The 108975-nt window shown below is 43.5% G+C and carries 86 protein-coding genes (1 of these 86 cut by a window edge); 27 read left to right on the top strand and 59 right to left on the bottom strand.

All coding sequences use genetic code 11. The features are described from left to right. Window positions 1-163: 163 nt before the first annotated feature. Both Q3W13_RS15565 and Q3W13_RS15560 read left to right on the top strand, forming a co-directional pair. Entirely contained in the window at window positions 164-1723 is a 1560-nt protein-coding gene (locus Q3W13_RS15565; protein ID WP_302865266.1) for a glycosyltransferase family 39 protein, read from the top strand. A gap of 69 nt (window positions 1724-1792) precedes the next feature. Next, entirely contained in the window at window positions 1793-2164 is a 372-nt protein-coding gene (locus tag Q3W13_RS15560) for a DMT family protein (RefSeq protein WP_302865264.1), read from the top strand. Between the two features lie 15 nt (window positions 2165-2179). On the opposite strand, the gene Q3W13_RS15555 is transcribed toward Q3W13_RS15560, so the two are convergent. From Q3W13_RS15555 to Q3W13_RS15515, 9 genes are all read right to left on the bottom strand, one after another. Beyond that, the gene (locus Q3W13_RS15555; RefSeq protein ID WP_302865262.1) at window positions 2180-4120 is read right to left on the bottom strand and encodes an LTA synthase family protein; all 1941 of its coding nucleotides are present in this window, start codon (window positions 4118-4120) and stop codon (window positions 2180-2182) included. A gap of 166 nt (window positions 4121-4286) precedes the next feature. Further along, window positions 4287-5645: a pyridoxal-phosphate dependent enzyme gene (locus Q3W13_RS15550; protein WP_302865261.1), complete on the bottom strand. Its 1359-nt coding sequence runs from the start codon at window positions 5643-5645 to the stop codon at window positions 4287-4289. Between the two features lie 110 nt (window positions 5646-5755). Then, the gene (locus Q3W13_RS15545; RefSeq protein ID WP_302865260.1) at window positions 5756-6619 is read right to left on the bottom strand and encodes an AMP nucleosidase; all 864 of its coding nucleotides are present in this window, start codon (window positions 6617-6619) and stop codon (window positions 5756-5758) included. A 156-nt stretch (window positions 6620-6775) separates the two neighbouring features. Next, window positions 6776-8014, bottom strand: a complete 1239-nt coding sequence (gene clpX / locus Q3W13_RS15540; RefSeq protein ID WP_302865259.1) for an ATP-dependent Clp protease ATP-binding subunit ClpX — start codon at window positions 8012-8014, stop codon at window positions 6776-6778. A gap of 148 nt (window positions 8015-8162) precedes the next feature. Then, on the bottom strand, window positions 8163-8894 hold the full coding sequence (locus Q3W13_RS15535; RefSeq protein WP_302865257.1) for an ATP-dependent Clp protease proteolytic subunit: 732 nt from the start codon (window positions 8892-8894) through the stop codon (window positions 8163-8165). A gap of 261 nt (window positions 8895-9155) precedes the next feature. Next, window positions 9156-10505, bottom strand: coding sequence for a trigger factor (gene tig, locus Q3W13_RS15530; protein WP_302865256.1), 1350 nt, complete (start codon window positions 10503-10505; stop codon window positions 9156-9158). Between the two features lie 253 nt (window positions 10506-10758). Beyond that, window positions 10759-11757 (bottom strand): c-type cytochrome, encoded by a 999-nt coding sequence (locus Q3W13_RS15525; protein WP_302865255.1) that lies wholly within the window; start codon window positions 11755-11757, stop codon window positions 10759-10761. A gap of 127 nt (window positions 11758-11884) precedes the next feature. After that, entirely contained in the window at window positions 11885-12607 is a 723-nt protein-coding gene (locus Q3W13_RS15520) for a head GIN domain-containing protein (RefSeq protein WP_302865253.1), read from the bottom strand. A 108-nt stretch (window positions 12608-12715) separates the two neighbouring features. Further along, window positions 12716-13327 (bottom strand): DUF2807 domain-containing protein, encoded by a 612-nt coding sequence (locus Q3W13_RS15515; protein ID WP_302865252.1) that lies wholly within the window; start codon window positions 13325-13327, stop codon window positions 12716-12718. A gap of 253 nt (window positions 13328-13580) precedes the next feature. On the opposite strand from Q3W13_RS15515, the gene Q3W13_RS15510 reads away from it, so the two are divergent. Further along, window positions 13581-15065, top strand: a complete 1485-nt coding sequence (locus Q3W13_RS15510; protein WP_302865250.1) for a gluconokinase — start codon at window positions 13581-13583, stop codon at window positions 15063-15065. Here the strand turns inward: Q3W13_RS15510 and Q3W13_RS15505 are convergent, their stop codons facing one another. Both Q3W13_RS15505 and Q3W13_RS15500 read right to left on the bottom strand, forming a co-directional pair. Continuing rightward, complete coding sequence (locus Q3W13_RS15505; protein WP_302865248.1) at window positions 15066-16076, bottom strand: hypothetical protein; 1011 nt, start codon at window positions 16074-16076, stop codon at window positions 15066-15068. It abuts the gene before it with no gap. Window positions 16077-16275: 199 nt separating this feature from the next. Then, on the bottom strand, window positions 16276-16872 hold the full coding sequence (locus Q3W13_RS15500; protein WP_302865246.1) for a DUF2807 domain-containing protein: 597 nt from the start codon (window positions 16870-16872) through the stop codon (window positions 16276-16278). 279 nt (window positions 16873-17151) lie between these two features. On the opposite strand from Q3W13_RS15500, the gene Q3W13_RS15495 reads away from it, so the two are divergent. Further along, window positions 17152-17685 (top strand): DUF892 family protein, encoded by a 534-nt coding sequence (locus tag Q3W13_RS15495; protein WP_302865245.1) that lies wholly within the window; start codon window positions 17152-17154, stop codon window positions 17683-17685. A 160-nt stretch (window positions 17686-17845) separates the two neighbouring features. Here Q3W13_RS15495 and Q3W13_RS15490 read toward each other — a convergent pair whose 3' ends face one another. The 6 genes from Q3W13_RS15490 to Q3W13_RS15465 all read right to left on the bottom strand — a co-directional run bounded on the left by Q3W13_RS15490 (window position 17846) and on the right by Q3W13_RS15465 (window position 24246). Then, window positions 17846-19009 carry a glycoside hydrolase family 172 protein gene (locus Q3W13_RS15490; protein WP_302865243.1) on the bottom strand — a complete coding sequence of 388 codons (1164 nt, stop codon included), beginning with the start codon at window positions 19007-19009 and terminating at the stop codon, window positions 17846-17848. Between the two features lie 9 nt (window positions 19010-19018). Beyond that, window positions 19019-19846 carry an amidohydrolase gene (locus tag Q3W13_RS15485; protein ID WP_302865242.1) on the bottom strand — a complete coding sequence of 276 codons (828 nt, stop codon included), beginning with the start codon at window positions 19844-19846 and terminating at the stop codon, window positions 19019-19021. 100 nt (window positions 19847-19946) lie between these two features. Then, on the bottom strand, window positions 19947-20735 hold the full coding sequence (locus Q3W13_RS15480) for an SDR family oxidoreductase (RefSeq protein ID WP_302865240.1): 789 nt from the start codon (window positions 20733-20735) through the stop codon (window positions 19947-19949). Between the two features lie 16 nt (window positions 20736-20751). Beyond that, a complete protein-coding gene (gene fucP, locus Q3W13_RS15475; protein WP_302865239.1) occupies window positions 20752-22032 on the bottom strand; it encodes an L-fucose:H+ symporter permease in 1281 nt (426 codons plus the stop codon). Window positions 22033-22137: 105 nt separating this feature from the next. Continuing rightward, the gene (locus Q3W13_RS15470; protein WP_302865237.1) at window positions 22138-23376 is read right to left on the bottom strand and encodes a DUF6786 family protein; all 1239 of its coding nucleotides are present in this window, start codon (window positions 23374-23376) and stop codon (window positions 22138-22140) included. A gap of 6 nt (window positions 23377-23382) precedes the next feature. After that, a complete protein-coding gene (locus Q3W13_RS15465; RefSeq protein ID WP_302865235.1) occupies window positions 23383-24246 on the bottom strand; it encodes a fumarylacetoacetate hydrolase family protein in 864 nt (287 codons plus the stop codon). Between the two features lie 307 nt (window positions 24247-24553). Between Q3W13_RS15465 and Q3W13_RS15460 the strand changes: the two genes are divergently transcribed. Further along, a complete protein-coding gene (locus tag Q3W13_RS15460) occupies window positions 24554-24934 on the top strand; it encodes a LiaF domain-containing protein (RefSeq protein WP_302865234.1) in 381 nt (126 codons plus the stop codon). A 65-nt stretch (window positions 24935-24999) separates the two neighbouring features. Here Q3W13_RS15460 and Q3W13_RS15455 read toward each other — a convergent pair whose 3' ends face one another. From Q3W13_RS15455 to Q3W13_RS15445, 3 genes are read right to left on the bottom strand one after another with little or no spacing between them, the layout of a single operon-like run. Next, the gene (locus Q3W13_RS15455; protein ID WP_302865233.1) at window positions 25000-28320 is read right to left on the bottom strand and encodes a DUF5107 domain-containing protein; all 3321 of its coding nucleotides are present in this window, start codon (window positions 28318-28320) and stop codon (window positions 25000-25002) included. A 45-nt stretch (window positions 28321-28365) separates the two neighbouring features. Continuing rightward, window positions 28366-29709 carry a sugar porter family MFS transporter gene (locus Q3W13_RS15450; RefSeq protein ID WP_302865232.1) on the bottom strand — a complete coding sequence of 448 codons (1344 nt, stop codon included), beginning with the start codon at window positions 29707-29709 and terminating at the stop codon, window positions 28366-28368. A gap of 6 nt (window positions 29710-29715) precedes the next feature. Beyond that, window positions 29716-30735 (bottom strand): aldose epimerase family protein, encoded by a 1020-nt coding sequence (locus Q3W13_RS15445; RefSeq protein WP_302865231.1) that lies wholly within the window; start codon window positions 30733-30735, stop codon window positions 29716-29718. Between the two features lie 130 nt (window positions 30736-30865). Here Q3W13_RS15445 and Q3W13_RS15440 point away from each other — a divergent pair, with 130 nt between their 5' ends. Continuing rightward, window positions 30866-31756, top strand: a complete 891-nt coding sequence (locus Q3W13_RS15440) for an AraC family transcriptional regulator (RefSeq protein WP_302865229.1) — start codon at window positions 30866-30868, stop codon at window positions 31754-31756. A gap of 5 nt (window positions 31757-31761) precedes the next feature. Here Q3W13_RS15440 and Q3W13_RS15435 read toward each other — a convergent pair whose 3' ends face one another. From Q3W13_RS15435 to Q3W13_RS15425, 3 genes are all read right to left on the bottom strand, one after another. Then, the gene (locus tag Q3W13_RS15435) at window positions 31762-32085 is read right to left on the bottom strand and encodes a hypothetical protein (RefSeq protein ID WP_302865227.1); all 324 of its coding nucleotides are present in this window, start codon (window positions 32083-32085) and stop codon (window positions 31762-31764) included. 115 nt (window positions 32086-32200) lie between these two features. After that, window positions 32201-34822 (bottom strand): GH116 family glycosyl hydrolase, encoded by a 2622-nt coding sequence (locus tag Q3W13_RS15430; protein WP_302865226.1) that lies wholly within the window; start codon window positions 34820-34822, stop codon window positions 32201-32203. Window positions 34823-34952: 130 nt separating this feature from the next. Continuing rightward, complete coding sequence (locus tag Q3W13_RS15425; RefSeq protein ID WP_302865224.1) at window positions 34953-36002, bottom strand: c-type cytochrome; 1050 nt, start codon at window positions 36000-36002, stop codon at window positions 34953-34955. 312 nt (window positions 36003-36314) lie between these two features. Between Q3W13_RS15425 and Q3W13_RS15420 the strand changes: the two genes are divergently transcribed. The 5 genes from Q3W13_RS15420 (at window position 36315) to Q3W13_RS15400 (ending at window position 43684) form a co-directional block, all read left to right on the top strand. Further along, window positions 36315-39419 (top strand): SusC/RagA family TonB-linked outer membrane protein, encoded by a 3105-nt coding sequence (locus Q3W13_RS15420; protein ID WP_302865222.1) that lies wholly within the window; start codon window positions 36315-36317, stop codon window positions 39417-39419. Between the two features lie 34 nt (window positions 39420-39453). Next, a complete protein-coding gene (locus tag Q3W13_RS15415; protein ID WP_302865220.1) occupies window positions 39454-41031 on the top strand; it encodes a SusD/RagB family nutrient-binding outer membrane lipoprotein in 1578 nt (525 codons plus the stop codon). A gap of 343 nt (window positions 41032-41374) precedes the next feature. Next, window positions 41375-42118: a hypothetical protein gene (locus Q3W13_RS15410; protein WP_302865218.1), complete on the top strand. Its 744-nt coding sequence runs from the start codon at window positions 41375-41377 to the stop codon at window positions 42116-42118. A 161-nt stretch (window positions 42119-42279) separates the two neighbouring features. Then, entirely contained in the window at window positions 42280-42828 is a 549-nt protein-coding gene (locus Q3W13_RS15405; RefSeq protein ID WP_302865214.1) for a hypothetical protein, read from the top strand. A 61-nt stretch (window positions 42829-42889) separates the two neighbouring features. Then, window positions 42890-43684: a hypothetical protein gene (locus Q3W13_RS15400; RefSeq protein ID WP_302865213.1), complete on the top strand. Its 795-nt coding sequence runs from the start codon at window positions 42890-42892 to the stop codon at window positions 43682-43684. A 63-nt stretch (window positions 43685-43747) separates the two neighbouring features. Here Q3W13_RS15400 and Q3W13_RS15395 read toward each other — a convergent pair whose 3' ends face one another. The 6 genes from Q3W13_RS15395 to Q3W13_RS15370 all read right to left on the bottom strand — a co-directional run bounded on the left by Q3W13_RS15395 (window position 43748) and on the right by Q3W13_RS15370 (window position 50329). Continuing rightward, window positions 43748-44341, bottom strand: coding sequence for a TMEM175 family protein (locus Q3W13_RS15395; RefSeq protein ID WP_302865211.1), 594 nt, complete (start codon window positions 44339-44341; stop codon window positions 43748-43750). Window positions 44342-44397: 56 nt separating this feature from the next. Continuing rightward, window positions 44398-46563 carry a PQQ-binding-like beta-propeller repeat protein gene (locus Q3W13_RS15390; RefSeq protein WP_302865209.1) on the bottom strand — a complete coding sequence of 722 codons (2166 nt, stop codon included), beginning with the start codon at window positions 46561-46563 and terminating at the stop codon, window positions 44398-44400. Between the two features lie 236 nt (window positions 46564-46799). Continuing rightward, entirely contained in the window at window positions 46800-47729 is a 930-nt protein-coding gene (locus Q3W13_RS15385) for a DUF5777 family beta-barrel protein (protein WP_302865208.1), read from the bottom strand. A 30-nt stretch (window positions 47730-47759) separates the two neighbouring features. Beyond that, window positions 47760-48302: a YceI family protein gene (locus Q3W13_RS15380; protein ID WP_302865207.1), complete on the bottom strand. Its 543-nt coding sequence runs from the start codon at window positions 48300-48302 to the stop codon at window positions 47760-47762. A gap of 3 nt (window positions 48303-48305) precedes the next feature. Continuing rightward, window positions 48306-49688 (bottom strand): hypothetical protein, encoded by a 1383-nt coding sequence (locus tag Q3W13_RS15375; protein ID WP_302865206.1) that lies wholly within the window; start codon window positions 49686-49688, stop codon window positions 48306-48308. A 2-nt stretch (window positions 49689-49690) separates the two neighbouring features. Further along, the gene (locus Q3W13_RS15370; protein ID WP_302865205.1) at window positions 49691-50329 is read right to left on the bottom strand and encodes an RNA polymerase sigma factor; all 639 of its coding nucleotides are present in this window, start codon (window positions 50327-50329) and stop codon (window positions 49691-49693) included. 299 nt (window positions 50330-50628) lie between these two features. On the opposite strand from Q3W13_RS15370, the gene Q3W13_RS15365 reads away from it, so the two are divergent. Next, window positions 50629-51426 carry a glycosyltransferase family 2 protein gene (locus Q3W13_RS15365; protein ID WP_302865203.1) on the top strand — a complete coding sequence of 266 codons (798 nt, stop codon included), beginning with the start codon at window positions 50629-50631 and terminating at the stop codon, window positions 51424-51426. A 7-nt stretch (window positions 51427-51433) separates the two neighbouring features. Here Q3W13_RS15365 and Q3W13_RS15360 read toward each other — a convergent pair whose 3' ends face one another. Together Q3W13_RS15360 and Q3W13_RS15355 are read right to left on the bottom strand one after the other, a co-directional pair. Beyond that, on the bottom strand, window positions 51434-52639 hold the full coding sequence (locus Q3W13_RS15360; protein ID WP_302865202.1) for a glycosyltransferase family 4 protein: 1206 nt from the start codon (window positions 52637-52639) through the stop codon (window positions 51434-51436). Next, a complete protein-coding gene (locus Q3W13_RS15355) occupies window positions 52636-54060 on the bottom strand; it encodes an oligosaccharide flippase family protein (RefSeq protein ID WP_302865200.1) in 1425 nt (474 codons plus the stop codon). Before Q3W13_RS15355 ends, Q3W13_RS15360 begins: the two co-directional genes overlap by 4 nt. Window positions 54061-54519: 459 nt before the next feature. Here Q3W13_RS15355 and Q3W13_RS15350 point away from each other — a divergent pair, with 459 nt between their 5' ends. Genes Q3W13_RS15350 through Q3W13_RS15325 form a run of 6 tightly spaced genes read left to right on the top strand, consistent with a single transcriptional unit; the run spans window position 54520 to window position 61594 of the window. Beyond that, window positions 54520-56163: a hypothetical protein gene (locus tag Q3W13_RS15350; RefSeq protein WP_302865198.1), complete on the top strand. Its 1644-nt coding sequence runs from the start codon at window positions 54520-54522 to the stop codon at window positions 56161-56163. Then, a complete protein-coding gene (locus Q3W13_RS15345; RefSeq protein ID WP_302865196.1) occupies window positions 56153-57115 on the top strand; it encodes a glycosyltransferase in 963 nt (320 codons plus the stop codon). Before Q3W13_RS15350 ends, Q3W13_RS15345 begins: the two co-directional genes overlap by 11 nt. A gap of 4 nt (window positions 57116-57119) precedes the next feature. Further along, a complete protein-coding gene (locus Q3W13_RS15340) occupies window positions 57120-58196 on the top strand; it encodes a glycosyltransferase family 4 protein (protein WP_302865193.1) in 1077 nt (358 codons plus the stop codon). Next, window positions 58193-59314 (top strand): DUF1972 domain-containing protein, encoded by a 1122-nt coding sequence (locus tag Q3W13_RS15335; RefSeq protein WP_302865191.1) that lies wholly within the window; start codon window positions 58193-58195, stop codon window positions 59312-59314. Before Q3W13_RS15340 ends, Q3W13_RS15335 begins: the two co-directional genes overlap by 4 nt. Next, a complete protein-coding gene (locus Q3W13_RS15330; protein WP_302865189.1) occupies window positions 59298-60620 on the top strand; it encodes an O-antigen ligase in 1323 nt (440 codons plus the stop codon). Before Q3W13_RS15335 ends, Q3W13_RS15330 begins: the two co-directional genes overlap by 17 nt. Window positions 60621-60637: 17 nt before the next feature. Continuing rightward, complete coding sequence (locus tag Q3W13_RS15325) at window positions 60638-61594, top strand: hypothetical protein (RefSeq protein WP_302865188.1); 957 nt, start codon at window positions 60638-60640, stop codon at window positions 61592-61594. 24 nt (window positions 61595-61618) lie between these two features. Here the strand turns inward: Q3W13_RS15325 and Q3W13_RS15320 are convergent, their stop codons facing one another. From Q3W13_RS15320 to Q3W13_RS15300, 5 genes are read right to left on the bottom strand one after another with little or no spacing between them, the layout of a single operon-like run. Continuing rightward, a complete protein-coding gene (locus Q3W13_RS15320) occupies window positions 61619-62446 on the bottom strand; it encodes a class I SAM-dependent methyltransferase (RefSeq protein ID WP_302865187.1) in 828 nt (275 codons plus the stop codon). Next, entirely contained in the window at window positions 62443-63903 is a 1461-nt protein-coding gene (locus Q3W13_RS15315; RefSeq protein ID WP_302865186.1) for a radical SAM protein, read from the bottom strand. The genes Q3W13_RS15320 and Q3W13_RS15315 overlap by 4 nt, the downstream gene beginning before the upstream one ends. A 9-nt stretch (window positions 63904-63912) precedes the next feature. After that, window positions 63913-64914, bottom strand: coding sequence for a radical SAM protein (locus Q3W13_RS15310; protein ID WP_302865185.1), 1002 nt, complete (start codon window positions 64912-64914; stop codon window positions 63913-63915). 48 nt (window positions 64915-64962) lie between these two features. After that, the gene (locus Q3W13_RS15305; RefSeq protein WP_302865184.1) at window positions 64963-65706 is read right to left on the bottom strand and encodes a bifunctional 2-polyprenyl-6-hydroxyphenol methylase/3-demethylubiquinol 3-O-methyltransferase UbiG; all 744 of its coding nucleotides are present in this window, start codon (window positions 65704-65706) and stop codon (window positions 64963-64965) included. Between the two features lie 10 nt (window positions 65707-65716). Continuing rightward, complete coding sequence (locus Q3W13_RS15300) at window positions 65717-67219, bottom strand: radical SAM protein (protein WP_302865183.1); 1503 nt, start codon at window positions 67217-67219, stop codon at window positions 65717-65719. Between the two features lie 272 nt (window positions 67220-67491). Between Q3W13_RS15300 and Q3W13_RS15295 the strand changes: the two genes are divergently transcribed. From Q3W13_RS15295 to Q3W13_RS15285, 3 genes are read left to right on the top strand one after another with little or no spacing between them, the layout of a single operon-like run. Then, window positions 67492-68232: a class I SAM-dependent methyltransferase gene (locus Q3W13_RS15295; RefSeq protein ID WP_302865182.1), complete on the top strand. Its 741-nt coding sequence runs from the start codon at window positions 67492-67494 to the stop codon at window positions 68230-68232. After that, window positions 68232-69434: an amidohydrolase family protein gene (locus Q3W13_RS15290; RefSeq protein ID WP_302865181.1), complete on the top strand. Its 1203-nt coding sequence runs from the start codon at window positions 68232-68234 to the stop codon at window positions 69432-69434. Before Q3W13_RS15295 ends, Q3W13_RS15290 begins: the two co-directional genes overlap by 1 nt. Before the next feature lie 39 nt (window positions 69435-69473). Next, window positions 69474-70574, top strand: coding sequence for a glycosyltransferase family 4 protein (locus Q3W13_RS15285; protein ID WP_302865179.1), 1101 nt, complete (start codon window positions 69474-69476; stop codon window positions 70572-70574). Between the two features lie 11 nt (window positions 70575-70585). Here the strand turns inward: Q3W13_RS15285 and Q3W13_RS15280 are convergent, their stop codons facing one another. From Q3W13_RS15280 to Q3W13_RS15215, 14 genes are all read right to left on the bottom strand, one after another. Beyond that, the gene (locus Q3W13_RS15280) at window positions 70586-71644 is read right to left on the bottom strand and encodes a glycosyltransferase (RefSeq protein ID WP_302865177.1); all 1059 of its coding nucleotides are present in this window, start codon (window positions 71642-71644) and stop codon (window positions 70586-70588) included. Then, window positions 71634-73301 (bottom strand): ABC transporter ATP-binding protein, encoded by a 1668-nt coding sequence (locus Q3W13_RS15275; RefSeq protein WP_302865176.1) that lies wholly within the window; start codon window positions 73299-73301, stop codon window positions 71634-71636. The genes Q3W13_RS15280 and Q3W13_RS15275 overlap by 11 nt, the downstream gene beginning before the upstream one ends. A gap of 199 nt (window positions 73302-73500) precedes the next feature. Continuing rightward, entirely contained in the window at window positions 73501-74274 is a 774-nt protein-coding gene (gene aqpZ, locus Q3W13_RS15270) for an aquaporin Z (RefSeq protein WP_302865174.1), read from the bottom strand. An 83-nt stretch (window positions 74275-74357) separates the two neighbouring features. Further along, complete coding sequence (locus Q3W13_RS15265) at window positions 74358-75659, bottom strand: PAS domain-containing sensor histidine kinase (RefSeq protein WP_302865171.1); 1302 nt, start codon at window positions 75657-75659, stop codon at window positions 74358-74360. Continuing rightward, window positions 75643-77016, bottom strand: a complete 1374-nt coding sequence (locus Q3W13_RS15260) for a sigma-54 dependent transcriptional regulator (protein WP_302865168.1) — start codon at window positions 77014-77016, stop codon at window positions 75643-75645. The genes Q3W13_RS15265 and Q3W13_RS15260 overlap by 17 nt, the downstream gene beginning before the upstream one ends. 138 nt (window positions 77017-77154) lie before the next feature. Further along, window positions 77155-78336, bottom strand: coding sequence for an ABC transporter permease (locus tag Q3W13_RS15255; RefSeq protein WP_302865167.1), 1182 nt, complete (start codon window positions 78334-78336; stop codon window positions 77155-77157). 31 nt (window positions 78337-78367) lie between these two features. Continuing rightward, complete coding sequence (locus tag Q3W13_RS15250) at window positions 78368-79603, bottom strand: ABC transporter permease (RefSeq protein ID WP_302865165.1); 1236 nt, start codon at window positions 79601-79603, stop codon at window positions 78368-78370. A 24-nt stretch (window positions 79604-79627) separates the two neighbouring features. Next, entirely contained in the window at window positions 79628-80293 is a 666-nt protein-coding gene (locus tag Q3W13_RS15245; protein WP_302865164.1) for an ABC transporter ATP-binding protein, read from the bottom strand. A 99-nt stretch (window positions 80294-80392) separates the two neighbouring features. Then, a complete protein-coding gene (locus tag Q3W13_RS15240; protein ID WP_302865162.1) occupies window positions 80393-81847 on the bottom strand; it encodes a TolC family protein in 1455 nt (484 codons plus the stop codon). Window positions 81848-81936: 89 nt separating this feature from the next. After that, on the bottom strand, window positions 81937-83184 hold the full coding sequence (locus Q3W13_RS15235) for an efflux RND transporter periplasmic adaptor subunit (RefSeq protein WP_302865160.1): 1248 nt from the start codon (window positions 83182-83184) through the stop codon (window positions 81937-81939). 279 nt (window positions 83185-83463) lie between these two features. Beyond that, window positions 83464-84891, bottom strand: a complete 1428-nt coding sequence (locus Q3W13_RS15230; RefSeq protein ID WP_302865159.1) for an NAD(P)/FAD-dependent oxidoreductase — start codon at window positions 84889-84891, stop codon at window positions 83464-83466. Continuing rightward, the gene (locus tag Q3W13_RS15225; protein ID WP_302865157.1) at window positions 84891-85679 is read right to left on the bottom strand and encodes an NIPSNAP family protein; all 789 of its coding nucleotides are present in this window, start codon (window positions 85677-85679) and stop codon (window positions 84891-84893) included. Before Q3W13_RS15225 ends, Q3W13_RS15230 begins: the two co-directional genes overlap by 1 nt. Window positions 85680-85767: 88 nt before the next feature. Continuing rightward, window positions 85768-87045: a sodium:proton antiporter gene (locus tag Q3W13_RS15220; protein ID WP_302865154.1), complete on the bottom strand. Its 1278-nt coding sequence runs from the start codon at window positions 87043-87045 to the stop codon at window positions 85768-85770. A 128-nt stretch (window positions 87046-87173) separates the two neighbouring features. Next, window positions 87174-88490: an NAD(P)/FAD-dependent oxidoreductase gene (locus Q3W13_RS15215; RefSeq protein ID WP_302865153.1), complete on the bottom strand. Its 1317-nt coding sequence runs from the start codon at window positions 88488-88490 to the stop codon at window positions 87174-87176. Window positions 88491-88762: 272 nt separating this feature from the next. On the opposite strand from Q3W13_RS15215, the gene argB reads away from it, so the two are divergent. The 3 genes from argB (at window position 88763) to Q3W13_RS15200 (ending at window position 91887) form a co-directional block, all read left to right on the top strand. Next, a complete protein-coding gene (gene argB, locus Q3W13_RS15210) occupies window positions 88763-89599 on the top strand; it encodes an acetylglutamate kinase (RefSeq protein ID WP_302865151.1) in 837 nt (278 codons plus the stop codon). After that, complete coding sequence (gene proC / locus Q3W13_RS15205) at window positions 89596-90423, top strand: pyrroline-5-carboxylate reductase (protein ID WP_302865147.1); 828 nt, start codon at window positions 89596-89598, stop codon at window positions 90421-90423. The genes argB and proC overlap by 4 nt, the downstream gene beginning before the upstream one ends. An 87-nt stretch (window positions 90424-90510) precedes the next feature. Beyond that, window positions 90511-91887: an aspartate kinase gene (locus Q3W13_RS15200; protein ID WP_302865145.1), complete on the top strand. Its 1377-nt coding sequence runs from the start codon at window positions 90511-90513 to the stop codon at window positions 91885-91887. A gap of 296 nt (window positions 91888-92183) precedes the next feature. Here the strand turns inward: Q3W13_RS15200 and Q3W13_RS15195 are convergent, their stop codons facing one another. From Q3W13_RS15195 to Q3W13_RS15170, 6 genes are all read right to left on the bottom strand, one after another. After that, a complete protein-coding gene (locus Q3W13_RS15195) occupies window positions 92184-92966 on the bottom strand; it encodes a polysaccharide deacetylase family protein (protein WP_302865143.1) in 783 nt (260 codons plus the stop codon). A 183-nt stretch (window positions 92967-93149) separates the two neighbouring features. After that, window positions 93150-94250, bottom strand: coding sequence for a Gfo/Idh/MocA family protein (locus Q3W13_RS15190; RefSeq protein WP_302865141.1), 1101 nt, complete (start codon window positions 94248-94250; stop codon window positions 93150-93152). Window positions 94251-94258: 8 nt separating this feature from the next. After that, a complete protein-coding gene (locus tag Q3W13_RS15185; RefSeq protein WP_302865139.1) occupies window positions 94259-96532 on the bottom strand; it encodes a GH92 family glycosyl hydrolase in 2274 nt (757 codons plus the stop codon). A gap of 73 nt (window positions 96533-96605) precedes the next feature. Next, entirely contained in the window at window positions 96606-98081 is a 1476-nt protein-coding gene (locus Q3W13_RS15180) for a RagB/SusD family nutrient uptake outer membrane protein (RefSeq protein ID WP_302865138.1), read from the bottom strand. 21 nt (window positions 98082-98102) lie between these two features. Then, window positions 98103-101441, bottom strand: coding sequence for a TonB-dependent receptor (locus Q3W13_RS15175; protein WP_302865136.1), 3339 nt, complete (start codon window positions 101439-101441; stop codon window positions 98103-98105). A 376-nt stretch (window positions 101442-101817) separates the two neighbouring features. Beyond that, window positions 101818-102975 carry a FecR family protein gene (locus tag Q3W13_RS15170; protein ID WP_302865135.1) on the bottom strand — a complete coding sequence of 386 codons (1158 nt, stop codon included), beginning with the start codon at window positions 102973-102975 and terminating at the stop codon, window positions 101818-101820. A 286-nt stretch (window positions 102976-103261) separates the two neighbouring features. On the opposite strand from Q3W13_RS15170, the gene Q3W13_RS15165 reads away from it, so the two are divergent. The 3 genes from Q3W13_RS15165 to Q3W13_RS15155 all read left to right on the top strand — a co-directional run bounded on the left by Q3W13_RS15165 (window position 103262) and on the right by Q3W13_RS15155 (window position 107922). After that, a complete protein-coding gene (locus Q3W13_RS15165) occupies window positions 103262-106228 on the top strand; it encodes a sensor histidine kinase (protein ID WP_302865133.1) in 2967 nt (988 codons plus the stop codon). Window position 106229: 1 nt separating this feature from the next. Then, window positions 106230-106856, top strand: a complete 627-nt coding sequence (locus Q3W13_RS15160; RefSeq protein WP_302865132.1) for a response regulator transcription factor — start codon at window positions 106230-106232, stop codon at window positions 106854-106856. 205 nt (window positions 106857-107061) lie between these two features. Then, window positions 107062-107922 carry a helix-turn-helix domain-containing protein gene (locus Q3W13_RS15155; protein ID WP_302865131.1) on the top strand — a complete coding sequence of 287 codons (861 nt, stop codon included), beginning with the start codon at window positions 107062-107064 and terminating at the stop codon, window positions 107920-107922. 199 nt (window positions 107923-108121) lie between these two features. Here Q3W13_RS15155 and Q3W13_RS15150 read toward each other — a convergent pair whose 3' ends face one another. The 3 genes from Q3W13_RS15150 to Q3W13_RS15140 all read right to left on the bottom strand — a co-directional run. Then, on the bottom strand, window positions 108122-108595 hold the full coding sequence (locus Q3W13_RS15150) for an STAS/SEC14 domain-containing protein (RefSeq protein WP_302865129.1): 474 nt from the start codon (window positions 108593-108595) through the stop codon (window positions 108122-108124). A gap of 79 nt (window positions 108596-108674) precedes the next feature. Continuing rightward, a complete protein-coding gene (locus Q3W13_RS15145; protein WP_302865128.1) occupies window positions 108675-108827 on the bottom strand; it encodes a hypothetical protein in 153 nt (50 codons plus the stop codon). Between the two features lie 22 nt (window positions 108828-108849). Continuing rightward, window positions 108850-108975, bottom strand: partial view of an STAS/SEC14 domain-containing protein gene (locus Q3W13_RS15140; RefSeq protein ID WP_302865127.1) — the end only. Its footprint extends 240 nt past the window's final position; only the last 126 of its 366 coding nucleotides appear in the window; the start codon falls outside the window, past its right edge; the stop codon is at window positions 108850-108852.

Raw genomic sequence — 108975 nt, 5'->3', positions numbered from 1 at the left:
TGTCCCCATGCCTTTAATTTACAAAATCTCTCCCGCTTATACAAAAAAACCGCCTCATAATTTTACTTATGAGACGGCCTCTTTTTCTTTTTCATCTTTAATCATTGGTCTTTTACCTTTTATCAAAAAAAACTACCTTTATCCGCGAACCTATTTGTAACCCATGCCCTACCAAAACAGAAGATCAAGCTATACAATTTTTATTTTGATCTTTGTTGCCATAAAAGTCGGGCTGAATTTAATGGCCATATCCCATTTCGGTTTTCACCGTGACGAATTACTGCATCTCGTCCTGGCAGACCATCTGGATTGGGGTTACAAAGAAGTCCCTCCTTTTATAGCGCTATTGGCTAAAAGTACTTTTATGCTGTTTGGTCATTCGGTTTTTGCAGCGCGCATCTTTCCAACAATCGCCGGGGGCTTAATTGTATGGCTCACCGGGCTGATTACCGTAGAACTCGGAGGGCGCAGGTTCGCCATTGCCTTGGCCTGCCTGGCTTTAATATTCTCGCCAGCCTTTGCAGCGAGCGACTATCTTTTTCAACCCGTTGTTTTCGACCAGCTTTGGTGGGTTATGGCGGTTTGGCTGCTGGTAAAATACTGCAACACCTCCTCTGTAAAATACTTATATATACTTGGTATGGTTATAGGGGTGGGCATGCTTACCAAATACACTATGGCATTTTTCACCTTCGCGCTGATTATAGGCCTGGTGTTCAGCAAAAATCGCAAGCTACTGATAAACAGACACATTATTGGCGCCGCATTACTGGCATTGTTTATATTTTTACCAAACCTTATCTGGCAGTTTACCCACCATTTACCCGTAATAACACATATGAAGACGCTGCAGGAGCAGCAACTCGACTATAACAAACCTTCTGATTTTATTAAGCAAACACTGTTAGATAACGGCATAGCCCTTTTTGTATGGCTTACCGGCTTTATGTTCCTGCTGTTTTCTTTCCGCCTTCATAAGTTCCAGTTCATTGCGGTGGCTTTTGTACTGATATTTGGCTTTCTTCTGGTAATGCACGGAAAACCGTATTACCTGTTCGGAGCATTCCCAATGCTTTTTGCGGCAGGCGGCTTTGGCTTTGAGAGGTGGCTAAAAACGAGCGGCTATGCATCACGTATGGCTGTCATCACCCTGTTTACCATACCGAATTTAATATTTTTTCCGATGGCGTTGCCCATCTTTTCCATTAACCAAACACTTGCGGCTATTAAATTTCTAAATGAAAAAATTCCCATGACTAAGTTTGCCACAACTTGGGAAGACCATAAACAGCACCCGCTTACGCAGAATTATGCAGACATGTTCGGTTGGGACACCATGACCGCCCTGGCGGCGAAAGCATGGAATGAGCTTACACCCGAACAGCAGAAACAGACCCAAATTTACGCTGATAACTATGGCGACGCAGGGGCCGTGCACCATTTCGGCAAACAATACAACCTGCCCGAAGTAATCTCGCTAAACAGCAGCTTCACGCTGTGGGCGCCCGACAGCCTTAATGCGAAATATATTATTTATGTGGATGATCAGGGCGGTAAAAATATCGAAAGCTTCTCATCCGCCCTAGAAAGTTACCGCAAAATCGGCGAGGTGGATAACCCGCTCGCCCGCGAGTATGGAACGGCCGTGTTCCTGCTGGTTAATCCCAAAGCTCCGTTAAAAGAGCGGTACGCTAAGGAATTAGCGAGGAAAAGGCTTGAGTAATTCATGGGTGCAGAATACATTAAAATCAGACTGTATCAATTAAACATTTGAAAATTGAGTAACTAAACGATGCGCGGATTAAAAACCATTATCTTTTTACTGATTTCCAACACGTTTATGACATTTGCGTGGTATGGGCACCTTAAATTCAAAGAGTACGACTGGGGCAAAAACCTGGGGTTAATTGCCGTTATATTTATTAGCTGGGGTTTGGCCTTTTTTGAATACCTATTCCAGGTACCGGCAAACCGGGCAGGTTTTAAGGGAGATGGCGGGCCTTTTACCCTGGTTCAGCTTAAAACAATACAAGAAGCCATTACCCTTACCGTATTCATGCTGTTCAGCATTGTGTTTTTTAAATCAGAAAAGCTGGGCTGGAACCATTTGGTTGGTTTTGGGTTGATAGTGCTGGCGGTATTTGTGATATTTAAAAAGTGGTGAAAATAGACGAGCTTGTTAATGCACAACGGAATTTAACTTCCCATTCACAATCCTATCCGTATAATCCTGTATAAAAGCCTTACAATCTTCCATGCCTTTATTCATCTCGGCATTTTTCGGGCCACTTAGCAGGTTTTTAGACAAGCCTTTATCCTCAATGCTATAGATGCCTGTAAAATCCTTACCATCGAATAAATAAATATAATTACCCTGCATCATTTGGTAAATGTTGCCAGGGGAGTTAATTACCCTTGGCGTTTCATCGGGGAGATTACTGATCAGGCTCCTTCCCCACGACCGGAATGGTTTCTCATATCCAATCAAATCCGCCAGGGTTGGATAAATATCCATCTGCGAAGCTAAATCAGTCCGCACGCCTTTTAGCTTGTAGGCCTTATTGGGACTAAAGAACAAGATCGGTATTGCGAACCGGTTCACAGGCTTGGCATATTCAGGGTAATAGGTTTGGCTGGTATGGTCGGCCACAAGAACGAAGATGGTGTTGTTATACCAGGGCTGTGTCTTAGCGTAATTGAAGAATTCCCGCAGCGCGTTATCGGTGTATTGTACGCATTTATCCAACTCCAGCGGGCCACCGGCAAAGCGTGTCTTATACTTTTTGGGGACGCGGAAAGGATCGTGTGACGATAGGGTAAACAGCGTCGACATAAACGGTTGTTTCTGTTTGCTTAAGGTCCTGCCTACGTACTGAAAAAAAGGTTCGTCCCATATTCCCCATATTCCGTCGAAATCTTTTTCGTTATTATATTCGGTTTTGCCATAATATTTTTGGATGCCGAGGATATTGCCAAAACCCTCGAATCCCATAGAGCCGTTTGATGCTCCATGAAAAAATGATGTCTGATAGCCCATGCTATCGCAAATGGATACGATAGATTGTATCTTTTGTTTGGCATACGGGGAGGAAGTGAACGCTGTTTGGAAAGATGGTATACCGGCAAGTACCGACGACATAGCATGTATAGATTGCCGGCCATTGGCAAAGGCATTCGTGAATATCAGGCTGCTGTCAGACAGCGAATCCAAAAACGGTGTGTATGACTTAAATCCCGGAATATGTGAGTTTCTGTTCATACTGCCCCAAAACTCACGGGCCATACTTTCCATTATGATAACCATTACATTGGGCTTCGTAACCGGATCATCGTGGTATCGCTTAAAAGGCTTTATGCTGGCGTTAATATAAGCCTCATCCGTCCATTTCTGCAATTTAAAGCTGTTACTATTGAAGGTACGAAAGATGGCAAAAGGCGTATTTAATATTACGTCGCCCTGGTTCGGTACAGTCATGTGCTTATAGGCGTCAACCATATTTATTGGCCGGGTGCTGTGTTTAAAATCGCCCCTGATGCCGCCAACCATCAGCGTAACAATAATGAGCATACCAACAAGAGAATAGGCAAAATATGCAGCTGCTGGCTTTACCTTGACCGGCTTAACCTTAACCTTTTTATAAAGCCATATCCAGCATGCTGAACAGATCACATAGATCAGGAATAGATAACCATAACGCCACCAAAAATGCTCGAACAGCATTCTTTTATTATTTTCATCCACCAGCAGGTCAAGCGTTGCCCGGGTAGAACGCACCTGGCTAAAGCGGTAATAAACAATATCAACAAAGTTTGTGGCATAGGCCACCAGATTAGTAACGAAATACAGGATAGTGATGCCTTTTTGAAATCCGGGCCGCGTATTAAACGTAAGGGGCAGGATACTTAATATGATAAACAGGCTGTTGATATACAGTAAAGCAGTTGTATCAAAAGCAATACCATAGTAGCATAACCTTAACAAAGTGCTTAAGGAATTGACTTCGAGCAGGTGCGTATTGAAGGCGATAAATAAAACCCTGCTGATAAAATAAAAAAGGTATCCTAAAAATAACCTGTAAAGAAGGACTTTATATTCGTTTAGCCGGATAGGGGTATTCATTAAAATGCATTCTATTGTTCAAAGATAACGCCTGAAGAATAATTATTTAACAATTACCTTACCTTATATTAAATATGACAAAACAAACGGTTAGCCCCCGCCAAAAGAAGCAATACTTTCCATATGAGTGGCTAACCTAATAACTTTCACCTTGGCCATTTACCGCTTAGGCAGAGATGGCATTGATAATGTCATATTGTGTAATAATTTCAAATTCGCCGTTAACCTCTACCAGCACTGCAATATTGTCTTTATTTATCATTGCCGAAATTTTATCTATGGAAGTATTTAAATCCACAAAAGGGAAAGGGGCTGTAGTAATGTTTTTTATCGGCTGCGACTTGATAGACGGATTTTCGATCAGTGAGTTAAGAATATCGCTTTCTGTTATTTTGCCTATAACCATATCTTTCTGCGTTACAGGTATTTGTGAAATATTCAGCGCCTGAATAGTAGTGATAGCCTCAAGAACGGTTTTCTCGCAATCGATAGTAATTATTTGCTGATTTTCTTTTTTGGCGATGATGTCACGTGCAGTAAGCTTTTCATCTTTCAAAAATCCGCGGTCACGCAGCCAGTCATCATTGTACATCTTGCCCAGGTATCGGGTACCATGGTCAGGGAAAATAACTACCACCACATCGCCTTTTTTGAACCTTTCCTTCATCTGCAGCAAACCGGCGATACCAGAACCTGTAGAGTTCCCCGCAAAGATGCCTTCCTTCCGCGCGATCTCACGGGTCATTAACGCAGCATCCTTGTCTGTTACCTTTTCAAAATGGTCTATTAAATTGAAGTCGACATTCTGCGGTAAAAAGTCCTCACCAATACCTTCGGTAATATAGGGATAAATCTCATTTTTATCCATAATACCCGTTTCCTTATATTTTTTAAATACAGACCCATAAGTATCAATGCCTAATATCTGTATCGCAGGGTTCTTCTCTTTTAAATATCTGGCGATACCGGAAATAGTTCCGCCTGTGCCCACGCCTGCCACCAGGTGGGTTATCTTTCCTTCAGTTTGTTCCCATATCTCGGGCCCTGTGGATTCATAGTGCGCCTGCGAATTGGAGAGGTTATCATATTGGTTTGGTTTCCATGAATTTGGAACCTCCCTTTCCAATCTTGAAGATACTGAATAATATGAGCGTGAATCCTCAGGTTCGACATTAGTCGGACAGACAATTACCTCGGCTCCAAACGCACGTAATGCATCGAACTTTTCTTTGGATTGTTTGTCTGTACTCGTGAAAATACATTTGTAGCCTTTTATTACCGCTGCAATTGCTAAGCCCATGCCGGTATTACCCGAAGTGCCTTCAATAATGGTACCACCGGGTTTAAGGCGGCCATCGGCTTCTGCATCTGCTATCATTTTGAGTGCCATCCGGTCTTTGATAGAATTGCCGGGGTTGGTTGTCTCAATCTTGGCTAAAACCGTTGCAGGAATGTCTTTAACTACTTTATTTAACTTAACCATTGGCGTATTGCCAATAGTCTCGAGTATATTATTATACCACATAATTTTAAGTTTGAAGCCCGCTTGCGGGTTGGTTGGGTCAAAATTAGCTTTAACTTTTCAGATTTACGAACGAAATCCCTCCTCGTCAGCCAGCCGCCTCACGTCTGCTGTTAAAATATAAGGTGTTTTACTGTCAGCCCGTTGTTAATCAGTTGCCTCAATGATTCAATTCCTATTTTCAGATGTGTTTCAACATACTGCTCGGTAACACCCGAATCACTCTCGGCAGTTTTGACACCTTCGGGAATCATTGGCTGATCGGAGACCAGCAACAATGCGCCGGTAGGTATTTTGTTGGCAAAGCCTGTGGTGAAAATGGTTGCTGTCTCCATGTCTATCGCCATGGCTCTCAACCGCTTCAGATACTTTTTAAACTCCTTATCATGCTCCCAAACCCGGCGATTCGTGGTGTAGCAGGTGCCGGTAAAATAATCGCGGCTAAAGTCGCGTATGGTAGTAGAAATGGCCTTTTGCAGCGCGAAAGCCGGTAGAGCGGGCACCTCAGCAGGCAGATAATCGTTTGACGTACCTTCGCCGCGAATCCCTGCTATCGGCAGTATCAGATCGCCCAATTTATTTTTCTTTTTAAGGCCTCCGCATTTGCCCAGAAAAATAACTGCCTTGGGTTTTACTGCGGTCAGCAAATCCATAATTGTTGCGGCCACCGAGCTTCCCATACCAAAATTAATAATAGTAATGCCGTTTGCCGTGCAGCTCTGCATAGGTTTATCCAATCCGAGTATGGGAGCGTCGTCGTTCCATTGAGAGAAAAGCTGTATATATTTCGAAAAGTTAGTTAGGATAATGTATTGTCCAAAATCAGCAAGCGGGCGGCCGGTGTAGCGTGGCAGCCAATTAGAAACTATAGCTTCCTTAGTTTTAAGGCCAGGGGTGACGGGGGTATGTACTTCTTTAATCTTCGTCGCCAGTTCCTTTGGCATTTCGTCTTTCTTTACATCTAATTCTTCATTCATGGTATCTGTCTTTAAATATCGTGAAGCCGCCTCTGATATTCGAATCGCCCTTACATGGAAGACTCAAAGCGGCCAAATGTGCGGATACAACAAACCCCGGCGTTAACCAGGGTTTATTTGCGTCCGTAAATATAAGTTCTGGTTATATGCTTATGGTTAAGCTACCTTTAATTTTTTAAGATCTGATTTTTCAAACTTCTCGTGCGCGTAATCCAATGTCACATTAAGCCGCTTTATATCCTTTTTTGAAGGAAACTCAAACATTGCATCGATCATAATCGCCTCACAAATCGAGCGCAGGCCACGCGCACCTAGTTTAAATTCAACTGCTTTATCAACAATAAAATCAAGCACTTCGTCATCAAATTCCAGCTTCACGCCTTCATAGTCAAACAGTTTTTTGTACTGTTTCAATAATGAATTTTTCGGCTCGGTGAGGATATTGTGCAGAGCCTCCCTGTCAAGCGGGTTCAAATAGGTTAACACGGGTAAACGGCCGATCAACTCAGGTATCAAACCAAATGATTTTAAGTCCTGCGGTGTAATATACTTATACAGGTTCTTCAAATCTATCTCGCCGTCATCGCGTTTCATTTTGTAGCCCACGGTTTGGGTTCGCAAACGCGAAGCGATCTTTCGTTCGATACCATCAAATGCACCTCCGCAAATAAACAGGATATTGTTGGTATTAACGGTGATCATTTTCTGGTCGGGATGCTTACGGCCGCCCTGCGGCGGAACATTCACGTTAGTACCTTCCAGTATTTTTAATAAGGCCTGCTGAACGCCTTCGCCAGAAACGTCACGGGTAATCGAAGCATTGTCGCTTTTTCTGGCGATCTTATCAACCTCGTCGATATAAACAATACCGCGTTCGGCTGTTGCCACATCATAATCTGCAGACTGCAGCAAGCGGGTCAGGATACTTTCGACATCCTCGCCCACGTACCCGGCCTCGGTCAATACCGTGGCATCGCAAATGCAAAATGGTACATTTAATATTTTCGCGAGCGTTTTGGCCAGCAGGGTTTTGCCAGTGCCGGTCTCCCCTACCATAATGATGTTCGACTTCTCAATCTCCACATCATCTTTTTCAACTCTTTGATTCAGTCGCTTATAGTGGTTATAAACAGCTACCGAAAGAATTTTTTTGGCATCGTCCTGGCCTATCACATATTGGTCGAGATGTGCCTTAATTTCAGCCGGCTTAAGAACTGCGGGCGCCGAAGGAGAGGTTTTTACTTTGCGCACCTTCAGCTCTTCAGCCAGTATTTCGTTAGCCTGGTTAACGCACTTATCGCAAATATGAGCGTCAAGACCGGCAATCAGCATCAGGGAGTCTTGTTTACCTGCACCACAAAACGAACACCTGATCTCCTTGCTGTTTTTGTTCATGTTTACTTTTTCTTAATTCAAATTTAATAAAAAGTCCGGAAGTCCGCAAGTCAGTAAAGTCCAAAAGTGTTGCTTAAGGATTCTCTGACTTAAAAAACTCCTGTTCTATGTTCCGGACTTCCGGGCCTTTCCGGCTTCCAGACTCAAATTATTTTTTTGCGTTGCTTCCCCGCAACACCTCATCAATCATTCCGAACTCTTTTGCTTCGTCAGCAATCATCCAGTGGTCGCGGTCTGAAGCATCCCAAACCTTCTCGTATGGAGCACCACTATGATCGGCTATAATTTGATATAACTCTTTTTTCAATTTAGTAATCTCGTGATACGTAATTTCTATATCACTTTGTTGCCCCTGTGCACCACCTGATGGTTGATGGATCATTACCCTTGCATGTGGCAACGCAGCTCTCTTACCGGCCGCACCCGCGCAAAGCAATACTGCGCCCATGGATGCTGCCATACCGGTACAAATAGTCGCTACATCGTTCGATATAAACTGCATGGTATCATAAATACCCAAACCGGCATATACGGAACCGCCTGGCGAATTGATATAGATCTGTATATCGCGCTTGCCATCAGCCGATTGTAAGAAAAGCAATTGAGCCTGAATAATGTTTGCGATATTTTCATAAATCGCGTCGCCAAGGAAAATAATGCGATCCATCATCAAACGCGAGAAAACGTCCATCTGTGCAACGTTCAACTGGCGCTCTTCAATAATATACGGCGTCATACCGGTTGGCACGGTAGTAATGCCGCCTGCAGGGATATTAGCCCGTTCAACATTACCGATAAATTTATCTACATAAAGACTGTTAATGCGGTGATGCTTAACAGCATATTTCCTGAATTCATTTTTATCAATGTTACTGCTCATGATTTTTTTGTTAGATGCGGTTTTAATCGCGATAAATATAGTTGTTACTTAAATACTTTTAACTACAGAAAGTTTTTTGAAAGTAAATTTATTTGGTGGAAAAAGTCCGGAAATTTATTAAAGATGAAATCATGTTGCAGCTTTTCAGCGCAATGATCAGGTTTTCAGCTTTAAAGAAATTATTGCAAAAACAAAAGCCCGAAAGCAAGATCAATTCTCCCACTTTCGGACTTTACTGAGTTTATGAACTTTACCGGCTCGTTATGCAGCCAGCTTCGAAAACTCTGTATAAGTAATTTCTTTCGGTTCCAGGGTAACTACGCTTTTTATATAGTCAAATACCTTCAGCGCTTTTACCTCTTCAAAAATCTTGTTAGCGTTTTCTTTATTTTGAAGATATTGAACTGTGTATTGTCCAAGCTGCTCGTCAGTTAACGGGGTCATACTGTACATCCGGAACTGCTGCTCCAGGCGAAGCTTCGCTAAATCGAAAACCTCTTCATATTTCAATTCAAGACCATTGTCTTTAACAATCTTGTTTTCAATTAACGTCCATTTCAGGTTCTGTGCAAAATCAGCATATCCTGCCGCCAATTCTTCGTCCGTAAGCTTTTCATTTGTTACCTGCAGCCATCGCTTTAAAAATTCGTCAGGCAGCTCGAAATTAACTTTATTTAAGCCATATTTGTAAATATCGTTCTGCAGCTTACGATCCGAATCCTGCTGCATCATCATTTCGATTTCTGCAGTTATTCTTTCCCTGAAGCCTTCCTCAGTGGTAACCTGGCCTTCGCCAAATAATTTATCAAAGAACTCCTGGTTTAAATCAGACTCTTCCAAACGATTAACATTTTTAACGGTCAGCCGGAAGTTTGATTTTAACTCTGCCGCTGTTTCTTCGTCTATCTTTAATAAACCTGCAATTTTAGCTGCATCGTTGTCAAAAGCTTTCTGAATATCCAGCGTTATCTCGTCTCCTTTTTTTAAGCCGATTAAAGAAGATTTTATTTTTTCGTCTTTAATCTGATCCAAGCGTACAGAGACTGTGTTGCTGATGCCTTCCTCAAAAACAGAACCATCCGGCGAAAGTTGAACTAATTCGGCATAAAGCACATCATCATCTGCCGATACGTCAGGATTTGTCATTTTGCCATAGCTGCGGCGGATATTTTTTATGCGCGCTGCCAGGGTTTCGTCATCAACTTTAATAACATACTGGGTTAATTTATCATTCGTTGAAAACTCAACGTTAAATTCAGGCGCCAGGCCAATCTCGTAGTTAAACTCGAAATTGTCAGCAAAATCCCAGTTATATTCTTTGTCATCGTCGCGCTTTGGCAAAGGCTGTCCTAAGACTTCTAATTTTTCGTCTTCCAGGTATTTATTCAATGTGTCCGAAAGCAGGTTGTTAATCTCATCAACTAAAATACTTTTGCCATACATTCTTTTAATGTGCGACGGCGGCACCATCCCCGGACGGAAACCTGGTATCTTAGCTTTCTTAGCCTGTTCTTTTATAGCTTTTTCTACGCGTGGCTGATAATCTTCCGGGTTGATATTAATTTTAACAACTGCGTTCAGGTTATCAATTTTTTCCTGTGATATATTCATCTTTTACCGGTATTTTAACTTATATCTATTTGTACAGGCAGCTGTAAAACTATAGTTATTAAAGCTGCCGCTTTTTGGAGGTGCAAAGGTATGAAAAAAGTCGGATAATCATTAAACGCAACAAAGACTGGAAGATAAAAGTACTTTTCAGTAATAGCCGGGTTTGGTGCGGTATCACTTTTATACCCGCGAGGCAATAAAAATACATGGCGATGAATAAAATCCGTCGCCATGTAAATAAAACATCTGGTCTTTAATGCGAACCGGCCTGTGCTGCAAAGGTGTTTGCCTGGAAATGATTGACTTTATTTTTTACCGATTTAATTGTTCTTAAGTAAGCGTAAATCGACTTGAGATCGCCTTCAGTCATACCTGCATAATCATACCATGGCATAATTGTTTGCGGATCGGTTGGCGATACTGCCATTGTTCTGGTTATATCTGCAAAATTCTTAAACCGCGCCACAAAAGCTGCACTTGTCCAGGTACCGATACCGGTTTCTTTATCAGGTGTGATATTGGCTGAGTTAATGGCATTATTCCCGATCCTAAAGCTACGCCCGCCTGCAAACTCCATTCCCGGAATCATTTTGCCTTTTACGTTTTGAGTATGGCAATCCATACATGCGCCAGCGTTAACCAGGTATGCCCCGTATTTAAGCGTGTCCGATGGATTTGGTAAGGCGCCCAGGCTTGCCTTTTGCGGCATGGTATGAACCAAAATATTTAACGGAAAGTTATAAGAAGCACGTGGATAAGCAGCATTAACAGGCTGTAAGGTACGTATATAGGCAATTATTGCATACACGTCTTCTCGGCTTAATTTGGAGTAGTTTGGCCATGGCATCAATGGAAAAATCGCAGAGCCATCTTTACGGACACCAGTAGTTATCGCCCTGAAAATCTCGCCATCTGTCCAGCCCTTTAAATTAAACGGGGTAATGTTAGGCACATGCACGCTGCCCGGGAAGTTGACTTTTTCGTCAAATACATCACCGCCCTGGCCGGGTTTGCCATCAAGTACCGGCCCTGCAAATTTTGTAAAATCGCGCCGTGAATGGCAATCGGTACATAACACAACGTGGCTTACCAGGTATTTACCGCGTGCTATGGTTTTTGCGTCGGCAGGTACATGAATATCTTCGGCATCACCCACGTTTGGCAGGGCTAAAGTGATGTAAGAAATGGCGCCGGCGACAACTAGAACAAAAACAACGACGAGATAAAGTAAAAACTTTCTCAGCTTTTTCATGATTGGGTTGGGTTGAATTAATAGTTTAAAATCAAGTTAAATTAAATAAAATTTGTAACATGACCAAGCAACCGGTCAGAACGTTACAATTTTTTTTATTTATTTGCCGAAAGCGGGGTAAACTAATTTAATTGACCTTTTCTACTGATGCGCCATCGGAATTATTGGCGTTAACTGTCTGCGGATTACCACGATACTTAATTACAGAGCCATCGCTGCCATGAACATTCAGGGTATTCATTACATTCAGCTCTCCGAATGAGCCATCGGATGCCCTTACCCAGCTTGTACCTGTAATGAAGTCCTTTGCATAAACTTTACTACCATCGCTTAGCTGAATCTCGCTGCTTGACGCCTGTCCTTTCAAATCCAATTCGGAAGCATCACTCGACCTGATTGTTACTTTAGTTGCAGTCAGATCGGCAGTTATCCGGGACCCATCCGAAAGATGAATGGATACGTCCCGCCCGTTTAATTTACCATCTGATACAATTTCCGAAGCGTCTGAGGCTTTGAGTCCTTCAAGCATCCGTACAGGTACTTTGATAATCATCTCACCGCTGTTACACAAGTTCTTTTTGGTATAAATGCGAAGAGTACTGCCGCTTACATTCGTCCGGATGTATTTTAAAAGGTTATCATCAGCTGTAACGGTTACTGTGCTTGAGCTATCCTGTTTTACTATAACCTTGAATGATTCAGATACGTCGATTTTAGTGAAATCTCCGGGCTTCCGGTTTTCGGTAATCTGGTTGCCAGAGCCGCGGATGCAGTGAAACCGGCAGGATGACAAGCAGGCAATCGAAATGACGCCAATTAAAACAAATATCGGTAGTTGCAGCTTTTTCATGTTTTTTAGGTCTTTGGACGTTGTATTGTGTTTTTACGTTACATCAAATTTAAAAAAAGCTGTCATTAACCGGCAGCTTTTAATTTTATACAATACTTTCGTTCGGGATTACTGAACATCGGCTAGATCCAGTGTTTGGCTGCCAGCCATTGATTGTGACCCTATTTTGGTTGAATGAACGGTTGAAAGGTCTTTGTGATCTACATTCTGTTCGCGATCGCATTTTAAAGTATATTCAGTAACTGATCCGCTCAGGCAAACTTTAGCATTGTCGTTTACAGTAACATCTGTCGAAAAAGAGTCTAAGTTCAATTTAGCGAAAGCATTGTCGTGCAGGTCAACATCGAACTCTATTTTTGAGATATTTCCAAATGATTTCACCTCGACGTTATCAAAAGCAGATATCGAGCGCAAGTCGTTTGCAGTAACCCAGACGATTAATTTATCGGCTTTATAAGAAGCAATCCTTAACACACCGCTTTTGCTTTGTACAAGTGCGGTTTCGCTATAATATTTGTTGTAAACTTTTACCTGGTCTGCAGCGCCGTCGCTTATATAAAGCTCAACGTTGCCGCGAACTTCTATTTTGTTGATGGCGCTAACGTCGGTTAAAATTGTGTAGTTATCATCAGCATTTTTAGCTGTGGCTGCATTAGCTGTATTTGTTACTCCGATGCCTAAAACTAAGGCGGCGAAGATGGTTATGATTTGAGTTTTCATGATATGTTTTATTTTGAGTGTCAACTAATTATAATCTCTAAATTCTTAATACACTAATAAGACGAACACAATTTTATAACGTTACAGCAATGCGGCCCCTATTAGGTGTGGTGCGGGTTTTTCCCGGTAAACCCGGTATTTAGGTCGGTGAAATTGAAGCAAAAATTAACGTAAAAGCCAAAGGCTGAAAGGTAAAAGACATGACACAGTTGATTTACCGGAAAACTGTATCTTGGCTTGGTAAATAAATAATATGAAATATGTTTTAGGTGTCGACGTTGGAACCGGCAGCGTTAAGGCCGTTGCTGTGAATTTATCCGGTCAATCATTTGCCGATGGCCAGCAATATTATACCTACAACTCTCCTAAACCCGGCTACCACGAGCAAGACCCCGAATTGATATGGCAGGCTTTTAAAAACTGTTTAGCAGGCATTGTTACAAAAATTGGCACACCGCCATTAGCAGTTAGTTTAAGCAGCGCTATGCATAGTTTAATCCCTGTTGACGAAAGTTGCAAGGCATTGACGCCAATGATGACGTGGGCCGATAACCGCAGTGCGGGCATCGCTAACCGTCTGAAGTCAACTAATGAAGGCATGGATATATATGAGGCAACGGGGACGCCGCTGCATGCGATGTCGCCGCTTTGCAAAATCATCTGGATCCGGGAAAACAACCCCGGCCTGTTCAGCCGGGTTCAAAAATATATTTCGATAAAGGAGTTTATCTGGTTCAAACTCTTTGGTGAATTTAAAATAGATGAATCATGCGCTTCGGGTACAGGGTTGTTCAATATCACAAAGCGGACCTGGCACGATGAAGCACTGCAAATGGCCGGTATAACCATACAGGAACTATCACAATCTGTTGCTACAGATTATAGCAATAATTTGCCGGGGAGCACGCCGGGATTTACTTTCCTTAAACCGAACACACCTTTCTTTATCGGCGCAAGCGACGGATGCCTGGCCAATCTTGGTAGCATGGCTATTGAATATGGTATTGCAGCAGTGACGATTGGCACCAGCGGGGCGGTAAGAGTGGCCAGCAATAAGCCGCTGCCTGATCGCACCGCAATGACGTTTAACTACATTTTAGATGATACCATCTTTATCTGTGGCGGCCCTATAAATAACGGTGGTATCGCCCTACAATGGTGGTTAAAAAATAACAAGCCAGAACTGGATGAAAATGACTATGAAAATTTTTTCGCAGAAATAGCGGCTGTACCTGTTGGTAGCAGCGGATTGATATTTCTTCCGTATCTGACTGGCGAGCGCGCACCGATATGGGATAGTGAGAGCTGCGGCACTTTCTTTAATGTAAAGCTGCAGCATAATCACGCTCATTTTTCCAGGGCTGTTTTAGAGGGCATATGCTTTGCTCTTAAAGACGTGCTGGATGCCGTTGAGCAAAACGCGGAGCCTGTTACACAAATAAATATCAGCGGCGGCATCACCCGGTCGCAATTATGGATGCAAATACTGGCCGACATTACCAACAAAAAGATAATAATGGCGCAAAGCGATGATGCCTCGGCGATTGGCGCCGCATTTATGGCGTTAAAGAACTTGAGATTAATCACGAAATACCCTCCGGCGGATTCTTCAGCTCTGAAAATTTTTGAACCTGCAGCAAGCAACGCGACAGTTTATGCCCGGCAATTCGCCATTTATAAACAACTGTACCAAAATTTAAAGGGCATAATGCACGTGGCGGCAGCAGATAATCCCTGATTATATTTTAAGAACGTTCGGTGCAAGACTGGTAAGCACTGGCGCCAGGATAGCAAGACTTACCTGCAAACTTTGCATCGGTGTCTCCTGAATTAAAAAGATAGCAGACAGGGTTTTCTTATCCCCATCTAATTCGGCCTGCGGAATATCATGCAGCATTGTTGCGCCTTTATAGCGCAGGCGGTAATAAATCGGCATATATAAAAGACCCAGAAAAAAGGTAAACAGGAGTCCATAGAGGTAAACAAAATTGTCCGGGAAAATATCGATGCTAAAAGTTACTTCGGTTAATATCGACCTGCGCAGCGCATCAGTTGTGAGAATTGAAAAAACGATAAGTATCGCATCAACCAGAAGGAAAAACTTCAACTGGTTGCGTAGCAGCAAAAACTTTTCGCCCACTTTTTTCTGCTCCGTCTCAGACATACCCGTTATACGCTCAGGCAATTTACCCACTGCATAGTTTATAATCAGTTTCCCGGTGATGGCTATTAAGCCAACCCCAAGACTTGTCAGTACAACAATGTTAAGTGCGCCGGGATGATATAGCAATATTTTAAACCTGTCCATGATATCAAAGGCCTGCAGCATATAACTATTCTGCTGTGCATAAACAAGAGCGCCACCAAGCAGCAAAACAGCTGCAATAGATTGCCAAACGGCCGCGCCAGGTATGCTGAATATCCTTACAAGGTCTTTTATAGATTTTATTATAACTGGCGCCAAAGCAAGTGAAATTCCGATCATTATTGAAATCAAAGACATCCAAACCAGAAAAACCGAATTATATTCAAAAAACAGGCTTTTATACGGCATGTTGCCGGTTGTTTTGATATTTCCAAGCTTAACCGCATTTGCTTTGGCTACACCATGATGAGTTACTACCAACGTATCAACAACCTCAGTTTTTCCGGGCCCCGCTAAAACATCAGTATTTTGCACAGCTATGTATTCTTTATTAAAACCGCTTAGCCGGATGTCTCGCACCAGTAATTGTTTTGTAACTATCATACCACAGCCACCCAAAAATATTATAACTAAAATGTAAAGGGCCTTAGGCGTTGGCGTTTGTAATATTTGCCGCATGTGTAAGGATGTAGAGTTTTAACTGCTTAAATATAAAAAAACCTCGCCCGGTTCACAACAAAAAAGCTACCTGCGTTACACAGATAGCTCCCGTAGTATATGTTGAACTTTTGCAAAAGTGCTGTTACAAGCCGGCCAGATCATTTCCGGCTACGGTTATTTTGTTTTCCAAATAATGAGCGGCGCTAAAGTTGTTGCTTTTTACGTTCGACTCGATATCCCGGTAAAGGTTTAACTGATCAGCAGAACCCGTTAAATCCGCCTTGGCATTATCTTTAACGGTCAGGCTGGCTGCAAAAGCATTCAGATCCAGTTTTGCTGCAGCATTATCATGCAGGTCTACGGCGAACTCGATTTTCGAGATGTTTCCAAATGATTTTACTTCGGCATTATCGTAAGCAGAAATGGCACGCAGGTCATTTGCGCTCACCCAAACCACTAATTTTTCAGGTTTGTATGACGATATACGCAACACGCCGTTTGTACTTTGTACCAGGGCGCTTTCTGAATAATACTTGTTGTAAACTTTTACCTGGTCGCTTGCGCCGTCAGAAACATACAGCTCTACATTTCCGTGTATTTCTATTTTATTGATCGCGCTGATATCGGTTAAAACGGTATAAGTGTTAGCATCGCCTTTTAGGGTTGCTGCTTTTGTTGAATTTGCGATTCCTGCGGTTAAACTCAGAGCAGTGAATACGGTGATTATAGCGGTTTTCATGATATTTATTTATTATGTCAATTATTCTGTTTTCCTGTATTTTAAATACGCTAATAAGACGCCCGGAAAAAACAAACGTTACACTAATATGCCCTGTATTAGGCATATAGAAGGTTTTTCCCGGTGAGCACGGTAATTTTACCGGTGAAAATTCCGGAAAGAATTTACTGGGTTAGATTCCGTAGCTCAAGGCCGAATGCCGTAAAGATGAGTTTATCCGTGATCGATAAATTTTTATTAAATCTTAACGGGACATTTTTTGTTATAGACTGTGTATTTATGACCCGTAACCAAATGACAAAATATTCCAAACGCTCAGGTACTATAAATTTAGGCAGCAAACGCCTGCTTGATTTCTTTATCAGCAACCTTGATAAAATATACTGCGCCAAGAAGCACATGGTTGACCGTTTCCCAGAAATTGCCGGCGAAGCTCATTTTAAAGATTTAAACTATGCCATTATGGAAACCGTGGACGATGTTAAAAAACAGATCGAACGGATGAATAGGATATATGAACAACTGGGCGCTGAAAACAAAGCAACGGGCTGCCAGGGGTTAGCCGGAATGATAGAAGAAGCATTTACAGCCATAGGAGAACAGCGGGATGATGCAGCGTTGCGCGATATGGCGATACTCTTCTATCTGCAAAACATGGAGAGTATTGAGGTAGCGTCTTTCCAGGTGTTGCAGATATTGGCTAAAAAAATTAAAAACGCAGAGATAACACAACTATTAAAAGAGAACCTGGATGAATCAAAAGATGACCGCAAATTGCTGCTGGAGATAACCGCACGATATACAAGCAGCTGAAGGTCCATTTATTATTCTTATAATCATTTTAACGGGATATCCCTCTTTAATTACCGAAACCTTGAGAAACTAGTAGCAGGCGGAGTGTACGGAAGGCCGTAATTTTCTCACAGGCTCACCTATCGGTTTGCTGCCCCGCCCGCCGCTCCCGTTTCTTAAATTAATTCACTTCCAGTTCATCCCTGCCTGGCAGTACGGGGAATATACCATGCGGCTCGCTTTGGTACCAGAAAGCTACTGTAGCCAAATCATCCTGCAAAGGCAAATACCGGCCATTATCGCGCCAGCCCAAATCCTGAAGAGTCACTTTTAAGTCCTTTTCAAAGCGTATAGGATCGGCTATGTGCCAGCGGTACAAACCAAATCTTTGGGCTATATTGTAATGTCCATCACCCCGTAATACCTGTGGCAGGCCAGTATAAGGGCCACTAAACTCAGTGTATTCGCTTGTCTCTGTCCCGTCGGCTTTTTTGTGCGGGCTGTCGAAATCGTAAGCGCCGTTAAAATAATCCTCCGTACCGGTTCCGCAAATGGTCGGGAATTTTGTGTCGCCATCCATAAAGAATTTTATCTCTCCCTCGCCCCACCAGCCGTTCTTGTTTGATCCATAAGCCAGGTAAGTGCCCACGTACTGGCCTTTACCTTTAATGCCGTCTGCTACAACAAAATCCTGTTTATAGGGCAGCGGGTTAACCCGGCGAAACTGTGCATGAAAATAAGCCGCATCTTTAGGAACATCGGTCAGTGTATAATCTACCTGGTAGTACAGCACCATATCCCGGTCGTCAATGTTCTCCATGGTTATTTTACATTTTTTACGGAAAGGCATCGGCCAATAGCAATTTAACCCACTTCCTGGGTTTACTACAACAGCCAGCGATGTGACAGGCGCGAACTTACCCCAACCCATGCAGAAAAAGTCGCCCACCGGCACCTCTACAGACGGTGTGGTTTCATCGTCCCAATAAAAACGAATGATAGAGTAGCGCCAGTTGCCCGTGGGTGTCATCCAGATATGCTGTATAGCGCCGGATTCATTTATTTCGGCTATGGTGAAAGTGGTGTGCTTTTTAATAACAACGCTGGGACTCACTTTCCAGGTCTGCCCCAAATCGCGCGAGGCATTCGCACCGGTGCCAGTAGTAGCCATTCCGCCCTTGCCTTTTTCCCCGTTAAAATTTTCCGGGCTGATAGAACGTGTCTTCGCGTCAGACATCATGTACAAATTACCCATGTTTACGCCTAAGCCGTTAAACTTTTGCTGTGCGCTTACCGTTACCGCAGTTAAAACGCCCATCAAAACAATTAAAGCTGATCTTTTCATCTTATTTAATTAAAGTTTATAAAATTCAATTGCATTAAGGCCCCAGAAGCGGGATTGCTCACCAGCAGACAGTTGGGTGGTATACTGCTCCACAATACCGATCATTTTATCATACCCCCCCGCTACGTTACATACCGGCCAATCAGAACCAAACATCACACGGTTTGCGCCAAATGCCTCAAAAACTACGTTAAGGTAAGGTTCAAAATCTTCATATTTCCAGTTTTGCCAGTCGGCTTCGGTTACCATGCCTGATACCTTGCACCAGGCATTTTCATGCTGGGCGATTAGGCGCATGCTATGTTCCCACTTATCTATATTCTGATTTTTAATATCTGGCTTGGCGATATGGTCGATCACAAAACGGACGCCTGATATATTTTTTACGAATTGATTGGTATAACCTAACTGATCCGGAAATACCAGGACATCATAAGCCAGGTCATAATTTTTCAGTGCAGCAATGCCCTTCATAAACCGGGGGTTAAGCATATAGGCCCTGTCAGATTCGCCTTGCAGTACATGCCGCATGCCTTTCATCTTGTTATTCTCCGCATACCGGGCAATTGTTTCGCGCACGTGTGGATGCATAAAATCAACCCACCCGACCACACCTTTTATAAAATCGTGTTTATCGGCGAGATCTAACAAAAATTCCGTTTCAGCTTCCGACTGGTCGGCTTGCACGCTCACACATCCATCAATATGATGCTTTTTCAAGATGGGTTCGATATCTTCCGGATAAAAGTCGCGTTGTATAACCTTCATGGATTCGTTAATCCAGGCATCCCGTACGGGATTAAACTTCCAAAAGTGCTGGTGGGAGTCTATTCTCATTAATTGTAGTTGTAAGTGGTGAGCGGTAAGGAGAGAATGGTTTGAAAACTATTTTTATCCGCATCAAACCATTTCACAGCTCACCTATCCCCATTAGCCATTAAGCATTTGCCAGCGCCCTGTCCAAATGCACATATCCGCCATCCACATAAATCAATTGCCCCGTGGTATGGCTTGAGCGTTCAGATAACAGAAACGCCGTAGTATTTGCAATTTCTTCGGCAGTAGTCATGCGGTTTCCTAACGGGATTTTCGATTCAATGTCTCTGCGTTTGGCAATTGGATCGGGTAAGCTGTTAATCCAGTTTTCGTACAACGGCGTCCAGCATTCGGCCACCACGATTGCGTTTACACGGATGCCGTATTTAAGCAGTTCAACTGCCCACTCGCGGGTTAACGCGTTTCTGCCGCCATTTGCGGCGGCATAGCCGGATGTGTTTCCCTGTCCGGTGGCAGCCGTCTTTGAAGTAATATTTAATATTGCTCCTTTAGATTGTTTTAACGCTGGTAAGGCAAAATGGGCCATCAGGTAATAATGCACCACGTTTTTATGCAATGATGCCATAAACCGCTCATAATTGCCGTTCTCTAATCCTACCCCATCATTTACACCCGCGTTGTTAACAAGACCTTCGATGCGGCCGAAATGTTGCAAAACTTCCTTCACGGCTTTTTCACAGGCTGCCGGTTCGGTAAGTTCGGCCACAATTTGATGAGCTTGTCCGCCCATTGTTTCTACCTCCCGTATCATCGCCTTATTATCAGCTTCACTCCTGCCGACAATAACCGGGATGGCGCCTTCCGCAGCCAGTACTTTCACAATACCCGCGCCTATGCCTTTGGCGCCGCCGGTTACTATAATAACTTTATCTTTTAAATCTAGATTCATCTGTTCCCTTTTTATATCAATGGCCTGCCTGAACTTCAAGCCGCTGCACTTTTAAATTTGTTGAAGCGAAAAACAATATATAAGAAAAACATATTATCGGAACCAGGTAGGCGTATCTGATGCCGCTCATATCAGATACCCAGCCCATAACCGGCGGAATTAACGCGCCGCCGACTATGCCCATTATTACCAACGATGAACCGAGTTTTGTTTGCGACCCCAGGCCTCTTATACTCAGCGAAAAAATTGTCGGGAACATTATCGACATAAAGAACATTACTCCCATTAATCCAAACACGGTAAACCTGCCGCTAAGGAAAAAGATCGATGCGAGCAGCAAAATGTTTATACAGCAGTAAGTTGCCAGCAGTTTTACAGGGTTAAAGTGTTTCATCAGGTAAGTACCGCTAAACCTTCCCGCCATAAAACAAAACAGTGAAGCCACAAGGAAAAAAGAGGATGATCTTTCGTTTAAACCGGCTACATTTTCGCTGTACCTGATAAAAAAGCCCAGGATGCCCGCTTGTGCGCCTACATAAAAAAGTTCGCCCAGGATACCCAGTAATAATGATTTGCGCTTAAGAAGGGAGCCTATCCGGCTTATCAACGAATGTTTTTGGTCAGCAACCTGGCCCGGCGCATCTTCTTCGATTATATTCGGAAGGTGTGATCTGTAGATTAGAAAAGCGACTGTAAGTACCACAAGGCCAATAATGAGATAGGGTACCTGTACTGCAGATGCTTCCTTATTAAGATAGGCATTCAGCTGCGCGGGCGCCATAGCGGCTTCCTGTTCTTTTGTCAGCACTTTCCCGGATAAGATAAACACGCCACCCATTAATGGACCAAGTGCAGCGGCCAGACCGTTGAACGATTGCGAAAAATTTATGCGCCGCGTTGCCGTCGACGGATCACCCAATACCGTTATATAGGGATTAGCCGCAGTTTCTAAAAATGCCGTGCCGCTAAATATGATAAAGAGCGCCACAAGAAAAAAAGCATAGCTGCGTACCGCAGCGGCAGGAAAAAAGAGCATGGCGCCGGTAGCAAAAAGAATAAGGCCCATTAAAATACCGCCCTTATAACCGAAGCGATGCATAAACCTGGCTGCCGGAATTGGTAATATAAAATAAGCTATATATGCAGCAGAGTCGACCAGTGAGGATTGAAAGTCTGTTAGCTGGCAGGCTTTTTTCAAATGCGGTATCAGTATTGAATTCAGGTTCAGTGCAAATCCCCACAAAAAAAACAAGGATGTAACCAGGGCTATAGCAATCTTCTTGTTATCTTTTGCCATGAAAAAGGTTTAAAATCAGTTTATAATCGGTTGTTTGAAAGCCGAAAGCGACTAGTATTTATTCTTTTAGCTTTGGGCTATTAGCGCTTTACTCCGGCAATATAATTATTTAAATGCAGCTTGTATATCCTTCAGCGATATTCCTAATGTTTTCAGAGCTATAGTGTTGAGCTCGCCTTTGTCGCCCGTAAAATGAAATACGCTGTGATTATGCTTAAGCTTTTCACTGGGTTTTAGAAACGCCGCTGGCGACACACTTTCCAACTCAAAGAACGGCCCCATCTGGCTGCCATCTGCTAGCGGGCCGTCATTATAGGCATTTACAGCGTCACCCGTAAATGGGTCCCGATCGGTGCGCCATTCCTGGTTCAGGTAGGTCGAGTTTGGATCAGCATCGAACTGGATGATCGTTAGTATATTATTTTCACCGTCATAATTTCCGGCAAGCTTTTTTGTCCTCGCCGCCGGCATACCCAGCTTGCCGCGCGATTTTCCGTCAGCTTTAAACAGCAAAATGCCATTTTTAATGCTAATGCGATCCTTTGGGATCTCGCCGAAGTAATCTGTGGTTGCCACTTTTCCGGCGCCATCATTATAAGGAATAACAGTGATAGTTTTTGACGATGGGGAGAACATATCCAGATTCCAGATACAGGGTGCGCCGGTTTGCTTGTCCCAGGCTTTATTACCCGTATTAATCAAAGTTGTAGTTGTATGAAAAGCTACTGACTTCACTTTATCATCCAAGTCGATTCCCAGTTTGGTTTTAACGTCACCAGGCTCAAGCATTTCGATGTCCCGGTCAATTTGCAGGGTCAAAGTCGTACCGGCATAATTTAGCAATGTTGCAGTTTTACTTAGTGAAGCCTTTTTATCGGTATTTGATATTAGCTTCCACGCCTCATTATCCACAGCAGCAGGGGTATGCCAATTTGTGAACTCCATTTTAGTACCGGGCTTAAAAAACAGCGAGAACTTGCCGCCTTCCGGCCCAAGCCACAGCCTGTCTTCTCCCCCATAGGCGTTCATGTGTTCATCCGGCTTCTCCTGGTCGAATGTTTTATAGTTTATCCATCCGAAGCTCTTGCCGTTGGCACCGTCGGCAGTCGACGTAAATACCTTGGCCTGATATTTTGGAGAAATAATTATTTCACCTTTGCCGTCCTTACTATTTAAAACAACAACGCTGTCTTTCTTCTTCAGAAAATCGAGGTCGTAGCCAAAAGAGCCTTTTGGATAAGGGCTTTCCGCTGTTGCGGCCTGTTCCTGTGGCGCTTTTCTTTGCTGGCATGCGGCAAGACATATTGCCGCCAGTGCTATAGATGAATATTTTAAGACGCTCATGTATAGTTATGGTTTATGTTTGGGGTTTAATGCAATGGTATTTACAAGTGTACCAATTTTATCGATAGTAATCTCTGCCTCATCACCACTTTGCAAGGTAAATTCCCCTGGCGGCACAAGGCAGGTACCTGTCATTAAATAACAACCATACTGAAAGTCGCATTCCCGGTAAAGGAAGCCTACCAGTTCATCGAAGGTTCGCTTAATCCGGGATACCGTGGTTTCATCCGTATAAATTACTTCCCCACTACGCTTGATATTCAGCTTGATAGCCGTATCACCGCCTATGTGCCCCGAACTCACATACAAACAAGGACCAATAGCCGCGCTTTTTTCATAGATTTTAGCTTGCGGCAGGTATAAGGCATTCTCACCCTCGATACTGCGCGAACTCATATCATTGCCTGCAGTATACCCCTGGATGTTGCCATTTGCGTTTACAAAAAGCGTCAGTTCCGGTTCAGGCACATTCCACACAGAATCCTTACGGATATACACGGGCTGACCATGCCCCGCAACCCGCGACGCTGTTGCCTTAAAAAACAACTCCGGCCGCTCAGCATCGTACACCATATCATACAAACTTGACGCTCCGGAGCCCTGCGACTCTTCCATGCGTGCATCCCTGCTTTTTAAATAGGTCACCCCAGCAGCCCAGATCTCCTGGCGGCTTATAGGCGGCAAAAGCGCATTGTTAGCTAATCTTTCGGCTTTTTCGTCAGCACTTAGCTGTTTGGCTGTTTTAATTTGGCTGGATAGGTAGTCCTCTAAATTATCGCGGTTTACAAGGGTATCCCATGGCTCGTTGATGACAAAGGCAGTTTCGTTTTCTTCTAAAACAATACCCTTAATTGTGTTGTACAATTTCATAACCAATTTTAAAAAATTTTTCTTAAATGTGTGCGGTGGTTTGGGGAAAGTTGACGGTATTAATTTGATAGCACACTGGTACGCGGATTGTTTCAGCACGCCTTCTTATGTCCCGGATATCAGACCAATTGTCCGCCGCCGAAGAATCCTTTTGGGATTTATTTTCATCACAATACCGGCGAAAATTCCCGGTTATTTTTTCACCGGAATAACCTGTCAATTTACCGGTAACTTTCCCCATCCTGCAAGGTTTGTATTCTCATCCCTAAACAACTGCTTTAGTTTTGGTTAACAAAAAACGAAAATCATGAATCAGAACGCAACATTTACGCTCGCTAATCCCGACGATTATATAAACACCTCAACCATTTTTGGTGAAGTTAAGAAGACCATTCTTTCAAAAGATTTCCGGGGTGGGCAAGTGAGCAATCTTTTTGGCAGCACAGAACTCGATTTTTCGCACGCCGATTTAGCCGGGGTAGCCATACTCGATATTTCTCAGGGCTTCGGCGAAGTTAAGATAACCGTTCCGCGCGACTGGTGGGTTGAAACGGATACTACCCAGATTTTCGGTGCCATTGAAGACGAGCGTACCGACATTAGTGAAAGCTACAGGTCTTCAAAAATATTGGTATTGCGTGGTACATCAGCATTCGGTGTTGTCGAAATTCTGAACAGCAACGATTGATGGCCTCCTGACGATACCTTCGTTACAAATTAAACAATAGTTATGCTGTTTGTACGACCGTATAACTATTGTTTTCCTGTCATTTCCAAATGTATTTTCGCCCCCTGATGTGCGGCATCTAATGTCAACACCTCTTTAAATATTGTCGCAGCTTTCGCTTTTTCATCCAAACCAAGATGGCCTAATCCTTCTATAAACCTGGAATGGATGTGGTTACGAAGGTTTAGATTGTCATCAAAAACCAGCATATTGGGTAATGACACAGCAAAATAATCCAGCTTAATATCGTCATCTGCATGCTGCCTGCCGTATTGAACCAACTTATTAAATATATCCATGGCTGATTCGCCGTTCCCTAATTTCCGGTGAGCCAAGCCCTGGTAAAATATTTTGTCGGGTTGCTGATCGTTATAGAAAATAGCGGCGGCTGGTTCACTGAGGCCATTTGTTGCCCTGGTAAAAAATTCTTCTGCCCTTTCTTGTTGTTCCATCCCAGCATAAGCACATCCCAGCCAATAATGAATGTCGTTTTCCTGAGCGCCGTATAATTTACCTTCGCCCAAATTATGCGGAAAAACTTGAGCGTCAGCCAGCAATTCAACCGCCTTTTTGTATTGCCCGATCGCTATACATTGTTTAGCAATTTCCGTTAGCGCCAACTGGTATTGCGCCGAGACTTTGCCTTCCCCCCCTTCCCACGGGTGAAATTTGCGCGCTCGCAGCAGGTTTAACGCCTCTTCACAACGCCCCGCAAAATTATATAAACTTAATCGCTCAAGATAGGTATCGTCACGCTGAAGAGTTGTTATCAAATTATCTTCTAAAAATTTCAGGCGGTTAGCTGGTGAATAATTAAGTCTTTTATACAATTGGTCAAGTTCCATCAGCACTCGGGCATCAGTTTTGTCGAGTTCGAACGCTTTTTCAAAACTTGCCAGCGCCAGCTTTTGTTCATTGTACTTATTAAAGTAAGCGATGCCCAGATTTCGGTGAACAGTAGGAAAATTACCATCGATATTCCGCGAAAGTTCCCAGTATTTTATAGCATCTGCATATTGCCGTTTATCGTAAAACAAATTGCCAAGGTAATACGGAGCCCTGGCATCTGCCGGATTTAATTTAATGGCTGTTTGCAGGATATTAATCTCCACCAGCCGGTTTGGGAAACATAAATACGGGTTGGCTGCGGCAGCCTTTTCCAGGAAAGTTTTTTCCTGGTTTTTATCGCCGCCTTTATAGCCGAACCAAGCCAAACTGTAATACACCATTGGGCTCGTTTCTTGTTCTTTTTCAGCATAGCGTAAAAGATCAGAGGCCTCTTTATAAAGGCCTGCGGCGGCATAATCGAGGGCATATTCCAGTAAATTCCGTTCATCCCTACGCGATAAGTTCAGTAATTCGTCAATCGCTTTATCAGCTTTTTCAACTTGTTTACTGACTCGATAAGCTAATGCCTTTTCGAATATCGCACCCAAATTAAACCTGTCCCGCATCAAGGCATCGCTGGCGGTTTGCAGCGCGCTATCCAAATAATTAAGTTTGCGATAAGATGCTGCTTTCAAAACGTAAGCCTTGCTGTTATTGCTATTTCGGTCTAGTGATTGGACGATGTGGTCAACCGCTTTATAATAATGTCCTCGTTTAACATCTATCAGCGCGACGGAAAAATAACCGGCATCTTTCCAGGCATTGCTCCAGGTAGCTTTAAAAAATGCATCATATGCTTCATCGTCACGCTCCAAAAAAGAAAGGCAAAGGCCCAAATTGTAATAAGGTTCGCTATCATATGGATTTGGATTGCACTGCGTAAGCGTGGCAATTGCACGGCGAAAATATGGTTCACTTTTAGCGAATTGCCCTTTACTTAACAGCCATTTGCCCATGGCATTATTATTCCGCGCGTCCGATGGGTCTCGGCGTAGCGCTTCTTCATAATAGTCAACCGGGTTATACGTGGCATGCCGGTATTGCTCCAAATGTTGCCCGGTGAGGAACAGTTGTTCGACGCTTTCAACATCGGCAGGCGCCAAGGCAGGTTTGGCTGGTTGCGGAATCTCATTTTTTCGATTGGCGGCAGGTTCATACCGTAACAATTCGTTACCGGCATCGTCTGTTATACGCATAAAGTAGTTTTCAGCGGTCAAACCCTTTATGGCGTAGGTTTTTGAGAATACTTGTTCGGGCGACGCGGCAATAGCTTCTGAGAATGATTCTCCATTGCATGAAATGATCAGCAAAATATCATTCCGTTCGGAGGTGGCATAGACTTTCACAGACAATCGGCTATCTTCAATTTGAGTAGCTAATAGAATATCCTTATTGGCATTTTTAACCATCCCCAGCTCCTGGTATGGCATAAAATACTGTGTAAACGCTTTTTCTTCATAAGGCATCAGCCAGCTAAAATCAGGCTGATTATCGGTAAACACGCCGGTCATCAGTTCAATATAGGGGCCGTCCTCATCAGTGAGATTTCTGTCCCAGGCCTGGCCGAAATCACTATGGCCCCAGGTCCATTGTTTTTTGCCAGGTGATACGTGATGATCAGCTACATGCAGTAAGCCGCCTTTGCTGTCATGCTCATACCCACCAACAAAGTCATAATCCGAATTGATAGCCATGTAGGACGTTGGTACGGGGATATTTTTGTACATCGAGATATCCGTACCGGGAGAATAGTCAACCTTATAATATGTTCCTGTCGCAATTGGGAAAGCAGACACATCACGCTTACCATGATCAAAAACTGCATTCACATCCGGCGGAAAGACCGATTGATAATGATCATTCACTTTTACCGCCGGATTTGCCCACCATAAAAATGTTTGCGGCAAGGCAGTCCGGTTAAGTAGTTTAGCAGTTATTTCGATATACGCCTTGTCAGGATGCAGGGTAAAGCCAGCCAGCGCACGGGTATGAAACATCTTTTCTACTTCGTTTATCCAGATGGTTTTGCTTCCATCGCCGTTTTCACTCAGGCTATAATCAACAGGTTCAAATGTGCTTGGGCGGTGGTGTTGCGGCCAGTTAAACTCAATACCGCCTGATATCCAGGGGCCGGTAAGTCCTACCAGTGCCGGTTTGATCACCTGGTTATAGTAGATAAAATCGCGTTGTTTTATTTTATCATAGGCCCGGTGTATCCGCCCGCCAAGTTGGGGCAGAATCATGATTTTTATATAACGATTCTCGAGGAACAACCCGGTGTAGCTTTTGTCTTGCTTTTCGTCTTCTATTTTTTCGATTACCGGGTTCGGGTAAACCACGCCGCTGCTGCCCTGGTAAACCCGTTTTTCGAAAAACATGGGATTTTTATCGGGCTTGCCAACGCCGTACGTGGGTATAACAACATTTTCCTGCCAGATAGAAACAGTTTCGTTAGTCATGTTTGTGCTGATTATGGTTTATTAATTTATGGGAGGGCTATTAAATTAGTGCCTGACCAAATGCTGCTCCAGTTCCTCTAATGTCTGCCCTTTCGTCTCTCTAACTTTCTTTTTCACAAACAGGAAACCCAGGAAACAAATACATGCATATAAGTAAAACGGGCCAAATGCACCCAGTTTTTTTGCAAGTATGGGGAACGTGAAAACCAAAATAAAGTATGCGCCCCATAACGAAACTACAGCTACAGAAGATGCTAATCCACGGATCTTATTGGGAAATATTTCAGATATGAGCACCCAGGTTACGGGGGCCAGCGACATGGCATAAGTGCTGATAGCAAGCAACACAAATACCGAAAGTAACCCCACAGGAGCTTTGTTCTGCAACAGCAGTGCTAATACGATATAAAGGATCGACAGTCCAAGTGCGCCGCCGAGCATCAATGGCCTGCGGCCAAGCTTGTCTACCTGCCACATAGCCAGCAGCGTAAATACCAGGTTTACTACACCTATTGCCACTGTCTCAAAAAGCTGCCGGTTAAGGTTTGCGCCAACAGATTCAAATATGGTGGAAGTGTAATTAAAGACCACATTTATTCCGCAAAACTGCTGGAATATTGCCAGCGTTATGCCCACAATTACCGCTGGTCGTACGCTTTTTTCGAACACCGCTTTGTAAGATTGCTTTGGGGCGCCTTCCATTGAATTCTCTATGGCGCTGAAAGTTTGTTGCGCGAATTGCTGGGAGCCTATTTTATTGAGAACCTTCCTGGCATCCTCCTCTCTGCCGGCCTTTATCAGCCATCGTGGACTTTCGGGCAACCATAAAACGCCGGTTAAAAAAACAGCAGACGGAACTACACCTAATCCAAACATCCAGCGCCATGAGTCCGCACCTTTATCAGCCAAAAAGTAATTAACCAAATTAGTGATCAATATGCCAATTACCACGGTAAGCTGATTGATGGCAACATTCCTTCCGCGTACTTGCGCCGGAGAAATCTCAGCAATATAAAGGGGACACAACATGCTCGCCATTCCCACGCCAATACCTGCTGCGAATCGCATAATGATAAACAATGTTAACGTGTTTGTGACTGCTATGCCCAGAGATGATACCGCGAAAATTATAGCAGCCGCCATCAACCCCGGCTTGCGACCGTATCTATCAGCCACCCCTCCGGCTATAAGGCATCCTGCGATACAGCCAAGTGCCAGTGAACCGGTTAAAAACCCTTCCCATACGGCATCCAGGGCAAATTGTGTGCGTAAAAACGGCAAAGCGCCTGATATCACCGCAAAATCAAACCCGAACAGATAGCCGCCAAGAGCGGAGATAAACGAGATGCCGACGATGTACCGGCTGTTAAATATTCCTGTCTGGCTCATGTTAAATTATTTATCCCTTATTGTGAATTCGTAAATTATTTGGTGGTGATATGCTTCACCCGGATACAGCCTTGCAGATGGAAAGTGCGGATGATTGGGCGCATCAGGATAAAGCTGGCATTCCAGGCAAAGGCCGTCAAATGACCGGTATGGCTTACCCCAATGGCCGGGATAAACGCTTTCCAGGTAATCGCCGGTATAAAACATTAGTCCGGGGTAAGTGGTGTAGATATTCATCACCCTGCCGCTAGCCGGGTGCACAAGTATTGCCGCTTGTTTTAAGCCGGCGCCGCCGTCATTTAATATGTAATAATCGTTAAAACCTTTTATGCCGCATTCATGCATTTTTTTACCGATCACATCATCGCAAAATCTCTTTAATCCCGCACTAATTACCTGTCCGGTAGGAATATAACTTTTATCAGCTTCCAAAATCATATCCCCGTTTATGGTTAAGTGATGGTCAATCATGCTACCCGCCTTGCCAGAGAGATTAAAATAAGCATGGTTGGTAAAATTAGCTACGGTAGGTTTATCAGTCCCGGCAAGATAAGTTATTTTAAGCTGATCGCTATCCGTCCACTCATACACCATCTGCAAATCCAGTTTACCGGGAAAGCCGCCGTCACCATCGATACTGGTAAGCTTAAAGATTAGCGACTCGCCTGCTATTTCATAATCAAAAATACGAAAGTTAAAGCCGCTGCTCCCGCCATGATTGCTGTTGCCATTATCATTGGCTTCAAGCCGGTACTGTTTTCCATCCAATATGAAACGCGCGTTGGCTATCCGGTTTGCAAAGCGCCCGATAGTTGAACCTATATAACACGTATCATCAAGGTAGCCTTGTGGTTGGTTAAAACCCAGCACAACATTGCCCGGTTTGCCGCATCTGTCATGCACAACGATTGAAACAATCGCGGCGCCATAGTTAGTCAGTTCGGCATAACACCCGTTTTTATTCGTCAGCTTAAACAATACCAGTTCGCGTTCCTGCGAAGCGCCAAAACTTCTAAAAGTAATCATCGGGAATTATACCTTATCGACGGATCTAATTGATTTAGATAAAATTGCGGTTTTATAAAACCACATTAAATAGCGGAATTTATGAAATTGATGGATTATTTTACGATTAATGGTACCTTAGAATATGCAAATGAACCACGACACCAGGCTACAGGAAGGATTCAGCGGGCAGCGGCTTATGGTGCTTCCGCGAACGATAATTTCCGGTTTTTTAAGTACCGACCCAGTCACGAGGCACGTTTATATTACCGATATCGGCTATTATCCAAAAGCACGGCACCATTATGCAGAGCGTCCTGAAGGTATCGACCAGCACATAATTATCTATTGTACCGATGGCAGCGGCTGGTTGGAACTGGATGGCAAGGTTATAACACTTTCAGCATCCCAATTTATAGCGATACCAGCCTGGACAGCACACCGCTACGCAGCAGATAAGCTTAAGCCATGGACTATTTACTGGCTGCACTTTAAAGGCGATGCATCGGACTTTGTCGTCGACTTGATTCTGAAAAATTCTGAAGATTATAAACCGCACCTATCTTTTGATGACCACCGGGTAAAACTTTTTGACGAGATATGCCGGCATTTGGAGAAAGGCTATAGCGAAGATACATTACGCTATGTAAATATGATTTTCTCACATTTTTTGTCCTCGCTTATCTACGAAAACAAATTCAGCCGCGCAGAGCAGTCAGAAGATGACCTCTTAGCCAAAATCATTAGATACATGCAGAGCAAAATTAATTCGACGCTAAAACTTAATGAACTCGCCTCGTGTGTTAATCTCTCGCAGTCGCATTTTTCTGCTATATTCAAAGCTAAAACAGGGCATTCGCCCATCGAATATTTTAACCAGTTAAAAATTCAAAAAGCCTGCCAGTACCTTTCGTTCACCAACATGCCGGTCAAGGAAATTGCCCTTAACCTGGGCATAGCCGATCAGTATTATTTTTCGAGGATGTTTACCAGGATGATGGAAGTATCGCCAACTCTATACCGTGATAAAAACAGGGCATAGCACATTCAACAACAACAGCCTGGCCCACAGGCCGGGTCGGTTGTTTTTTCCTGGGGCTTACCCGCCTCCAGTTCTTCTGGGGTGGCAAGCCTGATGTTATCGATAATCACATCCATACTGTATGACTCCCCGTTTTCGATGGTAAATTCGAGGTATTTCCTATCGCCGCCCATTAATCCTTCAACACCTTTTTCCAATGGAGGCAAAATGTTGCCGGAACCATGCAGATAGTGCACCGGTGGGTGTTGCATAATATCTTCTACTGTCTCGCCAGCCTCGTTTTTCATTACAAAACGAAGAGATACCACCATATTTGCTTCTATCTTCATAACAATTTATAATATATCACATTTTTTCCGGTTTTATAGCTATTCAACTGATTCAGCATAGTCTTTAAGGCAGTTGCAGCTTTTGCAACTAAATAGACTTTCTCATTTGAAAAATTTAAACTCTTTTGCCTGAAATAAAAGTCTTATCAACCTTAATTGAGCCGTATACAATGTTCACCGAAGGTTTCCCCTGGTGAAGACTTACTGTACCGAACCCTGTTTCGGTCGAAAGAAAACTGGTAAAATCACCGATTTTCGAGTCGATGTGAAGGGTTTTATCTACAGCATCATAGCGAACGCCTGTTAAAGCCTGCAGATATCCGTAACTTGATAAAGCCCTGGCGTACCAGCTGCCGCATTCGTATTCGTTAAACGGATTACGGATCTTACCATCGTACCTGTCGCGTGAAGCTCTTACTATTTCCAGGCCTTCCTGTACCTTACCCATCAGCATCAGGTGCGATGCTACCTGGTGCTCAATCCCAGTCCACACTTCGTCGCTGTAAACAAACGGCAATGACAGTTTCCCCCCTTTCGGCCATGTACATAACAGTAAGCCGCCCTCATCGCCCAAAGCATACGTAGGTCGCTGCGGGTTGGCATGTTCGCTTAAATTAGTTTTTAAATTATATGTATGCACCGCCATAAGGTGGCTTTTTATCTTATCCGCATCGATGGTCTCCTGTACAGCACACATGCGGCCAATCCATGCGCCCAATATTCCATCTGATAAGCACCCTTTTCCATATTGATATTTAGGCCCCTCTTTTTCCATCAGTTCCTGTGCTTCTTTTGAGTAATCCCCTCCAAATGATTTTGCCGTAGCCGGATTCTTCGCATTCAGTCCCTTATAATTTATCTCCTGGATAAAATACTCTCCATCATATAGTTCGCTTTCTAACAATTTTTTTGCCCTTACCGCCAACTCCTCATATTTGTTCACATCTTGTTTTAAATGCCTGCCCATAGCGATCATAGCATTCAAAGCGCCAATATAAAAACTGGTGTGCATACCGTCGCCACCCCAAAATTCTATATCATAGGTATTATGGTGCGGTTCTTCTATTGCTCCCCGGTGTCTCGGGTCCCAGGTTGCGATGCAATAAACCAAGCTGGTTTTTACCATCGGGTACATTTTCTGCAACCATGTATCGTCGCCATGAATACGCCATTCCCGGTGAACTTTCATTATGCCGCCCAGTTGCCCGTCGGCCGCTGCATGAAAATCGTGTTTGGTAGGCTGTATGGGCAAGTTGGCCCTAAAAGTCTGATGTCCGTTAACATCCTGGCTTTCGCAAAACTCAGTATGCCTTAAACTTCTTTCAAGGGCGGGGAATAAATGCGGGATAGCCTGCGCATAATTCCAAACATGGGTGCATGAACCATGGCAGCAGCCATTATCATCAGCACAACCTTCATAACTCCATAATCTGCCATCGTATTGCCGCATTACCGTTGGCGACTTCAATATCGACAGATTCGACGCTACTGCTTCCATGACCTCGGGGGGCAGCGTTGATGAGAAAAAAGCATCTTTAAAAAGAGTAGATTTCTGTCTCAGGTCATCATAATTCTTCAGCCAATAACTGGCAACATCATCCACGCTGGCAAAACGGCTGCTATACCAGGGCTTGTAAAACTTACCGTTAAAGTCCTTATCATATTTATCCAGCCCAATGTCACCCGGAGAATTGCAACAGCCATCGGCGGGGGTGCAGTTTTCTTTACGCGTGCCCATCTCGCCAAATGTAAGCTCCGAGTCCGGTGTATACCAGGCCATCATTATCCTGATAGTCTTTTCCTTACCGGGCCCAAGCTTAAACGGAACGTACAAACTTGCACCCGGAGCATCGCTTGGAACCGGAGGATTAGCTTTTGTGTTACCGTTTTTAATTTCGTTCCAGGCCATAGTGACCGGGTCCCACCAGCCGCCGCGAAACCAGCAGTGGTCAACTATGGTATCTTTTTCATCTGTAAAGATCGCAAAGTCTGAACGCAAAGGCTTTTCCTTAGTACCTTTTTGCGTCATAACAAACCCATTTTTTAATGCGCTGATTTTGTCCTCACCTTTCCAGAATGCAAGAAAATTTTTTGTGTTGAAAGAGAATACAACTTCTGTTTCGGCATTTGCTGTATTGATAAATTGATATTCCATTGCGCCAACCGGCAGGCTGGAATTGTCATCGTCAGTTGGAATAAAAGGGCTCCAACCGGTGATTTGAACCTTCAACGGTAAATCGTCGTCCGAAATATCCAGGTATCCAAAAGGGAACTGTGCTTTAAAAGCTGCTCTATGAAAGCGAGGTAACCCGGTGGTAGCCCCGCCTGCCCCGTTTGCCGCGTCACGGAAGCCAAACTTCTTCCAGTCAGGTACCGGCCCTTCCAGTAGCTTTGCCCCGTTTTTTATTCCTTTCACACAAATTGCTGCAAACATTCCGGGCTCGTTAAAAATCTCAGGCTTGTTCCTTACTGACATATGCGAAATAGCGCCCGTCCCTTCCATACAAAACATTCCGGCTCCAAGCCCTCCTATCGGGAAAGCGACACGGTTAAGCTGCTGCCCCGTATAGGCACCGTTGTAGGCGCGCTTACCTGGTGTTACAGTTTGTTTAGCTTCAGTCCCCTCCTTTATTTCATCAGCGCTTTTAAAACTCAATGCGTTTAACGGCAGCACGGCAGCGGCACTGCCCAAGCCGACATTTTTCAAAAAATCCCTCCGGTCGGATTTATTCTTCATAAATAATCTTCAGTTAAATTGGCTGCTGGTAATTGGTTATATCATCAAAACTAATAAAATTTAACAGAGATAAAACTGTAATATCCACTCAAAAGCAACAGGGCCATGCCGGCAGCACTGCTTTAAAGTTTTACTTTTTTAAAGTATGTGTTCTCTGATAAACCAATATCGGCTTAAACGGTCCGAACTTATGCTGCCTTTCGCTGAAGGTGTCAATATAAGGTCCAAATGGTGCATCCACCGGTTTTTTTGAAAGGTTGATATAATCGTTGTGTTGGTCGCGGTGCGCCCGGGGCTGGCTATTAATAAAGGCGGCAACATTCCACGCCTCTTCATCGCTAAGCTGAGGCGTCTCGTAGGTAGCGCCCAAAGGCATATTATTTTTTACAAAACCGGCCAGGTTGCTTAATCGGTACATTCCGGCCCCATCACTATAACTATGCGGCCCCCAAAGTGGCGGATAGATATATGAGATTTTGTCAGCAGCCAGCAAACCCTGACCGTTGCCGCCATGACAGCTCTGGCACTTAGCCCTGTAAACCAGCCGTCCTTTTTCTGCATTGGCTGCGACATTTAAATAAGGCAGTTTCTCTGTAGCCTCACCAAAAAGTTTTGCATTCTTCTTTACATCTTTACCTACCCACCTCATGTAGTAAAGCATGGCCTGTATTTCTCCCGAGGCAGTGTCCGGCGATTTGCCGTTCAGGCTTCGGGTAAAACATTCTGCTATACGTTCGGCGGGTAGTTCAAGTTGTCCTGACCGGTTGCTTATTTTAGGATAGGTTGATATAAAGCTTGCAAAATTATTGCCGTATAGTCGCGTGCCGCCGTTTATATGACAATTCTGGCAATTCATTCCGTTGCTTAAGTGAGCGATAGTCCCCTTTGGCCCGAAATAAACTGCGGTGCGCATAATTAACTCCCTGCCATACTTAATCATTCTTCCCCGCTTGCCTGATGGGATAACGGAAGTATCTGGTGCATGCCATGCATCAAATGGAACTAATCTTTCAGGTAATAAATTATCATTTGCTGCAACAACCGCTGACTGGTCTGCGTCATTAGTAAAAATTAAACAGAAAAAAATAACAATCAAACACATTAAGGTACTCGCACGAACGATATAACCAGCCGTCTTAACGGCCTTGTCAAGATTATCGTTGGGACGCCCGTGATACATTAATAAAGTAAGATTTTTAAGTTACGGCTTATGAAAACTGGTGGAAGTTAGCAAATTCCCGGCAAACTCCCGCCTGTTATTTATACGCACAAATCGCCGCTAATCGTATCGTCAAGGGGATTTTCGTAACGAACATGGTACAATAAATCTCTGATCCGCATAGCTTTTTCATTTAATTTTAACAATATATTTATCATGCCTTTCTAAGCACGCAATTTAATTGCTGTTGCAGTTAACTATTCCGAATCAATCGTTCTTTACCGTCCTGCTCTTAATTCACTAAATTTTTACTCTTTACCCCAATCCCATTCTATGAGAAAAAAATTTTACTTTCAAAAATTTACTTCCTGTTTAAAAAGTCTGATCGCACTGGCAGCGATGACATTAATGTTCAGCAATTTAGCGCTGGCACAGGGAACGGCTGTAACGGTAACCGGTAAAGTAACCGACAGCCAGACAAACGAAACACTGCCTGGCGTTTCCGTAGGCGTTAAAGGCACTACTAATGGTGTGGTCACAGATGCCAACGGTGGTTATTCAATTATAGCCGACGGCTCGGCGACGCTGGTTTTTAAATACATCGGATACAGTACGGCTGAAGTACCCATAAGCGGTAAAACCACCATTAACGTGAAGCTGGCGCCTTCCGCCGAACAATTAAAAGACGTAGTGGTAACAGCGCTGAATATTAAAAAAGAACGGCGCGCCTTAGGCTACTCTGTCACTGAAGTGAAGGGTTCTTCGCTTACCGAAGCACGAGAGACCAACTTCGTGAATAGTCTTGAAGGACGCGTAGCGGGTGTTAACGTTAGTAATGTAGCAACAGGTCCTGGCGGTTCGGCAAACGTCATTATCCGTGGTATCTCAGACATCACAGGTTCAAACCAGCCGTTATATGTAATTGATGGTATCCCGATGCAAAACACCAACTATCGCCAGACAGACGTGGGCGGAGGTTATGGCGGCGCCGACGGCGGCGATGGAACAATCAACGTTAACCCTGACGATATCGAAAATATTTCGATATTAAAAGGAGCTGCGGCAACAGCTCTATATGGATACCGCGGCAGCAAAGGTGTAATCCTAATTACCACTAAATCGGGTAAAAATGCTAAAGGTTTGGGGGTTGAAATCAATTCCAATTATGTTATCGAGAGTGTAATAGATAACACCGACTGGCAAAAAGTTTACGGTCAGGGCTCAGCCGGCAATAAGCCCGCCAGCGGCGACGAGGCTTTTGAGCTTGGCCTTTCAAGCTGGGGGCCTAAGCTCGATGGCACGCCGGTTTTTCAGTTCGACGGGGTTGAGCGTCCATATTCGGCTGTAACAGGCAATATGAAACGCTTTTACAAAAACGGCGCGGCAAGGACCAATGCTGTTTCATTTAGTAAAACCCTTGGCGATGACGGCAGCCTGCGCTTCTCTGCAAGCGACCTGGATAACAAGAGCATTATCCCTAATGCGGGTTACAAGCAGCAATCGTTCTCGTTATCCACCAATTACAAACTCGATAAGCACCTCGATCTGCAATTAAAAGCACAATATATTAATGCTTTTACGCATAACCGCCCAAGTGTGTCAGACGCTGCGGGCAGCTTAAATTTTGCACCGATGTTTTTACCGGCGAACGTGAATATTAATTCACTGTATCCCGGCTATAAGGCCGACGGTTCGGAAAACCAGTTCCTGGATGACGCATACACGACCAACCCCTACTTTGTAGCTTACAAGTTTATCAATAATACCAGCCGTAACCGTTTTATCGGCTCGGCCGACGCAAAATACACGTTTGATAACGGTCTTTATCTTGAATTCCGTGTGGGCGAGGATTATTTCGCTGACAGAAATATTATCGTAACACCCAACGGCACCGCTTATCAGCCAGACGGCGCCATGACGGACGAGAATATTAAATCGACTGAATTGAATATGGATGCCATAATCGGCAAGAACTTTAAGATAAACAAAGACTTCGGCCTGAACGTACTGGCCGGCGTCAACTCGCGCAGGCAGGTAACTGACCAGTTAGACGCCACGGGTAATACATTCCAAACTCCATACCTGTACACTGTGGGTAACCTGGCCAGCCCGACGGAATATTCAAGCAATCCTGTAGTGGTCAATAAGTCTGTCTACAGTACTTTAGACTTTTCGTACAAAAACTTCCTTTACCTGACCGCTACCGGCCGTAACGACTGGTACTCTACGCTTGCGCCGGGTAAAACCAATTATTTCTACCCGTCACTGAGCGGCTCCTTTGTAATTTCTGAACTGTTGCACGCCCAATGGCTCGATTTGGGCAAACTAAGGTTAGGCTATGCTAATGTCGGCGGCGAAGCTGATTCGCCTTACCAAACCCTGCTGGGGTACAATAACGTGGGTAACCTGAGCGGCCACGCTATCGGCAATATTGCCAACGGGGGCACGGTGCCCAATAATGCCCTGGAACCCTCCTCTGCAAAAGAGTTTGAAATTGGCGCCGAGATCGCCATGTTTAAAAACAGGCTGCATTTTGATGTGTCGTACTATGATAAAAAGATCAGCAAGGAGGTGATCCCCGCGGTAACTTCAAAAACTTCGGGCTATGACGCGGTTTTGCTGAACTCAGGAGAGATAGAGAATAAAGGCATCGAGTTTCTGGTATCAGGTACGCCTGTTAAAACCCAGAACTTCAGTTGGACTGAAACATTAAATATCTCTTATAACGACAATAAAGTATTGTCCCTGTCGAACGGATCAAGCAACTATCCCCTGGGTTACTCACGGGCTGGCGAGGATGAGGGTGTCGGTATAGCTTACATGTCGCAGGTGGTCGGAAAATCTGCCTACCAGATATTTGCGCTCGACCCTGCCCGCAATGCCTCGGGTAAGCCTGTTATCGATCCGGCTACCGGCGCGCCCGACCCAAGTTTGGCTACTTATAAAGACTTAGGCTCCGGCATTAGCCCCCTTACTACCGGTTTAACTACCGACTTGCACTACAAGCACATCAATCTGTCTGTACTTGTTGACGGTAAATGGGGTGGCAAAATATTTTCAGGTACAAACTACTATGGGTACCTGTTTGGTTTAAGCAAGGAAACCTTACCGGGCCGCGACATTAAATACGGAACAGAAGAACTGAATCCCCAGGATTATTACGCAGCTATGAGCAACAACGGTTCGATGTTTTTATACAATGCCAGCTTTATTAAATTAAGGCAAGTAGTATTAGGTTACACTTTCCCGGCAGCAATGTTCAAAAATAAGATACAGGGAATCACCATCAGTGCTGTTGCCCGTAACTTGTGGACCATCATGAAGCATACTCCGAATATCGACCCTGAGTCAAACTATTCGAACGGGCCGCAGGGTATCGAGCAGGCTACAGTGCCTTATACCCGCACATTCGGTTTAAACCTTAACGTGAAATTTTAAGAAGGTTATTGAAATAGATAATAAAACCCTTAATATGAAATTACAATCCATATATATAGTTGCAGGAGCCCTGATCGCCATGACATTTGCTTCATGTAAAAAGGACCTGATCAAAACAAATACAGATCCGAACTCGGTATCCGTCGGCGTATTTGACCCAAACAATATTTTAACGGCCACACAACTTTATTATACCGGCAGTACCGACAATGCTATTGAGGTTGAGGAAACTGAAATACAAGGTGCAGGCTGCATGATACAGCACTGGGCCTCCACATCGGGTTACTATTTTGGTGATAAATACACCGGCCCGCCAACCAGCGGCGGTTGGGGCTCATTTTTCGATCACACTTACAACTCGACCATAAAATACGCCGTCGATCTTTACACTACAACCAGCGGTAAACCTCAGTATAAAAATCTGCACCAGATAGCCCGGATAATGAAGGCGATGGCCTTTGAACGGATAACCGATGTTTATGGCGACGTTCCTTATTTTGATGCAGGTAAAGCCTATACCAAAGGCATTTATTTTCCTAAATACGACAAGCAAAAGGATATCTATGCCGATTTGTTGAAAGAGGTTGAACAGGCAACCGATAGTCTGGACGAAAATGCAGACAAACCACAGGGTGATGTGTTTTATTCGCATGCGGATGACCAAATCGCTTCATGGAAAAGGTTTGGCAACACCTTGCTGCTGCGTATGGCCATGCGTTTAACCAAGGTGGATCCTAATACCGCAAAAGCTTATGTAACTAAAGTTCAGGGTAAAACCATGCAAAGCAATGATGATAATGCGATTGTGCCCCACGGCACCAACGACCCGCTTACTATCAACAGGATTTATCGTGGTATCGGCGAGGATGGCGACATACAACTGTCAGGTCAGATCAGTAAAACCTTTGTCGACTTTTTAAAGGAAAATGGTGACCCGCGCCTGCCTGTATTATCTTACGTTTATCCGGATGGCTTTACTCCCGGTGATGATCCGTCGGGCGGTTCATCAGACCCTGCCGATCAAAATGGCTTACCAAATGGTTACGACGGCGGAAATACCGCTCATGGTATATTAAGTTACCCGGGCTACCTTGGCAATTTGAATCTCTATTCACGCCCCAGCCCCGTGATATTTAATGCTACAGCCCCTACCCTGGTTTTGACCTATGCAGAATCAGAATTTTTATTGGCTGATGCTGCCAAACGCTGGGGCATTGGCGACGCCGGAGATCACTACAATAATGGCGTAATGGCCGCTATGACGCAATATGCAATTTTTGGCGACGGCGGTGTGGTTGATGAAGGTGATGCCCAAGCTTACCTTGATGCACATCCCTATGACGATTCACGCGGTTTGGAAATGATAAATACCCAGTTTTGGGTTTGTACATTCTTTAATGAGTATGAGGCATGGGCAAATTACCGGCGTACCGGTTTTCCGGCTTTGGTACCGGTTACTTACACCGGCAGCCAGTCTCCGGGCGCTATTCCGCGCAGAATGTATTATTCACAGATTGACAAACAGGTGAACACCGCTAACTACAATGCAGCTGTAGCAGGCATACCCGGTGGCGACAAAGTAACGAGCCGCATGTGGTGGGATGCGCAATAGCGCTTTAAATTTCAAATCCATGGTCTAAAACCTGGGGGTTTGCCGCGAATACAGGAAAGCCGCCTTCTGAGTCAGAGGGGCCGGCTTTTTTGTGTTCAGGTCTTTTAGACAATAACGACGGTAAATGATTTATAAGCTGTAATTTGGCGGCCTATGGATGAGCTATTGGCAATATAATCAGTGATCTTGCTTTAGATCACTGGCTCAGGATTGAGACTTATGAATATTTAACATTTTTTAAGATTTAATATTGATACTTTTGCATTCCTTTACACGTTTGCTAAACCGGCTGACGGATTAAAGGGTTAACATAAAAAACTGGAAACGCTGCTTACACGATAAAATGAAAAAAACGCTTACACTACTTTCTATCATTACACTTATTTCTTTCTACGCCAAAGCACAAGATGATGAACCTAAAGAATATGTAAAAAGCTACCTGGCGCTTACAGGCGGTTTTTCGAACCCAATGGGCGATTTTGCCAATAAAACTTATGAGAATTATAAGTCGGGCTTTGCCAAACGCGGGGTAGTTGTAGGTTTTGAAACAGGAATATATGTATATAAAAACCTGGGCATAGGCGCCACCTTTTCGTTCCAGGACCAGGGAGAATATACCATTCCAGAAGTACAGGCGCTTGCCAACGGTTATAACAAAATACTTAAGGTTAACTCAACGCTGGTACAGGCCGTGGGCCGCTACCACAGTCTAAACTTCCTGCTGGGGCCGCAATACTCCTTTCAGTACAAAAAATTCATCCTGGACCTGCGTGCCGATGGCGGCTTTATAAAAAGCACATCAACACCTGTGATCACCATCTTTGTTTCTAATACCAACAATAGCTCACAAACCATTACGCAACAGAATTCTAAAAGCATGGTGTTTGCCTACGGTGGCGCTGCTGCCCTGCGCTGGGAATTTGCTGAGGGATGGGATATTGGCCTGCATTTTAACTATGTTAAATCTGATGGCTTAAAGATTTCAAATACGGGCGACATTTCTGCGCTTCAAGGAACCGGCCGTTTGGTGACCAAACAACCTATCACCGTCCTGCAATCAACATTTGCCATCGCTGTTCATTTTTAGTAACTCAACAATCTGAAATAAAAAGCAGCTCCAAGGCTGCTTTTTTTATGTTTAGAACCGCCGTAGGATGTTAAATTTTCATTAAATCGATCATTATAAAGCATAAAACTTTTGACATTAAGTTTTTTCTTATAATTTTAACCAGCCCGATAATTAAACAATTGAAAAGGTTAACAGCCATAGCTTTACTTGGCCTGCAGGTGTTCACCATTTGCGGGCACCTGGTTCTGTACCATTACTTTGTTTATAAATCAGAAAAAGAGCTTAGTACGCGCATACTCAATAATGAGTATACAGAACGCGACCTTGTTGAGGTGAAGATTCCTGCGCATACTGCGATAACTCAAAGCTGGACCGAATACCAATACATCAATGGCCAGATTCAATTTAAAAACACTTGCTATGACTACGTGAAGGTGAAATTGACAGCCGACACAATTTACCTGGCCTGCCTGCCGAACCGTGAAAAGACCCGGCTCTTTAATCAAAATATTATCAACGCTAAAGTTATCGACGATGCACCTGTAAATAAAAAACAGCAGGTGCCTTTCGGTAAAGGTATCGACCTGGGGAAGTATAACTACACTTTAGTATTATATCAATTTTCATCTCCGGTAATCGTACTGAACCTGGGCAACACATTCCCTGTGCCTTGTATCAGCAATCGTTGTATCGCCATTCCGCTTCAACCCCCAAAAATGTTTTGTTAATCTCACCTGTTTACCGACATTTTTATTAACCCTTCCTTTTTCGGGGAGTTGATTTACTTAAATGATGAATTTAAACATTCAACAAAAACTACATTATACGCTGCGTTTAGCCGTTGCCATGTGTTTTATAGGCCACGGCTCTTTCGGAATTATTACCAAAGAAATATGGTGCAACTACTTCGCTGTTTTTGGTATTAATAAATCCCTGGCCTACCAATTAATGCCCTGGCTGGGCGGCTTGGACATTGCCTTTGGTTTCATTATGCTGATCTATCCCATGCGGGTTATACCGCTTTGGCTGGCGGCGTGGGGCATAGTTACTGCCATGTTACGCCCGTTATCCGGCGAGCCATTTGCCGAATTTATTGAGCGGGCAGGAAATTTCGGCGCTCCGTTGGCATTATTAATAGTTTCCGGCCGTGTAAATTTTGAAAATCTATTTAGACCTATCAATCCAAATACAGAAACGCCGGCTAATCTTTTACCAAAAGCTATTAATTGTTTAAAAGTGGTAGTATTTCTGCTGCTCGCGGGTCATGGCTGGCTTAACCTGATTGAAAAGAAAGGCTTGATAGAGCAATACGCCTCGTTTGGATTCAGTAATCCTGTTATTGCAGCACACGTGGTTGGCGCATTTGAGGTGGCAGCCGCAGCATCCGTTCTGATAAAACCTATACGCCCGGTAATACTACTATTTTTCGTTTGGAAAATGGCCAGCGAGCTATTTTACCCGCATTGGGAAGCTTTTGAATGGATTGAACGCGGCGGCAGCTATGGGTGTTTGCTTGCACTGTGGTTTGCTTTAGGAAAAAAGAGAGACCTATTACAAAGCGTCAATAATCTGCGAACCGCGTGATTTACCGATAGTTCCAGGGCCTGTAGTCTATAGGCCCTGAAACTATCGACTTTAGATCCAGACTTACTCGCAGGGCGGTTCATTAGTGATTACCTTTTTCTCAATACGCTTATCAGGTATAAACCATACGCAAGCAACCACTATGTATAAACTGAAGCTTAGCATTGGATAAAAAAAAGAAACAGCTATTGCAGTTATATAAATACCGATAGAGATTTTGCCTTTCCAGTCTTCATTAATGGCTTCGGCCAATAAGGAGTCCTTACCCATGTGGCGTATTAAAGTAAGCATTAAAATGGTGTATGCCAGGGCATTCATTAATAAGATGATACCATAGCAGGTCACCGGCCATTGCGCAAAGTGGTTTTCGCCCATCCAGGCTGTAACAAAAGGCACTAGTGAAAGCCAGAAAAGCAAGTGCATATTGGCCCATAAAACCGCGCCATTTATCGATTTTACCACCTGCAGCATATGGTGATGATTATTCCAGTAGATGCCTACATAAACAAAGCTAAGCACGTAGCTGAATAGCACCGGTAGCAGTTCGCGTAATGATTGAATACTGGCATCTTTGGGGATTTTGAGCTCCAGCACCATAATGGTGATAATAATAGCAATTACCCCATCGCTGAAAGCCTCTAAACGTCCTTTTTCCATAGTTCCAAAATAGTTATTTAAGCATTAAGCGAAAAGCAGAAAGATTAAAGCGTCTATTACAAAGCAAAACAAACATAACTATCCCCCGACTTATTGCCGATTTTACCGCCGCCGCAAGCAATCACCACGTATTGCTTACCATTAACCGCATAAGTTGCAGGGGTGGCAAACCCTGCGGCAGGCAGTTTGGCTTCCCAAAGCTGTTTACCCGTCTTTTTATCAAAGGCCCGGATTTTTTCGTCCTTTGTCGCCGCTACAAATATCAATCCGCCTTTGGTTACCAGCGGACCGCCATATAATTCGGTACCGGTTACCGGAATTCCCTTTTTAGTAAGTTCCGGGTATTCGCCAAGCGGCACTTTCCAAAGGGTTTTTCCGGTATTTAAATCGGTTGCGCTTAACGAGCCCCAGGGGGGTGTTATGCCAGGATAGCCATCTTTATCCAAAAATCGGTTATACCCATTCATTAAATAAGGGACTGCATTTTGTTTTGCAACCGTCGGCGGCGGTTCCTTCGCGGGGTGATTGGTGGCAGGTTCCTTTTCAGGCAACTTTAAGAGGAAGGCCAGCAACTTCTTCTTATCCTCTGCGGAAATCTGTTTGAAAGAAGGCATCATGTTCCGGCCATTCTCAATAATCTTGCTTACCTGGTCTTCGGAATATTTTTTACCAATATTCACCAGCGAAGGGTACGATGTGCCGTTCCCTTTCAATTCACCGCCGTGGCAACCGATACAATATTGATTATAGACAGCATGGCCCATTCCCTTCAAGGAATGATCATCAGTGTTTTTTGGGACATCGATCATTACCTGGGCCCATGGCATTTCGCTGTTGCTAATATACATTATACCGTCCGGGTCGACCGCCGCCCCTCCCCATTCACCGCCACCGTCAAAACCGGGAAAAATCCAGTCGCCATCCTTACTTGGCGGAGTAAACATCACATTGTACTTTACCTTTTTGTATTTAGCGAGCATATCTGAGTGCGTTTCGGGGCTGATGTTGGTTACGTCTTCAGGTCTGAAATACTGGCGGGCGAAAGGCTGCGGCAAAGTTGGTATCGGCTGTGTGGGCCAAACATCTTCGCCGGGCAGAGCATTTTGCGGCACAGATTTTTCTTCAATCGGAAATATTGGCTTGCCGTTAGTCCGGTCGAACATAAAAATAAAGCCGTGCTTCGTAATTTGCGCTACTGCATCAACGGTTCTGCCGTTATGTTTGATGGCGACCAGGTTAGGGTTGGCCGCTAAATCCCTATCCCACAAATCATGGTGTATAACCTGGTAATGCCAGATATACTTGCCGGTGGCCGCGTCAAGCGCAACTAATGAGTTGGCATAAAGATTAGCCCCTTTACGGTTAGCTCCGTAAAAATCGCCGCCTATTGAACCAATTGGAATATAGACTATTCCGCGCTTCTCATCGAGCGCCATACCCGCCCAGTTATTTGCCCCACCCAACCGCTGCCAGGCATTTTTGTCCGGCCATGTTTCATAATTTTTTTCGCCGGGATGCGGTATGGTATGAAAAATCCATTTAAGCTTACCTGTAAGTACATCGTAGGCCCGTACATGTCCGGGCGCTGCGTCTTCCGATTCATCCACGCGCGTGCCCACAATTAAAACGTTCTTATAGATAACACCCGGTGTAGTGCCGGATACGAACGACGAGGTCTGTCTCCCGAGATCTTTAGTCAAATCCAGGTATCCGCCATTGCCAAAGTTTTTCACCGGCTCACCCGTTTCAGCGTCAATGGCAAAAGTTTTTGATCCTACACTATAAAAAATACGCTTGTTATTTCTCTTGTCATCTTCCCAATATAACACGCCTCTGCACACTTTATAATATGCCAGCGGGTCGTTCTTTTTCGAAGTATCCTGAGTTGCCGGGTCGAACATCCATTTTTTTACGCCAGTTGCGGCATCTAAAGCAAACAACTTCAGCTTCGGACTGGTGGCGTACATTATCCCATCAACTATTATTGGGTTGCATTGGTTCTGGCTGCGGTTAGCACTGTCCTTATCATTTGAACTAAATGTCCAGGCGATTTTTAATTGAGCAACATTTTTGGGGGTTATCTCATCGTTTGCAGAATACCGGTTGCCTTCCTTTGATCCAGCATAAGTCCGCCATTCGGTGGCGGCGGTGCCTTGATGTTGTTTGCAGGAAGATAAGATGCCGGCGGCAAGTAAAAGATACAAAGGAATAGTTAACTTCATTTGATAAAACTGGCTTGGGGTTTATCCAATAAAACTAATCATATCCAATTTAAAATTGGTAATAACAAATTATTTCGTTGCAGACGGGCAATAGTTTCTGCTTTTTTTGGCACCATACCTGGCAGATGAAATGGTTGGTGACCGTTTACCCGTGCCTCAAATGTTTTTGCTGTCCAAATAAAAAATGCCGGATCACATGTGCAACCCGGCATTCCAATTAAACTATATAAAGCATTCTACTCTTTCTTATCCGTTTTATGCCTGTTAAAGTCAAACATCCTGGAAATAGTAAATCCCACCCTGTATTGGCCACGCCCATAGCTGGATTGGGTACCGCTCAGGTAATTAATTTCGTTTACGGCCCTTGCATTGGTTACATTAAGCGTAAATACGTGGCCACCTGTCTCCATTTCGAAGCCAAAGCCTAGCGGATCGGAAAAACCGGTTCCGTTTGTATGCTGGTATGACGAAAAAGAATGCGCATAATCAACTATAAAACCGGCATGCCGCGAAACCTTTAAACGCAGGGCTGCTGACAATGCAAAAAAATCAAGGTCATTGTCCGGCACAAATGGTATGGGTGTATTGTTGCGCACAAATGATGGTGCTATCTGCAGCACATTGCCGGGCGAAAAGCTATGAGCAATTAACGCCTGGCCGAAATAAGAGAACCTGTCGGATGTTTTCGTGAACACCGTACCGTAAGGCCTGAGCCCGGTTTCGCCGATTAGCGTAATGGCAAAGGGCGAGCCGCCATTAGCCTGGTGCAATATAGCATACTTTAACTCCAGGTCGGCCAGGCCGCCTATAGTGCTTCGGCCCATATCGATATTGAAATTATCGCTCAGGCCATATTCAAAGCCGATGTAAACGTCGGCAACGTCATCTAATCCGAAATAAGTTTTACCGCCCCCGGTTTTACCGGCAAAATCGCCAAATCGATGTATTACCAAAAAGTTAAAATTGTTTTTCTTTATTGTTTCGGTGCTTTGCGACAAAATCAGCCTGGAAGATTTATAAATCGTAAGCGGTCCCTTCTGCCCGTCGCCGGCCATTGAATTTAACAGGGAGTCGGCTGCGCTTTGTTTATTTTCGGATCCTGCTTTTTGGGCGAATAGGTTAGTGCTTATCGCAAATAAGCACAATAGGATAATATACTTTCTCATGGTCGCGATAGTGTTGTGTGATTAAATGGATTATTTATTTGGGGTGTACATTGCCGCGACTGTTATCTTTATCGTTTCCGCAATGTTGTGAAATACTATTCTGGGTATATCAATGTGGTGATCGGCGCATTTTACCATAAATTCGGATTTCATGCTGATTACGCCTCCTTTAACCGTAATTATGCCGGGTATGCTGCGGTTTTGTGTCACGTTGTGAACGGTTAATTCACCTGTTGCCGTTACAGGGTAGCTGCCATCTTTGGTAACATCTATCTTTTCAGCTATTTTTCCTCTGAAGGTGGCACGCGGATACTTGTCGCTCTCCATATAGTCGGAGTTAAAATGCTCCTGCATCAAGGATTTTGGAAACTTAAACGAGCTAATATTGATAACAAAATTCAATTCTCCAGTCGTGGCGTTAAATACTGACGCAGCAGAAGATGTCTCGGCTTTAATGTCTTCGATAGGAGCACTTGAAAATAGCGTAACTTTTGCATTTTTACAGACATAGAGGTCCTTGCCTGCCTGGAAATTCATCATCCAGGCAAGTAAAATAATACTCAGATGTTTCATTTTTTAAGGTGTTTTTAAAGAATTCAGATTCCAGCTGAGACCGACGGCAACACCGGTGGTTTGCAACTTCACCTGGCTGTAGCCAACATTTGACAGCGGAACTTTCAGATACGGCTGAATACTGATTCCCACTTTTGAATTAAGTTGTCTTTCATAGGTCGCGTTCAGGTTCATTATACCAAAAAAGTATTTTCCCGGGTTAGGAACAGTGTAGTTACCTGGCCCTGAAGCGCCGCCATATTGATTATTATATGTGAACTTGTAGCTCTCGTGCAGCATGATGTACGATGATAAACCCGTGCCGACAGATATTTTATTTTGCTGTTTATGATAAACCAGGTACCCGATATTCAATGGAATATCAAGCATGCGGCAATCTGCTGTAACACTTTGCGGATTAACGGGCCATTTATAAGATGATCCGGAATTATAGTTCGCAAAGCTGGTTAAATAAGGCTTAACCGAATAAAGCGCGCCTGTGCTTACAGTCAGCTTTCGTGATACACCCACAGCAAATGTTAAACCTATATTAGTTCCCACCTTACTTTGAGCAAACGAGCTTACTCCATTTAAGTCAGGTGCTGCTACAATACTTAGAGTATATTGTGGCCTATATGCCAGCTGCGGTTTCACTTTAGCAGATTTACCCGGTGTATTGGCAGCTAACCCAGTGTTGTTGACGGAAGGCGAAGACGTAACATCCGGTGACGCCTGCTTTTGTGCCGGAACAACTGCTGCTTGCTGGTTAATAGCATAAGTGTCACCGCTCACCTTATCCGGAATTGTCGTTTTATCAGAACCAGTATCTTTTTTGTTTATTACCGGCTGATGGGCATATGCGGGCTGATCATTCTTTTTAGAAGGAATAGATTGCTGCTGCGCAACATTCTCATAAACGACAGGTGATTTTTTATTCAAAACAAAACGCCGGTTACTAATCTTATTTCTGGCTTGCGTTGCGTGTACCACATTTTGAGTGGCGTTGAATATAGTGTCTGTTCTTGCAGCGGCAATTGATGCATTTTTATTTAAAACAGTGTCCTTAACACCGGCAGTTGAATTGCTTTTATCGATTATCGTATCGTCTGCTTTCGCTATTTCGCTGTTGTTGTTAGTAGTGTCCTTATGGTTATGGCCGGCAACATTATTAGCGGGCTGCCCTGGAGCGTCTGGCTTGAATAACCAAATACCTAAAGCGATTAGCAACATTGCAGCCACACCGCTCAGAATGGGCCAAAGTAAAACAACACTTCTCCTCTTGCGCGATTCATCGAGCATCCCTTCCAGCGCATCCCAGTCACCTTCCTCGTACCTGATCTGGTCAACCGGGTCTTCCAGCTTCCTTTTAAAAAGATCGTCTAGTCTCTTTTCGTTCTCAGTGTTCATTATTAAATACCCTTGTTTAAATAACCCCCGTTCATATTTACAGCCTTAATGGCTACGATGGAGGTATTATAATCCATGCCGCTGCTATAACCGGCACTTCCGGCAGACGAATCCGCCTTTAATATCATTTGTTTTAGCTTTTGCCGTGCCTTGTGCAAATTTGACTTGGAGGTGCCAGCATTTATATTAAGCATTGATGCAATTTCCTCGTGCGAATAACCTTCGATTGCAAAAAGGTTAAAAACTGTGCGGTAAGCCTGGGGAAGCTTTTGAACCATGGCCAATAAATCGGCATAATTGAGATTTTTATCTGCAATGTCGCCATCACTTACGTGCTCTGCTTGTTCAAGGTCCTCGGTATATGCCATTTTTAGATTAGCGCGGTAATAATCGATCGATACGTTCATCATGATTTTACCAAGCCATGCTTTAAATGGCCTTCCGGTATCAAAGCTTTCAATGTGAGTAAACACTTTAAAGAACCCCTGGTTCATCACTTCAGCAGCTTCCTCCCGGTTATTAGCATAACGCAAGCATATCCCCATAGAGAAACCATAGAACGCTTTATAAAGCATTTTCTGGCATTTTCTATCCTGTTTTATACAGCCCTTAATCAGTTGATGTAACTCTTCGTCTCCCATAAGGGTTATATCCGGTTAGCTAATATTATTTTCATTGTTTTATCTCTATCACGATATTCTCCGGGAAAAGGTTGCCTGTTTGTCATAAAAAATTGTCCAACAAATCTTAGTGACTGAAAATCAGGTATTTAAAAATACGGCTATTTTACATCTGCGTTTCAAAAAAATGATATTCAATCAATTTGTAATCAGCGTATTGTATTGGAGTTTATTTGTTTTGCTATATCACAGGCAACCAGTCGGCTTATTAAATAGTAATATCTTAAGACATGTTCTAAAAGGCATATAAATTTAAATAAATGGTTCCGGTTTCTGTTGTAATAATTACTAAAAATGTTGCTGCTATTATTGAAGAATGCCTGCAAAAAGCAAAAACGCTGACCGACGATATCATTATTATCTGCAACGGGAATGATGAGGATTCTGCAAATGCGCATTTACAAAATAGCTACAAACTCTTTAAAAAGCCATGGGAAGGTTATGGAACTAATAAAAATAAAGGCATTAAAGAAGCTAAATACAATTGGATCTTAAGCATTGATGCCGACGAAATACCTGATGACGAACTTATCAGGGCTATTCACAAAATTGACTTTGATGATGCCAACACCGTTTATGACATTAGGTTCCGCTCATACTTTGGCTGCAAGCCTGTCCGGTTTGGCAGTTGGGGGCGCGACCATCATATCCGGCTGTTCAACCGGGCTTTTACAGAATGGTCGGAAACAATAGTACATGAAACCTTAATTTTACCATCAATTATTACCAAAAAAAGAATTGATGGCTCGATACACCATTATTCTGTAAAAAACGTGCAGGAGTTTGACAGCAAAGGCCGTTATTATGCGCAGCTGGGGGCAAAAAATTATTTCCTGGCCGGGAAAAGCGCCGGCTTTATCAAACTATACATTTCACCTGTTTTTGGCTTTTTTAAAAATTATATTCTTTACCTTGGTTTTCTGGACGGCCGTGAAGGATGGGATATCGCACGTATCACCGCTAAAAACACCAGGCGAAAATATCTGCTACTGAGCAAAATGGAAACACAAGGCAGAAATCAACCGGCAACTAACGACAGCCTGGTTGTAGAATATTAATTTGATGCTATGGGTTTGCTAATGCTTTTTGATAAAAGCGGATATTTTGGTCTGCGATTTTACAAATTTCAAACTCCCGCTTTACTTTATCATTGCCTTTTTTTGCAAGTGCTTTCCGCAAATCGCTGTTTTTGAGCAATCTTATTATCGCAGTGGCAATTTGTTCAATATTATCCGGGTCGATGAGCAGGCCATCCACCTCATTTTCGATTAGCTCAGGTCCGGAAGTCCGGTTGGAGTTGATGACAGCGATTCCGCAGGCCATAGCCTCTAAAGGCGCTAAAGCAAATGCCTCAGCATAAGACGGAAAAATACCAACTACCGAACTTTTAAGGCAATCATAAAGACATTCAGTTGAAACATGCCCCATAAAAGTTACCGAGCCTGTGGCGCTTGCGCTAAGATTGGCAACAACTTTGCGCCGGGAGCCCTTGCCCAAAATTAGTAACCTTGCGGCTGGAATTTGTCTGTGGACGATATTCCAGGCCTTAGCCAATTGGTAAATGCCTTTTTTTTCAACCAGTGTGCCCGTGAATATAACCTGCATAGGGTGCTTGACCACGTTCGTTACCGGAACATCCGTGTTGATACCATTGTGAAATACGCTGATTACTTTGTCATAAGATAAATATCCGGCACTTTTAATTGCGGTATATTTACTCACGGCAACTACCTCCGTAGCCTGGTTTAAAATAGTTTGCTCCATTTGAAGAATGTGACCAGGAATTGGATTACCGGCCTCGCCATTGAAATAAGTTATCGAGCCATTCATCTTGATAACCACCGGTACAGAAAGCTTAGGAAACGGAAGATAATTTCTACAAAAACGGATGTAATCATTGTAATCGGCCATCTCCACGATATTTACCCGGTGCTTGTCTATTATTTCTTCCAGCCTGACCTTATAAATAGCAAGACTCTTTTTAAGATCCCGATCCAGTAAGCCAGCATTCTTTAATAAACGATAGCCGACGCGCGATAGCAATGACCCTTCATCGCCCAAAAACTTAAAATCAAAGCCACGGCGAAAGCGGTAAACTTTTACTCCGTCGTCATCAAATTCATCCAGGCCTCCATACCCGGGCGGATATAACCCGGCAACCACCACATTGTGCCCCAGCTTTACTATTTGACGCGCCAGCAGCCTCACCGAAGTGCCAATGCCGCCGTGCCGGCCGGGAGGGTATTCGTCGCACAGGTATAAAATATTCATTCGGCTAACAGGTATTTAAAATTCCGGACATGTTGCTTACTGATTAGTCCTGTGAAAACAGCGGTCAGCAGGTATAAAGCCACAGCAGCAGTTAATTGTAAAAGAAAATGGATATGAAGCATGGAGGTTAACAAATAACAAAGCGCTGCATCTGCAATAAATAATAAGTTAGGCAGCAGAGATAGCTTTATAATTTCATTTCGTACCAGCCGGAAATATAATCCAGCCTGTAAGATAGTTGTAGCAAAGAACGCAGTCGCCGCCCCTGCTCCTCCAAACTTTGGTATCAAAGCTACATTTAGAAAAATATTTGTCACTGCACAAGCGACCGTTATCAGTGAAACGGATTTGTATTTTTTCGCCCCAAAGGCGAGTGACCATAAAAGGTTCATGAAAAATTGCAACGGTATACAAAGCGATAGTATTAAAAACTCTGCTGAATTTGATTCACCGTATTTGCCTTTGGTCAAGATTTGCAGTAAAGGCGACCATATAATATTCAACACGAGAGGTATGCCGGCTGCTAAAAACTGCTCACTGCGGTTAAATGACTGGATATAAATTTCATATTCGATATCGACCTTATTGTTTATTGATAAAAGCTTCGAGAAACGCGGCAATATTATCGGCGCTATTATCAGCATTGGGAGACGGGCCAGCTCGTATGCACGGTAGGCAAAGCTATAATCAGCCAAAACGCTGCCTGTGGCCATAATGCCCAGCAGTATCCAATCCATCCGCGAAAGGCTGATGTCAAAGATGACTGCAATGTATTGTGCCAACGATTCCTTTACCAGCCTGGTATAAGCGCTAAAACGGAACCTGAAACTTAAACAAGTTTTGGTAAGAACGAACACCAGCAGGCTTATTAATTCAATGGCGCTGGTACAAATCAGTATAATTAAAACCGTATTAAGATATAATTGACCATTTTTCACCAAGAGCAAGGCAGCCGCTATTTTTCCAATATTGCTTATTATCGATATAACACCATAAGGAGCAAAGCGCTCTTTAGCATTCAAGAACTGTTTTAGAGGGAGCGCTGTAAAAATCAGACCCTGCGCAAGGAAGAACCATGGCAAATTGTTATAAAGTTCGCTTTTACTGCCTGTGATCTTCTCCACCAAAAGCAAAAAGACAAAAGTCGCCCCAAAGCCGATAAAAGAATGCGTGAAATAGGCAGCGGCGGCCCAATCGGAACGCTGCGAAGCTGCTATCCGGCGTATAACAACCTGCTCCAGCCCGACGCCAAGTATGGTAGTAATGAAAATAGATACGGCGTTCGTCCAACTGATGATGGCGAAATCATCTTTGGAGATATATACCGATACAATGTAAAAGAAAATGCTTCCTAATACCTGCACCGACAGCGCCTGCAATCCCGATGAAAACAATTTAATAATTAGCTTACTTTTTGTCAATACTCCTTGTTTGTGCGTTTGTGAAAAATGGATATAGCCGCTTCTGGCTATTGCTTAAGCATAATACGGAAGACGGTGGAATTAGGCTGCCTTAATGAAAAAATAGATTCTAAAAATCAGGTCAGCTTCTCATTAATTCTAACAGACGAAGGTCTCGCTTTAAAATCGCAAAGCACCCAGCAGATTCAGTATTACTATCGTTGATTATTAATTGCTGGCATTTACTCAATTTCAAGAAAAAATAAATCACTCATAATCAGAATGTTTCATAGTATCCCGGGTGTTCCGCAGAAAAGTGGAACACCGGTCAATGCGATAAGACAGCATTGTCAAACATTCCGTTAGTTCCGATAAAACACACTTTAGGTTCTGGCGCAGGCAACGCTTTTATTTTCCAAGCCGTAATTTCTGGTAAAATTGAACGGCATAAAAAGTCATTCGATACTTAATGGATCAAGAATGTTAAGCAGTATTGTGGGTTTTAATTTAAAGAAGGCCGTTAACGCGGTGGACTGGAGGTTACTGCTGTTTCTCTTGCTTTTCCTTGATGTAAAACTGGCCGTCAAAATTGCGGCAATTATACTGATCTACGCACTCCGATTTGATTTTAAGTTTGGTTTCAGCTTTAAAAACTCCCGTTTACCCTTGTTTTACTTATTAATTATGCTGATTCCCTTTGTCAGCCTGGTATTCACCGGAGGGTATTCAAACCCTGATTACCTGATTGTTTTCTTTACTGGGCTCGGTTTCTGGCTGCTTTGTATCCTGGCTGTTCACCAGGTGAAACTCGCCGTTGAAAACGACGATCCGGAGATAATACACCGCACTATACTGGCATTCTTTGTTATAAATGCAATTATTTCCTTTGGGAATTATGGCGCTATAGTTTGGGAAACCCATGCCATTAATCCATACCGTTACCAGGGCCAGCATCAAAAATACTTTATCGGGACCGGCGATTACATCCGTGGCCTCACGTTCGATACATCTACAACCAACGCCGTACTTAATGCAGCAGGTGTTATTTACTTTATGATTAGGAAAAATAACCCGATGGTACTGATTTGCATGATTGTGCTGTTGTTTACCGGGAGCAATTTTACAAATATGGCGTTGTTTTTTGTTCTTGCCTTATTATTCATTTTTAACAGCTCCAGGGACCAGAAAAGCCTTATTATGGTTTGCGTAATGCTACTGGTGGTTTTCATGGCGCAGGTTTCGCCGCAAAATGACAAGTATGCATTGAATACCATCAGTCTGGCATTCCATCCGCCTGTACCAAGAACTAATATATCAAATGTAAGAGTGGTTTGCGGGAGCAGTCCGAACCAGGAGGAGACAAGACAGCAAATCGCAAAAAATTATCTCGACAGTATATCAAGATTGAAAATTACGAAAACGGCTGCGATACCCTTCGCGCTCGCCTCGCTGCCCCGCACAAGTAATGGCCGGATATTCATTGATACCCCGAAAATTCATACAGCAGCATACCAATCCGTAGCAGATACTACAACGGGCCAGCATGTATTGCTGGATTTTATTGCAGCTCATAAAGCACAACTTCCTCTTTCATCAGTAAAAATATACAGACCCGGAAAGCCCGGAAAGGTAATTAGCTTTTTACAGACCGCTGATTTCCTTGTACATAATCCTGTAAAGTTAATTGCCGGTGCAGGGATGGGCAATTTTTCGTCAAAGCTGGCTTTCAGGGTAACCAGTTTTGGTTTTGCCGGAGGCTACCCTACTAAGCACACCTACATCAATAACAACTTTCTGTCCAATCACCTCGACGTTTATCTTAACTTTTTTAGCAAACGCGCCGGCTTTCATTCGCTGATTAACAGTCCAAATTCCGTTTACGACCAGTTGCTTTCAGAATATGGCTTGGCGGGATTAGCGGCCTTCGCAATATTTTATGTATGGTTTTTCGCCAGGCACACCAAAGGCTTTGGTTATGGCCTGCCACTACTGTTACTACTCCTAATGATTTTTTTCACCGATTACTGGTTCGAGCAATTATCAGTGGTGGTATTTTTTGAATTGCTTTTTTTCTTAAATATCAGGGAAATCAAAAACAACACGCAACCTATTTATGCCTCCTGACAATCCGAAAGTTACGGTTTTGATGCCGGCTTATAATGCAGGTAAATATATTGGCGAAGCTATTTCGTCGGTACTTAGCCAAACTTTTACCGATTTTGAGTTGCTTATTATTAATGACGGCTCTACAGACAATACACTGGAAGTCATCAATTCCTTTCACGACCGCCGAATTGTTGTCATAAGCCAGGAAAACAAGGGTGTTTCTGCAGCACTCAACCTGGGCTTAGAACATGCGCGCGCGACCTATATTGCCCGTTTTGATGCGGATGACATTTGCCTGCCTGATCGCCTGAAAGTTCAATACCAGTTCATTACCAATTATCCCGATTACTCAATTATCGGCTCAGCCGCAGAGTATATGGACGCTGATGGCCACTACATTTTCACTCATCATCCCGAGGGGCATTTGAACGAAGAAATACAGCAGTTGCAATACACCATCTGTCCATTTATCCATTCCAGTGTATTTTATAAAAAAGATGCTGTTGTAAAAAGCGGCGGCTACAACGAGCACGCTTACACCTATGAAGACCATTTTCTATGGGTAAATCTGTTAAGGAACGAAAAGGCGTGCAACCTGTCGCAAGCGCTGATAAAGGTACGGCTGAACCCGGAATCGGTAACCATCGACGAAAAATGGCGCACCAGGAAATTCCGGGCCATCAAGTATTCTACATTAAAAAACAGAAACATAACGGCTGCTGAAGGCGACAAACTTTACCAGATTGGCGGCAAACAATATTCCTCTAAAATAAAATATGGCGCTTATTATGCGCTGTGCGGTAAGAAGTTTTTGCTGAACAATTATCAGCCCGAAAAAGCCCGTACAAACATGTTAAGGGCAATTCTGCTACATCCGCTTCGGTTGGATAACTACCTGCTGTATACAGTAAGCTATTTTCCTGAACGATTTATCAATTGGCTGCATAACCTGACGCAAGGTAAATTTTAAAGCAATGAAAGTAGCGTTTATCGCAAGAAGCACATTATATACTGTACCCGGCGGAGATACTGTTCAGGTGGTTCAAACAGCCCGGCAGCTTACCAACCTGGGGTTGGAAGTGGACATTTTGCTGTCAAAAGATAAGATCAACTACGGCAAATACGACCTGCTGCATTTCTTTAACCTGATACGCCCTGCTGATATTTTATATCACAGCAAAGTGGCCGGGAAGCCGTTCGTTATCTCTACCATTTTATGCACCTATGGCGATTATTACCAATATAACCGAAACGGCGCTGGCGCTATATTTACGCGCCTGCCCGCTGACAGCGTGGAATACCTGAAGACCGTGGCCCGATGGATTTTAGGAAGAGACCACCTCTCCGGAATCGACTACTTATGGAAAGGACAAAAAAAAAGCATAATAGAACTATTAAACCGCGCTAATATTATCCTGCCGAATTCCGAGTCGGAATTAAAGCGGGTAAAGGAAAGCTACCCGAACAATGCCCGGCATGTAATCATCGCCAATGGAATAAATCCTGAAAGATTTCCATTTGATCCCAGCCTGCCCAAGGATGAAAACCTGGTGCTTTGCGTTGCCCGGATCGAAGGCCGTAAAAATCAGCTGAACTTAATCAGGGCATTAAATAATACTCGGTTTAAACTGGTTATTATTGGCGCACCCGCGCCCAATCAGCTGGATTATTATCATCAATGCCAGGCTGAGGCTGCGGCCAACGTAAGCTTTGCCGGCCGTCTCCCGCACGAAGAATTGATTAGCTACCTGCAGCGCGCCAAAGTACATATTTTACCAAGTTGGTTCGAAACTACAGGATTAAGTTCTATCGAGGCAACCGTTATGCACTGTAACATAGTAATAACTGATAAAGGAGACACCCGGGATTATTTTGGTAAAGACGCCATTTATTGTGAGCCAGAGAGCACAGAGAGCATTTTACGGGCAGTAGTACAGGCTGGAAAAGCGCCTTTTAATAAGGACCTATTAGCAAGAATATTAAAGAATTATACCTGGAAACAGGCCGCACAACAAACCTTAAAGGCATACAAAACAGCAGTTATAGCATGAAGTTACGGATAGGAATTTTAGGTACAAGGGGTATCCCGAACTATTACGGCGGTTTCGAGCATATATCCGAATACGTGTCAGAAGGATTGGTGAAAAGGGGGCACTCGGTAACGGTTTATAATTCTCATAACCATCCGTTTAGGGAAGACGCATGGAACGGTGTAAAAATAAGGCATTGCTTTGATCCGGAATACCTGGTAGGGACGGCAGGTCAGTTTGTGTACGACTTTAACTGTTTGCTGGACGCCCGCAAACAGAATTTTGATGCTATTCTGATTATGGGTTACACCAGCAGTTCTGTTTGGGGCAAATTGTATCCTATTAACAGTACAATCATTACCAATATGGACGGGCTGGAGTGGAAACGTTCAAAATATTCGGCCGCGGTGCAGAAGTTTCTAAAATATGCTGAAAAGCTAGCTGTTAAATACAGCAAGTATTATATATCTGACTCACTCGTCATCAAGGCCTATTTAACTGAAAAGTACAACATAGAAAGCAAATATATTCCTTACGGAGCCGATCTGTTCTCAAAAGAGGAACGCGAGCAAATAGGTATTGAGGATGCGCTAAAAGAAGATTATTTTTTGCTGATGGCCCGTATGGAGCCTGAAAATAATATCGAGCCTATACTGGAAGGCTTTAACAACAGTAGCTCGCATCGCAAATTTATGGTGCTGGGCGACACAGGTAACCGCTTTGGTAAGTTCATCACCCATAAATTTAAAAATGATGAGCGTATTGAATTTAAAGGGTCGATTTTTGATACTGCCAAAGTACGCGCGCTGCAAAATAACTCGTACCTGTATTTTCATGGGCACAGCGTAGGCGGCACAAACCCATCATTATTGGAAGCCATGGCCAGCGAGGCGCTTATCGCAGCGCATAACAATCCCTTCAATAAATCGGTGCTGAATTCGGACGCATTTTACTTCTCTAACTCAAAAGAAGTGCGCAACCTGGTGGAAACCGTGCAACGCCGGGGTCCTGAGCAGGCAATGGTGAGCAACAACCTGCACAAGATTAAATACCAGTTTAACTGGGAAAAGGTAATCGACCAATATGAGCAATACATTTTAGAGTGCTACAGGAAATCAAACTATGAGCAGATTGTTTAGCATCAATGACAGCCTGACCAATAGGATAAGCTTTTACCATCTTGTATTGCTATTGGCTTCGCTGCCATTCGACATGTTTTATAGTCATCTGATTTTAGTAAGCTATACGCTGCACACCATTATCCATCTTCAAAAAAGTTCAATTAAACCCATCTTTAATTCCCAGATGTATGTACTGCAGGCGGTATTTATGGTTACCGTTTTATGTGCGATTTACAGTACGGACAGGCCAGGGGCAGGCACAGAAATCGGGAGAAGAATTGCGATACTCCTCATACCTATATTGTTTTCTCTCAATCCATGCGACATAAAAAAGTATCGCGACAGGCTTTTCCTATCGTATTCAATAGTCTGTACACTTACCGTATTATATCTTTATGCAGATGCGCTGGTCACCCTTAGGCACTTTAATCTGCCTTATTCTATGCTTTTTTCAAGCAATTTCGCCAACCACAACTTTTCGGAGCCGATAAACATGCATGCCACTTTCTTTTCAATGCAGATAGCGTTGGCATTGGTGTTTTTTTTAAGCATGTTAATGAAGGAGCCGTCGCGAAGCAAGAGGATGTTATATTTAACAGGCTGTTTAATTCTAATCGCCGGAATCGTTCAGCTTAGCTCTAAGTCGGTTTTTGTCGCCCTGTTTTTAATCATCAATATCGCTGTTCCATGGTTTCTGCTTGAAAGCTCAAAGCGCATTAGATACTTGCTGATCAGTGCTTCATTATCAATTCTTATAGTTGCCGGCATTCTTTATTCTAAAACATTCAATGAGCGATATGTTACTGAATTGACAACAGATCTCTCTCCCGCCAAAAAAGGCGACATATTGGATTCGCGTCTGGCAAGGTGGCACGTGATACTAGATTTGATAAAGAAGAAGCCCATAATCGGCTACGGCACAGGGACAGAAGTGGGGCTGCTTCACGATGCCTTTTTTAAGAACAAGCTATACAATTCTTTTTTACATAATCTGAATGCGCACAACGAATACCTAAGCTTTCTAATAAAATCTGGCATAATCGGGTTATTTGTTTACCTGGCAAACCTGGTATTCGGCTTACAGGTTTCAATTAAAAACAGAAACTTGTTGTTCTTCTCTTTTATGCTAATCATCGCAACCGTGTCTTGTTCAGAAAACATTCTAGACGTAGATAAAGGCGTCATTTATTATGCATTCTTCTACTCGCTTTTTATTTTTTCAACGGAAGATGAAATACAAGTCAAAAAGCAGCAAAAGAAACATAAATATTCATCGCCAGGGGCAACCAATACAGCTATCGGGCCGTCTTTATTACAAAGCTAATTCAACTTAAACGGTAAATGCAACAGAACTCATACACTATAATCAGCAATAGCTTGTCAGCAGTAAAGGAGCAAATATTAGAAACCCTGTCTTACTTCGACTTGTTTGATTATCCATTATCGAGGGCCGAAATTTATCTGTTCTTAAAAAAGAAACATAGCTTTGATGTATTTGAGGATGGCCTCCGCAACCTGCTTAACGCCGGCGTTATCTTCCAGTTCGACAAATTCTACACACTCAAAAACGACCACTACCTGGTGGTTCGGCGTAACGAGGGCAATAAAAAAGCTGCCGGATTAATTAAGATTGCGGAGAAGGTTGGCAATCTTCTTATCCGGTTTCCTTACGTACGCGGTGTCGCAGTATCCGGCTCGCTATCAAAAAATTATGCAGACGACGGTTCAGACATCGATCTGTTTATCATTACTGCAAAGAATAAACTATGGATAGCCCGGACTATTATGCATTGCTTCAAAAAGCTAACTTTTCTGTTTAACAAAGAGCACCTGTTTTGTATGAATTATTATATCGACGAGCAGCAACTCGAGATAGTTGAAAAGAACACTTACACGGCAATTGAAATCGCTACATTAATTCCGTTGCAGGGCGATGTTGTATTTGAGCGTTTTTTTGCCGCCAACGCCTGGATAAGAGAATATCTTCCTAACAAGACCATGCGGGTTTCCCGTGCGCAGCCCGTGCGAACATATATTTTCAAAAGCCTTCTGGAATTGACATTCAATAATCACGCTGGCAATAAACTCGATAACCTGCTGATGAAAATTACGAGCGTCCGTTGGTTAAAAAAGACTCAACAGGAAAAGCTCAACAGCCGCGGTATAGTGATGGGCATGATAACTGGCAAACATTTTGCCAAGCCAGACCCAAAGAATTTCCAGAACAAGTTATTAGTTCGATATCAATACAGAATGGACCGGATTTTAAAAGACTATATGGAAAATATGGCTCACTGAATTATCCTTTGATATTGGCAGACATCAATTTCTCTTTTTAAGCGATATAATATAATAATCCCCAATAAATTTCCAGGGCCAGGAAGTTTTCAATTTATCCTCCTGCTTTTTGAGAAAGTTATATAAGCATGGATATTTTTCGGCAAATCCCTCAATGTATGACGGTGGAACAATGGTACATAAACCTTCCAAACCCAATACGTCAAAATTATCTTTAAGATATCTTTCAATAAATGACGGATTATAATACCAGCATTTAAAATAAACGCCCTCGATATGCGCCTTTGAGCCTTTGCCTGCAAACAATCTTCGGAAAGCCGTGCGGAATTTGCCTTTTAAGAGCATCAATATTTCCCAAAGGCAAAATTTCGGGAGGATGACCAGAGTAACGGTACCTCCGGGTTTTAAAAGCTCATCAAATGAGGCTAAAACTTTTTCCAGTTCATCGGTACAGTTAAGGCCGGCAAAATTGGAAAATATATGGTCATATGGCCCTCGGTTTTTGAGTTGACCGAGTTGTGTGTATGAGTTTATTTCTGTGCTTACCAAGTCAGTCATTGCATACTCAACAACTTTTTGCTTTAGTTGCTCCTGCATGCCAGTTGATATATCGGTAGCATGCACGTGGTGTCCTTTTGCTGCAAAAAACAAAGCATCCTCGCCGGTTCCGCTGTTCAATTCTAAAATCAAGCTACCAGGTTTCAATAGTTTTAAAACGTGACTTCGTACCCGGCCCCGCTTATAATTGATGGTGGTGTTGGCGGCGTATAGCTTATCGAATATAACGGATTGAGTGCTGAACGCTAACTCTGCTTGCTGCTCGTTGATATTGGCGTGCCCAACTTTCATCATACTTTCTCCAATTTACGCAACTTAATGCCTTCAATTAAAGTCGCAGGCGCATGGTAGACAACCGACAAACCCCTTTTGATGCTTTTTAAATTAGCCCCAAAAGGGTTGTTTATCAGCTTGGCAAGGCTATTCCTGGCCAAATGTTTATGATAATTCTGGTGGACGTATTTATGTAACTGCTTGTAATAGGATGGCGGAAAAGTATTGCTGAACATCAAAGCCATCTCGTCAGAGTCCGTCCAGTTGGTTTTCTTTTTGAGGTCGGCTTTCACCCTTTCATAAAAAACAGTTCCGGGTAACGGGTATGATACGGAGATACCTATTTCGTATGGCAATAACTCATTTATCATGTTTATTGTGAGCCTGATATCCTCCTTTTGCTCGCCAGGATAACCGAATTGGATAAAGAACGAGGGCTTGATAGCATTTTTCTTCATCATCCGTGTGGCATCGCGGATTTGATTGACTGAGATACCTTTATCCATTGCGTCGAGTATAGCCTGGGAACCGCTCTCCGCCCCTATCCAAATGTTCTCGCAGCCTGCAGATGCCAGCGCTTTCACAGTTTCTTCATCACACAACAAATCGGCGCGCGACTGTATCTTAAACCTGATTTTTACATTTTCAAGATTCAGCAGTTCAGCGAACTCTTTTACCCAGCCGGGCTTTAAGCCGAATATATCATCGCAAAACCAAATATGGTCCATTTGGTAGTGTTCGCTTAGCATTTTAATTTCAGCTACAACATTACCGGGACTACGCGAATTATACCGGTTCCCGTATATCGGCTTGGCACACCAGTTACACTTGAATGGACACCCCCGGGTTGTACCGATATTGAGCGAAAAATAGCCGGTGTGTTTTAACCAGGTTTGCCGGTAAGTTTCAATATCCACCAGATCCCAGGCAGGCAAAGGCAGGCTGTCAAGGTCTTTAAGAACCGGCCGACCGGGTGTTTTGGTGATGACACCGTCTGTACAATAAGCCAGCCCGGATATAGTATTGAAAGCATTAGGTCCGGCTTCAATATGATTGACGAGCTGTAATAACGTTTGTTCCGCCTCACCGATGATTACAAAATCGGCGCCCCGTGCAAGGTATTCCGCGTAGTGGTCGGTTGAGTCGGAACTGGAAACGATAACAGTGCAGCCCCTGGCCTTCGCTATTTTAAACATCTCAAATGCAGCCTCGCGCATATTGGTGAGACACATTTTGGTTAGGTAGTTAAAGCCATCGTCATACACTACAAAATAATCAGGCTTCAATTGATCCAGGGCCGTTTTTACTTCCTGTGGATTGGCCACGAACATGGTATCGAAAAGCGATACTTTATACCCGCTTTCGCGCAGCAGCGCAGCAGCATAGATGGTACCCAATGGCGGATATGGCTGCCCCAGGGCCCATTGTTTCGGGTCGAAACGTAAAAAGTAGGAATGTGAAAACAGAATACTCTTCATATTTATTAATCATGCCGGTTTTGCCATTGGCGGCAGATTTAATGAACATACACATCTGATGCACGACTCATTTTTGCTCATATCCAGCGTTTTCCTGAAATTGATAGCGCTATCGCCGTTCAGTATAGCATCCAGCGAAGATTCCCTGATATTGCCTATCGTATCCATAAAAAAACAAGGCCGCACGCTGCCGTCAGCCTCGATCACCGTCGACACCCACGGTGCATTACATTTTTTAAATGGAAATGGATTCAAACCATAAAACGCCGCGTAGTAATAATAAACATCCTGAATCTTCGCCGGCGATTCGGCTATATAACGGGTAGCAAAATCTCCCTTTCTGCCCAGCACCTGGTCAATCACATCCTGCAATTCCGGCAGCTCTTGTTCAGACAATAAAATTTCATGTTGCCGGGGTTGTTCCCAGGCCATCTGCCGGTTAAAGGCATGGCTGCTTACATCTGCCGGCAAAAAACTTAACTGGTCGATCCCCATTGCCCTCGCCTCGTTGATAATAGATTCCCAGTTGCGAAAATTCAGCCGGTGGATCACTGTGCGTGCAGTTATCCGGTAATCAGGCTTAATGGATTTAATATACTCCACCCCTTCCTTTACCTTTGCAAATGCATTTGGAATATTTCTAATGGCATCGTGTAAAGCCTCATCCCCATCTAATGATACGATCAGAGTATCTACAAATTCCAGTATTTGTTGAGCGTTTTTTTTTATCGTGAGGCCGGTGCTTAACAGGGTAATTTTAATCCCGTTTTGTTTCAATATTTTACAAAGGCTGAAAAAGCCGGGGTTAAGCAGCGCCTCTCCGCCAGACATCAACGCCTCCCGCGTGCCGAATTTTTTAAGTGAGTTTAATAACCCTGCTATATCCTGCTCGGTGAGCTGTTTCAGATTTTTGTTATCCTTCCATATATCACACATTACGCACCGGCAGTTGCAGGCGCTGTGCGGCATTAATATCACGACAGGCAATGCGGATATCACATTTGTTTGCAAGGTGCGATACCTGTTAAAAGTATATATCAAGGACTGCCCGATCATAATTTAATGCTTTATAACAATCCAGTAAAACGGGTTCTTCTTGGTGATTTTATTAATGATGCGGTGTGGGTTATACAGTACCTTGTAATTAAACTCCCTTAGTTGTTTAAAACTGTGATGAAAATAATATCCGCCCATTTCAGGAAATCCTATCGACGCAAAATATGCCTCACTGCGTATGGCTGCCTTCATAGCTGCTACCGGCGTATAAAAATTGGTATCGGTTATGTGTATTTCACCATTATGTTTGAGGCAACAAAGAGCACTTATTATAATTTCTTTTAATGACTTAAAGTATTGAATGGATGCTGCAAATAATATAATGTCGAACTTTTGTTGCTGGTACACCGACGCATCGAAGGCTGTGCATATAAACTCGAGGTTATCGCTCTTGAAAACCCTTTGGGCTTGTTGTATTTCCGGCTCATTAATATCTATACCCGTAACTTTAGCACCGTTAAGGAAACAAAGCTTTGCCGATAGCCAGCCATTGCCGCAGCCTATTTCAAGGATATTCAGCGGCTTGTTTATCTCTTTAAGATAGTCCATCAGCCGTTGCGCAGATTGTTTTCTTATTTGCCACTCTTTGTAATGTATGTGATCTTCTTCAATTTCCGGAAGGAACATTACCTTACAGTCAGACAATAGGCGCTTTTCCTTGTACCGCATATCGATATACATGTCAGCAAAGCCTTCATTTTCATGGGAGCGCTTTTGTATTCCGGTGTTAAGATCAGCCAAAATCACGACAAACTTGTTAAAATCCCTGTATCTCGGGTTGGCGGTAATTCCAGACCCTTTGCAGTAGCTTTATTTCGTATGGATATTTATAGAGATTGGTTCTGTAACGAAAACCAGCCATTAACTTTATAGCCTTCCGCTTTAATTTGCTTAAACGGATGTCCGTTACCGTGGGATAAACCCCATTCAATACCGTTTCAAAGTCCCGGATTTTATCTATCATTTCTGGGGTTAGCCAGGGCGTTAACGGATTTTTCCTGAGGTCAAAATTCTCCCAGGCCGGGCTTACCCAATCCTCCAGCGTTTGGGGATATTTAAACCCTTGTGCGGTTACCTCTTTAAATAACGACGAGCCTTCGGTAGGTACAGGGCTGTAAGTATATAATACTATCTCGGTACGTGGGTTAACCTGCTTTATCTTTTTTATAAAATCTATTTCAAAATCAATCTGTGCCTGTACCTGCCGTGGCGTTGGGGCCGGTGTACCTAACACAAATGAATATTCGGGGATAATGTCGAACTTCTTTAATCTTTCTGCAAATCTGATAATCTGATCGCCGGTTTGTGTACCGCCTTTATCTAATTGCTCCAATATCAGGTTATTACCGCTCTCTGCGCCAAAGAAAATTATCTTACAGCCTGCCTCTCTGATTATTCGCAGCGATTCATCGCTGAACTTATCCATAGTATCAATTCTGGCCATTCCCCACCATGACATTTTTTCGGGCATTATTAAGCGTGCGAACTCAACGGCTCTCTTCTCCGAGACAAAAAAGTTATTATCATGAAATTCAATAGCGTCGGCGCCCCACTTGCTTTTAATATATTTAATGTCGTTATAAACTGCCTGAGCAGATTTAGCTTTCCATCTTGCCTCATAAATTGGCACCACTGCACAAAAAGAGCAAGTGAACGGGCAACCGATACTTGAATGATAGGCCAGTGTTTTTTTGCCGAGGTAGGTTCTCCCCAGGTACCTGTCTTTTATAGAATAAAATCTGTTAAGTTTATCATAAGGTAAAACAGGTAATGCATCCTGATCCATCAGGTCTTCTTTCGCAGTTTTAACTATTTCAGTTCCAGTTTTATAAATAAGGTTTTTGATAAACTCGTATGGCCTGTTTTGTTCAAGTGCGTCTATCAGTTGTGGAAAAGCATGATCGCCGGGACCGTTGATAATAAAATCGACGTAGCCTGAGTCGAGAATAACTTTTGGATGGCTTGACGGAAAATAACCTCCCCATATCATGATGGTAAGGGGGAATTTTTCCTTTATCGCTTTAACAAAAGGTATCGACTGCCGCAACTGGGGTCCGGGCATAACGGTAAAGCCAAGATATTTAAATTCGCCTGTCTGCAGGTAGCATTCTATTTTACTTAGCGGGTCAGTTTCGCAGTTCCCATCCACAATAACCCATTCGTACTTTCCTTCTACAGAGGCCGCAATATTTAGGATAGAATTGGGGATGCGATGCTTAGCGATAGCGCTTTTAGGGTTAAACAGTAAGATCTTATTCATTTTATACTTGCAATAGCCTGTCCAAGATTGAGTTTAATTCTCCGTAATACCGGCGGATATTACTCCGCCGGTTTCCCTTAATTACGGAGACATCAATTCACACAAAAACCCAATTAACCCCAATTAAACAATTACTCAACATTAGTAGTTACGCCCCAAAAAAAACATAGGTTGCCTGTCTTATTAAAAAATTGCGGGGCAACCATAGATAATGCCCCGGCGTATAGTTTGTATAACAAGTACTTTACGATAATCCTTAAATCACGATTATTTTGATAACGGCTATTAAAAATTATCTCGATAAAAATATCCGCCCGCCTAAAATAAAAGAACGGGGCATAGTGGAAGCTTATGATGTTTGGGCGCCTGAATATGATACACAACCCGGAAACCTGATGCTCGACTTGGATGAGCTGGTTTTCACAGAGCTTTTAGCCGCAATCAATCTAAGTAATAAGAACATTGCTGACGTAGGCTGCGGCACCGGCAGGCATTGGCCCAAAATAATTTCACAGGACGTTGATAAACTAACCGGCTTCGACGTTTCCCCAGGGATGCTGGGTGTGCTGAACGAAAAATTTCCGGAAATGGAAACTCATTTAATTGCTGATAACCATTTTACCGGCATTGCTGCTAAAACTTACGATCTAATCGTATCCACACTTACCGTTGCCCATATTGAAAATCTACAGGAAGCATTAACCGCGTGGAGCAGAATATTGAAAGATGCCGGGGATATAATCCTTACAGATTTTCATCCCAGCGCATTGGCCTCCGGCGGCCAACGGACTTTTAAGCATGGTAATAGTCATATTGCCGTCCGCAATTTTGTCCATCCTACTACAACTATCATTTCCATATTGCAAAATTTCAATTTCAAGCTGGTAGCTAAACTCGAAAAAACTATAGATGAAACAGTAAAACATTACTATGATGTGCAAAACGCAATGCACATTTACGAAAGGTTTAAGGGCTTACCGATTATTTACGGGCTACATTTCAGGAGGGTATAATGATTCTCCGCAATGTAAATATCCTGGGGGACAAAGAGCCCGCGAATATTCTGGTGAGCAATGGATATGTAACGGCAGTTACCCGGGATGATGTCACGGAAAAAGCAGGTGAATTGATAATATGTCTGGAGAACGCTTTAGCCGTTCCCGGACTCATTAACTCACACGACCATCTTGACTTTAATCTCTTCCCGCCATTGGGTGGCGACCGGTGTTATACAAGTTACACCGAATGGGGCAGGCATTTACACGCGTCGTTTAAAAAAGAAATTGCTTCAGTATTGAAAATCCCGGCTCTTTTGCGTTACCAATGGGGCGTATACAAAAATCTGCTATGCGGAGTTACGACCGTAATAAACCATGGCGAAAAAACAGGCTTAAAGACGGATCTGATCACCATTTATGAGGACAGCCATTGCCTGCATTCTGTTCGCTTCGAAAAAAACTGGAAGTTAAAGCTGAATAATCCCGCCAGGAGAAAGAAAATTGTTAATATACATATCGGCGAAGGTACTGATGCCAGCTCATCGGCCGAAATAGATACATTTATTCGTTTGAACCTGCTTAAACGAAAACTGGTAGGTGTGCATGCGGTAGCAATGACAGAGGAACAGGCCCGGGCTTTTGAAGCCCTGGTTTGGTGCCCCGCTTCTAATTTCTTCCTGTTGAATAAAACAGCACAGGTAGACTTGCTGCAAAGCCAAACCGCATTATTGTTTGGAACCGATTCAACGCTCACCGGCGACTGGAATATCTGGCGCCACTTACAATCCGCACGCAACACCGCTTTACTGGACGACGAAACGCTGTTTACGGCGGTAAATTTAACCGCAGCGAGTGTATGGGGCCTTAATACCGGAAGCATAACAGCCGGTAAAGATGCCGACCTGCTAATCGTAAAAAACAAAACCGGTGGCTATGGCTTTGACGAATTCTTTTCCATTTGTCCCGAAGACATATTACTTGTAATACACAAGGGCAGGATCAATTTATTTGATGAGTCGTTATTGCCACAATTGGAGTGTGAAAGGCTCGATAATTTTAGCAGGGTGTTTTTTGGCGATTGCTGCAAATATATAAAAGGGGATTTACCCGCGCTTATAGATAATATCCGGCAATACAAGCCGGACGTCAAATTGCCCATCGCCGTTAACGAAGCTGTGAGGTATAAAAAAGGCGCCAGGAATAAATTTACCACCTAATGTGTACAAATATTTATATGTTTTGGCAGGATAAAGTTTATGCGATATGTGTCCCTGATTTATGATTACTCACCGGGATTTACTGATCCTAAAAGCTGGATAAAGCGTATTGCTGCTTATTCCGGTATTCTTGAAGAATTGGCTAAAAAGAACGAGGTAATAGCTATTAACCGAATAGACTATGAAGGGGAAGCTATAATCAACGGAGTGGAGCATAAGTTTGTTAGCTTTAATAAACAAAGAACACATTTCCCTTTCAGGCTCAATCGTTTCGTTAAAAAATTAAGCCCGGACATAGTGATAGTTCAGGGTCTGCATAACCCGCTGGCAGTAATATTTTTGCGTATTATTTTACCCAAACACGTAAAGATCATAATGCACCACCATGCCGAAAAACCCAAGCCGGGAATAAAAAGATACGCGCAAAAACTAGCCGACTGGTTTGTGGATGCCTATCTTTTCGCATCCACTGAATTGGGCTTGGATTGGGTAAAAAAAGGTGTGATAGCCGGGGCCGGGAAGATATGCGAAGTAATGGAGGTCTCATCAATTTTCTACCCGATAGACAAAAGCAGCGCCAGGCAACAAACGGGCATTACCGGCAGTCCGGTATTTTTATGGGTAGGAACGCTTGACACCAATAAAGACCCGGTAAACGTGGTAAAAGCCTTCTTAAAATACAGCAGACATAATAAGGGGGCGCGCTTATACATGCTTTATCATGAAACCAGATTATTGTCGCAGATTCGGGAATTGATAGCCAGCGATACTGCGGGTGCCGCAATTACATTTGTGGGCCAAAAGCCACACGAAGAGTTACTTTATTGGTTCAACAGCGCAGATATTTTTATTTCAGGATCATATTATGAAGGCAGTGGAACCGCAGTATGTGAAGCCATGTCGTGCGGATGTTTTCCGCTTGTAACAGATATTCCGTCATTCAGGATGATTACAGATGGGGGCAGGTGCGGCCTGCTTTATCCACCCGGCGATGAACAGTCACTGATTTCGGCACTAAAGGAAACTGAAAAAATAAACATGGCAGAAAAAGGTGCTTTATCCCTGGAGCATTTCAAAAGAAAATTGTCATTTGAGGCTATTGCACACGACATTCAACAAATAGCAGCGTCTTTATTATAAAACCTGCAACTTTAATCCGCGAACAGGCAAATCATATTTTTAGCTATCTGTTCAATAGTGCATATCAAAACCGGGTCGTGATTTATTTTCTTATTTTTTAACAGCGATACCAGGCATGCATTCATTTCATCTTGCGTTTTTACCACAAAATGATGACTGTATTCTTTATCCATAGGTTTGGTGAACGATACCAACTGCGCACCGCTGTATAGAGCTTCTGAAAGCACAGTCCCAAACCCTTCATATTCAGAAGGGTGTAAAAACACTTTCGCACGCTGCATAAGCTCAATCACTTGTTTATGCGGTACCTCTCCTTTAAAGGTTATATTGTCAGTTACCCCACTCTTTTCCGCCAGCGATTTTAACATTTGCATTTCAGGACCGTCACCGCAGATTACCGCTCTTATATCAGGAAAAATGTTCTTCAGAGAAATGATAGCCTCAACAAAAAAACGGTAACGTTTTAACGGGATCAGCGATCCTGCGCTCATTATATCAATATCCCGTTTTAAAGAAGTATTGCCGAACATGGAAATATCTACTCCAACAGGAATTACGTAGAGCGGCTTTACACCATAATTGCGGTGCATCTCTCTCACTAAAAAATCCGACATCGCTATCAGTTCTTCGCCTTTAGGCTTAATCCACCTGAAATATTTGTTGTTTTTTTTTGCGTCCTGACCTAATATCCACGTGTAATGCGTCAAACGATATTTTCTTGCAAATCTACTCCCCACAAAAGCACATTCACCCAGCCAAAAGCTCAAAACGCCCAAAAGTTCCTGCTTACCGCGTAGTTTTTGCAATCTGCGCCACACCTTAAGCCAGGTGATCAGCCTTAGTAGGCGCCCTTTACCCTTACCCCCAACAGAAATTACGTTTACCCCATGCCAATTATATTCAGCAGTATAAAACGGGTATTGAAAGCTTATTACAATAATGTTGAGGCCCGGGCAAATCGACTTCAGCGCTTTCACAAACGTCTGCAAAGGCGGCAAACAAGTGGTGTCTGACTTATCTTTCGGGAAGCCGGGCGTAAGGATAACTAATGTCTTCCGTTTACTCTTCATTAAGCGTTATTACTTTATTGCAATAGTTCAGACTCTTTTTATTGTGCGTAATAAACAAAATCATCTTTCCTTGTGCCGCAATTCCTTGTAGTTTCCTAAGAATTTCCATTTCAGACGCCCAGTCCATTTCGCTAAAGGGCTCGTCCAAAATCAACAGGTCAAAATCATGATACAGTGCTCTTGCCAACATAATCCGCTGTCGCTGCCCCCCGCTAAGGTTTTTACCGCCTTCTGTAACTATTCTTTGCAACCCGGCGGGATTTTGAGACGCAAACTTATCCACACCGCAAAATGCCACCACCTGGCTTGTTCTATCGGGAAAATGATCATGTTCTGACAATGTGATATTCTTTAAAATAGAGTCATTAATAAAAAAAGGCTGTTGCTTAACATATGAAATACGACATCGGTAATGCACCCTTTCTTCGGCGGTACTTCTCTTTCGGTTAATGCAGATATTACCACCGTCGGCTTTTAAAAAGCCCAGCAGAATGTTGATGAGCGTAGTTTTTCCTTTACCTGAATCGCCGGAAAAGCCGATAAAATCTCCAGGTTTAATACTGAGGCTAACATTTTTAAGTACCGTGCGATCTTGATGTTTAAAGCTGATACTTTCAAAAGCTATTTCGGTGATTGGCGTAGTAACCCGAGGTTTTATGACCGGGGCTATATCTTTTGTAGCCAACATATCTGTCAGCGTAAATTTATAGGTTTTAATCTGCCCGGAACTGTTCAGTATCTTTACTATTCCGGGTATAATTTTATAAGCCGCAGCCATAAAAACACCTATAGTAAGCATATCGATAGCGGGCGCCCCGGTCGATAGCTTATTGACAGCCACCAACACCAGAAAACCAAGTATGGCAAACACCTCCACCAGCCGCGAAGGCAGGGATTGCAAAGTTTGCTGGGTGGCTAAATTTTCATTCAGCTGGTCTTGACGAGCCGAATATCTGTCTGTAAAAAAATCATTTTTTTGGTAGACATTGCTTTCCACATATCCCGACAATGATTCATAAAGATGCTGCAATGCTTTCTCATTAGCCGATTTTATGCTGCTTCGAATGTCTTTTAATTTTTTATGGATATACCAGCCGAGCAAAACCACCGGCGGTAGTAACAGCATAAACAGTAATAAAAACAAAGTGGGGTGATAAAAAAGGATAGCAATTACCGTGCACCCTATCAAAATTCCCTGCGAAATGATTTGTTGTATGTTGATAAGGATGTAATGACTAAATTCTATCGGCTGATTGCATATCTGCCTGACGCGTACAGATGAATCTATATGCACGAAGCGGCCATAGTCTCCGGAAAGATAATTGAGTAAATTCCTTTTTGATAACCGCGATGCAACCCTGTAAAAGAAATGGTGCTGTGATTTTAAGCCGATATAACCAAACAGGTTTTTAACACTAAACAGCATAAAAAACAGGCCTATCAGCAAAAGTGAGTTCGGATTTAATAAAGTCTGCGGAAGAAACGAAGCTTTTGCCGGAGCGGCGTTTATGGTGTACAAATTCAACACAAAAAGCAATACACCGAGGAAAGCTATATCAAGGACGCCAATTACAAAGTCGAACAGGATAAGCTTATAAAATTTAGCTTTTTCCCCACGGATTAAAATAGTTGAAATACCTTTTAAAATCTGGTTCAATTGCGCGGGTGGTACCGTGGATTTACAGGTCGGGTACCTATAGTTACACTACGCGGGGCGACGGCGAATGGTTGCCTGAACCGGGATTAACAGATGTCATGGATTTGAATGAAATTTAAGGGATGGGTGCCTCAGAAGGAAGATTTGTCAGCTTTTTGAAAGTTGACAAATCTTAAATATCAAATTCCGGAAATCGGGTTCAGATGCGATTAATCGAAATATCCTCATGAACCTCAACAGTTTTTTGGGTGATGCTTTCCTTTTGTTCCATTACGCCTTTCCAAAAACCCGCTGCAATCAACCCGCCCAGTATAGGCGCAACAATAAAAAGCCACAGCTGGTTTAATGCCTTACCACCTGCAAAAATTGCCGGACCAAGGCTACGCGCGGGATTTACGGATGTGCCGGTGATAGGTATAACCACCAGGTGGATCAAAGTCAGCGATAATCCTATAGCCAAACCCGCCATGGCAGGGTTTGCCCGCTTTGCGGTGGTTCCAAAAATCACTACAAGGAACAGGAAGGTAAATACAGCTTCGGCTATAAAAGCCGATTGGGTGGAGTACTTTCCCAAATAACCGGCACCCCATCCATTTGCGCCGAGTGCATATTCACCCATTGAAAAGCCAGGCTTACCGGTCAGCAGAAGGTACAACACACCCGAAGCACAAACCGCGCCGATGCATTGCGAAATAACATAGCCTGTACAATCTTTCAGGCTTAGCTTGCCCGCCGCCGTCATCGAAATTGAGATTGCCGGATTAATGTGACAGCCCGAAATTGGCCCGATGGTGTAGGCCATTACAATCACGCTTACGCCGAAGGCCAGCGAGATGCCTAATAATCCAATACCGGCGGGTGGGATTCCATCTGTATTGGCGCCTGCAATAACGGCTGCCCCGCAGCCGAACAACACCAGGCAAAAAGTGCCGATAAGCTCGGCTACATACTTGGTTAGCGGTTTAGTTTCCATAATTTATCAAGCGATTGGAGTTTATAATCAATTAAATATAAATAACTTATAATCAATTATTCCTATCAGTTTTAAATTAAACGTTAACTAAACATAATCGTGAAATCCGTTTTCTTAGCAGTTACTGTTTTTAATGAGAACTCAAAACCATGATTTACTAATATCTCCCTAACCAGGGTAAGCCCTATTCCCTGTCCGTCTTTCTTGGTGCTGAAGAAAGGTGAAAACAGATCCGCGGCCTGCTCATCCTTAATACCTGTACCGGTATCTGATATAACCAGGCATTTCCTGTTGTTTGTGGTGGTAAATGTTATCGTGCCATTTTCATCAATCGCCTCAATGCTATTCTTAACAATATTGATAAGCACCTGTTCCATTTGCTGCTCATCAGCCATAATTGCAAATGGACTTTCCGTCAATTGAAAGTCGAACATAATATTTTTCTCCTGCGCTTTTATGGCCATCAGCGTGGCTACCGATTTTATCAGCTGGTGCAAATCAACCGGCCGTTTGCTGGCCGGCGGCAGTTTAACCAGGTCGGCAAAGTTTCGCATAAAATAATTCAGGTTCTGATTGCGTTCCATAGCAACCTGTAAGGCATCTTTCAGCGTATCATATTGCCGGCTCTGCCAAAGCCTGTCGCTTTTAAGCGCCGACTGTATAATGGAATTGACCGGTCCTACCGTATTGTTTACCTCATGCGCCATCATCCGGATTACCTTACCATAAACATTTTTCTCAGCAGCAACTATCTCAGCAGTCAAATCTTCTATCATTACAAAACTCCTCGAAAAGCCCCTGTCAATAAAATGCGACTTTTGCAGCTTGTAGGTATGTATACCATCCGGTTTTATAACGACATTCTCGCCGGATTTAAGGGTTTTGATTTGTTTAAACAACGGATAGCTTAAGTTTTCGACAGGATGATTCAAAACTTCCTTTTCATTCGCTCCGATGATTTCCAATGCTTTGGGATTGATTTGCTGAATGTTATTGTCATAATCCAGGATAATGATACCTGTAGGCGAGGTAAAAATCAGCTTCTCTAAAAAGAAATGCTGCTGTTCCTGCCGGGTACGCTCGGTACGCAGTTCATCCATCATCTGGTTATAAACATCGGTCAGTTGGTCTATCTCGTGCTTGCCGGTGGAGAGGAACTTTACATTAAAATCCCGGTCTTTTATCGCGTCGACACCCTGCATCAGGGTTTTGATGGGTTTTAAAAGTTGGTTATAAAGCTGGATGGAGATTATTATTGAAATAATTACAAATACTTCGGCGACGATAAACCAAATCCTGTCCTTGTTAAAAATAAACCAGGTAACGGTCAGCGCAACCAGGTGGATTATAACAACAAACAGGATATACTTAGTCCTCAGCCTCATCGTAAGGGATTTGGTATTTGTCCAGCCGGCGATATAACGCACTGCGGGTAAGCCCTAAAGATACTGCTGCTTTAGCAATTTTGTGTTTATGGTATTCCATAGCCCTCCTGATCATTTCTATCTCTACCTCCTCCAAGGTTAAGGTACCGATACCAGGCAGCTGGATATTTCCTTTTCTTACAGGTGACAGCTCAAGCTGCGCTCGGAAATCATCGATATCAAGCTCATCGTTTTTACTTACCAAAATTGTGCGTTCCACAATGTTTTTAAGCTGCCGGATATTGCCCGGCAGGGGCAGTTGCTGCAGCCATTTCATTGCGCTGCCTGCTACCGATAACAATGGCCGGCCGTAAATTTCTTTTAAGTTATTAATAAAATAGTTTACCAGCAAAGGAATATCCTTCGGTCTTTCACGAAGAGGTGGCAGGTATATGGTGATGAGGTTGATACGGTACAGCAAATCCTCCCTGAAAAGTGATCTGCTTACCATGTCATCCAAATTCTTATTTGTCGCGCAAACAACCCGAACATCTACGCTTTTCGTCTTACTGCTCCCCAGTATCTCGTATGTGCGGTCCTGTAAAACACGTAATAGTTTTACCTGGCTGCCTGCATCAAGCTCCCCAATTTCATCCAAAAAAATGGTGCCTTTATTAGCCATTTCAAAGCGGCCGGTCCTGTCAAACCGGGCATCGGTAAATGCCCCGCGCACATGGCCAAACATTTCGCTTTCAAAAAGGGATGTTGAAATACCACCCAGATTTACCTTTATAAACGGTTTATTCCGGCGCTGGCTGTTCTGGTGTATAGCCTCAGCAATCAGTTCTTTCCCGGTACCGCTTTCACCCATTATTAAGATAGAGGCGTCTGTGCCTGCTACCCGCCCGATCGTATCTAAAATATTCAGCATTTTAGGGTCTTCACCGATGATATGCTGAAAGTTGTAGGTCTTATCAAGCTGTTTGCGCGTATGCTGGCCGGTTTTCTTTTCTTTTAAATCCAACAGCGTTCGTACCGATTGTAATAAATGGTCGTTGTTCCAGGGCTTGTTGATGAAATCGTTCGCGCCTGCTTTCATTCCCTGCACTGCGAGTTCAATGCTTGCCCAGCCAGTAATCAGGATAATAGGTATGGCAGCGTTTATTTTTTTAATCTGATTAAGCAATGCCATTCCCTCCTTGCCCGATGTATCATTAGAAAAATTCAGGTCGAGAATGATTAGCTCGGGTTCTTCTTTTTTAATAATCCTGATAGCATCTGCTGGGCCGGAGCAGTCGAGCACATCGTAACCGTCCTCCTTTAAAAGAAGAAGCAGTGATGTTCTTACGGCTATATCATCGTCGATAACAAGTATCATATTGATTGTACAAGTATAACAAAAACACTTCTGAAACCATTTGTCAATGCTGCGAGAAACGAAGCAACCTCCTAGTAATGCATAATTGATTACACCTTTCGACGAGGTTGCTTCATCTTTCCTCTCCCGCAATGTTCATCATTCCTCGTGCAATGCCACTGCCGGATAAATTGCCGCAGCCTGTTTACCCGGATACAATGAGCACACCAGCACCAGCAGGTAAATAAATACAATAGCCAGTGCCATGGCTGCAAGGTATATACCGGCTTGCAGGTTGAAGACATTCAGCAGCGGAAATTGAACTGCAAAGAACGTTCCCACAATCAGCGACAAAGTAGCTAGTATAACAGACTCTGTAACCAGCTGCGATGACACCGATTTGCCTGTTGCACCAATCGCCCGCCTTAATCCTATCTCACCGCGGCGTTTATTAATGTTGTACCACATTACTCCGAACAAACCAAGCGCTACATTAATTATCAGGAAACAGGCGACTATCAGCGTGATGATCATCGGCACCAGGCTAAAAAGGTTGCTGCTTCTCTTTTTATTCGCCATATGCTCTATCTCAATGTGCGAGTTTTTCATATAGTTAGCTAGCAATTTATAAAGGCGTCCTTCAAAGGCTGCATCCGCAGTTGGCGAAACCTTCACCATCATACTTCCGAAGCCGTGATAAGAACCTGTATCGGCCCTCTGATAAAGCCCCGCTTGCGCAACCGAATAATCCCCCCCTGTCTTAATGCTCTGTATTACGCCAACCACCTTCATGTCCATTTTCTTTTCATCGCGACCGATCAATTTGCCGATTGGATCCTCGTTGCCAAATAATTTTTCCTTAAGGACGTCATTAATTATTACCGCTTGATTTTTTGAAGCCGCATCACCTTTTTCGAACCATCTGCCTTCCAGTATTTTAAGGTTGAGCGCTTTTTTATAGTCATCATCGGCTATATAATAATTAGTGTTGGGGCTGGCTTTTTTATAGTGAGCATCGCCCGTCCACTGGTTATTTGAGAACGGCACATTGCTGCTGCAATAGCTAACATCCTTTACCTGGGGCATGGCTTTCATTTCCTGTCGCAGCGTTTCATAATATAAATTAAGCGAGTCGGTGCTTTTCGTAGGATTGGTGTTATTATAGCTCACGAGCCACAAATTTTCATAATCGAGCCCTATAGGCTTTTTATAATTTGTGTAGTAATACACCATCAGTGTAAATACTGCAAATATCACCAGGAACGAAACCAACATCTCCGACATCAATAAAAAGTTCTGTTTCTTTTTATTCCAGATGAGTTTAAATAAATGCTTGAACATAATATATTGATTTATATAAGTTTACAATTAATTACTGTGCTTTCAAGGCTGTTACTACGTTTAGTTTCGACATCCGCCAGGCTGGATACACGCCAGAAAGCAGGCCAAACACTAAACATACCAGCATTCCAATAAACAATACCGTAAAATTGATAGTCAGTTGAAGATTCGCGATAAGATTTGCGCTATTTAGTATTTGCAGTGCTATAAAGGCCAGCACTACGCCTATTACTCCACCTAATAGCGTGAGAATAATATTTTCAACAATGAACTGGTATACCAATGTTTTAGATGATGCCCCGAAGGCCTTTCGTACCCCAATCTCCGAGGAGCGCTCCATGATACGCGTAATGTTGATATTAACCAGGTTAAGTGTTGGCAGCAGCATCAGGATAAAGGCAAATATGCTAATGGTTGTAATCACTATAAAAGTTCCTGATTGTTTTTCATTACCGGTGTCTACATAGGCTTTAATATAAGTGTCAGCATGGCTGTAAACATGGTCGAACGACTTTTTATCTTCCACCGGCAGCCTTTGTATCATTTGCTCATAATCGTTGTGCAGTCTGTCCGCATCAGCTGGCGACTTTGCCAGTAAGATACCATAATAACCGCCGCCGTAACTCTTGTTGCTTTTGTAGTCGGCGTCCTTTTCGGTGGTATAAGGCAGATATATATCGCTGTAAAGCATATAGCTGGTGACAGGAACGCCCTTTATTACGCCGATAATCTTGTATTTTACATTATCAGCTTCGAAATATTTACCGACTACGCTGGGTACGTCGCCAAAATATTCCTTTTTGATGTCCTCAGTTATCACCGTCACCTTGTCAGCACTTGCTACCTGCTGTCTGTTGAATGGTTTTCCCTCAATGAACTCATATTCAAGAATATCCCAATAATCCGCATTGGTGTATTTGTAGTTGACTGCGATTTTTTTATTGTTGACATAGGTATTCGTCCCGTTAAATCCTGATGAGATACCAAGCGCTTCTAACCCTTTAAGGCTGCGGACATAATGGTCAAGGAAATAAAATGAAGGCGGCCCTGATTGCGTTGAATTCTTTCCGATCTGGGCTATTCTGGATATGTATAGAGATCTGTCCCTTTTTTTATCAGGGTATTTATCGCCAACAACTTTATCAATAAAAGCGGTTAGTACAAGCAGTATACTTAATGTAAAACTGATACCGAATAAGCTGATGAAAGTAAAGAACTTTCTTCTTCTCAATACCGCTATGGCTATTTTGAAATAATTTTTAAGCATAGTTTTAATTTTTAGCTTGGTGAATTACTGAACCTGCGAACCGTCAAATAGCCGTACAAGGCGATGGGTTTTATGCGCCATGTTTTCGTCGTGCGTTACCATTACTATGGTGGTTCCGTCCTTCTGATTCAGCTGCATCAGTATGTCCATAATCTCGTTACCCATGGCGCTGTCCAGGTTACCGGTGGGCTCATCGGCCAGGATAATTTCCGGTCTGCCAACAATGGCCCTCGCAATGGCAACACGTTGTTTTTGTCCTCCTGATAGTTGGGTAGGAAAGTGCCTGGTACGATTCGCGAGCCCGACCTTTTCCAATGCCTCGGTGGCCAGCTGTTTTCTCTCTTTGGCGGATATAGAGCGGTACAACAACGGGAGTTCTACATTATCCAGCACCTGCAGATCATTTATCAGGTGGTAGCTTTGAAATATAAAGCCCAGCTTTTTGTTTCGGAAGTTGGCTAATTGCTTATCGTTTAGTTTCTCCGTGGTTTGGCCGCTGATTTTAACATTGCCCTTAGAGGGCGCATCAAGCAGCCCCATAATATTCAGCAACGTGCTTTTACCGCAACCTGATGGGCCCATGATCGACAGGAATTCCCCCTTGGCCACATCAAGGCTGATGCTGTTCAGTGCCAATGTTTCAACTGTATTTGTGCGGTACACTTTTTCGATGTTTTGTAGCGATATCATAGTTAATTAGTGATTTTAATGAATTTATCTTATTGTTCCTTTTAATGTTGTTGTATCTTTTTTTTGTTTTCGCCTCCTTAAAACCTTCCTGCTATTGCCTCATTTGTATGTTATTTTCTGATTTTTCTCAAAATCGAATAGCGAAAGGTAACGCAACTGATAATAAGCGCTCCAGAAATCGCGGAGCGACTGTACATAATCTCGTTTAGCCTGATCATTTTCCTGGAAGGCGATGCTAAGATCAGTTATACTCAGGTCGCCCAATACGTAGCGTTCACGGGCTATTTTATATTTTTCGGATGCTATGCTATCAGCCTGCGCGGTTAAAGCCAGCTGATCCTTCATTACATTAAATAACGACACCTGTGTAACTATCTGTTGTTTAAAAGTTTGCTTATCCTGCTCAACTGAATATTCTGTAAACTTCTGATTGGCCTCTGCCGTTTTAATTTTGGCTTTAGAGCGGCCCCAGTCTAACACCGGTATCGAAAATTGCAGTTCTACCAGTTGCTGAGTTTGTGCATTACGATATACACCGGGAATATTTTTTGCAGAATTTGAAGTACCAAGATTGGCCGTCAGTGTTGCCGTCAACCCGGTTTGACCATGGGCAAGGGCAACATCACGCTTTGCTTCAGCAATCCTGCGAATAAAGGCAATCGCATCAGAGCGGTTGGCAAATGCTTCCGCAAGCACCTTGTCTGCGGTTACACTCATCCGGGTGATGGTATCGGGCATTTCCAGGACTATCTTATCATTACCTTCCTGCCCTATGTAGGCGCGCAGGTTGAGGGTGGCAATTTCCATATCGCGGCGTGCGGTACCGGCGGCCTTCTTCGCATTCAACTGTTCCAGTTGCAACTGCAGAATCTCATTTTTCGACACCTTGCCCAGGTCGAATTTAAGTTTGGCAATTTTCAGGATTTTTTCGGTGTTAGCCAGATTTGATTCTGCTGTTTCCAGGTTTACCTGCGCCAGCAGCAAATCAAAAAAGTAGCCGGTCACCATAACGGATATTTGTTCCTGCGATTCAATATATGCCTGCTTACTCTCGTTATACAATAATGGCTGTATTTTTTTATCCCATTTCAGTTGATTGAACTGTCCCAGCGGCTGACTAAACCCAATAGCGTAAGGCACACCGTTGTATAATACCGAATTCCTGTCGAAGTCATCAAAGCGCTGCAGATTGGTTTGACCGTAAATAGTAGCACCGGTTGCGGTAATGCTTTGACTGAAATTTAACGTTACTGCGGAGTTATCGTAGTGGATTTGCTGGAATACAATGGTTCCGTCCGGCTGCACAACCGGTGTGCTGGTTTTGCTATAGCCAGGCAGGTTACCACTTAATGATAGCTGTGGCTGGTAATTCGATTTGAAAGTACGCCACTGCCAGTACTTAGTTTCGCGTGTGGTGGCCGCCTGCTTGGCAGCTATTGAATTATCCTTTGCCAGGGCCACCGCCTCCTTCAGCGTTAGCCGGGTGGAGTCGCTCCCACCGCAAAAAGCTTTAGTACTGGTGGCTATTAACAGAATTATATATAATATCTTCATTTCTATATTTTTGATTTTCCCTAAAGATGCTTACACCAACGAAGGAACCCTGATTGAGACAATGCAACTGATATCGCAGATGATTCAACTCAATCAGTCACATTAATTTCTTTCGAATTTTTATATTCCTTCATATCCGAGGTGACAACCGCATCCCCTGGTTTCACGCCGTCCTTTAATTCCACATAATCAAAATTGGTCAGGCCAACATGCACAGTCCGCCTTTCGGCCTTGCCATTGTGAATTACGAATATGTCGAGCACGTCCGGGCCTTTAAATGCCGGGCCATTGGCAACGCGCATAATATGGTTATGAGTCGCTGTAACCAGGTAAACGTCAACTTTCATATTCGGCCGCAGTTGCTTGCTGTTGCGTTCGTCCAATGCTATGTCAAACGATATGATACCGTTCTGAATAGATGGAGAAACATTCACCACGTGACCGCGCAGCTGCGTTTCGCTTACCATAACAATTACCGGTAAACCTGCGTGCAGTTGATCAAGATAATTGTCGGATATACTGCCCTGTACCTTAAAACTGCTCAAATCGGCTATACGTGCCAGCGATTCACCTTCGCGCACATTCGCACCGATGTTTTTATTCACGTAGGTTACTACACCGGCACGGGTAGCCACAATATTGGCCAGGTTTAGCTTGCGCTGCAGGGCACTTAGGTCGCTGCTTAAAATATCGGAGGCTATTTCCGCTTCCTTTATTTCAATCTGCATGGTTTTCTGCTTATTTTGCACCTCGTTTTCCAGCTGTTTTTTTTCCAGCTGGGCAACCTTCAGGTTTAGCTCCGCCTGTTCTATACCCTCACGGGTGCCCCCGCCAGCTTTAAAAAGCCGTTTCGCATTTTCTACCGCATCTGTAAGATTGTCTATGTGCAGTTTTTTAATGTCATTGTTCGATTGGATATCGAAAAAGCTTTTGTTTAAGTCAAGCTTCAGTTTTTTTATCTCATTCTGTTTCGACTCCAGCTGGAATTTCATTTTGTTGTAATCGGTCTGAGTAGCCGATTTATCAAGAGTCAATATTGATTGTCCCGCCTTTACTTTATTGCCAGCATCCATCGATACTTTTTGTATCGAAGCGTTGATCGGGCTGGTTAAAATTTCTTCAAACTCGGGCAAAACTTCGCCGGTTGCATTAAGCGTGTTTTCAATATTGCCTATCTCAACAACGGAGGTAGTGATTTCATTTTTGCTTACTGATGATTTGAGCGTGGTGCGTATAAGCCATATTAAAACAACCAGCGCAAGTATGCTTATTAAAGCGATGGTTATTGTTTTCCTTCTTCGTTGTGAAGTAACTTCCTGTGTAATTTCCTTGTCCATTATAGTACTATGTATTGCATAGTGATTTGCAATAGCCGTACCAAAGTCAGATGTTTGATTATTAAGCACTTACAGTTATTCTACTTTTATTTTTTGTGCGATATCGGACAAAAAATAAAAAAACGAACAAGAAACACAGTTGTTAATGATGTACAATTGGTACTATCAAATAAAGAGGCAAGACGGCTAACGATAAGAGAAACGGAGGTCTTGCTTGAAACGGATGAAGACTATAACAGGGATGTAAATAAACAATAGTTGTCAGATTGCTTCCGGCATTTACCTGCGGAAATCTGTGATTACCTTCTGCGCCGCATGATACCCGCACATACCATGCACACCGCCCCCAGGCGGGGTTGACGACGAACAGATATACATACCTTTTGCCGATGTTTTGTAAGGCGACCACCGTAACGCCGGACGGGTAAACAGCTGGCCTAAATCAATAACTCCGCCAACTATATCGCCGCCGATGTAATTAGGATTATATTCCTCCATTTGGGCGGTTGTCATTGTGCTCCTGGCGAGAATAGTGTCCTTGAAACCGGGGGCAGCGCGTTCCACCTGGTTTTCTATGATTTCGGTCATGTCCTTAGCGGAGCCATTCGGTACATGGCAATACGCCCAGGCTACATGCTTACCTTGCGGTGCGCGGGTTGGATCAGATATGGTCGGTTGTGCTAACAGTACAAATGGCTTTTCCGGGTGTTGCCCGTTCCAGATTTGTTGCTCGCCGGCAGCTATCTCTTCAAAAGTGTTGCCCAGGTGAACAGTTCCTGCCTTGCGGCAAGCTGTATTTGTAAAAGGAATTTGGGCGCCCAGCGCCCAGTCTATCTTGAAAACACCGGGGCCATAACGATACCGTTGCAGCTGCCAGTTGTAAATAGACGAAAACTTGTGCCCGGCGATTTGCAGCAACTGGCGTGGAGTTATGTCAAACAAAACAGCATGTGAAGATGGCAATTGCTTTAAAGAGGTGATATAAAAATTCGTAACTATTTTACCGCCAATCGACTCAAAGTAACCCGCCAGTGCATTAGCGATATGGATTGAGCCGCCTTTAGGTATAGGCCAACCCTTTAAATGACCGTTTGCCATAAGCACCAGCGCAATTGCCGAAGTACTTAAGTGACTTAATGGCAAAATAGAATGTGCTGCCATGCCGGCGAATAGGCCTCTTGCTGCCTCTGTTCTAAACCGTTTCACCAGGTGGCGGGCCGATGTTAACGCTGACAGCCCAAAATCTGCCATGGCAAAAGGGTGCTTCGGAAAATGCAGAGGGCCCAATACATCCGGCGCAATGGATGGCCAGTTGTTCACAACAGGCTCCATCAGCTTAGTATAAGTGTCTTTATCAACTCCTAAAAGTGCAGCAGTTTCTGCAACCACACCTTTAAGTACACCCGCTTCCCCACCGTCAAGCGGATGGGCTGCATCTACTTCGGGATAAATGTACTCCAGCCCAAAATTGCTTAGCGGTAGCGTTTCAAAAAATGGAGAGCCGGCAGCCAATGGATGAACGGCCGAGCAAACGTCATGCAGATAACCTGGTAAAGTTAGTTCAGCCGTACGGAGCCCGCCGCCAATGGTTGGTTTGCCCTCGATCAGCAAAACCGACCAACCATTTTGCTGCAGGGTGACGGCCGCCGCCAGCCCGTTAGGTCCGGAGCCAACCACTACCGCGTCATAATCCGGTTTTGCCTGCATTAAAAATCTGAATAGGCCGTTGGATGTAAAAAGACAGCATCAACATGCGATACGTTGTTCTGATATTTAGGCTTTGCCGATAATGCTTTCCAGTAAGGGTCGTTACCAAAATCTTTCCACAGTTTGTCGTGGTCAGCCATGCTATTAAAGGTAACCATATACATTAAATTGGGCATATGGCTCCCCGCTATCACCTCCGAATAAAACACCGCGTTAAAGCCCAGCCTTTTGAATAAAGCAACCTCATCGCCATCGTTAAACATACCCACTTTATTTATATTTTGTTTCTCGGTAGCGCTTTCGTAACTGCGCAGTTCGTAAACCCGATCAGTTTTATTCGCTGTTAGCTTGGGCACTTCGGCATAAAGCATTTTTGGAAACGCGCTTAAAAGTATAGTTTCTAAACGGGTATAGGTAGGGTCGTTATATAGCGCATTAATATAATCATTGCCATCGGTTAGGTATTGCCGATCTGCTGCCACTGCAGTTGCAACCTTTTTTATATCGCCAAAAGTTTTGTAGGGAATGAAAACATACAGGCGCTTGCCCATGGTATCGCTTTCAACCGACTTAAATACACCCACGCTTTTAATGCCTGCACGGTGTAAAGCCGGCAGATATGCTTTTTGTAAATAGGTTTCTGTACGGCTTAGCTGTGCATCAGATTTGAAATGGTAAATTTTCAACTGGTAATAATAGCCGTCGGCTGCTTTAGTGAGCGATGCTAAACAAATCAAAATGGCTAAAATTGCCATGAACCGAAAACGGGATGATGAAAGTAAACTCATAATTAAATTTTAGATGTGTGGTAAATTTAGAGGTTTAACGGGAATATAGGTAAAGAAAAATTCGCACTGTAAAAATCACCGTTCTCTTTTAGTGTTCCGTTTTGGCCGGCCTCGGAGATGAGTCTTCCTTGTCTTTTAAAGAAAAATTAATCAACCGGTTCAACGTAAGTCCTTGTACGACAACCGAGAAGATCACGATAAAGTAACTACCACAAAGTATTACATGACGATAGGGGCTATATGGCAGCGATAAAGCGAGTGCGATTGAAATTGCGCCCCTCACCCCTCCCCAGGTAAGGATATTAATACTTTTGTAATTAACATTAAGCGAACGGCGCATAAAGGTAAGCGGTAAAATAATGCTCAGCCAGCGGGCTATTAATATCAGAACGATAGCAATGCCACCAGTGAGCCAATAGTTTGTAATATAAGGCAGGTTGATCATCTGCAGGCCGATCATAACAAACAAAATGGTATTCAGCATTTCGTCGATCAACTTCCAGAATCTTTCAAGCGCCTCGTGGGACCGTTCTTTTTCATCGAGATTAATGGTCCGGTTTCCCACCAGCAGCCCGGCACACACTACGGCAATAGGTATGGAAAACTCGAGATAGGAAGCAATTACCGACACCGCCATCACTACCGACAGTGACACCAGCACTATGGTTTGAAAATCAGTAACCGACCGCATTAATCTATACGCTATATATCCGATGCCAAGGCCGAGAATTACCCCGCCAAACACTTCACGTATAAAAAGGAAGGCGGTTTGCGCAAAAGTAATATTATCGATACCCGAACGGATAGCCTCAAGCATAGTGATAAACATTACCAGGCCCACCCCATCATTAAACAGCGATTCGCCGGAGATAATTGTTGCCAAATTAACAGGCAGCTTAGAATTACGGATAATAGCGCCAACCGCAACCGGGTCTGTTGGTGATATCAGGGCGCCAAACAGCAGGCAATACATGTATGACATGTGGATATTAAAAAGCATGGTACCGTAGTAGAACATGGTGCCGAATGCGGCTGCGGAGAGGATAACGCTCAAAGTACTCAGAATAAACACTGGCCTTAGTTCGCGCCTTAATCGTTTTGTATTGGACGTAAATGATCCGGCAAAAAGCAGGAAGCCCAGCATGATATTCAAAACAGTAGCTGAAAAATTAATATGTTTTGCCAGTATGGTCAGGTACCGCGCAATCGCCGGGTCGAGCTTGTCAACAATAATAGTAATTATGGAAACCGCTATCGCAATAGTGATAATACCGATAGTGCCGGGTAACTTAAAAAACCTGGCGTTGAGGTAAGAATAAATCGCGCTGATAATCACCAACAGTGCAATAACAAGGAAAAGTTCCATTTTTAACAAATTATACCCGTAGCGCCCTCATCTGCATACTTGCAAGTGAGAACGGTGAACTACAGTGATGGGCTAAAACTTACCTAATAAGGTATTTAAGCCCACAATGTTTTAAAACCGGACTTTTTCTATTTATGGGCTTCGTTGCTTCTGCGGGTATCAGTATTAAAGCTTCTTATAATCAGTCGGTTATCGGAGTTTTTGTTGAAATAATTAATCACCCAACTGATAAAAATAATGCCCTTGTTAGAGAATCCGGCAAGGGACATCAGGTGCACAAAGCCCCACAGGAGCCACGCAAAAAATCCCTGAAAATGCAATTTGCCTAAATCAGCAACAGCTTTATTGCGGCCAATTGTAGCAAGGGTGCCCTTGTCTTTGTATCTAAAGGGTAACGTAGGTTCTCCTTTAATCAAGCGGGCTATGTTTTTTCCCAACTGCTGGCCCTGCTGTATGGCCACTGGCGCCACCCCGGGATGGCCGTTAGGTGTATCAGGCGTTATAACAGCTGAGACATCGCCAATTGCGAATATATTCTGGTAGCCCTTTACGCGGTTTATTTCGTCAGTTTGAATACGTGAGCCTTTGCCGGTTACTTCGGCCGGCAAACCGTCGGGTGCCTCGCCTTTTACTCCTGCCGCCCAAAGAACATTTCGCGTCTTTATGGTCTTCCCGTTATCAATAGTAAGGAAAAATCCATCATAACTTTGCACGTGTGCGCTGTTAAATATCATCACTTCTCCTTCCGCAAGAAACTTTTTAGCCGCCGCCGATGCCTGGGGCGACATAGCGGCCAGCAACCTGTCCTTGCCTTCCACCAGGTAAACGCGCATATCATATTTGCTGAGCCCGTGATAGTCTTTAGCCAATATCAGGTGTCGCATCTCGGCAAGCGCGCCCGACAATTCGACCCCTGTAGGCCCGCCTCCAACCACCACAAAGGTCATTAATGCTGATTTTTCGCGCATATCGGTAGTGACCAAAGCCTGTTCCAGGTTCTGCAACACGAGGCTGCGGATATTGAGCGCCTCCGGGATATTTTTCATTGGCATAGCAAAATGCTCAATTTCCTTATTGCCGAAGAAATTAGTATTTGAGCCGGTTGCAATTACAAGGTAGTCGTAGTGGATTGTACCGATATCTGTTATGATACAATTTGTTTCGGGATTTATTTTTTGAACTTCAGCCAGGTTGAAGCTAAAGTTTTCATGTTTGGTAAATATCCGCCGGATTGGAAAACCAATCGAATCAGCCTCTATAGAACCTATTGCTACCTGGTAAAGCAGAGGCTGAAAGGTGTGATAGTTATGCTTATCGAGCAGTAATATATCTACCGGGGCATTTTTGAGGCTTTTTGCGAGCGCCAGGCCCCCAAAACCACCGCCGATAATGACGACACGCGGCCGGGAGCCTGGATTTTTATCTTCGGATGTGACAGTAAACATAGGCGTTTCAAAAACTCAATATTACACAATGTTTCTTTAATGGATTGTCAACTTATTATGTCATGTCAATTATATACAATTATTTACCCCTGCCAGTTTTTAATATTGTTTAAACTCATATATTTGCACCGTAATACCTAACTGCTACCACAATAAGAAATCATCGATTTTCCATCTATTTATTATTAAAACAAGCTACTTTTTTTATTTTTGCAGAGAAATGGCAGCAAATACTCTATAAAAATGGATATTGTGCTCCAAAATGGATAAAAATGAGTGTTTCTAATCCAGTTTCTTCCACAAAACCGTCCAATAACAATCTATATGTTGTTAAAATTGGCGGAAATGTTATTGATAATTCAGAAAACTTATATCATTTTTTAAAAGACTTTACCGCGCTTGAAGGAAATAAAGTCCTGGTACACGGTGGCGGAAAGATCGCTACACAACTCTCAGAGACGTTGGGCATTGAGCCGAAAATGGTTGACGGCCGGCGAATAACTGATATTGAAACGTTAAGGGTTGTAACCATGGTTTATGGTGGGCTTATCAATAAAAATATCGTAGCTCAATTACAGCGTTTTGGCACCAATGCTATAGGACTTACCGGTGCAGACGGCGACTTTATCCGCGCAAAAAAAAGGCCGGTAAAAACAATTGACTATGGCTTTGCAGGTGATCTGGACGAGAAGTCTATCAACCCGCAAAATCTAAAAAAACTGATGGATGCGGGCTTTACGCCGGTATTCTGTGCGTTAACCCATGACGGAGACGGACAGCTTTTGAATACCAATGCTGATACCATCGCCTCGGCACTTGCGATAGCCATGTCTGAACTATGTGATACTACCCTCATCTACTGTTTTGAAAAGAAGGGGGTTTTAAAAGATATAACTGATGAAAAATCGCTGATAACGGATATCAATCCGGGCCGGTACGAAGAGTTAAAAAAAGAACAGGTAATACACAGCGGCATGCTGCCCAAACTGGATAACGCCTTTGCGGCAATTGCATGCGGCGTAAAGGGCGTCATCATCGGTCACTCCGCCGACCTGGGCAAACTAAAAAACAATGAGCCGTTTGGCACACTTTTAAGCAGATACGAATGAACTCACAGCAGCACATTGCCATACTTGGCAGCGGAAATATAGGGCTTTCATTAGCGAAGGGATTGGTAAAGGCGGGAATATGCAAAGCGCAGCAGATTTCGCTAACTCGCCGAAACGTTAGTGCGCTTGCACCTTATGCCGAATTAGGCTATCATACAACCGACAACAACCTAAAAGCAGTACGCAAGGCAGACTTTGTGGTATTGGCTGTTTTGCCACACCAACTGAACAAATTACTGGATGAAATAAAACCCTCCATAAAACCTGATAAACAGTTATTTATATCAGTGGTATCGGGCGTGAGCTGCGCAGATATCCGCAACCAGCTCGACCTTAACGTTCCCATTATCAGGGCTATGCCCAATACGGCTATAGCCATAGGCCATTCCATGACTTGTATAGCAACCGATAACGGCACCACAAGGCACATCAACTTTGTCCGCTCGTTATTTGAAACCGTTGGTGTAACCATACAGATAAACGAAGAACTGATGACCTCTGCTACCGCGCTTTGCGCCTGTGGTATCGCTTTCTTTTTAAGGTCGATACGTGCTGCGTCACAGGGCGGAACAGAAATAGGATTCCATGCACACGATGCCTTAAAGATGGCAGCCCAAACGGCCAAAGGTGCTGCGGATTTATTGCTTCAGCTGGCATCGCATCCAGAGCAGGAAATCGATAAAGTAACTTCGCCAAGCGGATGTACCATTGCGGGGCTTAATGAAATGGAACATAACGGATTTAGTTCCGCAATGATAAAGGGCATAAAGCTATCCGCATCGAAAGCCGGCGACCTGTACCCTAAAACGGAACAATCAGCATAAAATCAACAGTAACAATCAACCACTTTAATTATCACAGGCTAACTGACCTTGATAATTTTAATATCAGCGCAAAGCGTACGTTCTAAAATGTTAACAGTAGAGAAAATCGGCGGCACATCGATGACCGCATTGAATGATGTGATCAATAACATCATTCTTTTTAACCGTAGCGGTAAGGAACTTTATAACCGCATATTTGTAGTATCTGCCTTTTCAGGCGTAACCAACTTATTGCTGGAAAACAAAAAAACGGGCGAACCAGGCGTGTATCATAAGTTGGCTAATTTCAAGGATTTTCATAAGCCGCTTAAAGACCTGACCACCCGGTTAAAAGAGATAAATAAGAGCTATCAAGGCTTAGGTTTGAATATAGAGATAGCAGACCAGTTTATTGAGACCAGAATTAACGATGCCCAGACTTACCTGGAGAACCTGTCGAACATATTGGCCTCCGGATACGTGAACAAAGAGAATATTTTGCAGGCCGCCCGCGAAATATTGGCTTCGATAGGCGAAACTCATTCTGCCTTCAATTTTACAAACATCCTTCAAAATAAGGGGATCAATGCAACCCTGGTCGACCTGAGCGGTTTTCACGATCATCGTTCATTCACTATAGATCAGCGTATTAAACATGACCTGGAAGATATTAAGTTCGACGAGACCATTTGTATAGTGACCGGCTATGCTAAAGGTACCGAAGGCATTATGCGTGAATTTGATCGCGGTTATTCAGAGGTTACGTTCAGCAAAATCGCTGTCGCCGTTAAGCCGGAAGAAGCTATCATTCATAAGGAATATCACCTGTGCACTGCGGACCCGGTGTTAGTTGGTGTAGAGAACTGTTACCCCGTTGGAAATACCAATTACGACGTCGCCGACCAGCTCGCCGACGTAGGCATGGAGGCAATTCACCCTAAGGCATCAAAGCCACTGGAAATTAACGATATTAACCTGCGCATTAAAAACACTTTTGATCCGGAACATCCCGGCACGCTGATAACCAGGGAATATATTTGCGAACATAAACGCGTGGAAGTGATTACCGGTACTGATAAGGTGATGATCATCGATATCTATGACCCATCTATGGTAGGTACACCAGGGAGTGATTTGCAGATCATGCAGCTGTTCTACAACCATGGTATCAGCTATAACTTTAAGGCTACCAACGCCAATAGTATCTCTATTGTTATTTGGGAAAAGGATTTCGATAAAAAGCTCATCCATGAACTGGAAGAGAACTTTGAAAAGGTGACTTACGAAAAAGCTGCTATGGTTTGCCTTATCGGTTCAAATATGGACCGGCCAGGCTTGCTGGCAAAATCAGCCTCGGCCCTGGCAGAAAATGGTATCAATATCAAAAGCGCGGGTTTTGCCCTGCGTAAGGTGAATATACAGTTTTTGATAGCAAGAGAAGACTTTAATACAGCTGTTATTGCACTTAATAAGGCGATGAGTTAAGCTAAATATTAATAACGTTCAGTATTATCGCGGCTATAACCGGTTATTCACATAGAGTTGCTTATTGAGCGGTGACGACAAATGGGGATGTGACTGATCGACTTATCACGATTTTATTTCGTTTCCAATGATTGCATATCCACGTTGTAAAACGCATGCTACCCACTTTAATGCCTGGTCAAAGAAACCCATCTAATGCATTACATGTGCCTGAGCTTAGTCAATCCAAACTATAAAGCCCCTGTCTGAAAACAAACAGAGGCTTTATAAATGCTCTAATCTGGGTTCAAATATGTTTAAAAACTTTGCCTTACGTTTTTGCTGAACGTTTTGGTTGTCCAGTAGCCGCTATCCAAAATACGGCGAACAGTTAACAAAGGGTAATTGGGGTCACGTTTGTCAGCCAGCTGGAAAGCAATCTTGAAATGATACTTGCTTAATTCAGGCAAAGTATAAGGCTTCCAAACACCAAAGGGAAACGCAAAATAGTCTATTTTTTTGCCGGTTATTTCTTCAAGCCTTTGAGTAGGCTTAGTTATTTGTATGTTCCAGTCATCTTTCTTTGGATTTGGATCATGCTTGTATTTGTCCACACGATGGTGGTCCCATGTATGGCTCCCGATCACATTGCCTTCGTCAGACAGTTGTTTAACCTGTTCCTTGGTCATATAATGAGGGCGGCCCAGAGACACGGTCATAATAAAGTACACACCTTTAAAACCATACTTTTTTAATTCCGGACGGGCGATGGTGAACTGATCCTCGTCTGTATCATCAAAAGTCAGCATGATGGGCTTGCTTGGCAACGGCGTGCCCTTCGTCAGGTATGCGTACAATTGATCGGGCAGAATGGTGTGATACCCACTGTCCGCCAGCATCTTGATATGTTCTTTAAACGATTGTATGGGAATGATGTAATCCTTAGCGTTTTTTGAATCTTTTGGCCGCCAGTCGCGTATCTGGTGATAACATACTACCGGGACTTGTTTACGGGCAAGCACACTTGCCGGGCTAATCTGGGCAGACGCTGCGAATCCGGCAAAACAAAGGCCGGCTGCTATAAAAAGCTGTTTTATCATATTATTTTTTTCAGAGGTATTAAAATACTATACGCCGCAAAAGTAATATTTTTTTCTTTGAGTTAATGTCAAAGACCTGAGATTAGAGACCGAAGATTAGAAAAAGTTTAATGGTAACAGTGAAATAAAGCACAGGAATAAGACTTAAAAAGCTGTTTCGAAACTTTGTAAGTCTGTAAGGTTCTATAAAACGATTCGTTTACCCTCTTTAATCGAGCGCTTTGCCGCGTCCAGTATCTCCATCACAATCATATTATATTTAAGTGATGAACGGTCGTCAGTGGCGCTAATCTTGTGTTGCAGGAAAGCGTTGAAATAAGTTACCGGGTCGTCGTTGGGTTGGGCCAGCGGCTCCGCAACAGGAGTGCTCTTTATATTTTCACGAAGACGCATGGTAAGGTTTTTACCGTCGGTTGCGTGAAGATAGCCATGGTCCCCAAAAACTTCCAGATCCTTTATGCTGAAGGGCCAAGCCCAGGAACCTTCGATCAGGCCCGTCGCATTAGCGTACTCAACGGTTATGGTAGCATCATCCTCGACTTTCGGATAAACATTTGGCTTAAAATGTTTGGCGACTGCACTAACTGCAACCGGGCGCTCACCATGCATCAGCCAGGTCATGAGATTGGCGCCATAGCATCCAAAATCATTCAGCGCACCCGCTCCGTTTAATACAGGGTCAGTAAGCCATGCGAGAAATTCTTCGCTGCAACCAATCTCGCGCGGACCCTGGTGACCATCGTGCGCTACCATTTTGTGTATGGCGCCGATGCTGTCCTGACCAATTATATCGTAAACTTTCTGAAAAGACGGATACCAGGTAGTCTCATAGTTGGTAAGCACGTCGATATGGTACTTATTAGCCAGATCTTGAATGCGTTTAGCCTGCGTCAAAGTCGCCGCAAGCGGTTTTTCAACCATCACAGGAATATGGAGCGGCCCACAAACTTCTACCACATCTACGTGATTGCCAACTGCATTATACCCCAGCATAATATCCGGCTTGCGTTTGGTGGCCATTTCCTTTAAATCGGTAAAGAATAATGAGTCGGGAATATGAAATTGTTTACCGTATTTTTCCCATAGGTGCTTGTTCGGTTCAGCAATGCCTACCAAATACACTCGGCCTTTGCTGTAATCATTCAGGATGTTGTAAATATGATCGTGATTAAGACCGGCTACGCCGACCCTGAATTTGCTTTGAGCATTTACGCTGCTGGTCGTCAACAGCGTAAATATTGCCAAAACAGCTGTTTTTAATAAGTTGATGATGGGGCTTTTCATAACAAAAATTATTTCTCGTTTGATAGTGAGTATGGCGCGTCTGCATCCTTTATCCCGCGCTGCTTGTTAGGCGTCGCTGACATCTTATAATTGATAACAGCACCTTTTAATAACGCATCATGGCTTAGCCAGTTTAAATCATAAGGCTTACCATTAACATTCATATTATTGATGTACAGGTTGTTATCGCTGTTATTGGGCGCGTTAATGACTACTTTTTTACCATTTTCCAGGTTAATGGTTAATTTTTTGAACAGTGGAGCCCCAAGTACATACTGGTTAACAGCCGGGCAAACCGGGTAAAAACCCATTGCTGAAAACACATACCAGGCAGATGTCTGACCATTATCTTCATCACCACAATAACCGTCAGGCGTAGCTTTATAAAGCTTGTTCATCACATCGCGAACGTGGAATTGAGCTTTCCATGGTTCACCTGCGTAGTTGTACAGGTAGATCATGTGCTGGATAGGCTGATTGCCATGCGCATATTGGCCCATGTTCACTATCTGCATCTCGCGTATTTCATGAATAACTTCGCCATAGTAGCTGTCATCAAAAACCGGCGGCAAGGTAAATACAGAATCCAGCTTGGCCACAAACCGTTTCTTGCCCCCCATCAGGTTAATCAATCCTTGTATGTCATGAAACACCCCCCAGCTATAGTGCCAGCTATTGCCCTCGGTAAAGGCATCTCCCCATTTAAATGGATTAAAAGGCGTCTCCCATGAGCCGTCCTTGTTTTTGCCACGCATCAAACCTGTCGACGGGTCGAACAGATTTTTGTAATTCATCGATCGCTTTTTGAAGATAGCTATTTCCGATTCAGGCTTATGGAGCGCCTTGCCTAATTGGTAAATAGCAAAATCATCATAAGCATATTCCAGCGTGCGTGCGGCGTTCTCGTTGATCTTTACGTCATAAGGTACATAGCCCAGCGTGTTGTAGTATTCAACGCCTGTGCGGCCCGTTCCTGCCGGCCCTGCATTGTTGGCGCCGTGCACTAACGCCTCGTATAAAGTATTAATATCATAACCCCGGCCGCCTTTAATATACGCGTCAGACACTACCGAAGCTGAATTATTCCCAATCATTACATTCGAATAGCCAGGGCTGCTCCATTCAGGCAGCCAGCCGCCTTCTTTAAAGTCATTAGCCAAGCCAGCCTGCATTTCTTTGTTGATAGAAGGATAAACCAGATTCAGGAAGGGATAAAGCGCCCTGAAGGTATCCCAAAAGCCTGTTCCTGCAAACATATAGCCGGGCTCGGTTTTGCCGGTATACGGGCTGTAGTGAATAATCTTATTATTGGCATCCAATTCGTAAAGTTTGTTCGGAAAGAACAGCATGCGGTAAAGACAAGAATAAAAAGTGCGGGTTTGATCAACGGTACCGCCCTCAACAGTTAGGCGGCTTAGTGTTTTATTCCAGGTATCTTTAGCTTTTTGTTCAGTGGTGTTAAAACTGTCAGCTCCCTGTTCGCGTTTCAGGTTCAACTCAGCCTGTTCTATGCTTACAAATGACGAAGCTACCCGTAAATGAACTTTTTCATCATGACCTGTCTTAAAGCCAATAACCGCCATCGCATGTTTTACATGCAATTCCAGCGAATCAGTCGCTGTGCTGTCGCTGAATGTTTTTGCAAAGCTGATAGGTTTATCCACATAAATTACAAAGTAGTTTTTGAAGTTCTTTAGCGGGCCCCGGGCGTAGCGGGTCGAGTAACCTATTATTTTCTTTTCAGCAGGAATAATCTTGATATATGAGCCCCTGTCAAACGCGTCGACAATGATATATGAGCTATCGCTTTTAGGGTAAGTAAATCTGAATTGAGCCGTGCGTTCTGTTGGCGTTATTTCAGTGGTTATATCATGGTCAGCCAGGTAAACGCTGTAGTAATATGGCCTGGCCACCTCTGCTTTGTGTGAAAACCAGCTGGCCCGGCCATTTTGCGATACTTTTAACTGGCCTGTTACCGGCATAATGGCGAATTGACCGTAGTCGTTCATCCATGGCGATGGCTGATGCGTTTGTTTAAAGCCGTTTATTTTGTGCGCATCATAGGTATATTGCCACCCGTCACCCATTTTGCCGGTTTGAGGAGTCCAGAAGTTCATACCCCATGGCACCGCAATGGCCGGGTAGGTATTCCCGTTTGACAGGTCGTATTTAGAGTCAGTACCCATCAGCGGGTTTATATAATCAACCAGCGAAGTTTTATTGGTTTGGGCGATTGTTAAAACAGGCGTTAGAAGCGCCAGGGCGAGGAATATTTTTTTCATCAACAGTTAATAATAGAATACGCTGTAAATATAAAAGACCGGCTGTGATAACCGGTCTTTTATATTAATTATTTTACCAACCTGCGTTTTGTTTCAACTTGTTGTTGGTGTCGATCTCGCGCTGGGGTATTGGCCAGAGATAATACTGAGCCTTCATGGTTACCCCCTGTTCGTTCGGGGTGCTTGTTGCATCACCGAACGTATTGTGAACCACATCATAAATCATGTGAGTGCGCTGTATATCAAAATAGGCTTTATCCTCGTAAGCCAGTTCATGGTAACGTTCTTTCCAGATAGCCTCACGGAACTGGTCTTTGTTCAAGCCAGCCAGCGGGGCCAGTTTGGCGCGCGCGCGGATAGCGTTAACCTGTGCATAGGCTTCATCGGTCGGGCCATTAACTTCATTGGACGCTTCAGCATAGATCAGCTGCGCTTCGGGCAGACGGAAGAAGGTCCAGTTCTCATCGCAGATGCCATTCCCGGTAGCACTTTCCACATGGAAAAATTTGTATAAACAATGTTCCCCGAAATCTACGCCATTATAGCTCGAAAAATAAAACTGCTTTTCCTGCGCACGCAAATCGCCTGCCTCGTAGCTTGCAACAAACTGGTTAGTTGGGATCATCGCCCCCAGGTGGTCGCCATAAGCACCTACCGGCAGGTTAAAAGGAACGGTTAACTGAGTGATGGCGTTGTCAGCCACACCAGCCAAATACTGGCCCTGGAATATCAGCTCACCTGTGTTTTTGTGCGCATTGTCATGCAAAAAAGCATAATCGGTAAATAAGGTATAATCGGGCAATACTTTTTGTGCTTCAGCAGCTGCTAATGCATAATTTGCGGTTTTTTGCAATGGATAACCGGCAGTTGTAAGATAAACGCTGGCCAGTAAGGTGCGTACCGCTCCTAAAGACACGTGGCCTGTCTGGTCTGTCTCCGGCAAACCTGAAGCTTCCGCAGCCTGAAGGTCTGAAATGATCTGGTCATAAACCTTAGCTGTAGCCGTACGCTCCGGATATAAATCCGGACTATCAAGGGTTACCGGTTCTGTAATCAGTGGCACGTCTCCATACAAACGGACCAGATGATAATAAAAGAAGGCACGGAGGAAGTACGCCTCCCCCATCAGGCTTTTCTTTGCGGCATCATCCATGGGAACGCCAGGTATACGCTGAAGCGCAAGATTAGCATTAGCAATAGCGTTGTAACTATTTTTCCATACATCCTCAAAGCCTGGGTTAACGGCATCGGTACGTTGGTGTATAACGTTATTATTGTTAACGCTTTGACCAAGTGAGGTTGCGTGACCGGCAAACAACTCCAGAGTTATAAATGGCGCCTCTCCATATGCATCGCCATTTTGAAACAGGTGCAGCTGTACGTAGATGCCGTTGACAAAAGTGCGTGCTTGTGATGCCGATTTAAAGTAATTGGTTTTCACGAAGTTGCTATTATCCTTTTCATCCAGGTATTTTTTGCAACTGCTAACTGTAAACATAAGGACAAGTAAAGTAAACCCGGCCCCGTATTTTTTTATGTTGAATTTCATGTTTTTCTGCTTTAATAATTATTAAAAACTTGCATTTAACCCAAGCAGGAATGTCCTTGGTTTTGGATAATCATAAAAGAGGATACCCTGTGTGAAATTGCTGGAACCATTGTAGGTTGAGACTTCCGGATCGTAACCGGTATACTTGGTTATCAGGAACAGGTTTTGTGCCTGTGCGTACACCCTTAAGCGGCTCATCTTTATCTTCTTCACAAAATCAGGCTGGAAAGTATAGCCCAATGTCATCGTCTTACCGCGAATAAACGAACCGTTCTCAACTTTTGTCGAGTAGATCTCGGTTTGATAGCGAACATACGCAGGCCTGTCTTCAGCAATATCGGTATTCTGGTTGGTTGGCGTCCAGGCGTTTAACACCGTTGCATAACTATTGGCTTGCCCGGTACGGTCCTGGCCCGAGTGACGGGTAAGGTTCATTACCTGGTTACCGTAATCAAATTGAAGTTCCAGCGCTAAATCAAAATTTTTGTACCTGAAGGTGTTCATGAAAGTGCCGTAACCATCCGGGGTTGATTTACCCAGCACGGTTTTATCGTCGGCAGTAATTTTACCATCGCCGTTTTTGTCCCATATTTTCAGGTCGCCAGGTAACAAGCCGTATTTGGCAGCTTCGGTAGCTTCGGCAGTGCCCCAGGTGCCTTGCACTTTGTAGCCCCAGAATGTTCCTGCAGGTAAGCCAACGCGCATTAAATTAAATTGAGACAGGAACGTAGGGGAGAGAAAGATATCGTCGTTGCTGGCGCCAAGGTTCAATATCTTGTTTTTCAGGAATGAGATATTAAAGCTGCTATTCCAGCTAAAGTTCTGGCTCTTAATGTTTACGCTATTTAAGGTAACTTCTATACCTTTATTTTCTATCTGGCCGATATTTTTATATACACTGGTAAAACCACTGGTTTCCGGCAGCGGAGCGTTCAGCAGCAGCGCCTTGGTTTTTTTCAGATACGCATCAGCCTCTACTGTTAAACGGTTGTTAAACAGGCCGAATGATACACCGAAATCGTATTCCGCTGTCTTTTCCCATTGCAAATCATCATTGCCAATACTGGTTAAGCTGGTACCGATAGACTGCGCGCCTCCGAACGGATAGTTATTAGTATTGATGTTTGCTAATGATCGGTACTGACCGATTTCGGAGTTACCGGTAAGACCATAGCTTAGCCTGAATTTAAGGTCGGAGATAACCTTATTATCCTTTAAAAAGTCTTCCTGGCCTGCACGCCATGCTATGGCAGCTGACGGAAAGAAACCGTATTTTGTTTTCGAACCAAAACGTGACGAACCATCCTCACGGCCTGTTACGGTTAACAAATACTTATCGTTGTATGAATAATTTAACCGGCCGAAGAAAGATTGCATTTGCCATGCATCATAGTTTGATGAAGGGATACCCGGCAAACCGCCTGCACCCAGGTTGTAGTAGCTGTAATAATCGTCGGACAGGGTACGGGTTGAGCCATAAGCGCTTAATCCGCTAAAATTTTGACGTTCTACACCAACCACCACGTTTAATGCATGAACGTCGTTAAACTTTTTATTATAAGTAAGATGGTTCTCCCATTGCCAAAAGACGTTGTTCGACTCGTTTATGGAAGCCGAGCTGTACTGCTGGCCAACTGTCTGACCGCCAACCAAACCGGTTTGTGAGTGCGGATCGGTATTACTGGATGTGGTAACCCCGATAGTGGTGCGAAAATCTAAGCCTGGCATAAAGTTAATATTCAGATACCCATTGCCGCTAAACACACGGTTGTAATGCAACGATACTATTTCATTTGCCTGTGCAACCGGGTTATCGCCGCCTTCCATATTCTTGTAGTCGGTGCGTTTGGCGTAAGAGCCATCCGGATAACGAACCGGGAATATCGATGGCATCTCGACCAGCATACGCGGAATGTTGTTGCCGCCTGTTCCGTCGTCCTGCGTGCGGGTCACCCGGTAGTCATAATTCAGTGTAGCACCAACCTTTAGCCAGGGCTTTATCTGGTCATCCATGGTTAAACGGGCATTGTAGCGTTTTTGGTAGCTGTTGATAATGATACCTTCGTCATCGCCATAATTCAGGAACAAGCCGTAGTTAAGGCTTTCGGTGCCATTTGTAAAGCTAAGGTTATGATTTTGACTGAATGCATGGCGGGTCATCACATCCTGCCAATCGGTATTGTATAACGGGTTCAGGTTAGCATCGAACAATTTGCCGATAAGAGCTGTGCGGATAACCTTTGGATCGTCATCAGCATATTTGCCGTCTGCCCAGCCCTGGGGGTCGTATTTCTTAATGTTGTTGTATGAAATGTCCTCTACATTCAAAAATTGTTTAGAGTCCAGCACCTTCAGTTTTCGCGCCAATACGCCTACGCTTCCATAGGCGTCATAGCTTACTGTGCCGCCTTTTTTGCCGCTGCCCCTTTTGGTAGTAATGAGAATTACACCGTTAGCGCCGCGGGTACCGTAAATCGCGGTTGATGAAGCATCTTTCAAAACGTCGATAGATGCTACGTCATTCGGATTGATAGAAGCGCCGCCTTCAGTCCAAACCACCCCGTCCACCACATATAAAGGGTCTGTACTGGTATTGATTGAGCTATAGCCGCGTATCCTTATTTTGGTGCCGCCGCCAGGTGCACCGGAGTTGGTCGACACATTCACCCCGGCAATTTTGCCGGCAAGTTCCTGTTCGATGTTGATAGCCGGGCGCTCCTGCAATTGCTTATCATTAACACTGCCCACAGCGCCGGTAAGGTCAACCCTTTTAGTTGTACCATAACCTACCACTACCACCTCGTTTAGCGCCTTTGGCGCCTCAACAAGTTTTACGTCAATGGTTTCGCGGTTATTAACAGGTATTTCCTGGCTGCTATAGCCTACAAACGAAAACACCAGTGTTGCGCCACCGTCAACACCATCCAGCGAATACTTGCCATTGACATCTGTGACAGTTCCCATGGTGGTGTTTTTTACTTTAACGTTTACACCGGGCAGAGGACCTTTAGCATCGCTGACTGTACCGGATATTTTTATCGCGATTTTTGCTGCCTGCTTTTCTTCCTCCCTGGCCTTTACCACAATAGTTTGCTGAAAAATACGGTAAGTGAGCGGTTGATTTTTAAAACATGCTGCCAGCACCTCGTCCACCGACGCATTGTTAATATCGATTGATACTTTGGACGTTTTCGCCACTGCATCCTCATCGTAAAAGTAGTTGTAGCCGCTTTGTTTTTTTATCAGCTTCAGCACCTTTTCAACCGAAACATTGCTCTGGTGGATGCTAATGTTCTGGCTGAATGTTTTGGCGCTTACATTTAAAAGAACTGCAAATATTAAAAACGCAGTTATTTTCATAGCTAGTAGAATTTTGGAGAGGCAACGCCGCGCCGGGGGCATTACCCTAAAATTAAATTTCATAGTTTTGTGTGTTTGGGTTAAGAACTTAATTTTCAATTTCTCGATTGCGGATGGAGGTAACCCGAATAATAACCCGGGGCAGGCGCTGCAACGCCTCCCCGGATTTTTTGTTATTTATGTTGCCATAAAAAGGTTACCCTCAGGCCTTAGGGGTATCTGCGTATCAATTCCTTCATAATGCTTTTATTTATGGTTAAACAATTGGTTGATTCACGTATATGTCCAGCCGCTGCCAATGGGCAGCAGCAAATACCGCAGGCCGGTTATGAGGCGCGGTGGTTAAATGTTTTTCAATAGTTTATAGGTTGGTATATCAGGAGGTAACTATGATGGTCTTACCCGCTATCCTGAAGTTTATACCGGTATATTTTAACATCTTTAATAATTCAGAAAGATTTACATTGCGCGATATACTGCCCGTAAACCGTCTGTGAGGAATTTCCCCTTCATATTTTACATCAACATCGTACCAGCGCGAGGCCTGCCGCATAATTAGCGGTATCTCAGCTTTTTCAAATTGAAAATTGCCGCTCGTCCAGGCGAGGACATCGTCAATATCAACAGTATTTACAAGTATTTTACCCGTCTTATCATTAGATATTGCAGATTGCTCCTCCGGCTTTAAGATAGTGCTTTGTGCATCTGTTGAGACTTTTACGCTTCCCTGTATTAACGTTGTCCTGATAGCCGCCTCATCGGTGTAGCCATTAATATTGAAATGCGTACCCAACACTTCTACGGTTTGCTTGCCTGTTATTACTCTAAAAGGCGCATGCTTGTTTTTAGTAACTTCAAAATATGCTTCCCCGGTTATGGTAACCTTGCGTTCATTTTTTGGAAACATAGTTGGGAACGTAAGTGATGATGCAGAATTAAGCCATACCTTGCTGCCGTCGCTCAATACTACCTGGAACTGACCGCCTTTGGGTATATTGATGGTATTAAATATAGACGCCGAATCGACCGCTTTGGCATCGGTATTTTCATATATTATACGGCCGTCTTTGTCTTTTTTTAAACGTGTCTGGCCCTGGTTAGTAAGTAAGCCGTTTTTCACGTCGCTAAGGTTTATCACTTTACCGTTCGCCAGCGTGAGCGTGGCTTTATTGCCGCCCGGCAGCACATCGTTTTTTATTTGCTGATGGGTATGGGATGCCAATTGGCGCACCTGTTTGAAATGGTTACAAACGCGGTAGCCTGCAAAGCCAACCGCACAAAACAGAACGGCAGCAGCATAACGCAGCCATGCAGGTATTCTAAAACTTCGCGGTTTATCATTATCCTTAACTGCCTGGTTTATTTTATTTAAGATGCGCTGCCGCAGTACATCTTCACTCCCGGCAAAGCCGGCGGGAATTTCAACCGGATCATCCTGACCGGCATTATACCAGGCGGCAAACTCCTCCTGTTCGGCCGGAGTGATAGTTTTATCGAGCCATTTTTTTGCAAGTTCCTGGTAGCGGTCTTCCATTCGGCGGCGGTGTTTAATAGTAAGTCCGCTAAAAGGCAGCAATCCCTTAGTGGGAGGTAAAATATTTTTAAATTTTTCATTTACCACCTTTACCAGGGTAAAATATTGTATTCCGGGCGGTTAAAAATGTAACTGGTGCACTATGAGCTGGATTTTGATGAGTGCCAAATTTTACATTGGTGAATATGCAATGCTTTAAAAATAGATTATCCCCCCGATAGGGGGATTTTATTTTCTGGTGTTATTAGCTTAATTTGAGCCTTATTTATATCGGATAAGAGAGGACTTGGATAAATCATCAAATAGCGTATTCCTTCGGCTTTTTTCAGTTTTGCTGTTTTGGCTTGGAATTTTTTACGGCTATCGGGTAACGGCTCAAAAGTATGCGTTCGCTCACTATGACATTGAGGATGGTCTTATTCAATCGCAGGTAAACAATTTTTGCGAGGATAGTTATCACCGGCTATGGATAGCTACTCTTGGGGGCATTTGTCGTTACGACGGGCACGAATATTTCAGCGTATCCAAAGCGACCGGTTTAGCTAATAATTTTGTTTACACCAACTATACCGATTCAAAGGGGACGCTTTGGATCGGCACGCAAAAGGGCTTGTCATCATACGATGGCCAGAAAACTTATAATTACGCTGTACCGGCCGGCGTCAGGCGTACCTATGTATTGTACGTAACCGGGGATAAGGCCGGTAATGTATGGGCATTGATGGACAACAGCCTTTACCGGGTTACCGACCGGCAAATGAAAAAGATTACGTTGCCTGACAGTCTGGGCCGCGTTATAGCTATTACCACTGATAAGGCAGGCAGTTTGTACGGCTCGTTTTGGGAAAAAGGGGTTTATAAATTTATTGATAATAAATGGCAGCTTTTTGCCAGGTACGATAACTCGGAAAAACGTGCATTCGTATTTAAAATACAATTTGATAGGTTTAACTATAAAAAGCTTTACCTGCTTGGTTTGGATGGCTTATTTTTGGCGGAAGGTGGCAAAATATCGCCTGTTAAAAATAAATTTATAGATGCCAAAAATGGGCCGCTGCTAAGTTTCGATCAGGATTACCAGGGCAATTTATGGATTGGCGCACAGCGGGGAGCATACCTTATCAGTAAACAAAAAACTGTCCATTTTAATAGAGAGAACGGACTAACGAACATTGCCGTATCGGCCATATATTGTGACAGGGATCAAAATGTTTGGTTGGGTACACAAGGCAATGGCATATACCGTTATGAAGGCGGCAATCATTTATTGTACGACAATCTGCCCGGAGCAACTGCAAGCCCGGTGGTAACGAGTATTGCGCAAGATATGTACGGTGATATTTTATTGGGAACTGCAGGCAACGGCATAATTAGATATAATGATGGCGTACCGGCACACCTGTGGTCTCCAAAAACAAATCCAAGTATCGCTTTTGTACAAAGCATGTGTACCGATAATAACAAAAATGTTTGGATTGGAACCGACCGGTCGGGTATCTGGAGATATGATGGCTCAGCTTTTGACCTCTTAGCAGGAACTGAGCATTCTTCGGTTAACGTGATGGCCGCTGCCAACAATAATACATTATGGATAGGTACTCCCGGCGGGGCTTATTATTACGAAAACAATAAGATAACACCGGTAAAAGGCATTTCATCATTCACCTCTTCAATATATCCTGTAGGTCGCGACTCAGTATTTATTGGCACTCAGGAAGGCTTAAAGCTTGTGATAGATAAAAGGCTTGTCGGTGATTTTAAACTTGGAGCTTTGTCTTCGTCCTCAATCATGTGCATCCTGAATTACCGGGATAATTTGCTGTTTGGCGTGGATGACGGCGGCATGTATTTATGGAACAGGAAATATGGCATCCTGAAAAATTATTCCACCAAGGACGGCTTCCTGGCAAATACCATCTACAGCCTCGTTGCTGATGGCACGGGAAATATATGGGCTGGAACCGGAAGGGGAGTAAATCTTATCACCATTGACCCACGTGGCGTAACCTGCACCATCAAACGGGCAGGCGACTCGAAGGATCTGCTGGCGGAGGCGAATCAAAACGCTGCGCTGTGTGACAACGGCAAAGTATTTTTTGGAACCACCAAAGGCTTACTGGTATTGAATACTGCCGGACAAACAATGACCGAAAAGGCCCCCTCTGTTTTGATACAGGGCGTTAAGGTGTTTACCGGCGGCGAAAAAGGGGCACAGGTGATTGATAAGACCGGCTTCAACAACCTAAAGTTACCGGCGTCGCAAAACCATTTGGTAATAGCTTTTGCCGGTATCTATTTAAGAAATCCCGGCGAAGTAACCTACCAATACCGGTTATCAGGGTTAAGCAATGATTTCGGCCCGATGGTAAAAAGTAATACTGTCGATTACTCATCACTACCGCCGGGCAGATATACTTTTGAAGTGAGGGCGTTTAGCCCAGCCGATAAAATTCCATCCGGATTAGCAAAGTTAAATTTTGAAATAGCGCCGCATTTCTACCAACAACCGGCATTCAGGGTCATAGTGGTGTTTTTGCTGATATTGCTCGGATTTGCACTGCAGTATTTTTTGCAACGCCGCAAAGCCGTTAAAAAACTCGCCTACGAGACCATGAAGCGTGAAGAGAAACAAAAGCTACGGCAACAAACCGCCGAGGATTTTCACGACGACCTTGGTAATAAGCTCACCCGCATTACTGTACTCACGGATGTATTGAATACCAAGCTTGGACCTGATAAACCAGATCAGAAAAGCCTCGTAGAACAGATTCAGCAAAATGCCGCGGCTTTATATACCGGTACACGCGATATACTCTGGGCGCTTGATCCTAAAAGTGATAACCTGTACGAAATACTGATGCATATCAAAGAAACAGGAGTTGAGTTATTCCATGATGTTAATATCGATTTCAATTTCGACGGCATCGAAGAAAGCTACAGTGAGATTAAGCTGCCTATGGAATATAGTCGTAATATTACCATGATTTTCAAGGAGCTTTTGACCAATGTTCTTAAGCATTCCGGTGCACATAATGTCAGCATCAGTTTGTCATGGCCAGTTAAAACCATGCTTTTTATCCGGCTTACTGATGATGGCAAAGGGTATGATGAAAACCGGGCCAGGCGTGGTCACGGGCTTGTAAACATAAAAGCCAGAGCCCGGCGGATAGATAGTTTATTTTCAATAGAGAGCATACCGCAAAAAGGCACCACGGCTGAATTGCAGATTAAGATTAATGTAAAGCCACAGTGATATGGAACGAAATATTAAAGTAAGCATTATAGAGGATGATGATACCATACGTAACGGGTATACATTCTTGATCGGCAATTCGGAAGGGTATGAGGTAGTGTCTGCTTATTGCTCTTACGACTCGGCTGCACACACTATAGCAGCTGATAAACCTGATGTGATATTGCTCGATATTGAAATGCCCGGCATAAACGGCATTGATGCCATTCCCCGGTTAAAAAAGTTATTACCTAATGCTTTTATTTTGATATTAACGGTGTATGAGTCAGAAAAGCTGATATTCGAAGCGCTGGGTAACGGCGCCTCGGGCTATCTTACTAAAAATACCCCTTCGGCTAAGATTATCGAGTCGATAAAAGAGGTAAGGGATGGCGGCGGGCCTATGAGCATCAACATCGCCAAAATGGTAATTAAATCCTTTCAGAAAAACCAGGAGTCGCCCTTGTCGAAACGCGAAACGCAGATACTGGAACAGATAAGCGATGGAAAAAGCCGCAGCCAGATTGCGCGTGAACTGTTTATCGATCTGGAAACCGTTCGCAGCCATATTAAGAATATTTACATCAAACTTGATGTAAATTCAAGAGCCGATGCAATTAAGGCAGCACGGCAGAATAGATTTATTTAAAAACCGATGTTAAATACGAGCCTGGTACCGACTTTAAAATATAGCCGCGCGCTGACCCACGGAATCTATCTAATCTTTCTCCTCTTTATTTCTGATACCTGAAAATTCACCCTGATAGGGTGATATCAAAGAGGCCATATAAGCTTAAATTTGAGTCAATTAGGGTTGAGGATAATCCTTAAGGAAGGGCTTAAAAAGCAGGGCTATGGAATACTTAAAAATTTTAAAAAACAATAATATTATATACAGTGGCACCCGCACTTATAAATCATTTCAGCAATCTACCGTCGATTTCAGCCTGCGGTTTGTGTTTTCAGGCAACGAGAGATATGGTATCGGGCGCAGAAATCTTACGATTTACCCTGACTCTTTTTTGTTGCTGAACAAAGGAACACAATATTCCAGCATGACCGATTTTGCATCGCCGGTGCATTCATTTGTGATCAGTTTTGATGAGCGATTTTTAGAGAATTTCGTAAAAGAGATGATGTCAAAAGGCTATAATCTTTTTAATTCTGATTATATCACACCGGGAAACGTGTTTAATGAAACTATTTATCCGCTTAACGGGGATATGCTTTTTAACATACAAAACCTCAGGTATAAGCTGGACTGCGGCATGCAGGACGAAAAACTGATAAATGATTGTCTGGGGGAATGTTTGTTAAGCTACTTCAGAATTTACTACGAAGAGATTTTGCAAAAGGCTGATCGGCTGAAATTCTTAAACAAGAGTACTAAAGTGGAGATATTACGACGGCTAAATCTTGCAAAGGAATATCTGTATACAAATTATAACCGAAATATCAGTCTTGATGAATTGGCTGAATATGCATGCCTATCCGTAAATCATTTGTTGCGGACTTTTAAACAGGCATTTGACTTAACGCCCCACCAGTTCCTGGTGCAGCTACGCCTGCAGCGTGCGCGGGTTCTATTAAAAAATACCGATTACCCGGTTAATGAAGTTGTGAACCTGATCGGCTTTGAATGCCCCAGTTCGTTTATAAGACTTTTTCGTGAGCATTTTCAGACCACTCCACTCAAATACCGGCAAAGCGCCTAACGGTGCATTTGCAATACAACCGGCCCCGTATTTGCGGGGCCGGCTTTGTATTTTTGGCCGATAAATAGACCGGCCGGTTGTAAAAAAGGAATGAGCAATCCTATAATCAGCTGTAAGTGATTGCAGGATCTGGCCGTTTTGCCCACTTTCAATTACTAAAATTTCGGGCAAAACTGCAAAACCTCATCTGTAAGCGAGCTTACAGGTTTTCACCTGCAGGGCCCTGACCTTTATTGGATGTATTTTCTATTTCCGGCTCAAGTTCATTACTATCAGATAGCGGAGTCTCCGGTTTCTTTTGCTCATTATCAATTGCCGAAATCCACTTTACGGCATCATCCAGCTCAGCCATTGAAAACCCCCGCGACTTGCCCGGAATGAATAACCGGAAAGCATCGCTAAACCACTCAACCAGTTTTTGGTCGGTAACTATTGCAATTTTATTCCATTTGGTAAAATGTTTCAAACCCAGCTTAAAGTCATCCCACCAGGCGCCTGCGGTAAAATTGCCGACATCAGTTTCCAGCACCAGCAGATAATTAATCTCGCCCTGCCGGGCTACTAGCTCTTCCAGGCGAGGGATTAGCACTTTTTCATAATCTTCTTTACTTACTTCGCCAACTGCATGTATACCAACAACATGGTCGGGCAAATCTTTAATATAACGTAACATAATTTAACTTTTAGATGTAAGAAATAAGGACGTGAGATTTGAGACTTTTGAAACGAAACCTATATTTAGGTCGTCGGATTTATGACTTTGTCCCAGCCGGTCCGGCCTTGCCGTTATCGTTGGCAGGCGTTACGGTTTTTATTCGTTTTTCATCAGGCTTGTCTTGCACGTAAGGTTCGCTTTTATTTCTTACGTTTTTATCAACTTGTTTTTCTTTATCTGAATTTTTCATGGTATGGTGTATTTGATGATTTCTATTTTACCGACACCCACTTAATTGCATCTGCCAGGTTATCAAGAGGAAAATATTTGAATTTCCCGGGGACAATGTATTTGAAAAGGTCGCTGTAACCCAAAATATCTTTTTGATCTGTTACCAG

It is taken from the genome of Mucilaginibacter sp. L3T2-6 (assembly GCF_030519355.1).
In the GTDB taxonomy this organism is placed as follows: Bacteria; Bacteroidota; Bacteroidia; order Sphingobacteriales; family Sphingobacteriaceae; genus Mucilaginibacter.
This window is presented reverse-complemented; position numbering and strand designations above follow the sequence as displayed.

Coding starts and splice junctions, on each gene's coding strand:
- Q3W13_RS15550 (WP_302865261.1), bottom strand. CDS start 5,645: ATGTGGTATAATAATATACTCGAGACTATTGGCAATACGCCAATGGTT.
- Q3W13_RS15490 (WP_302865243.1), bottom strand. CDS start 19,009: ATGAAAAGATCAGCTTTAATTGTTTTGATGGGCGTTTTAACTGCGGTA.
- Q3W13_RS15325 (WP_302865188.1), top strand. CDS start 60,638: ATGCAACAGAACTCATACACTATAATCAGCAATAGCTTGTCAGCAGTA.
- Q3W13_RS15425 (WP_302865224.1), bottom strand. CDS start 36,002: ATGTATCACGGGCGTCCCAACGATAATCTTGACAAGGCCGTTAAGACG.
- Q3W13_RS15420 (WP_302865222.1), top strand. CDS start 36,315: ATGAGAAAAAAATTTTACTTTCAAAAATTTACTTCCTGTTTAAAAAGT.
- Q3W13_RS15240 (WP_302865162.1), bottom strand. CDS start 81,847: ATGAAGATATTATATATAATTCTGTTAATAGCCACCAGTACTAAAGCT.
- Q3W13_RS15410 (WP_302865218.1), top strand. CDS start 41,375: ATGAAAAAAACGCTTACACTACTTTCTATCATTACACTTATTTCTTTC.
- clpX (WP_302865259.1), bottom strand. CDS start 8,014: ATGAACAAAAACAGCAAGGAGATCAGGTGTTCGTTTTGTGGTGCAGGT.
- Q3W13_RS15245 (WP_302865164.1), bottom strand. CDS start 80,293: ATGATATCGCTACAAAACATCGAAAAAGTGTACCGCACAAATACAGTT.
- Q3W13_RS15470 (WP_302865237.1), bottom strand. CDS start 23,376: ATGAGCGTCTTAAAATATTCATCTATAGCACTGGCGGCAATATGTCTT.
- argB (WP_302865151.1), top strand. CDS start 88,763: ATGAGTGTTTCTAATCCAGTTTCTTCCACAAAACCGTCCAATAACAAT.
- Q3W13_RS15290 (WP_302865181.1), top strand. CDS start 68,232: ATGATTCTCCGCAATGTAAATATCCTGGGGGACAAAGAGCCCGCGAAT.
- Q3W13_RS15230 (WP_302865159.1), bottom strand. CDS start 84,891: ATGCAGGCAAAACCGGATTATGACGCGGTAGTGGTTGGCTCCGGACCT.
- Q3W13_RS15300 (WP_302865183.1), bottom strand. CDS start 67,219: ATGAATAAGATCTTACTGTTTAACCCTAAAAGCGCTATCGCTAAGCAT.
- Q3W13_RS15380 (WP_302865207.1), bottom strand. CDS start 48,302: ATGAAACATCTGAGTATTATTTTACTTGCCTGGATGATGAATTTCCAG.
- tig (WP_302865256.1), bottom strand. CDS start 10,505: ATGAATATATCACAGGAAAAAATTGATAACCTGAACGCAGTTGTTAAA.
- Q3W13_RS15185 (WP_302865139.1), bottom strand. CDS start 96,532: ATGAAAAAAATATTCCTCGCCCTGGCGCTTCTAACGCCTGTTTTAACA.
- Q3W13_RS15265 (WP_302865171.1), bottom strand. CDS start 75,659: ATGAGGCTGAGGACTAAGTATATCCTGTTTGTTGTTATAATCCACCTG.
- Q3W13_RS15495 (WP_302865245.1), top strand. CDS start 17,152: ATGACCCGTAACCAAATGACAAAATATTCCAAACGCTCAGGTACTATA.
- Q3W13_RS15430 (WP_302865226.1), bottom strand. CDS start 34,822: ATGAAGAATAAATCCGACCGGAGGGATTTTTTGAAAAATGTCGGCTTG.
- Q3W13_RS15215 (WP_302865153.1), bottom strand. CDS start 88,490: ATGTTTACTGTCACATCCGAAGATAAAAATCCAGGCTCCCGGCCGCGT.
- Q3W13_RS15385 (WP_302865208.1), bottom strand. CDS start 47,729: ATGAGAAAGTATATTATCCTATTGTGCTTATTTGCGATAAGCACTAAC.
- Q3W13_RS15435 (WP_302865227.1), bottom strand. CDS start 32,085: ATGAAGATAGAAGCAAATATGGTGGTATCTCTTCGTTTTGTAATGAAA.
- Q3W13_RS15370 (WP_302865205.1), bottom strand. CDS start 50,329: ATGGGAGACGAAGAGTTACATCAACTGATTAAGGGCTGTATAAAACAG.
- Q3W13_RS15345 (WP_302865196.1), top strand. CDS start 56,153: ATGCCTCCTGACAATCCGAAAGTTACGGTTTTGATGCCGGCTTATAAT.
- Q3W13_RS15545 (WP_302865260.1), bottom strand. CDS start 6,619: ATGAATGAAGAATTAGATGTAAAGAAAGACGAAATGCCAAAGGAACTG.
- Q3W13_RS15200 (WP_302865145.1), top strand. CDS start 90,511: ATGTTAACAGTAGAGAAAATCGGCGGCACATCGATGACCGCATTGAAT.
- Q3W13_RS15340 (WP_302865193.1), top strand. CDS start 57,120: ATGAAAGTAGCGTTTATCGCAAGAAGCACATTATATACTGTACCCGGC.
- Q3W13_RS15445 (WP_302865231.1), bottom strand. CDS start 30,735: ATGATTACTTTTAGAAGTTTTGGCGCTTCGCAGGAACGCGAACTGGTA.
- Q3W13_RS15520 (WP_302865253.1), bottom strand. CDS start 12,607: ATGAAAAAGCTGCAACTACCGATATTTGTTTTAATTGGCGTCATTTCG.
- Q3W13_RS15260 (WP_302865168.1), bottom strand. CDS start 77,016: ATGATACTTGTTATCGACGATGATATAGCCGTAAGAACATCACTGCTT.
- Q3W13_RS15440 (WP_302865229.1), top strand. CDS start 30,866: ATGAACCACGACACCAGGCTACAGGAAGGATTCAGCGGGCAGCGGCTT.
- Q3W13_RS15450 (WP_302865232.1), bottom strand. CDS start 29,709: ATGAGCCAGACAGGAATATTTAACAGCCGGTACATCGTCGGCATCTCG.
- Q3W13_RS15195 (WP_302865143.1), bottom strand. CDS start 92,966: ATGATAAAACAGCTTTTTATAGCAGCCGGCCTTTGTTTTGCCGGATTC.
- Q3W13_RS15250 (WP_302865165.1), bottom strand. CDS start 79,603: ATGCTTAAAAATTATTTCAAAATAGCCATAGCGGTATTGAGAAGAAGA.
- Q3W13_RS15155 (WP_302865131.1), top strand. CDS start 107,062: ATGGAATACTTAAAAATTTTAAAAAACAATAATATTATATACAGTGGC.
- Q3W13_RS15170 (WP_302865135.1), bottom strand. CDS start 102,975: ATGGAAGACCGCTACCAGGAACTTGCAAAAAAATGGCTCGATAAAACT.
- Q3W13_RS15280 (WP_302865177.1), bottom strand. CDS start 71,644: ATGAAGAGTAAACGGAAGACATTAGTTATCCTTACGCCCGGCTTCCCG.
- Q3W13_RS15510 (WP_302865250.1), top strand. CDS start 13,581: ATGAAATATGTTTTAGGTGTCGACGTTGGAACCGGCAGCGTTAAGGCC.
- Q3W13_RS15360 (WP_302865202.1), bottom strand. CDS start 52,639: ATGAATATTTTATACCTGTGCGACGAATACCCTCCCGGCCGGCACGGC.
- Q3W13_RS15145 (WP_302865128.1), bottom strand. CDS start 108,827: ATGAAAAATTCAGATAAAGAAAAACAAGTTGATAAAAACGTAAGAAAT.
- Q3W13_RS15395 (WP_302865211.1), bottom strand. CDS start 44,341: ATGGAAAAAGGACGTTTAGAGGCTTTCAGCGATGGGGTAATTGCTATT.
- Q3W13_RS15560 (WP_302865264.1), top strand. CDS start 1,793: ATGCGCGGATTAAAAACCATTATCTTTTTACTGATTTCCAACACGTTT.
- Q3W13_RS15235 (WP_302865160.1), bottom strand. CDS start 83,184: ATGGACAAGGAAATTACACAGGAAGTTACTTCACAACGAAGAAGGAAA.
- Q3W13_RS15535 (WP_302865257.1), bottom strand. CDS start 8,894: ATGAGCAGTAACATTGATAAAAATGAATTCAGGAAATATGCTGTTAAG.
- Q3W13_RS15565 (WP_302865266.1), top strand. CDS start 164: ATGCCCTACCAAAACAGAAGATCAAGCTATACAATTTTTATTTTGATC.
- Q3W13_RS15330 (WP_302865189.1), top strand. CDS start 59,298: ATGAGCAGATTGTTTAGCATCAATGACAGCCTGACCAATAGGATAAGC.
- Q3W13_RS15150 (WP_302865129.1), bottom strand. CDS start 108,595: ATGTTACGTTATATTAAAGATTTGCCCGACCATGTTGTTGGTATACAT.
- Q3W13_RS15415 (WP_302865220.1), top strand. CDS start 39,454: ATGAAATTACAATCCATATATATAGTTGCAGGAGCCCTGATCGCCATG.
- Q3W13_RS15555 (WP_302865262.1), bottom strand. CDS start 4,120: ATGAATACCCCTATCCGGCTAAACGAATATAAAGTCCTTCTTTACAGG.
- Q3W13_RS15335 (WP_302865191.1), top strand. CDS start 58,193: ATGAAGTTACGGATAGGAATTTTAGGTACAAGGGGTATCCCGAACTAT.
- Q3W13_RS15350 (WP_302865198.1), top strand. CDS start 54,520: ATGTTAAGCAGTATTGTGGGTTTTAATTTAAAGAAGGCCGTTAACGCG.
- Q3W13_RS15500 (WP_302865246.1), bottom strand. CDS start 16,872: ATGAAAACCGCTATAATCACCGTATTCACTGCTCTGAGTTTAACCGCA.
- Q3W13_RS15315 (WP_302865186.1), bottom strand. CDS start 63,903: ATGAAGAGTATTCTGTTTTCACATTCCTACTTTTTACGTTTCGACCCG.
- Q3W13_RS15460 (WP_302865234.1), top strand. CDS start 24,554: ATGAATCAGAACGCAACATTTACGCTCGCTAATCCCGACGATTATATA.
- Q3W13_RS15180 (WP_302865138.1), bottom strand. CDS start 98,081: ATGAAATTCAACATAAAAAAATACGGGGCCGGGTTTACTTTACTTGTC.
- Q3W13_RS15515 (WP_302865252.1), bottom strand. CDS start 13,327: ATGAAAACTCAAATCATAACCATCTTCGCCGCCTTAGTTTTAGGCATC.
- Q3W13_RS15175 (WP_302865136.1), bottom strand. CDS start 101,441: ATGAAAATAACTGCGTTTTTAATATTTGCAGTTCTTTTAAATGTAAGC.
- proC (WP_302865147.1), top strand. CDS start 89,596: ATGAACTCACAGCAGCACATTGCCATACTTGGCAGCGGAAATATAGGG.
- aqpZ (WP_302865174.1), bottom strand. CDS start 74,274: ATGGAAACTAAACCGCTAACCAAGTATGTAGCCGAGCTTATCGGCACT.
- Q3W13_RS15465 (WP_302865235.1), bottom strand. CDS start 24,246: ATGAAATTGTACAACACAATTAAGGGTATTGTTTTAGAAGAAAACGAA.
- Q3W13_RS15365 (WP_302865203.1), top strand. CDS start 50,629: ATGGTTCCGGTTTCTGTTGTAATAATTACTAAAAATGTTGCTGCTATT.
- fucP (WP_302865239.1), bottom strand. CDS start 22,032: ATGGCAAAAGATAACAAGAAGATTGCTATAGCCCTGGTTACATCCTTG.
- Q3W13_RS15400 (WP_302865213.1), top strand. CDS start 42,890: ATGATGAATTTAAACATTCAACAAAAACTACATTATACGCTGCGTTTA.
- Q3W13_RS15390 (WP_302865209.1), bottom strand. CDS start 46,563: ATGAAGTTAACTATTCCTTTGTATCTTTTACTTGCCGCCGGCATCTTA.
- Q3W13_RS15160 (WP_302865132.1), top strand. CDS start 106,230: ATGGAACGAAATATTAAAGTAAGCATTATAGAGGATGATGATACCATA.
- Q3W13_RS15225 (WP_302865157.1), bottom strand. CDS start 85,679: ATGAGTTTACTTTCATCATCCCGTTTTCGGTTCATGGCAATTTTAGCC.
- Q3W13_RS15485 (WP_302865242.1), bottom strand. CDS start 19,846: ATGAGAATAGACTCCCACCAGCACTTTTGGAAGTTTAATCCCGTACGG.
- Q3W13_RS15375 (WP_302865206.1), bottom strand. CDS start 49,688: ATGAACACTGAGAACGAAAAGAGACTAGACGATCTTTTTAAAAGGAAG.
- Q3W13_RS15190 (WP_302865141.1), bottom strand. CDS start 94,250: ATGAAAAGCCCCATCATCAACTTATTAAAAACAGCTGTTTTGGCAATA.
- Q3W13_RS15480 (WP_302865240.1), bottom strand. CDS start 20,735: ATGAATCTAGATTTAAAAGATAAAGTTATTATAGTAACCGGCGGCGCC.
- Q3W13_RS15320 (WP_302865187.1), bottom strand. CDS start 62,446: ATGATGAAAGTTGGGCACGCCAATATCAACGAGCAGCAAGCAGAGTTA.
- Q3W13_RS15525 (WP_302865255.1), bottom strand. CDS start 11,757: ATGAAAAAGCTGAGAAAGTTTTTACTTTATCTCGTCGTTGTTTTTGTT.
- Q3W13_RS15285 (WP_302865179.1), top strand. CDS start 69,474: ATGCGATATGTGTCCCTGATTTATGATTACTCACCGGGATTTACTGAT.
- Q3W13_RS15455 (WP_302865233.1), bottom strand. CDS start 28,320: ATGACTAACGAAACTGTTTCTATCTGGCAGGAAAATGTTGTTATACCC.
- Q3W13_RS15255 (WP_302865167.1), bottom strand. CDS start 78,336: ATGTTCAAGCATTTATTTAAACTCATCTGGAATAAAAAGAAACAGAAC.
- Q3W13_RS15220 (WP_302865154.1), bottom strand. CDS start 87,045: ATGGAACTTTTCCTTGTTATTGCACTGTTGGTGATTATCAGCGCGATT.
- Q3W13_RS15505 (WP_302865248.1), bottom strand. CDS start 16,076: ATGATAGTTACAAAACAATTACTGGTGCGAGACATCCGGCTAAGCGGT.